Source organism: Thermostichus sp. MS-CIW-15 (assembly GCF_054060575.1).
Window position 1 is genome coordinate 1 of record NZ_JBSSDI010000001.1, and the last position, 112,266, is coordinate 112,266.

General features: G+C 61.0%; 104 protein-coding genes, 1 tRNA gene and 2 pseudogenes (1 of these 107 only partly in view). 61 read left to right on the forward strand and 46 right to left on the reverse strand.

All coding sequences use genetic code 11. From position 1 onward, the window contains the following. Positions 1-264 precede the first annotated feature (264 nt). Positions 265-2,112 (forward strand): glutamine--fructose-6-phosphate transaminase (isomerizing), encoded by a 1,848-nt coding sequence (gene glmS / locus ACVW0R_RS00005; RefSeq protein ID WP_457501432.1) that lies wholly within the window; start codon positions 265-267, stop codon positions 2,110-2,112. Here glmS and ACVW0R_RS00010 read toward each other — a convergent pair. Next, positions 2,073-2,579 carry a heavy metal-responsive transcriptional regulator gene (locus ACVW0R_RS00010; protein WP_206336901.1) on the reverse strand — a complete coding sequence of 169 codons (507 nt, stop codon included), beginning with the start codon at positions 2,577-2,579 and terminating at the stop codon, positions 2,073-2,075. The two genes, glmS and ACVW0R_RS00010, sit on opposite strands and share 40 nt — an antisense overlap. A gap of 82 nt (positions 2,580-2,661) precedes the next feature. Next, entirely contained in the window at positions 2,662-3,069 is a 408-nt protein-coding gene (gene atpC, locus ACVW0R_RS00015) for an ATP synthase F1 subunit epsilon (RefSeq protein WP_011430385.1), read from the reverse strand. Between the two features lie 257 nt (positions 3,070-3,326). Here atpC and ACVW0R_RS00020 point away from each other — a divergent pair, with 257 nt between their 5' ends. After that, the gene (locus ACVW0R_RS00020) at positions 3,327-3,965 is read left to right on the forward strand and encodes a Crp/Fnr family transcriptional regulator (RefSeq protein WP_011430384.1); all 639 of its coding nucleotides are present in this window, start codon (positions 3,327-3,329) and stop codon (positions 3,963-3,965) included. A gap of 5 nt (positions 3,966-3,970) precedes the next feature. Here the strand turns inward: ACVW0R_RS00020 and ACVW0R_RS00025 are convergent, their stop codons facing one another. The 3 genes from ACVW0R_RS00025 to ACVW0R_RS00035 form a co-directional block, all read right to left on the reverse strand. After that, positions 3,971-4,636 (reverse strand): Uma2 family endonuclease, encoded by a 666-nt coding sequence (locus ACVW0R_RS00025; RefSeq protein ID WP_457501433.1) that lies wholly within the window; start codon positions 4,634-4,636, stop codon positions 3,971-3,973. Positions 4,637-4,659: 23 nt separating this feature from the next. Next, positions 4,660-5,322: a Uma2 family endonuclease gene (locus ACVW0R_RS00030; protein WP_457501434.1), complete on the reverse strand. Its 663-nt coding sequence runs from the start codon at positions 5,320-5,322 to the stop codon at positions 4,660-4,662. Positions 5,323-5,448: 126 nt separating this feature from the next. After that, positions 5,449-6,273, reverse strand: coding sequence for a creatininase family protein (locus ACVW0R_RS00035; RefSeq protein WP_011430381.1), 825 nt, complete (start codon positions 6,271-6,273; stop codon positions 5,449-5,451). 154 nt (positions 6,274-6,427) lie between these two features. Here ACVW0R_RS00035 and ACVW0R_RS00040 point away from each other — a divergent pair, with 154 nt between their 5' ends. Then, on the forward strand, positions 6,428-6,841 hold the full coding sequence (locus ACVW0R_RS00040) for a hypothetical protein (RefSeq protein ID WP_011430380.1): 414 nt from the start codon (positions 6,428-6,430) through the stop codon (positions 6,839-6,841). On the opposite strand, the gene ACVW0R_RS00045 is transcribed toward ACVW0R_RS00040, so the two are convergent. Continuing rightward, entirely contained in the window at positions 6,838-8,094 is a 1,257-nt protein-coding gene (locus ACVW0R_RS00045; RefSeq protein WP_457501435.1) for an acetylornithine/succinylornithine family transaminase, read from the reverse strand. The genes ACVW0R_RS00040 and ACVW0R_RS00045 overlap by 4 nt on opposite strands. Positions 8,095-8,184: 90 nt before the next feature. Between ACVW0R_RS00045 and cysC the strand changes: the two genes are divergently transcribed. The 3 genes from cysC (at position 8,185) to lspA (ending at position 9,725) form a co-directional block, all read left to right on the forward strand. Next, the gene (gene cysC, locus ACVW0R_RS00050) at positions 8,185-8,715 is read left to right on the forward strand and encodes an adenylyl-sulfate kinase (protein ID WP_011430378.1); all 531 of its coding nucleotides are present in this window, start codon (positions 8,185-8,187) and stop codon (positions 8,713-8,715) included. Positions 8,716-8,792: 77 nt separating this feature from the next. Beyond that, entirely contained in the window at positions 8,793-9,017 is a 225-nt protein-coding gene (locus tag ACVW0R_RS00055; protein ID WP_011430377.1) for a hypothetical protein, read from the forward strand. A 237-nt stretch (positions 9,018-9,254) separates the two neighbouring features. Beyond that, on the forward strand, positions 9,255-9,725 hold the full coding sequence (gene lspA / locus ACVW0R_RS00060) for a signal peptidase II (RefSeq protein WP_457501436.1): 471 nt from the start codon (positions 9,255-9,257) through the stop codon (positions 9,723-9,725). 5 nt (positions 9,726-9,730) lie between these two features. Here lspA and ACVW0R_RS00065 read toward each other — a convergent pair whose 3' ends face one another. Then, entirely contained in the window at positions 9,731-10,714 is a 984-nt protein-coding gene (locus ACVW0R_RS00065; protein ID WP_457501437.1) for a carotenoid biosynthesis protein, read from the reverse strand. A gap of 244 nt (positions 10,715-10,958) precedes the next feature. On the opposite strand from ACVW0R_RS00065, the gene ACVW0R_RS00070 reads away from it, so the two are divergent. Beyond that, positions 10,959-11,759, forward strand: a complete 801-nt coding sequence (locus ACVW0R_RS00070; protein ID WP_457501438.1) for a M23 family metallopeptidase — start codon at positions 10,959-10,961, stop codon at positions 11,757-11,759. Positions 11,760-11,925: 166 nt separating this feature from the next. Here ACVW0R_RS00070 and ACVW0R_RS00075 read toward each other — a convergent pair whose 3' ends face one another. The 3 genes from ACVW0R_RS00075 to ACVW0R_RS00085 all read right to left on the reverse strand — a co-directional run bounded on the left by ACVW0R_RS00075 (position 11,926) and on the right by ACVW0R_RS00085 (position 14,824). Then, a complete protein-coding gene (locus ACVW0R_RS00075; protein WP_228375208.1) occupies positions 11,926-12,543 on the reverse strand; it encodes a hypothetical protein in 618 nt (205 codons plus the stop codon). Between the two features lie 120 nt (positions 12,544-12,663). Beyond that, on the reverse strand, positions 12,664-13,752 hold the full coding sequence (locus ACVW0R_RS00080; protein ID WP_099887460.1) for a polysaccharide deacetylase family protein: 1,089 nt from the start codon (positions 13,750-13,752) through the stop codon (positions 12,664-12,666). Between the two features lie 79 nt (positions 13,753-13,831). Next, entirely contained in the window at positions 13,832-14,824 is a 993-nt protein-coding gene (locus ACVW0R_RS00085; protein WP_457501439.1) for an NAD(P)/FAD-dependent oxidoreductase, read from the reverse strand. Positions 14,825-15,028: 204 nt separating this feature from the next. On the opposite strand from ACVW0R_RS00085, the gene ACVW0R_RS00090 reads away from it, so the two are divergent. The 3 genes from ACVW0R_RS00090 to gyrB all read left to right on the forward strand — a co-directional run bounded on the left by ACVW0R_RS00090 (position 15,029) and on the right by gyrB (position 18,679). Then, entirely contained in the window at positions 15,029-15,997 is a 969-nt protein-coding gene (locus tag ACVW0R_RS00090) for an SPFH domain-containing protein (protein WP_011430369.1), read from the forward strand. Positions 15,998-16,008: 11 nt separating this feature from the next. Next, positions 16,009-16,569: a ribosome maturation factor RimM gene (rimM, locus tag ACVW0R_RS00095; protein ID WP_011430368.1), complete on the forward strand. Its 561-nt coding sequence runs from the start codon at positions 16,009-16,011 to the stop codon at positions 16,567-16,569. A gap of 181 nt (positions 16,570-16,750) precedes the next feature. Next, the gene (gene gyrB, locus ACVW0R_RS00100; RefSeq protein WP_457501440.1) at positions 16,751-18,679 is read left to right on the forward strand and encodes a DNA topoisomerase (ATP-hydrolyzing) subunit B; all 1,929 of its coding nucleotides are present in this window, start codon (positions 16,751-16,753) and stop codon (positions 18,677-18,679) included. Here gyrB and ACVW0R_RS00105 read toward each other — a convergent pair. Both ACVW0R_RS00105 and ACVW0R_RS00110 read right to left on the reverse strand, forming a co-directional pair. Then, a complete protein-coding gene (locus ACVW0R_RS00105) occupies positions 18,630-19,889 on the reverse strand; it encodes an ATP phosphoribosyltransferase regulatory subunit (RefSeq protein WP_457501441.1) in 1,260 nt (419 codons plus the stop codon). The two genes, gyrB and ACVW0R_RS00105, sit on opposite strands and share 50 nt — an antisense overlap. Before the next feature lie 53 nt (positions 19,890-19,942). Next, positions 19,943-21,019, reverse strand: coding sequence for a cysteine hydrolase family protein (locus tag ACVW0R_RS00110; RefSeq protein WP_099812090.1), 1,077 nt, complete (start codon positions 21,017-21,019; stop codon positions 19,943-19,945). Between the two features lie 152 nt (positions 21,020-21,171). On the opposite strand from ACVW0R_RS00110, the gene ACVW0R_RS00115 reads away from it, so the two are divergent. From ACVW0R_RS00115 to rpsD, 3 genes are all read left to right on the forward strand, one after another. After that, on the forward strand, positions 21,172-22,533 hold the full coding sequence (locus ACVW0R_RS00115; protein ID WP_011430364.1) for a nicotinate phosphoribosyltransferase: 1,362 nt from the start codon (positions 21,172-21,174) through the stop codon (positions 22,531-22,533). A 146-nt stretch (positions 22,534-22,679) separates the two neighbouring features. Continuing rightward, the gene (gmd, locus tag ACVW0R_RS00120; RefSeq protein ID WP_011430363.1) at positions 22,680-23,816 is read left to right on the forward strand and encodes a GDP-mannose 4,6-dehydratase; all 1,137 of its coding nucleotides are present in this window, start codon (positions 22,680-22,682) and stop codon (positions 23,814-23,816) included. Between the two features lie 164 nt (positions 23,817-23,980). Then, positions 23,981-24,592 (forward strand): 30S ribosomal protein S4, encoded by a 612-nt coding sequence (gene rpsD / locus ACVW0R_RS00125; protein WP_011430362.1) that lies wholly within the window; start codon positions 23,981-23,983, stop codon positions 24,590-24,592. A 242-nt stretch (positions 24,593-24,834) separates the two neighbouring features. Here rpsD and ACVW0R_RS00130 read toward each other — a convergent pair whose 3' ends face one another. Together ACVW0R_RS00130 and ACVW0R_RS00135 are read right to left on the reverse strand one after the other, a co-directional pair. Beyond that, positions 24,835-26,385 carry a TolC family protein gene (locus ACVW0R_RS00130; protein ID WP_099812091.1) on the reverse strand — a complete coding sequence of 517 codons (1,551 nt, stop codon included), beginning with the start codon at positions 26,383-26,385 and terminating at the stop codon, positions 24,835-24,837. 291 nt (positions 26,386-26,676) lie between these two features. Beyond that, positions 26,677-26,809: pseudogene (locus ACVW0R_RS00135) on the reverse strand (IS200/IS605 family transposase); the annotation flags it as partial. A 347-nt stretch (positions 26,810-27,156) separates the two neighbouring features. Between ACVW0R_RS00135 and ACVW0R_RS00140 the strand changes: the two are divergent. Then, a complete protein-coding gene (locus tag ACVW0R_RS00140; protein ID WP_240527396.1) occupies positions 27,157-27,372 on the forward strand; it encodes a transposase in 216 nt (71 codons plus the stop codon). A 463-nt stretch (positions 27,373-27,835) separates the two neighbouring features. Here ACVW0R_RS00140 and ACVW0R_RS00145 read toward each other — a convergent pair whose 3' ends face one another. Continuing rightward, positions 27,836-28,831 (reverse strand): heme o synthase, encoded by a 996-nt coding sequence (locus ACVW0R_RS00145; protein ID WP_099813179.1) that lies wholly within the window; start codon positions 28,829-28,831, stop codon positions 27,836-27,838. 52 nt (positions 28,832-28,883) lie between these two features. Beyond that, positions 28,884-29,819, reverse strand: coding sequence for a COX15/CtaA family protein (locus ACVW0R_RS00150; RefSeq protein WP_011430359.1), 936 nt, complete (start codon positions 29,817-29,819; stop codon positions 28,884-28,886). A gap of 546 nt (positions 29,820-30,365) precedes the next feature. Between ACVW0R_RS00150 and ACVW0R_RS00155 the strand changes: the two genes are divergently transcribed. The 3 genes from ACVW0R_RS00155 to ACVW0R_RS00165 all read left to right on the forward strand — a co-directional run bounded on the left by ACVW0R_RS00155 (position 30,366) and on the right by ACVW0R_RS00165 (position 33,828). Beyond that, entirely contained in the window at positions 30,366-31,394 is a 1,029-nt protein-coding gene (locus tag ACVW0R_RS00155) for a cytochrome c oxidase subunit II (RefSeq protein WP_011430358.1), read from the forward strand. Beyond that, complete coding sequence (ctaD, locus tag ACVW0R_RS00160; RefSeq protein ID WP_457501442.1) at positions 31,391-33,100, forward strand: cytochrome c oxidase subunit I; 1,710 nt, start codon at positions 31,391-31,393, stop codon at positions 33,098-33,100. Before ACVW0R_RS00155 ends, ctaD begins: the two co-directional genes overlap by 4 nt. Before the next feature lie 116 nt (positions 33,101-33,216). Beyond that, complete coding sequence (locus tag ACVW0R_RS00165) at positions 33,217-33,828, forward strand: cytochrome c oxidase subunit 3 (RefSeq protein WP_011430356.1); 612 nt, start codon at positions 33,217-33,219, stop codon at positions 33,826-33,828. A gap of 86 nt (positions 33,829-33,914) precedes the next feature. On the opposite strand, the gene holA is transcribed toward ACVW0R_RS00165, so the two are convergent. After that, on the reverse strand, positions 33,915-34,892 hold the full coding sequence (gene holA / locus ACVW0R_RS00170) for a DNA polymerase III subunit delta (RefSeq protein ID WP_457501443.1): 978 nt from the start codon (positions 34,890-34,892) through the stop codon (positions 33,915-33,917). Between the two features lie 640 nt (positions 34,893-35,532). On the opposite strand from holA, the gene ACVW0R_RS00175 reads away from it, so the two are divergent. The 4 genes from ACVW0R_RS00175 to ispD all read left to right on the forward strand — a co-directional run bounded on the left by ACVW0R_RS00175 (position 35,533) and on the right by ispD (position 39,853). Beyond that, a complete protein-coding gene (locus ACVW0R_RS00175; protein ID WP_457501444.1) occupies positions 35,533-36,948 on the forward strand; it encodes an IctB family putative bicarbonate transporter in 1,416 nt (471 codons plus the stop codon). A 151-nt stretch (positions 36,949-37,099) separates the two neighbouring features. Beyond that, a complete protein-coding gene (locus ACVW0R_RS00180) occupies positions 37,100-37,438 on the forward strand; it encodes a P-II family nitrogen regulator (RefSeq protein WP_011430352.1) in 339 nt (112 codons plus the stop codon). Between the two features lie 151 nt (positions 37,439-37,589). Next, entirely contained in the window at positions 37,590-38,996 is a 1,407-nt protein-coding gene (locus ACVW0R_RS00185; protein WP_414388587.1) for an ammonium transporter, read from the forward strand. 149 nt (positions 38,997-39,145) lie between these two features. Beyond that, positions 39,146-39,853, forward strand: coding sequence for a 2-C-methyl-D-erythritol 4-phosphate cytidylyltransferase (gene ispD / locus ACVW0R_RS00190; RefSeq protein ID WP_457501475.1), 708 nt, complete (start codon positions 39,146-39,148; stop codon positions 39,851-39,853). Here the strand turns inward: ispD and ACVW0R_RS00195 are convergent. Next, positions 39,850-40,761, reverse strand: coding sequence for an MATE family efflux transporter (locus ACVW0R_RS00195; RefSeq protein ID WP_457501445.1), 912 nt, complete (start codon positions 40,759-40,761; stop codon positions 39,850-39,852). The genes ispD and ACVW0R_RS00195 overlap by 4 nt on opposite strands. After that, positions 40,758-41,270, reverse strand: a complete 513-nt coding sequence (locus tag ACVW0R_RS00200) for an MATE family efflux transporter (protein WP_457501446.1) — start codon at positions 41,268-41,270, stop codon at positions 40,758-40,760. The genes ACVW0R_RS00195 and ACVW0R_RS00200 overlap by 4 nt, the downstream gene beginning before the upstream one ends. A gap of 163 nt (positions 41,271-41,433) precedes the next feature. Here ACVW0R_RS00200 and cobM point away from each other — a divergent pair, with 163 nt between their 5' ends. The 4 genes from cobM (at position 41,434) to ACVW0R_RS00220 (ending at position 43,896) form a co-directional block, all read left to right on the forward strand. Continuing rightward, on the forward strand, positions 41,434-42,228 hold the full coding sequence (cobM, locus tag ACVW0R_RS00205; protein WP_457501447.1) for a precorrin-4 C(11)-methyltransferase: 795 nt from the start codon (positions 41,434-41,436) through the stop codon (positions 42,226-42,228). 365 nt (positions 42,229-42,593) lie between these two features. Then, positions 42,594-43,082 (forward strand): Fe-S cluster assembly sulfur transfer protein SufU, encoded by a 489-nt coding sequence (gene sufU / locus ACVW0R_RS00210; RefSeq protein WP_011430348.1) that lies wholly within the window; start codon positions 42,594-42,596, stop codon positions 43,080-43,082. A 333-nt stretch (positions 43,083-43,415) separates the two neighbouring features. Further along, positions 43,416-43,556 (forward strand): hypothetical protein, encoded by a 141-nt coding sequence (locus ACVW0R_RS00215; protein WP_457501448.1) that lies wholly within the window; start codon positions 43,416-43,418, stop codon positions 43,554-43,556. Positions 43,557-43,662: 106 nt separating this feature from the next. Continuing rightward, complete coding sequence (locus ACVW0R_RS00220) at positions 43,663-43,896, forward strand: hypothetical protein (RefSeq protein WP_011430346.1); 234 nt, start codon at positions 43,663-43,665, stop codon at positions 43,894-43,896. Between the two features lie 109 nt (positions 43,897-44,005). On the opposite strand, the gene fba is transcribed toward ACVW0R_RS00220, so the two are convergent. Continuing rightward, positions 44,006-45,085: a class II fructose-bisphosphate aldolase gene (gene fba, locus ACVW0R_RS00225; RefSeq protein WP_011430345.1), complete on the reverse strand. Its 1,080-nt coding sequence runs from the start codon at positions 45,083-45,085 to the stop codon at positions 44,006-44,008. Between the two features lie 464 nt (positions 45,086-45,549). Between fba and ACVW0R_RS00230 the strand changes: the two genes are divergently transcribed. The 4 genes from ACVW0R_RS00230 to ACVW0R_RS00245 all read left to right on the forward strand — a co-directional run bounded on the left by ACVW0R_RS00230 (position 45,550) and on the right by ACVW0R_RS00245 (position 52,261). Beyond that, on the forward strand, positions 45,550-46,107 hold the full coding sequence (locus ACVW0R_RS00230; protein WP_228375204.1) for a hypothetical protein: 558 nt from the start codon (positions 45,550-45,552) through the stop codon (positions 46,105-46,107). Positions 46,108-46,226: 119 nt separating this feature from the next. Next, the gene (locus tag ACVW0R_RS00235) at positions 46,227-48,503 is read left to right on the forward strand and encodes a fused MFS/spermidine synthase (RefSeq protein WP_011430342.1); all 2,277 of its coding nucleotides are present in this window, start codon (positions 46,227-46,229) and stop codon (positions 48,501-48,503) included. Between the two features lie 101 nt (positions 48,504-48,604). Beyond that, positions 48,605-49,177, forward strand: coding sequence for an NADPH-dependent FMN reductase (locus ACVW0R_RS00240; RefSeq protein WP_457501476.1), 573 nt, complete (start codon positions 48,605-48,607; stop codon positions 49,175-49,177). Between the two features lie 156 nt (positions 49,178-49,333). Beyond that, on the forward strand, positions 49,334-52,261 hold the full coding sequence (locus ACVW0R_RS00245) for a GAF domain-containing sensor histidine kinase (RefSeq protein WP_099812101.1): 2,928 nt from the start codon (positions 49,334-49,336) through the stop codon (positions 52,259-52,261). On the opposite strand, the gene ACVW0R_RS00250 is transcribed toward ACVW0R_RS00245, so the two are convergent. The 4 genes from ACVW0R_RS00250 to ACVW0R_RS00265 all read right to left on the reverse strand — a co-directional run bounded on the left by ACVW0R_RS00250 (position 52,199) and on the right by ACVW0R_RS00265 (position 56,561). Next, complete coding sequence (locus ACVW0R_RS00250; RefSeq protein WP_011430339.1) at positions 52,199-53,161, reverse strand: energy-coupling factor transporter transmembrane component T family protein; 963 nt, start codon at positions 53,159-53,161, stop codon at positions 52,199-52,201. The two genes, ACVW0R_RS00245 and ACVW0R_RS00250, sit on opposite strands and share 63 nt — an antisense overlap. A gap of 63 nt (positions 53,162-53,224) precedes the next feature. Further along, entirely contained in the window at positions 53,225-55,246 is a 2,022-nt protein-coding gene (locus ACVW0R_RS00255; RefSeq protein WP_228375202.1) for an SH3 domain-containing protein, read from the reverse strand. Positions 55,247-55,311: 65 nt separating this feature from the next. Beyond that, complete coding sequence (locus tag ACVW0R_RS00260; RefSeq protein ID WP_011430337.1) at positions 55,312-55,806, reverse strand: DUF427 domain-containing protein; 495 nt, start codon at positions 55,804-55,806, stop codon at positions 55,312-55,314. Between the two features lie 29 nt (positions 55,807-55,835). Next, on the reverse strand, positions 55,836-56,561 hold the full coding sequence (locus tag ACVW0R_RS00265; protein WP_099812102.1) for a Crp/Fnr family transcriptional regulator: 726 nt from the start codon (positions 56,559-56,561) through the stop codon (positions 55,836-55,838). Positions 56,562-56,829: 268 nt separating this feature from the next. On the opposite strand from ACVW0R_RS00265, the gene ACVW0R_RS00270 reads away from it, so the two are divergent. The 6 genes from ACVW0R_RS00270 to ACVW0R_RS00295 all read left to right on the forward strand — a co-directional run bounded on the left by ACVW0R_RS00270 (position 56,830) and on the right by ACVW0R_RS00295 (position 60,974). Then, a complete protein-coding gene (locus tag ACVW0R_RS00270; protein WP_011430335.1) occupies positions 56,830-57,492 on the forward strand; it encodes a sigma-70 family RNA polymerase sigma factor in 663 nt (220 codons plus the stop codon). Between the two features lie 2 nt (positions 57,493-57,494). After that, a complete protein-coding gene (locus tag ACVW0R_RS00275) occupies positions 57,495-58,055 on the forward strand; it encodes an anti-sigma factor family protein (RefSeq protein ID WP_083759162.1) in 561 nt (186 codons plus the stop codon). A gap of 66 nt (positions 58,056-58,121) precedes the next feature. Next, positions 58,122-58,709, forward strand: coding sequence for a hypothetical protein (locus tag ACVW0R_RS00280; RefSeq protein ID WP_457501449.1), 588 nt, complete (start codon positions 58,122-58,124; stop codon positions 58,707-58,709). Between the two features lie 51 nt (positions 58,710-58,760). Next, positions 58,761-59,075, forward strand: coding sequence for a DUF3181 family protein (locus ACVW0R_RS00285; protein WP_011430332.1), 315 nt, complete (start codon positions 58,761-58,763; stop codon positions 59,073-59,075). Next, positions 59,063-60,184, forward strand: a complete 1,122-nt coding sequence (locus tag ACVW0R_RS00290; RefSeq protein WP_099883948.1) for an S-layer homology domain-containing protein — start codon at positions 59,063-59,065, stop codon at positions 60,182-60,184. The genes ACVW0R_RS00285 and ACVW0R_RS00290 overlap by 13 nt, the downstream gene beginning before the upstream one ends. A gap of 220 nt (positions 60,185-60,404) precedes the next feature. Next, the gene (locus tag ACVW0R_RS00295; protein WP_099812104.1) at positions 60,405-60,974 is read left to right on the forward strand and encodes a photosystem I assembly protein Ycf4; all 570 of its coding nucleotides are present in this window, start codon (positions 60,405-60,407) and stop codon (positions 60,972-60,974) included. A gap of 166 nt (positions 60,975-61,140) precedes the next feature. Here ACVW0R_RS00295 and ACVW0R_RS00300 read toward each other — a convergent pair whose 3' ends face one another. The 7 genes from ACVW0R_RS00300 to ACVW0R_RS00330 form a co-directional block, all read right to left on the reverse strand. Then, on the reverse strand, positions 61,141-62,718 hold the full coding sequence (locus tag ACVW0R_RS00300; protein WP_011430329.1) for an NAD(P)H-quinone oxidoreductase subunit N: 1,578 nt from the start codon (positions 62,716-62,718) through the stop codon (positions 61,141-61,143). A 119-nt stretch (positions 62,719-62,837) separates the two neighbouring features. Beyond that, on the reverse strand, positions 62,838-64,109 hold the full coding sequence (gene gvpJ, locus ACVW0R_RS00305; RefSeq protein WP_228375199.1) for a gas vesicle protein GvpJ: 1,272 nt from the start codon (positions 64,107-64,109) through the stop codon (positions 62,838-62,840). Between the two features lie 110 nt (positions 64,110-64,219). Beyond that, complete coding sequence (locus ACVW0R_RS00310) at positions 64,220-64,699, reverse strand: peptidylprolyl isomerase (RefSeq protein ID WP_011430327.1); 480 nt, start codon at positions 64,697-64,699, stop codon at positions 64,220-64,222. Between the two features lie 220 nt (positions 64,700-64,919). Further along, positions 64,920-65,396 (reverse strand): phosphate-starvation-inducible PsiE family protein, encoded by a 477-nt coding sequence (locus ACVW0R_RS00315; protein WP_457501450.1) that lies wholly within the window; start codon positions 65,394-65,396, stop codon positions 64,920-64,922. Between the two features lie 42 nt (positions 65,397-65,438). Continuing rightward, complete coding sequence (locus tag ACVW0R_RS00320; protein WP_071813515.1) at positions 65,439-65,606, reverse strand: DUF2256 domain-containing protein; 168 nt, start codon at positions 65,604-65,606, stop codon at positions 65,439-65,441. A 41-nt stretch (positions 65,607-65,647) separates the two neighbouring features. Beyond that, entirely contained in the window at positions 65,648-67,282 is a 1,635-nt protein-coding gene (locus ACVW0R_RS00325) for a CTP synthase (protein WP_414388609.1), read from the reverse strand. Positions 67,283-67,333: 51 nt separating this feature from the next. Then, positions 67,334-67,846 carry a hypothetical protein gene (locus tag ACVW0R_RS00330; protein WP_041438337.1) on the reverse strand — a complete coding sequence of 171 codons (513 nt, stop codon included), beginning with the start codon at positions 67,844-67,846 and terminating at the stop codon, positions 67,334-67,336. Positions 67,847-68,029: 183 nt separating this feature from the next. Here ACVW0R_RS00330 and ACVW0R_RS00335 point away from each other — a divergent pair, with 183 nt between their 5' ends. The 7 genes and pseudogenes from ACVW0R_RS00335 to ACVW0R_RS00365 all read left to right on the forward strand — a co-directional run bounded on the left by ACVW0R_RS00335 (position 68,030) and on the right by ACVW0R_RS00365 (position 73,706). Then, entirely contained in the window at positions 68,030-68,608 is a 579-nt protein-coding gene (locus ACVW0R_RS00335) for an aldo/keto reductase (RefSeq protein WP_240527658.1), read from the forward strand. A 27-nt stretch (positions 68,609-68,635) separates the two neighbouring features. After that, on the forward strand, positions 68,636-69,940 hold the full coding sequence (gene glnT, locus ACVW0R_RS00340; RefSeq protein WP_099812108.1) for a type III glutamate--ammonia ligase: 1,305 nt from the start codon (positions 68,636-68,638) through the stop codon (positions 69,938-69,940). An 87-nt stretch (positions 69,941-70,027) separates the two neighbouring features. After that, the gene (locus ACVW0R_RS00345; RefSeq protein WP_099816140.1) at positions 70,028-70,960 is read left to right on the forward strand and encodes a fatty acid desaturase family protein; all 933 of its coding nucleotides are present in this window, start codon (positions 70,028-70,030) and stop codon (positions 70,958-70,960) included. Beyond that, positions 70,957-71,970, forward strand: coding sequence for an alpha/beta fold hydrolase (locus tag ACVW0R_RS00350; protein ID WP_457501451.1), 1,014 nt, complete (start codon positions 70,957-70,959; stop codon positions 71,968-71,970). The genes ACVW0R_RS00345 and ACVW0R_RS00350 overlap by 4 nt, the downstream gene beginning before the upstream one ends. A gap of 103 nt (positions 71,971-72,073) precedes the next feature. Next, positions 72,074-72,232: pseudogene (locus ACVW0R_RS00355) on the forward strand (sugar phosphate nucleotidyltransferase); the annotation flags it as partial. Between the two features lie 171 nt (positions 72,233-72,403). After that, positions 72,404-72,901 (forward strand): aldo/keto reductase, encoded by a 498-nt coding sequence (locus ACVW0R_RS00360; RefSeq protein ID WP_457501452.1) that lies wholly within the window; start codon positions 72,404-72,406, stop codon positions 72,899-72,901. A 28-nt stretch (positions 72,902-72,929) separates the two neighbouring features. After that, positions 72,930-73,706: an HAD family hydrolase gene (locus ACVW0R_RS00365; RefSeq protein ID WP_011430321.1), complete on the forward strand. Its 777-nt coding sequence runs from the start codon at positions 72,930-72,932 to the stop codon at positions 73,704-73,706. Here the strand turns inward: ACVW0R_RS00365 and queA are convergent. The 4 genes from queA to ACVW0R_RS00385 form a co-directional block, all read right to left on the reverse strand. Further along, positions 73,703-74,893: a tRNA preQ1(34) S-adenosylmethionine ribosyltransferase-isomerase QueA gene (gene queA, locus ACVW0R_RS00370; RefSeq protein WP_099835927.1), complete on the reverse strand. Its 1,191-nt coding sequence runs from the start codon at positions 74,891-74,893 to the stop codon at positions 73,703-73,705. The genes ACVW0R_RS00365 and queA overlap by 4 nt on opposite strands. 91 nt (positions 74,894-74,984) lie before the next feature. Further along, complete coding sequence (gene dcd, locus ACVW0R_RS00375) at positions 74,985-75,578, reverse strand: dCTP deaminase (protein ID WP_011430319.1); 594 nt, start codon at positions 75,576-75,578, stop codon at positions 74,985-74,987. Between the two features lie 84 nt (positions 75,579-75,662). Then, complete coding sequence (locus ACVW0R_RS00380) at positions 75,663-76,313, reverse strand: cob(I)yrinic acid a,c-diamide adenosyltransferase (protein ID WP_099812110.1); 651 nt, start codon at positions 76,311-76,313, stop codon at positions 75,663-75,665. 1,353 nt (positions 76,314-77,666) lie between these two features. Then, the gene (locus ACVW0R_RS00385) at positions 77,667-78,953 is read right to left on the reverse strand and encodes a phosphodiester glycosidase family protein (protein WP_240527662.1); all 1,287 of its coding nucleotides are present in this window, start codon (positions 78,951-78,953) and stop codon (positions 77,667-77,669) included. A gap of 272 nt (positions 78,954-79,225) precedes the next feature. On the opposite strand from ACVW0R_RS00385, the gene ACVW0R_RS00390 reads away from it, so the two are divergent. Continuing rightward, on the forward strand, positions 79,226-80,152 hold the full coding sequence (locus ACVW0R_RS00390) for a D-isomer specific 2-hydroxyacid dehydrogenase family protein (protein ID WP_011430313.1): 927 nt from the start codon (positions 79,226-79,228) through the stop codon (positions 80,150-80,152). 31 nt (positions 80,153-80,183) lie between these two features. Here the strand turns inward: ACVW0R_RS00390 and ACVW0R_RS00395 are convergent, their stop codons facing one another. The 4 genes from ACVW0R_RS00395 to ACVW0R_RS00410 all read right to left on the reverse strand — a co-directional run bounded on the left by ACVW0R_RS00395 (position 80,184) and on the right by ACVW0R_RS00410 (position 86,134). Beyond that, the gene (locus ACVW0R_RS00395; protein ID WP_099812112.1) at positions 80,184-81,290 is read right to left on the reverse strand and encodes an isocitrate/isopropylmalate dehydrogenase family protein; all 1,107 of its coding nucleotides are present in this window, start codon (positions 81,288-81,290) and stop codon (positions 80,184-80,186) included. A 159-nt stretch (positions 81,291-81,449) separates the two neighbouring features. Then, positions 81,450-83,876: a primosomal protein N' gene (gene priA / locus ACVW0R_RS00400; RefSeq protein ID WP_228375198.1), complete on the reverse strand. Its 2,427-nt coding sequence runs from the start codon at positions 83,874-83,876 to the stop codon at positions 81,450-81,452. Positions 83,877-83,884: 8 nt separating this feature from the next. Next, a complete protein-coding gene (locus tag ACVW0R_RS00405; RefSeq protein WP_457501453.1) occupies positions 83,885-85,402 on the reverse strand; it encodes a hypothetical protein in 1,518 nt (505 codons plus the stop codon). A gap of 659 nt (positions 85,403-86,061) precedes the next feature. Then, positions 86,062-86,134: transfer RNA gene (locus ACVW0R_RS00410), tRNA-Ala, on the reverse strand. Between the two features lie 248 nt (positions 86,135-86,382). Between ACVW0R_RS00410 and sppA the strand changes: the two genes are divergently transcribed. The 4 genes from sppA to pheA all read left to right on the forward strand — a co-directional run bounded on the left by sppA (position 86,383) and on the right by pheA (position 90,461). Further along, a complete protein-coding gene (gene sppA, locus ACVW0R_RS00415; protein WP_011430309.1) occupies positions 86,383-87,423 on the forward strand; it encodes a signal peptide peptidase SppA in 1,041 nt (346 codons plus the stop codon). Positions 87,424-87,463: 40 nt separating this feature from the next. Continuing rightward, entirely contained in the window at positions 87,464-88,753 is a 1,290-nt protein-coding gene (alr, locus tag ACVW0R_RS00420) for an alanine racemase (RefSeq protein WP_457501454.1), read from the forward strand. A 430-nt stretch (positions 88,754-89,183) separates the two neighbouring features. Further along, entirely contained in the window at positions 89,184-89,558 is a 375-nt protein-coding gene (locus tag ACVW0R_RS00425; protein WP_041438331.1) for a late competence development ComFB family protein, read from the forward strand. Between the two features lie 3 nt (positions 89,559-89,561). Beyond that, positions 89,562-90,461: a prephenate dehydratase gene (pheA, locus tag ACVW0R_RS00430; RefSeq protein ID WP_011430306.1), complete on the forward strand. Its 900-nt coding sequence runs from the start codon at positions 89,562-89,564 to the stop codon at positions 90,459-90,461. 117 nt (positions 90,462-90,578) lie between these two features. Here the strand turns inward: pheA and ACVW0R_RS00435 are convergent, their stop codons facing one another. The 5 genes from ACVW0R_RS00435 to ACVW0R_RS00455 form a co-directional block, all read right to left on the reverse strand. After that, positions 90,579-91,532 (reverse strand): sulfite exporter TauE/SafE family protein, encoded by a 954-nt coding sequence (locus ACVW0R_RS00435; protein WP_011430305.1) that lies wholly within the window; start codon positions 91,530-91,532, stop codon positions 90,579-90,581. 52 nt (positions 91,533-91,584) lie between these two features. Then, positions 91,585-92,634 carry a Gfo/Idh/MocA family protein gene (locus ACVW0R_RS00440; RefSeq protein ID WP_011430304.1) on the reverse strand — a complete coding sequence of 350 codons (1,050 nt, stop codon included), beginning with the start codon at positions 92,632-92,634 and terminating at the stop codon, positions 91,585-91,587. 108 nt (positions 92,635-92,742) lie between these two features. Beyond that, complete coding sequence (locus ACVW0R_RS00445; protein WP_099812116.1) at positions 92,743-94,395, reverse strand: phospholipid carrier-dependent glycosyltransferase; 1,653 nt, start codon at positions 94,393-94,395, stop codon at positions 92,743-92,745. 186 nt (positions 94,396-94,581) lie between these two features. Beyond that, complete coding sequence (locus tag ACVW0R_RS00450; RefSeq protein WP_457501455.1) at positions 94,582-95,619, reverse strand: carboxypeptidase-like regulatory domain-containing protein; 1,038 nt, start codon at positions 95,617-95,619, stop codon at positions 94,582-94,584. A 58-nt stretch (positions 95,620-95,677) separates the two neighbouring features. Beyond that, the gene (locus ACVW0R_RS00455) at positions 95,678-97,636 is read right to left on the reverse strand and encodes a carboxypeptidase regulatory-like domain-containing protein (protein WP_457501456.1); all 1,959 of its coding nucleotides are present in this window, start codon (positions 97,634-97,636) and stop codon (positions 95,678-95,680) included. Positions 97,637-97,803: 167 nt separating this feature from the next. Here ACVW0R_RS00455 and rpmJ point away from each other — a divergent pair, with 167 nt between their 5' ends. From rpmJ to ACVW0R_RS00520, 13 genes are all read left to right on the forward strand, one after another. Next, on the forward strand, positions 97,804-97,920 hold the full coding sequence (gene rpmJ / locus ACVW0R_RS00460; protein WP_011430300.1) for a 50S ribosomal protein L36: 117 nt from the start codon (positions 97,804-97,806) through the stop codon (positions 97,918-97,920). 214 nt (positions 97,921-98,134) lie between these two features. Next, a complete protein-coding gene (gene rpsM / locus ACVW0R_RS00465; protein ID WP_457501457.1) occupies positions 98,135-98,518 on the forward strand; it encodes a 30S ribosomal protein S13 in 384 nt (127 codons plus the stop codon). An 88-nt stretch (positions 98,519-98,606) separates the two neighbouring features. Next, positions 98,607-98,993, forward strand: coding sequence for a 30S ribosomal protein S11 (rpsK, locus tag ACVW0R_RS00470; protein WP_011430298.1), 387 nt, complete (start codon positions 98,607-98,609; stop codon positions 98,991-98,993). Positions 98,994-99,115: 122 nt separating this feature from the next. Beyond that, positions 99,116-100,111: a DNA-directed RNA polymerase subunit alpha gene (locus tag ACVW0R_RS00475; RefSeq protein ID WP_011430297.1), complete on the forward strand. Its 996-nt coding sequence runs from the start codon at positions 99,116-99,118 to the stop codon at positions 100,109-100,111. Between the two features lie 72 nt (positions 100,112-100,183). Then, positions 100,184-100,534 (forward strand): 50S ribosomal protein L17, encoded by a 351-nt coding sequence (gene rplQ, locus ACVW0R_RS00480; RefSeq protein WP_011430296.1) that lies wholly within the window; start codon positions 100,184-100,186, stop codon positions 100,532-100,534. A gap of 5 nt (positions 100,535-100,539) precedes the next feature. Continuing rightward, the gene (gene truA / locus ACVW0R_RS00485) at positions 100,540-101,403 is read left to right on the forward strand and encodes a tRNA pseudouridine(38-40) synthase TruA (RefSeq protein ID WP_011430295.1); all 864 of its coding nucleotides are present in this window, start codon (positions 100,540-100,542) and stop codon (positions 101,401-101,403) included. Positions 101,404-101,452: 49 nt separating this feature from the next. Then, positions 101,453-101,908, forward strand: a complete 456-nt coding sequence (gene rplM / locus ACVW0R_RS00490; protein WP_011430294.1) for a 50S ribosomal protein L13 — start codon at positions 101,453-101,455, stop codon at positions 101,906-101,908. After that, a complete protein-coding gene (rpsI, locus tag ACVW0R_RS00495) occupies positions 101,905-102,318 on the forward strand; it encodes a 30S ribosomal protein S9 (protein ID WP_011430293.1) in 414 nt (137 codons plus the stop codon). Before rplM ends, rpsI begins: the two co-directional genes overlap by 4 nt. Positions 102,319-102,395: 77 nt before the next feature. Beyond that, positions 102,396-102,617: a 50S ribosomal protein L31 gene (gene rpmE / locus ACVW0R_RS00500; protein ID WP_099812117.1), complete on the forward strand. Its 222-nt coding sequence runs from the start codon at positions 102,396-102,398 to the stop codon at positions 102,615-102,617. A 70-nt stretch (positions 102,618-102,687) separates the two neighbouring features. After that, positions 102,688-103,773 (forward strand): peptide chain release factor 1, encoded by a 1,086-nt coding sequence (gene prfA / locus ACVW0R_RS00505; protein ID WP_011430291.1) that lies wholly within the window; start codon positions 102,688-102,690, stop codon positions 103,771-103,773. 74 nt (positions 103,774-103,847) lie between these two features. Then, positions 103,848-106,472 (forward strand): bifunctional aconitate hydratase 2/2-methylisocitrate dehydratase, encoded by a 2,625-nt coding sequence (acnB, locus tag ACVW0R_RS00510; RefSeq protein ID WP_457501458.1) that lies wholly within the window; start codon positions 103,848-103,850, stop codon positions 106,470-106,472. 67 nt (positions 106,473-106,539) lie between these two features. Then, the gene (locus ACVW0R_RS00515; RefSeq protein ID WP_011433198.1) at positions 106,540-106,851 is read left to right on the forward strand and encodes a PepSY domain-containing protein; all 312 of its coding nucleotides are present in this window, start codon (positions 106,540-106,542) and stop codon (positions 106,849-106,851) included. A 176-nt stretch (positions 106,852-107,027) separates the two neighbouring features. Continuing rightward, entirely contained in the window at positions 107,028-107,468 is a 441-nt protein-coding gene (locus ACVW0R_RS00520) for an Hsp20/alpha crystallin family protein (protein WP_011433199.1), read from the forward strand. Between the two features lie 128 nt (positions 107,469-107,596). Here the strand turns inward: ACVW0R_RS00520 and ACVW0R_RS00525 are convergent, their stop codons facing one another. Continuing rightward, positions 107,597-108,865, reverse strand: a complete 1,269-nt coding sequence (locus ACVW0R_RS00525; protein ID WP_457501459.1) for a class I SAM-dependent methyltransferase — start codon at positions 108,863-108,865, stop codon at positions 107,597-107,599. 158 nt (positions 108,866-109,023) lie between these two features. On the opposite strand from ACVW0R_RS00525, the gene ACVW0R_RS00530 reads away from it, so the two are divergent. Then, positions 109,024-110,484, forward strand: a complete 1,461-nt coding sequence (locus ACVW0R_RS00530) for a peptidase M8 (protein ID WP_457501460.1) — start codon at positions 109,024-109,026, stop codon at positions 110,482-110,484. Between the two features lie 216 nt (positions 110,485-110,700). Here ACVW0R_RS00530 and ACVW0R_RS00535 read toward each other — a convergent pair whose 3' ends face one another. Next, positions 110,701-112,266 carry the 3' portion of a hypothetical protein gene (locus ACVW0R_RS00535; protein ID WP_457501461.1) on the reverse strand. 21 nt of this gene lie beyond the right edge of the window, so only the last 1,566 of its 1,587 coding nucleotides appear in the window; its start codon lies beyond the right edge, outside the window — the gene reads right to left on this strand; it ends in the stop codon at positions 110,701-110,703.

Here is a 112,266-nt window from a genome sequence, read left to right on the forward strand (position 1 = left end):
GGTTTACCAGTCCGTTGAAGCAGCAACTCCGGGAAGTGATTCTCGGAAGCTCCCGTCTACAGCCCGTCAGGGCTTAGCGGGAGAGGATGTCACTTCGCGCCGGTTTCTTTTGCTCTGGCCCCTGAGCTCCGGCAGCAGCAGCCCGTTCCTGAGTAGGAAGCCAGGATCCCTGCCGAGGTCTACTCCCGCAGCGGCGGCAAAAACTATTGAAGGGATCCGGAAGCTGGGGTAGGCTTTGCGGATATTCGGGTTGAGGTGTGAGGAATGTGCGGCATTGTCGGCTATGTGGGCTTTCAGTGGGCAGCTCCCATCCTCTTGGAGGGCCTGCGCACCCTGGAGTATCGCGGCTACGATTCCGCCGGCATTGCCACCGTGGATCCAGAAGAGGGCTTGAGGATTGTGCGGGCCACCGGCAAGCTGCACAACCTGCTGGTGAAGCTCACGGCCAACATGCCCACGGCCAAGGTGGGGATTGGCCACACCCGCTGGGCCACCCACGGCGGTATCAGCGAAGAAAATGCCCACCCCCACTGCGACGCGCGCGGGCGCATCGTGGTCATCCAAAACGGCATTGTGGAGAACTACCTGGAGCTGAAGGAGCACCTGCTGCAGCGCGGGATCCCTTTTCGCTCCCAAACCGATACCGAGGTGATCGCCCACCTGCTGGGCCTGTACACGGAGGAGCTGGGCTGCTTTGAGGCAGCTTTTGCCAAAGTCATGGGACAACTGCGGGGAGGCAATGCCGTGGTGGCCTTGGATCGGGAGGCGCCGGATCGGCTGATTGCCGCCCGCCTGGGCAATGCCGGGGCTGTGGTGATTGGGGAGGGGGAAGGGGAAAATTTTGTGGCCTCAGATCTGCCTGCCATCATCCGCCACACCCGCAGGGTGGTGTTTCTGGAAGATGGAGAGATGGCCATCCTCACCGACTCCAGCGTGCGCTATCAGCGCATTACCGGCGAGGAGCTGCGCAAAACCCCCCTTACAGTGGCCTGGGATCCGGTCTCGGCGGCCAAGGGCGGCTACAAGCACTTCATGCAAAAAGAGATCCACGAGCAGCCGCGCACCATCACCGAGACGCTGCGGGGGCGGGTGGATCTGGAAGGGGGGCGGGTGACGCTGGAGGGGCTGGCGCTAACAGAAGCGCAACTGGCCCAGATAGAGCAGATCCACGCCGTGGCCTGCGGCACTGCCTGGCACGCCTGCCTGGTGCTCAAGTACTTCATTGAGAGCCTGGCCCGCACCCCGGTGCAGGTGGACTATGCTTCCGAGTTTCGCTACCGCCAGCCGGTGCTGCGCCCCCACAGCCTGCTTTTGGCTCTTACTCAATCCGGGGAGACGGTGGATACGCTGGCAGCCATGAGCGAGGCTCGCAGCCAAGGGATCCCCACCCTAGCCATCGTCAACGCCATCGGATCCCAGGCCACTCGTCTGGCGGATGCCGGGGTGATCTACATCCACGCCGGGCCGGAGATCGCCGTCGCCTCCACCAAGGTGTTTACCGGCATGCTGGTGGCAGGATACCTGCTGGCCCTGCAACTGGCCCAGGCCAAAGGGATCCTCAGCCCGGCCCAGATCCGATCCCACCTGCAAGCTTTAATCGAGCTGCCGGGCAAGATCAGCCTGTTGTTGAAAGACGCCGCCCTCTACGAGCAGTTGGCGGAGCAGTACCACCACGTCACCGACATGCTCTACCTGGGCCGCTGGGTCAACGCCCCCATAGCCCTGGAGGGGGCCTTAAAAATGAAAGAGGTCAGCTACATCCACGCCGAGGGCTACCCAGCAGGGGAGATGAAGCATGGCCCCATTGCCCTCATCGACGAGCGCATGCCGGTGGTGTGTATTGCCACCCGCGATCCCGTCTACGAAAAAATGCTCTCCAACATCGAGCAGGTGCGGGCGCGGGGCGGGCGAGTCATTGCCCTGATCAATCCGGAAGATACCCAGGTCCGGGAAAAAGCCGACCACGTCATCGAGGTGCCCAGCACCACACCTCTGCTGTCGGCGGTTTTGAACGTCATCCCCCTGCAGCTGTTTGCCTACGCCATGGCGCTGCGCCGCGGGGCCGATGTGGATCAGCCCCGCAACCTGGCCAAGTCGGTAACCGTCGAGTAGCGTCTGCCAACCTTGTCACCGCCGGCCTCTGGCTTTTGCAAAATCGGGCAGATCACGTCCTCCTGGGCCGTCGGTTCCGCTGGGATCCGCCAATCGGAAAGGAGGCTTTCAATTTGGCCTTTTAGAGTTTGCAATTCGGCCATGCGCTCTTCGATTTGCCACAGCTTCTCCTGCAGGTGTTGGCGGATTTCTGGGCAGGGCTGCTCCCCCCGGTCGTACAACTGCAGGATCTGGCGAATTTCCTCCAAGCTCAGGCCCAGGCTTTGGCAGCGGCGAATGAAAGCCAGCCGCCCCAGCACTGCCGGATGGAAGAGGCGATAGCTGGACTCCGACCGCTGCACCGTTGGCTTCAGCAGGCCCAGCGACTCGTAGTAGCGCACCGTGCGCACCGGCAACCCCGCCGCCGCCGCCACCTGGCTAATTCTCAAGCTGCCCAATGCGCCATCGGCAACTGCAGGACTGAACATAGCACCACCAGCTCCCCAAGAGCTTCAGCTTAACAAAGCCAGCCCCGCAGCCGGATCCCCTGCCAAGAAAAGCGGGGATCCCTCAGCTTTTGTGGCCCATCTCGGCGGCTTGGATCAAGGCCCTGGCCCGCTGTTGATCCAACTTGGCCTGCAGGCGCTCTTGCTTGTCGCTGCTGGTGTTCAAAACTTGGCTCGCTTTGTCCAAGAGGGCCTGAGCTGCGGCCTTATCCACTTTTTCTCCCCGCTCGGCGCGGTTGACCAGAACGGTTACCTCGTTATTTTCCACTTCCGCAAACCCGCCCATCACGGCAATGGCCGACCACTTGCCACCGGCCTTGACCCGCATCACGCCGTTGCCGATGGCCGTCAAGAGAGGGGCGTGGTTGGTGAGGATGCCCAACTGACCTGAGGTAGCCGGGAGGATCACTTCCTCGGCGGGGGCATCCCAAACCGTGCGGTCGGGGGTGATCACGCGAACCATCAGCGTCACAGCAGGTCTCCTGAAGGGTTGAGCTTGGCACTTCTATCCTACCGGATCGCGGTTGCTCTCGGTTCTGCCCCTCTGCGTGGCGAGACTTAACCTGAGCATAACCTCTCCTTTACTTCCGTCGAAGAGGCAAGCGGTAAGGTGTTGTCGGGAACACTTGTCCTCTACCCCAACTCAGCCGCGAAGCCAACCCCATGCTGTTATTGGTAGGGGAAAGCCCAACGACCAGTGTGCCCAGTTTGCCCTAGCGGAGCTAGCCTATGCCTGAAACGATGCCCGGCCATTTTGCTGCCGGCCTGCCTACACGGGAGCGGCAATTGCTAGAAGACCTCTACCGAGGCCGCAGTTTATCTCCCTACAGTCCCGGCCAGGTCATCCCTTTGTTTCCCGAGGAGTGGGTGATCGTCTGTCGGGGTGTGGTGCAATTGACTACCCTCTATCCCAATGGCGGCGAGGCGCTGTTGGGATTTGCTGGCCCCTCCATGCCCCTGGGATCCCCGCTGACAATGTTGGATCCCTACCAAGCCAAGGCGTTGACGGCGGTTGACGTGTTGCGGCTGCCGGCAGCCGAGGTGGAAGCCTCAGCAACCCTGAGCCAGGGGCTGCTCAAGCAGTTGGTGCGGCGGTTGCGCCAAACCGAAGCGCTGCTGGCCTTGGCCGGGCGGCGGCGGGTGGAGGATCGGCTGCGCCAGTTGCTCTCCCTATTGGCGGTGGAGTTGGGATCCCCAATGGCGACGGGGGTGCGCCTGCAGGTGCGCCTCACCCACCAAGACTTGGCCAATGCCATCGGCACTACCCGCGTCACCATCACCCGTCTTTTGAACCGTTTCCGCCAGCAGGGCTGGATCGCGGTGGACAAAAACCGCCATCTCATCATCAAGCTGGCCCAAACGCCCTGACGGCTTTAAGCCTGGCGTTGGAGCTGTTGGAGGAGCCAGTTGGCGGCGGCGGTGTTGGTCTCGCTGGCCAGGCGTTCCAGCGCCTGCTCAAGCAGAGCTATCTGCAGGCCCGCCAGCACCTCTGACTGGACAATGGCCCGATAGCGCCTGTCCTTGGCCAGGGCAAAGGCAAAAACGCGCCGCCCCTTGACATCGATGACCCAGTACTCAGGAATGCCCAGGCTGGCGTAGAGCTGCTTTTGCTCGTCTAGGTCAAGAGCCAGGGTGGTGTCGGCAATTTCGCCCACCAGGTCGGGAGGTCTTTGGAAACGCAAATCAATCCGCCGCGGCTCGCCGGCTTGGTATTTGGGGATGTTCTCCCCTTTGTAGAGCACTAGGTCAGGGGCGCAGGCGTGGGTTTCTGGGTACTCAATCAGACAGCGACCATAGGACTGCAGCGGCACATCCGGGTGCAAAAAGGCCCAGGCGAAAAAAATGGCCGTCATCAAATCGCTGACGGAGGCGTGCTCTGGCCCTTCTTTGCCCATGTTGACCCACAACCAACCCCGATGAAAGGAGAGTTTTTGCCACTCCAGGTCAGGATGGCTGCGAATGGCCACATAGTCCTGCCAAGTGGCGTCGTGCCGCTCGAGGATGGGGGAAGTCGAGGTCTTGAGAGAGATTACAGTCATAGTCCATCCTGAAGCTGGGAATCTTAAGCCTGGCGTTGGAGCTGTTGGAGGAGCCAGTTGGCGGCAGCAGTGTTGGTCTGGCTGGCCAGGCGTTCCAGAGCCTGTTCAAGCAGGGCTATCGGCAAGCCTGCCAGCACCTGTGACTGGGCAATGGCCCGATAGCGCCTGTCCTTGGCCAGGGCAAAGGCAAAAACACGCCGCCCCTTGACATCGATGACCCAGTACTCGCGAATGCCCAGACTGGCATAAAGCTGCTTCTGCTCGTCCAGGTCAAGAGCCAGGGTGGTGTCGGCAATTTCGCCCACCAGGTCGGGAGGTCTTTGGAAACGCAAATCAATCTGCCGCGGCTCGCCGGCTTGGTATTTGGGGATGTTCTCCCCTTCGTAGAGCACTAGGTCAGGGGCGCAGGCGTGGGTTTCTGGGTACTCAATCAGACAGCGACCATAGGACTGCAGCGGCACATCCGGGTGCAAAAAGGCCCAAAACCCGAAAATGATGGTGATGAAATCGCTGACGGAGGCGTGTTCCGGCCCTTCTTTGCCCATGTTGACCCACAACCAACCCCGATGAAAGGAGAGTTTTTGCCACTCCAGGTCAGGATGGCTGCGAATGGCCACATAGTCCTGCCAAGTGGCGTCGTGCCGCTCAAGGACAGGGGGGGTGGCTGGCTTTGAGGCAAGAACCATCGCTCTTCCCTCAGGGGGTTTCCCTCAAGCCTATCATCAGCCCTCGAGAAGTCGCTCCTCCCGCTCCAGAGAAGCAGGCTAGGGCCGGCCAGAAGCCTCAAAAGGTCAGGAAACCTGCCGGGATCCCTAGACCGACAGCGGGGCTTTGCGCCAGGCCTGGGGCTGTTGGAACTTGTGCAGATCTCGGATCAGCCGCACCCAGCCGTCGGCCATCGACTCGACCAGGAGCTTGCCTTTTTCGGGCGTGGCGGCGGTGGCATCCCCCAGGACGCCGCTCCGGCTGAGGTCGCGGGTTGTCCAGGCAAACGAGATCCGCCCTTCCAGGCTGAGCAAGCTATCTTGCGGCAGATCCGAGGGGTACTCGCAGACCAAGCGGTCGGTGCGCACCGTCTCGGGCAACAGGTACATCAACATGCTGGTCTCGCCGTCTCCGGCGTGAATGCCCAATTCCTGCTCTTTTGCGGTCATCAGCTCCTGGCCTTGGTGGGGAACGCGCCAGACGGACACCGGGAAGAGCAGGAAATCTTCGTACTTCTGGTGCAGGTCGCGGGCCACAATCTGCAGCACCTCGGGCTGGCCGCCGTGGGAGTTGAGGAACACCAGCTTGCGAAACCCAGCCCGGTAAATGCTTTCGGCCACTTCGGTCAACACCGCCATCAGGGTTTGCGCCGAGAGGGTGATGGTGCCGGGGAAATGCCAGTGCTCGTTGGCCTTGCCGTAGCACTGGGTGGGCAGGACATAGGCCGGGATCTCCGGCTCTAGTTTTTCCATGGCCCGCCCGATGATTGCCGTGCCGATGCAGGCATCTACCACCAGGGGCAAATGGGGACCGTGCTGCTCGATTGAGGCCACCGGCTGGATGATGACTACGTTCTCTTTGTCGGGCATGGCCTGGATCTCCGTCCAGGTCAGGTAGGGAAAGAAACGGTGGGGCGGGATAAAGGTGTGCATCATGGCGGGATCCGGTTTCCAGGAATTTGGAGGAGCCTTGCCTGCAAGACTAGCACCATGGGCAATCTGGGATCCCCTCGCAGAACCTGAGAAGGCATCCCTTAAGATCAGGTGTAGTTGGTCTCAACTTTCCTAAGCGGAAGCCAGCCGTTCCATGACCCTGTGGCCCTGTCTGCCCGCTCAATGTGGCTCTGGTGAGGATCTCCCCATTAGGGGACGTCCTCTGCCTGCTGGGAGGACGGAAGTAGGGAGTGTCCTCACCTCACCCCGCCCCATCCTAGCCTTGCCGGGGTCGCAGGCCACCCTCTACGTGGAGCTGATTCAGGTTTCTCTTCACAATCTTGAGGCGGGATCCCCAGCTCTGCTTTGGGTGCGACCCCTGTTGCTCAAGCAGGGATCCCAAGTTTGGAACCTGCGATCCACCTCAGATTTGCTCTGGCCGGCTGCCGGCTTTGTCCCGGCCTACGCCGAGGAGGTGCTGCCGCTGCTGGAGCAGGCCGGGGATCCCCTGCCCCAGGAGGCCCGCCAGCGGCTGCAAGCCTTTTTGCAGCAGGTCTGCCAGGGCTAGGACTCCGTCCCGCTATTGCCAAGGGCCAAGCTCTGCAGAGCCGATTCCAGCCGCGCCAGCGCCTCGTCAATTTCCGCAGGCGTGACGATCAAGGGGGGCACCAAGCGCACCACCTGGGATCCCGCCGGCACCAGCAACAGCCCTCGCTCCAGGGCCGCCCTGACCACCTCAGCCGCCGGGATCCGCAGCACCAGCCCCTGGATCAGGCCCCAGCCGCGTACCTCTTGAACAAGCCGTGGGAACTGCTCTGCCAAGCAAGACAAACCCTGGCGCAGATAGCTGCCCGTCTGCTGAGCATTCCAAACCAGGCTCTCCGCCATCAGGGTGCGGCAGACCGCTAGGCCAACCGCACAGGCCAGGGGGTTGCCGCCGAAGGTGCTGGCGTGATCCCCCGGCTGGAACACGGCGCAAAAGTCTTTGGCCAGGAGGGCGCCAATTGGGATCCCGCCCGCCAGGCCCTTGGCCAGGGTAAACACATCCGGCTCTATCCCCAGGTTGCAGTAGCCCCAGAGCCTGCCGGTGCGACCCAGCCCCACCTGTACCTCGTCCAACATCAGCAAGATGCCCCGCTCGCTACAGACCCGGCGCAGCCACTGAAAGTAGGCAGGATCCCCGGGCACAACCCCTCCTTCTCCCTGCAGCGGCTCCAGCAGCACGGCACACACCCGCTCGCCCCAACGCTCCAGCACTGCCGCCGTACCCTCGATATCGTTGTAGGGAACGTAGTCGAAGCCGGGCACCAGCGGGGCAAAGTCTTTTTGGTATTTCGGCTGGCCGGTAGCGGTGAGGGCAGCCAGGGTGCGTCCATGAAAGCTAGCCTGGGCGGTGAGGATCACCGGATCTTGGATCCCGCGCACCGTATGGGCATATTTGCGGGCCAGCTTGATGGCGCCTTCGTTGGCCTCTGCCCCTGAGTTGCAGAAAAAAACCTTATCGGCACAGGAGTGCTGGGTCAGCCATTGGGCCAGTTGCGCCTGGGGCCGGTTGTAGTAGAGGTTGGAAACATGGTGCAACTGTTGCGCTTGCTGAGTCAGCGCCTGGATCCAAGCGGGGTGGGCATGGCCCAGCGTGCAGGTGGCAATGCCAGCCACAAAATCCAGGTACTCGCGCCCTTCTTCGTCCCAAACCCGGCAGCCTTCCCCCCGCACCAGGGTCAAAGGATAGCGAGCGTAGGTGGACATCACATGCCGGTCGAACAGCTCGGCGGTTGTCCCGGAGCCCAAGTCGACAAGAGAAGCGCTTAGCGGCGGCATGGCAGAGGGAGAATGGACAATGTCTCGAGTGTATCACTCTGGGCGGGGGATGATATTCTGGCAAAGCCCAAGGAGAAGGGATCTACACCCATGGGGCGGCGGGGGGTAACGGTCTGGTTTACGGGGCTCAGCGGCGCGGGCAAAACCACCCTGAGCTGCGGTGTCGCCCAGCAGTTACAGGCTTTGGGGTTGCCGGTGGAAGTGCTCGATGGAGACCTGGTGCGGCAACACCTCAGCAAGGAACTGGGCTTCAGCAGGGCGGATCGGGATGAGAACGTTCGTCGCATCGGCTTTGTGGCAGAGATGCTGACCCGCCACGGGGTGATCGTGCTGGTGTCGGCCATCTCCCCCTATCGCGCCACCCGGCAGGAGGTGCGGCAGCAGATCGGCAACTTCATCGAAGTCTTTGTGGACGCCCCCCTGGAAGTTTGTGAACAGCGCGATGTGAAAGGCCTCTACCGCAAAGCGCGGGCAGGCCTCATCCGGCACTTCACCGGCATCGACGACCCCTACGAGCCGCCAGAATATCCAGAGGTGGTCTGCAAAACCGCCGAGCAAAGCATCTCTGAATGTATCGACTTGGTGATGCAAAGCCTGAGAAGCCACGGCTATCTCCAATAGGGCGCTGGGCCTGGCGGGTTTGGGATCCTTGTGGGAAGATGTGAACAAGCATTTCGTTTCTGAGAATCAAGGTAGCTATGGCAGTGACTCGTGCCGGACGAACCTTTGTGATGCGGGGCAGCAGCGAAGGGAACCCTGCCAAGTTTCTGGAAATGGCCAGCTCTCTGATCAACACCCGCACCCGCCAAGGTAGCGGCAAAAAGGTTCAAGATCGCTCCTCCTACGGCAAGGCGGGCAATCCGCAAGAGTTTATACAGATGGCCAGCGAGTTGCGCCGATCCCTGGAGCAGCGGGGGCGGTAGCTGCTCTTTTCCTCTCCTCTAGACTGTAGGATCCCCGTCCGGCTCAGCTAGCCGGACGCTTTTCTTTGTTTTGCCCTCCAGGCAGACAATTGCTGGCCTGAGGCTCCCTGGCTTTCTATTCCACCCTCCCCAACCTTGCTCCTGCGGTTTGCCGCTCACAAAAGAAGAGAGGATGTCAGGATGGGAAAAGTGCTCCTCTGAGCGCTCTTGCCGGTGGACGTAGTGAGGTGAAAAAGCATGAAAAACACGGGCTTTTGGCTGGCCGGGATCCTGGGGTTGCTCCTGGATCAGGCGAGCAAGCGCTGGGCGGTGGAGCGGCTGCTGCCGGGGCCGGAAATCGAGCTGTGGCCAGGGGTGTTTCACCTTACCTATGTGGAAAATACCGGCGCCGCTTGGAGCCTATTTGCCGATTCGGCAGAGTTCCTCAAGTGGGTCTCGCTGGGGGTAGCGGTGGCGCTGGCGCTGCTGGCGATTCGCAGCAGCAGCCTGGGCCGTTGGGAACAGGTGGGCTACGGCTTGGTCTGGGCAGGAGCGATGGGGAACGGCATCGACCGCTTTCTCAACAGCTATGTGGTGGATTTTTTCAACTTCGTCTGGATTGGCTTCCCCGTCTTTAACGTGGCGGACGTGGCCATCAACGTGGGGGTGGCCTGCTTGTTGGTTGGCCTGTGGCAGGGCAGCCCGAAAAAAACGGCGCCGAGACCCTAGGCGACCTACTTCGCCCCCGCCCACTGGCGATCCCCAGCTTCTTGCGCGGCCAACTCAGGCTGCGAGGGAGCCTCAGGATCCGGCGGAGCGCTCCACCACAACCCCACAGCTGGCCCCAATCCCAGCAAGAGCCCCAGCCCTGCTGGCGCGACAATGCCGGATCCTACGCTCATCAGCAGGGCAAAGGCAAAATTGGCTACATAGAGCAGCAGCGGCCCCAGCAACTGGCGGCGGTTCAAGACCGGCTGATCTTTCCCCCAAAGGAGGTTGGCCGCGGTCATAAAGGCAGCTCCGGTGAGCATCCAACCGCCGAAGTTTTGCAGCGGCATGCCGAAAAAGGGCCCCGGCTGGAACCACGTCCAAAAGGGGATCAGGCCGCGGGTCATGGCCGGATCCAGCACGAAGTCCCAGGCGGTGAGCAGCAGCGCCCCCAACAGGATGGCCTCGCAGTGGATCAGCCAATGGCGCCCCGCTTGCAACGCCACCCGCGCCAACAGGTAGGACGACAGCCCCACGTAAAACCAAGACAAAGGGATCGTGAAGGGAACCAGTCCGGCGATCTTGTAGCCCAGCCCGCTCAGGTAGCCGTAGTCGCCAAAAGGGATCCCGGTGCTGGTGCCCAGCAGCTCGCTGGCCAAGGAAATGCCCACCGCCGGGATCAAAAACATCAACAGGCGCCGCACCCCCAGAAGGCGGGATCCCATCAGAACTGCCGCCAGCGCCCCAGACACCATGTAGGCAACGCCGCCGTTGCCCATGCCCCAAGAGAAGGCCTGCAGACCAATGGGAGGCAAACTGGCCACCCACTCGGGATGCGGTACTACCCAAAGTAGGCCCACTAGGCCGAAGAGCAAGGAGAGAATGTGCAAGCCTAGCGCCGAAGCTTCCAACCACTGCCAGATTGACCCAGACCAAAGGAGAACACCTCGCCTGTTAAAAAACTGGAAAGGCAAGCTAACCAGAACACCAGAGGATAACAGCCAACGCATGAGAAGCTCCCGCGGGGTGGTTGGTCAGAGCCACTGCGCTTTCCCACAGCTTGGGCAGGGGCTGAGGAGAAAAGCGGGTGGCAAAAAGGAAAGTGGCACCCGAGCCAAACCGCCTGGTCTGCTCAAGGTATGCCTACTGATACTTTGCTGCCTATTGTATCAATTCGTAAACATTCTGCCTGGCTTTCCCCAGAGGCCCCCTTCCTCCGTATCCCAGGAAGTCCTGAGGGGAGTCTACGCCCAGTTGAGCCGGGCTGTGGAGCGCCGGGACTGGGCTCAGGCCCTGCGCTTGGTGGATCTTTTGCGGCAGCAGTTGCAGGATCCCGCTCAGCTTCAGAAGCTGGAAGGCTACCGGCGGCAACTAGAGAGCTATCGTCAAGTCCAAGGGGATCCGCCGCCGCCCCAGTGGCCGTTTTTGCACAAGCCCTTTGTCGGGGAATTTCCCGTCACCAACCTCTTCGACCACGACTTGCCCTTGGGGGAGGAGGATGGCAACGGACGGTTTGTCAGTGGGCAAGGCCAAGTCTGGATCCCTGGCCCGCTGCACCCCTGCGGCAAAAGCGATGGCCATGCCGGCTATGACTGGGCCATGCCGGTGGGCACCCCCATCCTGGCCGCCGCCCCAGGACGGGTTACCGTAGCGCGTCCGGAGCCAGCGTTTTTCTGCCCTGCCTTGGGTCGCCCGGTCAGGGGGTTGCGGGTGCGCATTCTGCACGAGCCAGCTGGCTTGGAAACCCTCTACGCCCACCTCAGCCAAATCCAGGTGCAGGAGGGACAGAGGGTAGCCGCCGGGGAGGTGATCGGCCTGTCGGGCGACAGCGGCTGTGCCAGCGGGCCCCATCTCCATTTCGAGGTGCGCCGTCTCAACCCAACCAACTCCGGCCAACCCGCCCCCGTCGATCCCTACGGCTGGTTTGGGCCTGGCCTGGATCCCTGGAGCCTGCATCCCCTGGGAGCCGAAAGCCTGTTTCTCTGGCAGGTGGGCCAAGCGCCCAGCCTAGGCGCCTGCTGGCAGGCTCAACAGCTCTCTGGCCCTCCTCAATAGACTAGAGACATTTCCCGCAGCCCCGACCCCTCTCCCAGTGGGAGTCTCCCCTCACCCCCGACCCCTCTCCCAATGGGAGAGGGGAGTTGCAAGGGACTGCTTTGTGGCAATTTGGAACGAATCCCAGCGGTCTATTGTCTCGTCGCCAATCGGAAGACTTGGGATGTTACAGATCGCGGCGGACAAAGCCATCTCCCTCCCACTGGTAGAGGGTGGCGCGCGAGTCGCGGTTGGATCCCGGCACGCTGGAGATGACCAGGAGCCCTTGGGAGCTGACCCGCAAGCTGGCATTGCTTAAATCGGTTACGCTCAGCAGCGGCACAAACCCCTCCGGCTGGTGTTCCAAGATCAAGACAGACCGCAGCAGGCTGATTCCCCCTCGCTCGGTGAGCAGTACCAGCTTGGGCTGGGCGCTGGAGGTAATGTCGGTGCGCAGGTGCGCCTCCACCAGCCGTCCGGGGATCGGCTCAGCCGCATGGAGCAGGCGAAAATCGTATCCTCCCTGATGGGCGAAGCTGAGAACGCGCACCACCGGCTCCACTGTCGGCTGCCGCTGGATTTCAAACACGGCCACCACATCCTGCCGATCGGAAGCGGTGAGGCTGGCCGCAAACAGGCGCAGGTTTTGGCCGCGATTGCCGCGGATGAACTCCCACCAGATGGATTGACGAAAGAGGGCAACTACTCCCTCGCGCGCGGTGCCTCCCTCAGAAACAGCCGGCAACAGCGGAAGCAGCGGCTGGGGGTGGGCAGAGTTAACAGCAAGGGGTAGCGCCAGAGCCAAGGCTGCTCCCCAACTTATCCGACCCCAGAAATCCAAGGGCTTTCGCATACTTCCCCACTCCTCGACCCTAAGATTTTAAGAGATTGCCCGGTTTTGCTTAAGAGACAGTTGGCAGTTCCCTCAAGCAGAATCTCTAGAAGTGGGCCAGGGCAAAAAGCGATAGCCCGCCTCTTCAACGGCAGCAACGATCTCCGGCAAAGCTTCTGCAGTATGGGGCCAGCGGTCGTGCAGCAGCAAAACCAGGGGTTGTTCAGAGGCTTTCATCACCGACAACTGGGATCGAACCCGCTGCAAAAGCTGGTCTACTGTTTGGCCGGCATAGGCATCCTCAGGACTAAGGTTCCAGTAGAGAACCTGATACCCTGCCTGTTCCAAAGCGCGACGCAAAGCAGAGTCTAAGCGAAAACCGCCCGGTGGGCGAACCACCAGTTGGGGATCCAAGCCCAACGTCTTGAGCAGTTGGGTTGTCTGATCCACCTCGGCATAGAATATCTCGTCGCTGCTATAGAGGCGTCGATAGTCGTGAGTAAACGTGTGGTTGGCTATAGTGTGGTCGTGGGTTTGAATGGCTTTGGCCAACTCTGGAAAGCGAGAAACGTGATTGCCGATGAGAAAGAAGGTGGCCGGAATCTGTAGCTGATCCAAAACCTCTAAAAGGCGAGGGGTGGACTGCGGCCAAGGTCCATCGTCAATGGTGAGAAAGGCAGAGCGAGGTGGCACTTCCAACAAAGGCCCGAGCGCCTCTTCCAAAGGCAGTTGCAAAGGCCGGCTATTTTCCAGCGGATCGAGCAAAGTGGGATCCGCTGTCCAGCCATGCTGCAAAAAGACCTCTACCTGGGCAGGTGCAGGGGTGATCAGCAGGCGCCCAGTCTGTTCGTCTCGGTTGCCCCAGCTCAGCCGGTAGGGCAGCTCCCTAGGAACCTCAACAGCGGTCGAGGGCGTAATCACCGCATAGGGAATATCGATCAAGTAATGCCCATTTACCCGCTCTTGGTAAACCCAGGCAGCAGAAGGAGCCGATAGGTAAACCAGCAGGTCTTGGGGAGGGCTGCCGCGCACAACCCGAACGCTCTCGATCGGGAGAACAGGATCGTATTCTGAGGTTAGAGTCAGCTTTAGATCAAAAAAAGACTGGGCCTCCACCGCGCAGTACTGCAGCCCCACCAATAGGAAAACCAAAAAAAAGATCGCCGCTTTCAGAGAACGCATGGGAGTTTCTCGGGGCTTCGCAACAATCATAGGGCAAAGGGCCATCCCAGCTCCCTCAAGAGGGCGGAATGAGCCCAAACTAAGAGCGCAGGTGCTCTTCCCATTGACGAGCAGGGGAGGCTCGGCGGATGTCCCGCCAAATGGCTGTGGCCGCCAGCGCTCCGTCAGCAACCGCAATCGCCACCTGATTGAGGCCTTGCTTCAAATCTCCTACCGCGAACAGCCGCGGATGGGTGGTGCGGCACCACTCGTCGGTCACGAGGTTTTCGCCCTGCCACTGCAAGTTGGGGATCCCTTTCAAATAGTCGTTGTGGTACTTGGCTCCCATGGCCACCAGGCCGGTAGTTGCCTCGATGTAGGTGCCATCCGCGAGCTCTACACCGCGCATCTGGTGGTTCTCGCCCAGAAAGCGGCGGATGGGAGATTCGTAAAGGGGATAGCCGTGCTCGGCCAGTTTTTGGCGCATTTCAGGGCCGACCGAGCAGAGGCCGTGAGTCAACACCGAGATATAAGGCGTAAACCAGTTGAGGACAAAGGCAGTGTTGATTTGAGCCTCTGAGCCGACGATTAAAACTGCCTTTTGATCCCGCATTTCGTAGCCATCGCAAATCATACAGACATGCAATGAATAGCCGGCATAGTCGTAAACATTTTGCATGTCCGGCAATTGCGGCAGATGATCGATGATGCCTGTTGCCGCGATCAAATACTTGCTGCGAAAAACGGGGTAGAGGCTGTTGACTTTTCCCACCTTGACCTTGACGGCAAAAAGGTCTCCCTCATCCTTCACATTTTCCACATAGCCCCATAGATAGTCCACCCCCAAGCTGAGGGCGTGCTCCCTTCCCTGTCGCAACAGCTCTCGTCCTGGCGTGTTTGGCGGCAGGCCCAGATAATTGCGCAGATCCTGCATCCAAAAAGATCGGCCTTTGCCTTTTTCCACCACCAGACAACTCAAGCCATAGCGAGCCAGATAGATTGCCGCCGACAGCCCCCCTGCGCCGCCACCGGCGACAATGACGTCGTAGGTTTTGTTCAAGCCAACTTCTAGGTTCTTGCTGTTTAGTTTCATAGACAGACTCCCTTTAGGTGCTTTTCAGTCTTTCCGGTTGCCCCCACCGGTCAATGAGGTATGGGTCAAGACATCAAACCTTAAAATTTTAGGAAAAAGCCGGAAAGAGTCTCCGCCTTCAGGGGCCTCGAGGTCAAGGCCGACAAGCCCAGAGAACAATCGTCTAAGATAAGAGGCAAAGCTCCCACTCAGGAGAGACGTCTTATGCCAGGCATCTTAGCGGCAATCGCCCTGATCTTCCTCGGTTACCTGTTTAACTCCGTCAAGATCATCAGCCAGGGCTATGAGGCGCTGGTAGAACGTCTGGGCCGGTTTCACCGCAAGCTAACACCCGGGCTGCACGTCATTTTTCCTCCCATCGACAGGATTGTGTTCCAGGAAACCATTCGCGAGAAGGTGTTGGACGTGCCGCCGCAGCAGTGCATCACCAGCGACAACGTTTCTTTGATGGCGGATGCGGTGGTCTATTGGCGCATTACGGATATGATCAAGGCTCGCTATGCAGTAGAGGATGTACAGCGGGCTTTGGTGAACTTGGTGCTGACGGCCCTGCGGGCCGAAATTGGCCGCATGGATCTAGATCAGACCTTCTCCTCCCGCGCCGAGATCAACGCCCGCCTTTTGACAGAACTGGACGAGGCCACCGATCCCTGGGGGATCAAGATCACCCGCGTGGAAGTTCGAGATATTCAGCCCTCCAAAACCGTGCAGGACTCGATGGAAAAGCAGATGGCTGCCGAGCGGGAGAAGCGAGCGGCCATTCTCAAATCCGAGGGGGAGCAGCAGGCCAGCATCAACCAAGCGGCGGGGGCTGCCAAGGCGCAGTTGTTGCGAGCAGAAGCTGAGAAGCGCGAGCGGCTGCTCCTAGCCGAGGGCACGGCTGAGGCCATCAAAACCATTGCCGCCACTTTGCAGGAAAACCCAGAGGCAGCCAACGCGCTGCAATACTTGATGGCGCAAAACTACATCGATATGGGTCTCAAGGTGGGCAGTAGCCCCAGCTCGAAGGTGATCTTTATGGATCCCAATTCCATCCCCGCTACCCTGCAAGGGTTGCTCTCTATGGTGGATGTGGCCAAGGGAGAACAGGGATCCCGCGCTTCCGGGGCTTCCCAAAAGTTGGGCAGCTCCACGGCTTTCCCGACCGAGGTGAACTTTCCTCAGCTCGACTAGCAGCGACAGCTATGGTAGCTTCAAGGGATACCGCTTGGCTGCTGGTGGGGCAGGTGGTGGCTGCTCATGGACTGCGGGGCTGGCTGCGGGTTAAGTGCTGGTCGGATTTTCCGGAGCGCCTTACCGAGCCAGGGCCGCGCTGGCTGCAGCGGGATAGCGATCCGGAGCCTCTGTTGCATCCTTTGATCGAGGGGCAGTTTTTTCCCGCCAAGGGCCTATACCTGGTGCGGCTGGAAGGAATTCCCGATCGGACGGCGGCAGAGGCTTGGGTGGGAGCTAAGGTGTTGGTGCCGGCTTCCCAGCGCCTGCCCCTCGAGCCGGAGGAGTACCACTACTCCGATCTCATCGGCCTGGCCGTTTACCATCAAGGGCGGCTGCTGGGGCATGTCTCGGCCATCTGGGCCGCTGGCCAAGATGTGCTGGAGATCGCCACCCCCGACAAGCGGCAGGTGTTGATCCCCTTTGTGAAGGCTCTGGTGCCGGTTGTGGATTTGGAAAAAGGTGAGCTGCAGGTGCAGCCGCCACCGGGATTGGTGGAGAGCTTTCTCGGCCAGGATCGGGCAAGAAACTGATCTCCATCCCTGCATCCCCTGCCAAAGTTTGCCCTCAGAAGCGGCTGTGTGGCCGTTTTAGCCTTTTGTGCTATTATGGGGGCAGGTTTTTGGCATTTGGATTATCTCTGGCTTCTGGCGTCAATTTCTCTGGGTTTAGGTCGGCGGGGGCCGGGATCTCTCTTCGGGATTGGAGTTACGAATGACGGAGAACTACGGTGCAGAGCAGATCCAAGTTTTGGAAGGCTTGGAGGCTGTGCGCAGGCGGCCTGGCATGTACATTGGCTCCACTGGGCCGAAGGGATTGCACCACCTGGTGTACGAGGTGGTGGACAACTCCGTCGATGAAGCTCTGGCTGGCCACTGCAACGAAATTGAGGTTACTCTCCACCCCGATGGCTCGGTATCGGTGCTGGACAATGGCCGCGGCATCCCGGTAGACATCCACCCCAAGACCGGGCAGTCGGCGCTGGTGACGGTCATGACTGTGTTGCACGCTGGCGGCAAATTCGGCGGCGGCGGCTACAAGGTCTCCGGGGGGCTGCACGGCGTTGGGGTATCGGTGGTGAATGCCCTCTCCGAGTGGTTGGAGGCCAGAGTCTGGCGGGAGGGCAAGGTTTACTTCCAGCGCTTCGAGCGAGGGGCGGTGGTGGGATCCCTTCAGTCCGAGCCGCAGCCTGCCGGTGCCCAGCGGCGGGGCACGGAGGTGCGCTTTAAGCCGGATGAGCTCATCTTCCCGGAGCGGGAGTTTGACTACAGCCTGTTGGCGGCCCGCTTGCGCGAGCTGGCCTACCTCAATGCCGGCTTGAAAATCATCTTCAGCGATCTGCGGCGGGATCCGCCTCACCGCGAAGTCTATCAATTTGCCGGCGGCATTAAGGAATATGTGGCCTTCATCAACCACGAAAAAACCCCCATCCACCCCGATATTATCTATGTGCGCGGGGAGCGGGATGGCGTCGAGGTAGAAGCGGCATTGCAGTGGTGCGCGGATGTCTACACCGATACCTTGATTGGCTTTGCCAACAACATCCGCACCACTGAGGGGGGCACCCACTTGGAGGGATTGAAGACCGCCCTTACCCTCACCATCAACAGCCAAGCCCGCAAGCTCAACAAACTCAAGGACTCCGACAGCAACCTGGCGGGAGAAAATGTGCGGGAGGGGCTGACCGCCATCCTTGCAGTCAAGGTGCCCAACCCTGAGTTTGAGGGGCAGACCAAAACCAAGCTGGGCAACACCGAGGTGCGGGGCATTGTCCAGACCCTTGTCTCGGAAGCCCTTACAGAATACCTAGAGTTCAACCCCAACGTGGCCAGGGGGATCGTCGAGAAGGCCATCCAGTCCTTCAACGCGGCCGAGGCGGCCCGTCGGGCCCGGGAGCTGGTGCGCCGTAAGTCTGCCCTGGAATCTTCCACCCTGCCGGGGAAACTGGCCGACTGCAGTTGCCGGGATCCGGCGGAGTCGGAGGTGTACTTGGTGGAGGGCGACTCGGCAGGGGGCAGCGCCAAGCAGGGACGGGATCGCCAGTTTCAGGCGGTGCTGCCTTTGCGGGGCAAGATCCTCAACATCGAGAAGGCGGATCCCGCCAAGATCTACAAAAACGCCGAGATTCAGGCCATGATCACAGCGCTGGGCCTGGGGGTCAAGGGCGAGGAGTTCGATCCCAGCCAACTGCGCTACCACCGCATCATCCTCATGACCGACGCCGACGTGGACGGCAGCCACATCCGCACCCTGCTGCTCACCTTCTTTTACCGCTATCAGAAGGCGCTTTTGGAGCAGGGCTACGTCTACATTGCCTGTCCGCCGCTTTACAAGATCGAGTGGGGCCGCAACAACGTGCGCTACTGCTACAACGAGGCCGAGAAAGAGCAAGTCCTGCGCAGCCTGCCGGCCAACACCAAGTACACCATCCAGCGCTTCAAGGGCTTGGGGGAAATGATGCCGGAGCAGCTTTGGGAAACCACCATGAACCCGGCAACGCGCGTCCTCAAGCAGATCACCATCGAAGACGCAGCCGAAGCCGATCGCATTTTCACCATCCTGATGGGGGATGCCGTCGGGCCGCGTCGGGAGTTCATCGAGGCCCACAGTGCCCAGTTGGATCTGGCGGCTCTGGATATTTGACGGGGGAGATGTGGTAGCTGCCATCGGCCTGCACCCAGGCAATCTCGGGGATCCGGCACTGGCGGGCGTAGGCCTCGATCTCTTCGGGCGTCCGATCCAGCAATTCCAGCTCCACCGCCTCTGACTCGCGCCAGCGGGCGGCCAAGGCCAGCGCCGCCGGGATCCCTGCCGGCACCAGTGGCACCACCAACCGCTTGCACCCCGTTGCCTCGTCCTGGGGAGTGGGGGGCAAAAGCCGCAGCAGGGTATCCGGCAGGAGGGTAAAGCCGATCCCTGGCTGCTCCAGTTGCTGTGGGCTATAGAGGGCATAGAGCCGGTCGTAGCGCCCGCCTAAGGCGATGATTTCTCCCCCCACCACTGCTTGGAAGACAATGCCGGTGTAGTAGGCCAAGGTTTGCAGCAAGCTCAGATCCAACACCACCCGCACTTGCTGGGCTTCCAGAATCTGGCACAACTGCCGCAGATCTCGCAGCCGCTCCGGCGACACAGGAAGCTGGGCCAGCTGAGGTAGAACCTGTTCCGGCTGGCCACGCAATCCCAGAATCTGCAGGCCAATCTGGCGGGCCGCCTCTGGCAGCGGAGCCGCTTCTAGGTAAACGTAGTCAAGCTGGGCAATGGCACGGCGCACCGCCGCCTGGGCCTTGGGAGTAACAGAGTTAAGCAGGCTCTCAGTCAGGCTCACATCTCCCAACAGCAATGTCCAGTTGCTGAGGCCAACAGCGCGCACGCAATCGGCTAAAAGCAGCAAGATCTCAGCGTCGGCTAGCCATCCGCCCGCGCCGATGAGCTCCACCCCTGACTGGAAAAACTCCTGGCTGCTGTAGGAGCCCTCCTCCCGCCGGCTATTGCGGAACACGTTGCCGTGGTAGTAAAGCCGCAGCGGCAGGGGCCCGCTGGCCAGACGCGTGGCTGCTGCCCGCACGATGGAAGCGGTGAATTCCGGGCGCAACCCCAGCATTGTCCCTTCCCCGTCCCGCAACTGCAGCACTGCCTCGGCGCGGATGGATCCCCCAGCCAGTAGCGTCTCTAGCCGTTCCAGGGTGGGCGTGATGATACGTTGGTAGCCGTAACGGCGAAAAACCTGGGTTAGCTGCGCCCCTAGCCTTTCCCGCCGCTGGACTTCCCGCGGCAAAAAGTCGCGGGCGCCAGTGGGAGGGCGCAGGGAACTGGTTTCCCAAAGCAAATCTGCACCGCCAGGACGATCGTCCACAGGCAAACTCCCACAGCCTGTCCTGCCGCATCCTAGCACTGGGGTAGAGGAGATCAAGTCTTCCGCCACGGAAAGCCAGGCCACGTCCAGAGGGGATCGGTGGAGCGCACCCGGTGCATCCCCGCGGCGGCAAAGCGGGCAAAGGCCGCCTCCGCCTGCTCGCTAAAATCGACTACGCCGGGGATCACCACCGGCGAGGTGCAATCTTCCAGAAGGTAAATCTTCTTGGCCAGGGCGGGATCCCTGGACTGGATCTCCTGCAGCAGGTCGCTTACCGTCCAGGCGACGCAGTGGCTTTTGGCTTGGCCAGCCACGATCAGGGCATCGAATTCCAGTAGGTGGCCGATAAGGGATTCATTTTTCTCGTCGATGGGATCCCCTTCCGGGCCGGTCAAGACTTCCGGGCTGAGGGCGGAGTAGTTTTCCGTCAGGGGGTTGGCCCCCTTGAGCTGCAAGCTGGGCTGGCTGCAGCGGGCAATGGTGTGGAAGAAGATCGCCTCCTCCACCGCCGGCACCAGGGCATGGCCAATCCCACCTAGCATGGAATGGTAGGGCCAGACAATGAGAGGATATTTCCCCCCTTTCTCCAATTGCTCGGCATAGTGGAGGGCGTAGACCTGCAGCCGCGTCAGATCCCCTTGGGTGAGGTTGGCGGCCACCGCGGGGTTGACCCGCCAGCGCCCGGAGCGAATCTCGGCGGCAGAAATGGCTGTAGCTGGCTCGGGATGGGATCCCTGGGCGTCCACCCAGAAGATGGGGTGGAAGATCTGCATGGCGGTGTGGGTGTCCAGGGTAGCCACGATCTGGGTGATGTGGGCGAGGTGGCGGTAGATAAATTGACACAGACGCCGGTTATCCTCCACCGCCCCCAGGCCGCTAGAACCACCCACAAACAGCTCAAAGCCAGGAATGCAGAAGGTATTTTGCACATCGATGAGCAACAAGCCTACCCGCACCTGGTCGGATTCTGCCGATGGGATGCGGTGCTCTTGGGCCCACTGCTCCGCCTCTAGGGCCCGCTGTTGGTAGGGCACCCGCCAAATCTCCCCCACCCGCTCGGGATCAAAATGAACAGGCAAGGGAAGTGTCGGCGGAGCTTGAGTCGTTACTCCCTGGACAGTGGTGTTCATGGCTTTTTAGAGTGCAGTCAAGCTCTTATCGCTGGGGCCACCTCGCCGGGATCCCTGGCAGGCCAAACCTGTTACCATAGTAGCTCCAACTTTGGCAAGGACTTCTTTGCCCGCTCCCCTAGCTTTTCAGCGGCTTGTCCCTTGAGGTTTCCATGGTGAATTCAGACTTCTCCTCCCTGCAGCCCCAGGACTACGGCCTGTTGACGGATCTCTACCAGTTCACAATGGCTGCCTGCTATGTGGGGGAGGGGCTGGAGAATCAGCCGGCGGCCTTTGAGCTGTTTGTGCGGCGCTTGCCTAGCGACTATGGCTACCTCATCGCCATGGGGCTGGCCCAAGCGGTGGAATACCTGCAGCAGTTGCACTTTCCGCCGCAAGCCTTGCAGGCGCTGCGGGAGACGGGCATTTTTGCCGAGGCACCGCAACGCTTCTGGGAGCTGCTGGCTAGCTGCCGCTTCGAGGGGGATGTGTGGGCAGTGCCGGAAGGAACGGCCGTTTTCGCCAACGAGCCGCTGCTGCGGGTAGAGGCTCCTCTGTGGCAGGCGCAACTGGTGGAAACCTACTTGCTGACCACCTTCAACTACCAAACCCTGATTGCCACCAAGGCGGCCCGCATGCGGGATGCTGCCGGGGATGAGGCCATTTTGTTGGAGTTCGGCACGCGGCGAGCCTTTAGCCCCCAGGCGGGCCTGTGGGCAGCGCGGGCAGCGCTGGCGGCGGGGTTCAACGCCACCTCCAACGTCTTGGCAGCTCTCAAGCTGGGGCGCAAGCCGGCAGGCACGATGGCCCATTCTCTGGTGATGGCCATTGCCGCCCTCTCCGGCGATGAGACCCGCGCTTTTCAAGCCTTCCGGCGCTACTTTCCCCAGGCGGTTCTGCTCATCGATACCTACGATCCCATCCAGGGAGCGCGCACAGCGGCCCAGCTCTTTGCAGCCACCCATCCGGATCAACTGGGATCCCAAGGCGAGATCGGCGGCGTGCGCATCGACTCCGGGGACCTGGAGGCCCTCTCCCACCAGGTCAAGGCCATCCTGCCCCAGGGGGCGCCGGTCTTTGTCAGCGGCGATTTGGACGAGTACGAGATCGAACGGCTGCACCGCTCCCAAGCCCCTATCAGCGGCTATGGAGTGGGGACGCGGCTGGTGACCGGCGAGGGCGTGAACGGAGTGTACAAATTGGTGGAGATTAACGGGATCCCAGTGGCCAAGGCCTCCTTTGCCAAAGCCACCCTGCCGGGGCGCAAGCAGATCTTCCGCGGTCCCACAGGGGACTTGCTCGGCCAGGCCGACGAGAGCCCGCCCCCTGGCTACCAGCCGCTGCTGCGCCCGATCCTGCGCAAGGGTGTGCTGTTGGAGCCCCTGCCGGATCTGGAGGCGATTGCCCGCACCAGCCGTGCCTCGGTCCTGCGCCTGCCCCAGGCAGTGCGGCAACTGCGCCAGCCGGCTCCCTGGCCTATGGCCCTGACCCCTGCCCTGCAGCAGGTTAAGGATCGTCACCTGGGCTCTTCCTAAGCAAGCAGAACCCCAGAGAAGGGGTTCCCGCTGCTCTATAATATTCTGGCTTTGGGGTTTCAGCTTTGCGAGTTTGTGCTTGGCAAGGCGCTGAAGTCCCCGCTCTGGCTGAAGTCTTACAAGTGCTTGTTTTCGCCTCCAGCTCTATGACCCAACGTGCCTTAATTACCGGCATCACCGGCCAGGATGGCTCTTACCTGGCCGAGCTGCTGTTGCAAAAAAACTATGAAGTCCACGGCATTGTCCGCCGCGCCAGCACCTTCAATACCGACCGCATCGACCACATCTATGTGGATGCCCACGATCCCAACGCCCGGCTGTTTCTCCACTATGGGGATCTCACCGATGGCACCACCCTGCGCAAGATCCTGGAACAGGTGCAGCCGACGGAGGTGTATAACCTGGGGGCCCAATCCCACGTGCGGGTCAGCTTTGAGGCGCCAGAATACACCGTCGATGCGGTGGCTATGGGCACCCTACGCCTCCTGGAGGCCATCCGCGACTACCAGCAGCGCACGGGGATCCGGGTGAAGTTTTACCAGGCGGGATCCTCGGAGATGTTCGGCCTGGTGCAGGAGATCCCGCAAAAGGAGACCACCCCCTTCTACCCCCGCAGCCCCTACGCCTGCGCCAAGGTGTACGCCTACTGGCAAACAGTCAACTACCGCGAAGCCTACAACCTCTTTGCCTGCAACGGCATTTTGTTCAACCACGAGAGCCCACGGCGAGGAGAAACCTTTGTTACCCGCAAGATCACCCGCGCCGTCAGCCGCATCGTGGCCGGCAAGCAGGACAAGCTCTACCTGGGCAACCTGGATGCCAAGCGGGACTGGGGCTACGCCAAGGACTACGTCGAGGGGATGTGGATGATGCTGCAACAACCCCAGCCGGACGACTACGTGCTGGCTACTGGCGAAACCCACAGCGTGCGGGAGTTTGCCGAACGCGCTTTTGCTTTGGTGGGCATGCCCATTACCTGGCGGGGATCCGGACTGGAAGAACAGGGACTCTACAAAGATCGCGTGCTGATCGAGATCGATCCCCGCTACTACCGCCCCACGGAGGTGGATCTGCTCTTGGGGGACGCCTCCAAGGCCAAGCGGGTACTGGGGTGGCAGCCCAAGGTGACCTTTGCCCAACTGGTGGAGCTGATGGTGCTGGCGGATCTGGAGGCCATCGGCTTGGATCCGGATCCCATCCTGGGGGAGCGGCGCACCCTCAACGGCCTGCTGAGCGAGGATCGCGCCTTCATCCGCACCCAACTGGGGGTTCGCTACGACTAATGGCACCGCTCCCCAAAGTCAGCTAAAAAACGGCTCTCACCCCTTGCTTAAAGGCCGGGCTAAGACCTTAATATAGGAGATCGCCAATTCTTTTGGCGCACGGCCAATGTTTTCGCCTGTGCTCTTCTGCTGAGTATCTTTGCCGATTTCGGAGAAACGCCCGCATGTCCCGCTACACAGGTCCCCGCCTCAAGATCATTCGTCGCTTCGGGGGACTTGATCTGCCCGGTTTGACGCGCAAGCGCCCCAAAAATACCAATCCACCTGGTATGCACGGGGCCGAGCGCAAGAAAAAATCCGAGTATGCCATCCGCCTAGAAGAGAAGCAGAAGGTGCGCCTCAACTACGGGGTGAGCGAGCGCCAGATGCTCCGCTACATGCGCAAGGCGCGGCGCTCCAAGGGATCCACCGGGCTAGCCTTGCTGCAGATGCTGGAGATGCGGCTGGATTGCATCGTCTTTCGCCTCGGCATGGCTCCAACCATTCCGGCGGCTCGGCAGTTGGTAAGCCATGGCCACATCGAAGTCAACGGCCGCAAAGTCACCATCCCCAGCTATGGCTGCAAAGTTGGGGATGTGATCACGGTAAGGAACAAGGAGTCTTCTCGCAAATTGGTGGCCGCCTACGCTGAGTATCCGGGGCTGTTCCTGCCCGATTACCTGGAATTTGACAAAGAGAAGCTGCGCGGGCGTATCAAAGAACTGCCTCCCCGAGAGCAGATCTGCGCACCAGTGAACGAGCTGCTGGTTGTCGAGTTCTATTCCCGTAAACTCTAGGCCTCTCTTTTGCCGTCATTGCGGATCGTGAGGAAACCTCAGGGGCTAAGCCCAGAGGGGGCGATTTTTCTCAGTTCGTCGCGTTTCTTCTGCTGGCGCCAGCGGTACTTGGCACCATGGCTATTTCGAAACGTTTCTCCACATCCTTATTACTACGCAACGCTGTCGCGAACGAGCTGCCCTAGCTCCCCTCTCCCAGAGGGAGAGGGGTTGGGGGTGAGGGAGAAAGAACCGAGCAGAGATCAAAGCCTGCCGACGGCCCGCTGCAGTTGTACCAGGGCGCGGTTGTAGGCGATTACAGCATTGGAGAGGTTGCCACGGACGGTGGTGAGGGCAGTTTCGGCGTTGATCACCTCTGTTTGCGTGCCCACCCCGGCCTGAAGGCGCAGCCGCGCCAGGCGCAGGCTCTCCTCTGCCGAGGCAATCGCTACCTTGGCTGAGTCGATCTGTTCGCGGCTGGAGCTGAGCGTGAGGAAAGCCTCTTCCACACTGCGCCGGATTTCGTTACGGCTGCCGATGAAATTGTTCACGGCCACCTGCCCGTCGATCTCGGCTTGGCGAGCCTGGGCGGCCGCCTTACCCCCGTCCAGCCAAGTCAAACTGAAATTGGCGCCGACCGAGTAGCCGATATCGAAGCTGTCGCGGCTGGCCTTGAAATCGTTAACCGCATCGAGGGTGGCGAACAAACCAATCTGGGGACCGTTGCTGGCTTGCGCCAGGCGCACACGAGCTTGGGCTTGTTCCAACTCTCGGCGTTGGCGCTCCAGCTCTTGCCTTTGGGCAAAAGCGGCAACAATAGTCTCTTCTAGGCTCAGGTCCCACTCTCCCACAGGCTCGATGGGATCCCTGGCCAGCACATCAGTGGGACTGGGAAAGTTCAGCAGCTCGGCCAGGCGGCGGCGGCTCAGTTGTTGGGTGTTTTGGGCCACCAGTAGGGTTTGTCGATTGTTGGCCAATTCGGTCTCCGCCTGGAGAATCTCGAAGCGGGTACCCACCCCAGCCCGCTCTCGGGCTTGGGCATCCCGCAGGGTGGCTTCAGAACTTGCAACGGCAGCCTGGCTGATGGCCACTCGGGCATCGGCGCTCTGCAGATCGTAGTAGGCGTTGGCCACAGCTTGTTTCACTGTCTGCAGGGTTTGCTCCAGTTGCAGTTGGGCGACGCGCAGAGCTTCTTGGGCCAGTCTTAGGTTTTGTTCTCTGATCCCGTTGTCGAAAGCGGTGTAGTCCACCCGCACCACGCTAGCTGAGAGAGTGTGAACTTCGCGGCTTGGCCTGCCACCAGGCGAGGGAGGTTCGCTGTATTGGTAACTGGCTCGAGTGGAGAGGGTGGGGGCAAAAGCTGCCTGCGCCAGGGCAACCCCAGCCTCAGCCCGTTCTACAGCCAGCCTTGCCTGCTGCACCGCTGGGTTTTGGGCAACAGCAATCTCCAGGGCTTCTTGTAAGGACAAGCCCTCCGTCCGCTCGATGCGCACCTCCAAAGGGGATTGAGGCACCACCAGTTCTTCGGCCCTAGCAGCCCCCTGCGAGACCGGGGCAGGAGTGGCAGGGCGGGCCTCGGGCGGGATCGACAGGGTGGGAGGCAGGTTGGGGGTGCGGATGGCTCGGCTATCTGGGAGAACCAAGGCGGCAGGATCAGGCGCTTTCGTTTCTTGGGCAAAGGCAGGCACAGCCCAGAGCAGGCTGAACAGGAGGCCGCAGGGGGCAAACCGGCTAAGGGACGACCGGGATCCCGCCGAGCTTGGCTGTCGTTGAGGACGTCGAAGCTGGCCCCTGGCTAGATGCTGCATCGCCATCGCGTTATCACTCTCAACATCACCTCTAGCAGTATCGCAAAGGAAGGGACGAAGATAAGACGGTTTTCCACAGGCTTGATTGCCGCTCTGTTTGGGCCGGTGGCAGGAAGCCGAACCTTCAGACAGCCCGCAGGAAAATCTTCTGCGCCATCAGGGCCCCTCTTTACCAGCCCCAACAGGTCTCGAGACACAAAAGGATAGCTTGGTAGCCCCGCACTTGAGTGCGCGCCGGAAAAGCCCGCTAGCGACTTTGGTCGCTTACCCATGATGGGGGTCGTTGATATAGTTTCATAGCTCAAACAACCTGTCCCTGACTTCTCCTACCAAGACCTCTTTCCTTACTCTTTGGCCAAAAAATGAGATGAACAACCGCTAGCCCCACACCATGGTTGTAGTGATTGTACCGTTGACTTTCCTCTCGCATTATCGCTTGCCCATGTCAGACTGCGGTTGTCATGCCGCTTGCCAACAATGATGGAGTACGGCTGTCAGCAGGTTCGAGTCAGGAACAGGAAGCTAGTCCCCCTATCAGAGTACTTGTGTCAACAGTCTAATAAGGTGTACAACTGTGCTTTGTACTATGCGAGACAAGTCTATTTCAAAACGAAGCGATGGGCAAGCTATGGTGAGCTTTGCGCTGAGATGGCGAGAACCCGCACTTCATCGCGATGTATGTTTCCGCCGTACAACAGACCTGTAAGTCTGTAGCTGGAGTGGGTCTATGCCAAGCCTGCCCAGCCCCAATCGCTGGATCCGAGAAAAGCTCTAGCAATTGACCACGGAGTCAACAACTGGCTTACGTGCGTTAGCAACTTAGGACATAGCTTCATCATTGGTGGCCGCAAAGTCAAGTCCTTTAACCAGGGGTACAACAAGGAGCTGGCTAGGCTCAAGACTCACAAGCTGCGGGGGTTTTGGTTGCAAAAGCTTCGTCGAATTACGGAAACCGGAGAATGCAATCCACAAAGCTGCGGGCAAGGTCATTGACTTCTGTTTGCACCACTCAATTGGGAGAATAGTCTTTGGTTGGAACAAAGAATGCGGTTTAGGGAAGGTCAATAACCAAAACTTTGTTTTCGTCCCAACAGGTCGGTTCAAGGAGCGTATTGCGCAATTATGTCGGCATTATGGCATGGAGTTTATTGAGGTAGAGGAAGCGTACAGCTCTCAGGCAAGCTTCCTAGATGGAGATGAGCTACCTAATTATGGTGAAAAACCCGACGGGTGGAGACCCTCTGGAAAGCGTGTCAAGCGGGGCCTGTACCAAACGGCAAAGGGGTGGTTGGTCAACGCTGAGGCGAATGCTGCCGCCAACCTGCTTAAGAAAGTCAGCAGAACCTTGGGGCTTTGCCTTCAGGAACTGTCTAGAGGCGCTTTGACAACGCCTTTGCGACGACCGTGTAAGAATCCCCCGCCTTCAGGCCGGGGAGGATGTCAATTGGTTAAGTCGTCAACCCAGGGATCCCATTGCCCCAAGGTGGTTGGCCAGCGCCCCCAGGCTGGCATAGACACCCTGGAGAGAGGCAAGGGCTTGATCCCAAAGGGTGTGGGTCAGCGACCACCTGTCCAACCCCATGGCACCGCACAACAGCAGCAAGTAGAGGTTGGCAAAGGTGAAGAGGGAGGCTGCCCGCTCCCGGCTGTGCGGCTCCTGGAGCAACTGCACCGCCTTCCAAATTAGAAGGGATCCCAGCAGGGTCGCCGCGCTCAAGTAAAAGGATCCCAGCACGTGCAAAGGGTAAACCAGCAGTAGACTGACCGGCACCAGCAACAGGGCGTAGAGAAGAATCTGGGCGGCAGTCGGCCTTTCTCCGGCCACCACCGGCAGCATCGGCACCCCGGCGCGGGCATAGTCTTCTCGCTTTAAAATCGCTAGGGCCCAGAAGTGGGGCGGGGTCCACAAAAAGATGAGGGCAAACATCACCCAAGCAGCCCAGCTCAGCTCGCCCGTAGCCGCTGCCCAGCCCACTAAAGGGGGGATCGCCCCCGCTGCTCCGCCGATGACGATGTTCTGGGGGCTGGAACGCTTCAGCCAGTGGGTATAGACCCCTACATACACCAGGATCCCCGCCATGGCCAAGCTGGCAGCCAGCAAATTGGTAAAACAGGCCAGCAAGCCAAAGGACATCACAGCCAGGATCCCGGCAAACCTCAGGGCATGGCGTGCCCGAATGCGGCCAGAAGGCAAAGGACGATGGCGGGTTCGCTCCATCATCCGATCAATATCGGCGTCGTACACCATGTTGATGACATTGGCTGCTGCCGCCGCCATCCCCCCCCCCAAGAGGGTGACGCCAAACTTGAAAGGATCCGTATTGCCCGCCATCCACATGGCTCCAGCCGTGGTCATCAGCAAGAGGGCGATGATCTTCGGCTTCACCAACTGGCTATAGCTGCGCAAAACCTGCGCAAGACTTTGGTGATGGCCAAAAGGGATCCCTGTCACCGTGTTCTGACAAGGATCTGGACGGTAGGTTTGAAGGATATCTGCCATGGAACTACTTGCCGTTGATTTCTGCGGCCGCGGCTACCCTCCGAGGGCTCCGGGGAGAGCTTCCTTCCTCCTGGCTTTCAAGGCTGTTGCTCGTACGCCAGGCCAGCACCGTAAAGCCCAGCAAGCACCCCAGCAAAGCTGCCCCAATCATCTGGTGGGCTACCGTCAAGGGCTCCACCTGCAGCCGGTAGCGATAGGTAAGAACGCCAACCCCTACTTGCGCCAGCAAAAGGCCCACCGAACCATGGCCCAGCAGCTTGAGAATCCGCGGGAGCTGCCGGCGTCGCCAACTTGTGGCCACCGCCACCACCAACACCGCCAGTGTGGCCGGAGCCACCCCCAGCAAGTGACCGTTCATCACCCCGCACAGCTCGCCAGCAGCTAAGCACTGGTGCAACGCCCATTGGGAAGCCACCAAAGCTCCGAGAAGGCTCTGGACGTACACCAGCAGCACTGCCCCCAAGCCGAGCCAGGGCAAGTAGCCAACAGAAGCTCTCCCCTCCTCCGAAGGAGCGACGCTTGGCAGGGCCAGCAATCCCAAGGTGAGCAGCGTGGCAAAAAACAGCAGGCCCGTGCCCAGGTGAGCCGTCACAATGTCAAAGCGCAACAGCTCCGTTACCGTCAGCCCGCCCAGGATCCCTTGGGCCACGACCAAGACAAAAGCCCAGCTCAGGCCCCAGGGCAGCCAAGCGGGCAAGGCCTTGCGCTTCAGCCAGGCAAACCCCGTTAGCAGCAGGGTGGCCAAGCCCACCCCAGCAGCCACCAGGCGGTGAAACCACTCCAGAAACACCTGCAGGTTCATCTGCTCAGTGGGGACAAGCTCTCCATAGCAGAGGGGCCAATCTGGACAGGATAAGCCAGCATTCATGACTCGAGTGGCACTGCCCAGTCCCATCAACAGCCAAGTGGCCGCTGCTAAACCCAGCAAGGCTTGCCCCATGCGCAGGGAAAGCTCCCTAGACGGCAAGGGATGAGCGTGAGATTGGGAAATCGAAGAGTCCATCGCCGTTGAAAAAGTTATTGCAAGTCAATCCAAGCTCGGAATAATCTGCATAAAAAATAATCGAGATCGATACTTAAGCTATCCATTTCAGTTAGCGAATTTAATTCAATAGGTCTTTGAGGTCTAACTGGCTCAGCATCTAGCTATAGGCAGACAAGGAGACTGACTCCCCTGTAACGGATCCTAAATGCAGACTTGCGGCTGGCGAAGGCTTTTTAAGAATTTCTTTGTGCTGAGCCACGCCTCCTCTGCATGCATCGTTCATCTTCCAGAAGCTCTGTCGATCCTGCCAATCAAGCCGCTCCCCTCTACCAATTCCCAGCGATGAAGATTCTGAAGAGATCCCTAAGCCTGGGCAATCCTCTCCAGCTCCCGTGACCTAAATGGATATGAAGGATGGGTGTGGCCCGCTTCGGCTCTGTTCGCAGAACAGATTTTGTCTAGGGCGGGCGTGCCTTGCATTTGCAGTGGGGAAGAGCAGTCGTGAGTGCGCTCAGTAACATCATTTTGGTGGGTATTGGGGTTCTGCTGACCCTGGCCAGCCTCTGGTATGGCCAGAATCACCATCTGCTTCCCGAAGCAGCGGCCAACTCGGCTCCTCTGTTCGATAGCCTCTTCAACAGCACGATCACCATCGCCACGGGGATCTTTTTGGTGGTGGAGGGGGTGCTTCTCTACTGTGCCATCCGTTACCGCAAGCGGCGGGGCGACCGTGGGGATGGGGATCCCAACCACGGCAACGTGCTGCTGGAGATCGTCTGGACAGCGGTGCCAGCAGTGATCATCCTCTGGCTGGGCCTGGCCAGCCTCGATGTCTATCAGGCGGTGTATGGGGGCGCCGATGTGGGCGGTCACATCCACACGGCCATGGCGATGGAGCCCTCCCAAGACTCAGCAGCAGGGGATCCGGACTATGCCTACACTCCCGCGCTGCTGCCCGGAAAGGAGATGGGCCAGCCGGAGCTGGTTGTCCAAGTTCAGGGCATGCAATATGCTTGGGTATTCACTTATCCGGAGTCGGGTTTGGTGGCTGGCGAGCTGCACCTTCCTCTTAACAAGCGGGTGCGCCTTAATATGACGGCTCTGGATGTCAACCACGCCTTCTGGGTGCCGCAATTTCGCCTCAAGCAAGATCTCATTCCGGGCCGAGAAACCCACTTGGAGTTTGTGCCCACGCAGTTGGGAACTTACCCCATCGTCTGCGCCGAGTTGTGTGGCCCTTACCATGGGGTGATGGCCGGGCAACTAATTGTGGAGACGCCGGAAGAGTTCGAGCGCTGGCAGCAGGAGCAAGTTTTGGCCGCCGGTGGAGAGGGTGGCGCCCTTGCCCTGGCGGCGGACTCGCCGTCACTGCCTCTCCAGCACGGGCATCGTCTGGAATTTTCTCCGTCGGAGTCTGCCTTTGTCCAAGTTCACCGGCAACGTTTGGGCCTCTCGCCGGCTGAGCTGGCCTCTCTCCAACTCCCCCTTGACGCACATTCTGGTGACGCCAGTAGGAGCTTCTTGCCATGACCCAGCTACAGGACAATCCCACCCTTGCCGCTGCCCCCAAAGCCAGCCTGGATCCTCCCGCCGAGCCTTGGTGGCGCTTTTTTACCTTCTCCACCGATCACAAGGTCATTGGGATCCAGTATTTGGTGACCACCTTTTTCTTCTACTTGGTGGGGGGAGCGCTGGCCACAGCGGTACGGGCGGAGCTGGCTACCCCAAAGGCGGACTTTCTCGGCTTTGAGCGCTACAACGGGGCCTTTACCCTGCACGCCACGATCATGATCTTTTTGTGGATCGTGCCGGCTTTGGTGGGGGGCTTCGGCAATTACCTCGTGCCGCTGATGATTGGGGCACGGGACATGGCCTTTCCCAAGCTCAATGCAGTGGCCTTTTGGCTGGTTCCGCCTACTGGGATCTTGCTCTTGGCTAGCCTGTTCATAGAGGCTCCGGCTGCTGGCTGGACTTCCTACCCGCCCCTGAGTTTAGTTAGCGGCAAGGTGGGGGAAGAGCTCTGGATCCTGAGTATCTTGCTGGCGGGGACGTCTTCAATCCTAGGCGCAGTTAACTTCATCACCACCATCCTGAAAATGCGCATGCCCGGCATGAGGATGCAGGACATGCCGCTGTTTTGCTGGGCCATGCTAGCAGCGTCTGTTCTCACCCTCATTGCAACACCAGTTTTGGCCGGCGCGTTGATCTTGCTGAGTTTTGACCTGTTGGCGGGCACGTCCTTTTTTAACCCCAGCGGTGGCGGGGATCCGGTGGTGTACCAGCACATGTTCTGGTTTTACTCCCACCCGGCGGTTTACATCATGATCTTGCCGGTCTTCGGCATCATCTCCGAGATTTTGCCGGTGCATGCCCGCAAGCCCATCTTTGCCTACAAGGCCATCGCCTATTCCAGCTTGGCTATTTGCTTTTTGGGGTTGATCGTCTGGGCGCACCACATGTTTACCAGCGGCACGCCAGACTGGATGCGAGTGTTCTTCATGATTGCCACTATGTCCGTTGCTGTTCCCACGGGGATCAAGGTGTTTAGTTGGCTAGCTACTTTGTGGGGCGGCAAAATCCACTTCCGGTCGGCCATGCTGTTTGGCCTTGGCTTTATCTCGATGTTTGTCATCGGGGGGTTGAGCGGCATTATCCTCGCTTCAGTGCCCCTGGATATTCACGTCCACGACACCTACTTTGTGGTGGCCCACCTACACTACGTGTTGTTTGGCGGCAGCGTCTTTGGCATCTATGCCGGCCTCTACCACTGGTTCCCCAAGATGACCGGGCGGCTGCTGAACGAGTTCTGGGGGCGGGTGCATTTTGTGTTGACCTTTGTCGGCTTCAACATGTGCTTTTTGCCGATGCACAAGCTGGGCCTGATGGGCATGCCCCGCCGCGTGGCCCAGTACGACCCGCAATTTGCCGACCTCAACTGGATTAGCTCCGTGGGGGCTTTTGTTCTAGCCATTTCCACGCTGCCCTTCTTGGTGAACGCCATCTACTCCTGGGTGGCCGGGCCCAAGGCCGGCGACAACCCCTGGCAGGCTCTAACCCTGGAGTGGGCGACTTCTTCCCCGCCGCCTGCCCACAACTTCTACGGGGATCCCATTCTGCTGACCGGCCCCTACGACTACGGCCTGCACAGCAAGGAGACTTTGGATTACTTTGCCGCCCAGTTGCAGAGCTTGCGGGAGCTGGCGTTGGCGGAAGCAGAGCCTACGACTTCTTCTTAGCAGGGGGTCTCCATCTTCTACTCACCGGGCATTCCAGTCTTGATCCCGGCTGGGCTGGCCACACGGTCTCAGGAATTCTAAGGTTCGATTGGTTTATTTTTTGAGTGGAGAAGAATATGCAAGGATCCCTTGCTGCTGATGCCTTGATAGCCGGCCACACTCAGGCCCACACCGCTCACGCTGAGCACCCAGATCATCGCATTTTTGGTCTGCTGATGTTCTTGGTGGCGGAAGGCTGCTTATTCTTGGGCCTGTTCATGGCCTACTTGGCTTACAGCCTCACGGCCCCCGTCTGGCCGCCGGAAGGGACGCCGGAGCGGGAATTGCTCTTGCCTGGGATCAACACGGCGATTTTGCTCGCCAGCAGCTTGGTTATCCACCAGGCCAAGCCCGCCATCCAGGCCAATAACGTCAAGGGGCTACGGCTGTGGTTTGCCCTCACTGCCCTGATGGGTGCGATTTTCTTGGCCGGGCAGCTCTACGAGTACAGCCACCTGGAGTTTGGCCTTACCACCAACTTGTTTGCCAGCACCTTCTATGTCTTGACCGGGTTTCACGGGCTACATGTGGCGGCGGGGCTGCTGTTTATTTTGGCGGTGCTTTGGCGATCCCTGAAGCCGGGTCACTACAGCGCCCAACACTACTTTGGCGTCGAGGCTGCTGAGATCTACTGGCACTTTGTGGATGGGGTTTGGATTGTGCTGTTTATCCTGCTCTACCTACTCTGAGTTCCGAAGAGGGATCCTCCCTGGTGAAGGATCTGATCCCGGTGGGTAGGCTGCCCGTTGCTAGAACTGTCCCTGAACGAAAAGGCTCAGGATTTCTGGAGAATGGCCACAATCTGGATCAGAGCCTCTTGAAACACTTCTCGCTCCGGTTGACCTTGCTTGAGCTGATACTCCAGTTGTAAAAGTTGCTGCATCACCTGCAGCAGCGCCGAGCTTTTTAGGGATCCCACCTCTTTTTGGAGAAAATAAACCCGGTTGGGATTGGCAATCTCTGCTTTTTGGGCGATGACTTTGGGATCCCGTTCTCCCTCCTCCAGCAATAGCTTTACCCACAGCCAGGTGCGAAATTGCCCCACCAACACCGCCAGGATCTTCAGGGCCGGCTCGTTGTGATCCAAAAGATGGGCCAGGATGCGCAGGGCCTGATCCAAGTTGCCCTGGCGCAGGGAGGCGGCCAGTTGAAAGCTGTTGTAGGCGCTGGCGGGCACCAAAGCCTCGATTTGCTCAGGGGAGATGGGATCCCGTTGGTTGACCGTAAACAAAGCCAGCTTTTCTAGTTCCATCGCCAAGCGGCGGGAGTCGTTGCCCACGGCTTCCGCCAACTTCTGGGCTGCCTCTGGGCTGAGCTTGAGATCCCGCTGCCGGGCCTCGCTGTATACCTGCCTCAGGATACCCTCTTCATCCCAGGGGGCCAGTTGGGGAAACTCGCGGGCAAGGGCCACTTGCTTGAGGAGCTTGGTGGATTTGAGCCGTCCATCGGGCTTGTTGCGGGTGGTCAACAACAAATGGGTGGTGAGGGGTAAAGAGGCTAACGTCCGCTCCAGTTCCCTTACCCACTCTTCCGGACAATCCTGGGTGAGCGTCGTCTCTTCCAGCCAAACCAGGCGAGCGTTGGATCCCAGGGGCGGGGTCATGGCCAGGTTAAGTCCGGCCAGTGTGGACTCCGGCGGCAGGCGATCGTAGTTAAAAGCGGCCCAGTCGGGATCCAGCACTTGCTCCCGCAACTGGTGCACCGCCTGCATCAGCCGATAGGTGTCATCTCCCCAGTAAAGGTAGACAGGCATACTCCCCCAAGTCCCCTCAGCTTGGTCTCCAGCTTTTTTCCGTAGTTTCTCTAGGCGTTATTTTGCTTACGTTAATCAGCGGCAGGTTCCGGGTCTTTATCCGGGATCTTCCGGAGAAAGCCTGGCCAAGTTTCAGCTTCTTTTCTCTCTAAAAAAACGCCAGCTTTGCATGATCTAGCTTGGCAAATTCTGTATTCCCACTGAAGAACTATCATCAATCTTCTCCTAAGCTGGCCTTAGAGACGGGGTTGGAGGGAGGGCTGCAAGCGTATGGACACCATTGGCGAACTGGAGTTCAAGGTGCAGGTTTTAGCCCGCTGCCTGGGATCTGCTCTGGGTTTAGGCCGGCCTATTCGTGTGCAAATTCATTATTGTAATCCCCAAGTCTTCAATGCAGGCCAGTTGGGAGCAGGGGTTTCCCCTTTCAACTCTGAAGAGGTTGGGAAATCCCAGCCCCACCCGCTAGCCTCGTTTGCCTAAAGGGCGCTTCGAGGTCGGCGAGGCAGCTAACTCTAGCAATGAGTCTGCGAGTTCTAGAAGGGGGATCCCGCTTGCCTTCCCGCCCTTGCCCCTGTTCGCTGGGGAGATAAACTCGGAAGATAGGCCTGAAGCACAAGTGCCCAGGGCGCTGGAAGGAGCCATGGAACGAGCAACGCGACTGTGGCGCGGCCTGCTGCTGCGGGATTTTCCTATCGAGTCCTGGTGGCAGGGCAGCCTTTTAAGCCGAGTGTCGGGATCCCTGCGGAGTTGGGGCAAAAGCAGCCTACTGGTGCAAACCTCTGACTGGATCGGTTTGGGCCTGGTGCTGCTGTATTGGGTCTTTTCGGCGCAAAGCTCCACCGGCATCCTAGGTCTGATTTTGCTGGCCATGGCGGCGCTTGTGGTCTTGGGCTGGCTGGTGGAAACCCCAACTTGGCTGCCCGTCCATCTGCCCCTAGGCCTGTTTTGGGGAATTGCCACCCTGGCCACGATCCTTTCGCCGGTTCCCTATGCAGCGCGGGAGGGCTGGCTGAAGTTGACGCTCTACCTGGCCGGCTATCTGCTGCTGCAGCGTCTGCTTCGCCAACTGCAGTTTCGGGATTGGATCGTCGGATCCCTGCTTTTGGTCAGCTTGGCGATGGGGATCCATGGCCTGCGGCAATACTTATATGGGGCAGCGGAACTGGCCACCTGGGTGGATCCGGAGTCGGGTTTGGCGGGTCTGACGCGGGTGTACAGCTATCTGCGCAATCCAAATCTGTATGGGGGCTACTTGATCCCGGTCATTCCTCTGGGGCTGGCCGCCACTTGGATTTGGCCCAGTTGGGGGGCGAAACTCCTGGCCGGGTTTACGACGGCGGTGAACCTGATTTGCCTGTTGCTCACCTACAGTCGTGGCGCCTGGATTGGGGGGCTGGCCACGCTCACCCTGATGGCCGTGCTGTTGGCACAGTGGCATTCTGTCGATTTGCCAGCCCGCTGGCGGCGTTGGTCCTTGCCGGCCCTGTTGGGCGGAGGGGGGGCTGCTCTGTTGCTCGGGATCCTGACGGTACGCTCCCTGCGGCTGCGGGTGCAGAGCATTTTTTGGGGGCGGTTGGATACCAGCAACAACTTTCGCCTCAATGTCTGGGCGGCGGTGCTGGAGATGATCCGCGACTTTCCCATCTTGGGGATCGGCCCCGGTAATGTCGCCTTTAACCGCGTCTACCCCCTTTACCAACGAGGCAACTTCAGCGCCCTCGGAGCCTATTCGGTGCCGCTGCAGCTCACCGTGGAGACTGGCTTCATCGGATCTTTAACTTTCGCCTGGTTCCTCTTGGTGCTCTGGGATCACGGCTGGAGATGCTGGAAAACTTTGCTCAACTTGCGGGATCCCCAGGGTCTGTGGGTGGCAGCGGGCTTGGCCGCTTGCACCGGCATGATGGTCCACGGCTTGGTGGATACCATCTGGTATCGTCCACAGGTACAAATGCTGTGGTGGCTTGCGGTAGCGCTCATTACAGCCAGCTTGGCCTCTCTCAGCCCTCAGCCGCCCGTGGATGTTGGTGAGACCCCATCGGAGGCTTCCTCCCGTTAGGGTAGCTTAAGCTTGACCTTCCAGTCTTGACGGGAGCCAACCCAGAGTGGTAAGCATCTTCAGTAGGAGATAAAAAATGTATCCGTTTTTACAATTCACAGGTGTTGGTAGTGTTAGAAATTAGCGGAACTGTTCAGGGTGGAGGAGGCAGATGAAAAAAATCGAGGCGGTGATCCGGCCATTCAAGTTGGATGAGGTCAAAATTGCTTTGGTCAATGCCGGGATTGTCGGCATGACCGTAAGTGAAGTACGGGGTTTTGGCCGGCAAAAGGGACAAACCGAGCGTTACCGGGGATCCGAGTACACGGTAGAGTTCCTACAAAAGCTGAAAGTGGAGATCGTGGTCGAAGATGACCTGGTGGATACGGTGGTGGAGAAGCTGATTGCAGCGGCTCGCACCGGCGAAATTGGGGACGGCAAGATTTTCATCAGCCCCGTCGAAAAAACCATCCGCATCCGCACTGGCGAACTCAACCAAGATGCCCTGTAAGGAGGGATCTTTGGGGTTTGGGCTACCCGTCTTGAGCCTTGTGGGGGTTTGCTGCATGTCTCTTTTGCTGTATCTCTGATGAGGTGTTCTTGCCCCACTTTCCGGGTAACGTCTTTTGAGAAGTACTGTCCCTTTAGGTGAGTCGAAAAGCATGAGTACAACAATGATCCAAAAGCTCAAGAGCCAGGTGCCCCAGTGGCTCTGGCGACCGGCCAGGTGGAGTCTGACTGCTGCTCTAATGGCTGCGCTGGTCTTTCTATTCGGCCAGGGAACTGCCTTTGCTCAAGAGGCCGAGGAAGTTCAGAAACACGCTGACGTTGTTTGGACGATCGTGTCGGCGGCCTTGGTGTTCTTCATGCAGGCAGGGTTCGCCATGGTGGAGACGGGCTTTACCCGCGCCAAGAATGCCGCCAACATCATGATGAAGAACTTGATGGACTTCTGCATGGGCTGTTGCGCCTTCTGGTTCATCGGGTTTGGCCTCATGTTCGGCAAAAGTGCTGGCTTCTTCGGCACTGACTGGTTTGCTTTTGGCTGGCAGCAGGCTTACGAGGCAGATGGCTGGCCCTTTACTTTCTTTGTCTTCCAGATGGTGTTTGCCGCTACCGCCGCCACCATTGTTTCCGGAGCGATGGCAGAGCGCACTAAGTTCTTGGCCTACTTGATCTACTCCATCGTTATTTCTGGGCTAATCTACCCCATCTCTGGGGGTTGGGCCTGGAACGGGCTGTTCGGCGACTACAACGGCGGCACAGCCGGCTGGCTGGAAAATCTGGGCTACATTGATTTCGCTGGATCGGGGGTGGTGCATTTGGTAGGGGGCGCTGCGGCCTTGGCAGGTGCGATCGCGCTTGGCCCTCGCATTGGCAAGTACGGCCCTAATGGAGAGCCGCGGGCGATCCCTGGCCACAACCTGCCGCTGGGGATGTTGGGGGTGTTTATCCTCGCCTTGGGCTGGATCGGGTTTAATGCCGGTTCCACCACTGCAGCCTCTGTCGATATTGGCTGGATTGCCATGAATACGCTGCTGGCAGCTTCGGCTGGAGCAATTGGGGCGATGTTCACCTCTTGGGTTCATTTTGGCAAGCCGGATATGACCTTTGTCGCCAACGGGGTGCTGGCGGGCTTGGTGGGCATCACTGCCCCTTGCAATACAGTTCATCCGCTGGGGGCCTTGATCATTGGCTCGGTGGCCGGAATCCTCGTGGTGCTCTCCGCGGTGATTTTGGATACGGCGCTGAAAATTGATGACCCAGTGGGCGCGGTTTCCGTGCATGGCACCTGTGGTATCTGGGGGGTGTTGGCAGCAGGGATCCCTTGGTTTGCTCACGCCAATTCAGAGGTTACCTGGGCACAGTTCGGCGTGCAGGTGGTAGGCGCTCTCGCTCTCTTCTTCTGGCCCTTCATCACCTGTCTAATCCTGTTTTTAATCCTCAAGGTAACTGTTGGCTTGCGCGTCAGCGCCGAGGAAGAGATTGCCGGTTTGGATGTGGGCGAGCACGGCAACATAGCCTACCCTGACTTCGTTACTGCTGCCACCGAGGTGGAGGGAGCTTGAGCTGTTGCGCTCGGTTCGACGGGAGGCTGTCGGATCTGAGCGACACGGGACTGAAAATCAAGAGAGGGGGTCAGGTCTGGCCCTCTCTTTTGTGGCTTGTTGACCTCAAGCAGTACACTGGGATCCGGTTGGATGCACTTTTGGATCCCATGCACCTGTTGATCCCGGCGGCTGGCAGCGGCAAGCGGATGGGGGCGGCGGTCAACAAGCTGTTGCTGCCCCTTTTGGGCCAGCCTATCTTGACTTGGACGTTGCAGGCGGCGGATCGGGCCCGTTCCATCGAGTGGATCGGCATTCTCTCTCAGCCCGGCGACTGGCGGGCCATAGAGCAGATCCTGGCGTCCATCGAGCTGGCCACGCCGGTGCAGCTTCTGCAAGGGGGGGCGACGCGGCAGGAGTCGGTTTACAGGGGGGTTGAGTATCTCTATAACCTGGGAACAGTAGAGCGGGTGTTGATCCACGATGGGGCCCGCTGCTTGGCCACCCCTGAATTGTTCGATCGCTGCAGCGCTGCCTTGGAGCAGGTGGACGGCTTGATTGCGGCGATCCCCGTCAAGGACACGATCAAGGTCACCGAGACCGGCCCCAAGGGGATCCAAATCCAATCGACACCGGAGCGCAGCCGGCTGTGGGCAGCCCAAACGCCGCAGGGGTTTCGCCTGTCGCTGTTGTGGCAAGCCCATCGGGAGGCGCTGGCCCAGGGGTGGCAGGTAACCGATGACGCAGCCCTATTCGAGAAGCTGGGTTGGCCGGTTTACATCGTGGAAGGGGAGGAGTCTAACCTGAAGTTAACCACCCCCTGGGATCTGGTGCTGGCCGAGCAAATTCTCCAGCAGCGCCTTGAGCTGGCGCGCTAGCTCAACTCACTATGGCGATGGCCCTGACGCAGAGCCGCCTTTTGCCACACCCGACTGCGCCAGCGGCTGAGCAACAGGCCGGCCAAGCCGGCGACATAGATCAGCATGGCCAACCAGCCCCCCACAGCCCCCCATCCCAACCCCGGCAGGAAGGGGATCCAACTGTGGGAAAAGATCAGCATCTGCGCCAAAGGCAAGAAAAAGAGCCAGCTCATCCCGAGCATGATCGCCATGGAGGCCCGCACGTCTCCCGCGCCGCGCAGGGATCCCGCGGCAGAGAAGTTGATGCCATCGAAGAGAAACGAAACCGCGATGATCTGCAAAAGCCTCCCCCCCAACTCCACAATCGCCGCGGCGTTGGCATCTGTCCCGGCCACGAACAGGCCGAGCAAGGCTTCTCTAAAAAGCGCCAGCCCGCCGCCGATCACGGCCATGTAGCCGACCGTCCAGGCTATCACCGCATTCCCCAAGCGCATCGCCCAAGCCGGCTGCCCGGCGCCAACGGCCTGGCCCACCAGGACGGTTGCCGCCTGTTCCAAGCCGAGGGCCGGCAAATAGGCAAAGCGAGACAACATCAGACACAGGTGGGCCGTTGCCCCCTCCACAGCCCCCAACTGGCCCAGCAGCAACTGAAACACCGTGAAAGAGCTCATGTCCGCCAAAGCGTAGATCCCCATCGGCAGGCCCAGCCGCAGCAAGGGCCGCAGGGACTTGTGAGCCAAAAGCCAGGTTTGCCGCGTAGCGTAGTCGCGCTGGATCCAGGCCGAGAGAAACAGCAGCAGGTAAAGGGCCAGCTCCCCGTATTCCGACAGGATCGTGCCCCAGGCGGCTCCGGCAATCCCCCAGCCCAGGCCGAAAATGAACAGGGCATTGAGGATGCCGTTGAACAGCACGCTCCAGCCACTCACAGGGTGATCCAGGTGCAACCAATGCCGTTAAAAAAACCCGCCAAGGCAAAGCTGCCCAAGAGAGCGGATCCCCCCCAAACGCGAACTTGCCAATAATCTGCCGCTTGCTCCGCCACCCCCGCCGGCAGGGGCAGCCCTGAATACAGCAAGCTCCCCAACAGCGACAAGAGGCCACAAAGGGGCAATAGGCCCAACCCCAGCTCAACTCCCGACCAGGCATAGCGAGAGGCCCCCTTCGGATCTCCGCTGGCGTAGGTTTGCGCCACCAAGGTTTGCACTGCTCGCCCCAGACTCATGAAAGGGGTCAAGGCCACTTGGGTGGGCAACCAAGCGGCGTTCATCCCGGCCAAGGCTTGGCTGGAGATCTGGCCGATAAACCAGGTGTCGGTTATGCCCATCAGCGCCTGAATGCCAGCGCTGAGCGCCAAGGGCATCGCCAACCTCAGCACAACCCCATGATCCACCCCTGGGATCCCGCGGGCATCCAGCCGCTGCGCTACAACTCCCATGTCCTCCCTGCTCGCCCGTGGCACGCAAAAGCGCGCAACCCTCTGCCCAGGCAGCCTGTATTCTATTGTACTACACATAATACAGGCCAGGTCAAGGGACAGAGCCTGCAGGGGATCCCATCCTCGGGGGTAGCCCTCTGCTGCTAGGATGGGAAGAAACCCGATGAGCCAACCGACTTCGTCCTACTGGCCGGTGCACATTGTCGGCGCCGGCCCTGGGGATCCCGAGCTGATTACCCTGCGCGGCCAGAGAGTACTCTCAGAAGCAGATGTAGTATTCTATACCGGCTCTTTGGTGCCGGAGGGGCTGCTGGCCCATTGTCGCCCCGACGTGGAGGCCATCGACACGCGCTCCCTCACCTTGGAAACGCTGCTGCCCCAGATGGTGGAGCGGGTTAAGGCGGGGCGGCGGGTGGTGCGGCTGCAGGATGGGGATCCGTCTCTTTACGGCGCTCTGCACGAGTTGCTGATTCGGCTGGCGGAGGCCGGGATCCCCTTTGAGATCGTGCCGGGGGTGAGCGCCTTTCAACTGGCAGCCGCCCGTTTGCAGGTGGAGCTAACGGTGCCGGAGCTGGTGCAGACGGTCATCCTCACCCGCGCCAGCGGTCGGACGCGCGTGCCGGAAGCAGAAGCCCTGGCCAGCCTGGCGGCCCACCGCGCCTCTTTGTGTCTGTATCTGAGCGCCCGCCATGTGGAACAGGCCCAGGCGGATCTAATGACCCACTATCCCGCCGATACCCCTGTGGCCACCTGCTACCGTCTGGGCTGGCCGGACGAGCGGATCTGGCTGGGATCCCTGGCGGAGATGGCGGCCCTCACCCGGCAAGCCGGCCTAGAGCGCACCGTGCTCTACCTCATCAGTCCCGCCCTACGGGGCTTGGCAGGAGCCGGCTCGGCCCGCTCGCGGCTCTACAGCCCTGACCACGCCCACCTCTTCCGTCCCAAACGGCACCGTTAGACTCTACTGCAACTGGCTTTTTTAGGACTTGCCTTGGAGGCCCCCGGCCTCTCGCAGCTACTTTGGGCACCTGGGCGTGTTGCCCTGCTGGTCAGCGAAAAAGGCCGCCAGCCCCCGCCCAAGACCTACCCTGCTGCCGGTGGAGGGAGCAGGTTCCGGCAGAACTGGGCGGGGCAGCCGTCGAAATCCACCCGCTTGATCTGGGAGATGAGGAGGCCCTGCCTTGCCCCGCCGTTGCAGCCCAGAGAACAGGGTTAAGATTAAGTTAGTTAGCTTGGGCCTAGCCAGATTGGCCGGAAGGAGCCGTAGCCCCTGGAGGGTGGGGATAGGGCTCTGGCCCAAGCAGCGACCAAGCGGGAACGACAATGCCTCTCGACAACCTGCGCGGACTTTATCAGCAAGTCATCCTGGAACGCTACAGAAAGCCCCGCAACTTCGGCAGGGTCGATCCGGTTCATCGTCGCCAACGCGGCCATAACCCCTCGTGTGGCGACACCATCGACCTCACCTTGCAATTGGATCCCGGCCAGGAGCGGATTGCCGATATCAAATTTGAGGGAGAGGGCTGCGCCATTGCCCTGGCTTCTGCCGATCTTATGGCCGATGCCGTGCGCGGGCGCACCATCCCCGAAGCGCTGCAGTTGGTCGAGCGCTTCCAGGCCATGATGCGCGGCGGCGAAGAGTTTCCGCGGGAGTACCGCTCCCTCAATGCCATGAAGGGAGTTGCCCAGTTCCCGGTACGCATCAAGTGCGCCAACCTGGCCTGGCATGCCCTCAAACACGCCCTGGAATCGCCCGCACCCAGTGGATCCCCGGACAACCCAGGTTTTGTGAGCAACGAAGACGCCGACTAGGTTCCGACCTCCGGGCGGCAATGGAGGGGATCCCTGTAATCCAGAGAACTCCTGGGATCAGGGATGCCCGGGCTGCCTCTTTGCTCGGCTGGGAGCCAATGACCTCACCAGCAAGCCCTTCAACGCCGCCACCCTGGCCGCCGCAACCGCGGCTCTGCTGAGCTGGGATCCCTGAACTCACCCCACAGCTCCGTGGGATCCCCGCCGCTATCCGCCAAATGGCGTAGAAAAATCCTAGAAATCGCGTACGTGGATTCTCGGTGTTTTCCGTTTTTTTACGGATATTTGGGCTATGATGGGGACGTAAACGTTGGAAATGCGGAGGAAATACAGATGCAAGCTGGTGTAGATCTAACGCTAGATTACCGTACTTACCGCTTGGCGGCGTTGCTGAGCGAGCACTTTCCCATGGGGGAGCTACTGGGGGTTTCCCTCAAGTGGCAGGACGATGCTTCTGCTGTAGACAAGCTGTAGACTGAGGTCGCCCGTTCCTGGAGGGAGCAGATCGAGCAGCGCTATCTCGTTCCTCGGCACAAGTAATCGGGAACTCTCGAACGAACCCTCTCAAACGGAAACGACCATGAATGCCTCTTTGAATTCTCTCCCTGTTGCTCCGGCCCTTAGTATCGAAGCAATCGTGGAGCAAGTTTTCCGCAGCGGCTTTCTCAGTTTGCAGCAAGAAAACCTCATCAACGAGCTGCTCTTTCAGCGGCGCTACTCTGAGGCCGACTTGGAAATGCTGGATCGCCTGACTTTGGCGTTGCTGAACCAGCAAGTCGAAGCGGACAAACCTTCTGTAGCAAAAGCTGCCTGACCGGCAAAACGCATCAAGTTCCTCCAAAGCAAAAGGGGATCCACAAAGGATCCCCTCACCTGTCGATATTGAGTTAGAACCTTTGGGCTGCAGCGGCTGGGTGTGAGGGCTAGACCGCAACCGTCTTCTTCACCTGAGCCGCCAAAGCGCCAGAAGCATACTTGGCCGCCATCTCGTCCAGGGTAACCACCGGGACTTTGGTGCCGTGGCCGGCACAGCCGAAGGCGATGTAGCGCTCGGCGCACACTTTTTGCATTTCCTTGATAGAAGGCTTGAGGAAAGAGCGGGGATCAAAGTCCTTCGGATTCTCGGCCAGGGCGCGGCGCACCGCAGCCGTGATGGCCAGACGGTTGTCGGTGTCGATGTTAACTTTGCGCACTCCGTTTTTGATGCCCCGCTGAATTTCTTCCAGCGGCACACCGTAGGTTTCGGGAATGGAGCCGCCGTACTGGTTGATGATGTCGATGAGCTCCTTGGGCACCGACGAGGAACCGTGCATCACCAGGTGGGTGTTGGGCAGGCGGCGGTGGATCTCGGCGATGCGCTCCATGTCGAGAATGTCGCCCGTGGGCTTGCGGGAGAACTTGTAGGCGCCGTGGCTGGTGCCGATGGCCACAGCCAGCGCATCCACTTGGGTTTGCTCCACAAAGTCCACGGCTTGATCCGGATCGGTGAGCAGTTGGTCGTGGCTGAGGGCCCCTTCAGCGCCGTGGCCATCTTCTGCTTCCCCGCGGCCTGTCTCCAGGGATCCCAGGCAGCCCAGTTCTCCTTCCACGCTCACGCCGACAGCGTGGGCCACCTTCACCACCTCGGCAGTAACGGCCACGTTGTACTCATAGCTGGCCGGCGTTTTGGCGTCTTCTTTGAGGGAGCCATCCATCATGACGCTGGTGAAGCCGTTGCGGATGGCGGAGTAGCAGGTGGCGGGGCTGTTGCCGTGGTCTTGGTGCATGGCGACGGGAATGTGGGGATAGGTTTCCACTGCCGCCAGGATCAGGTGGCGCAAAAAGTGCTCGCCCGCATACTTGCGCGCCCCTCGAGAGGCTTGCAGGATGACTGGACTGTTGGTTTCATGGGCAGCTTGCATGATTGCTTGAATCTGCTCCATGTTGTTAACGTTGAAAGCCGGAATGCCGTAGTCATGTTCGGCGGCATGATCCAGCAGGATCCGCATGGGAACGAGAGCCATCGGTTACCTCCTGAGGTGCTGACCTGATGCGTGTGAGATTTGCTTACCGTTAATCTTAAGGTATCTTTTACGTTTTGCGGGATGTGACCCCGGAGATTTGGGGATTTCGCCAAAGCCTCCTTGCCACTATTGGCCGCAATGCTCGCGCTGAGGCGCAACGATCCCGCTGCGCTCTCCAGATACACTAGACATGGGTAGAGCGGGGTGCGCTCCGAGGTAAACGTCGCCTTGTCTACGCCCGCCTGTTAACTTCTAGCTTTTTGTGGACATTATTTTCGCCTTTCGTTTTGCATTTTGTCTTGTTTGTCCGGAGGATTGAGAAGGTGCATTGTAATCCGTGGCCAATCCTGGGCGCGAGCTGGGGAAGGACTTTGTCGGGCCGGGGTAGAAGACTGCGTCCCGACGACGCGAAAGGACTCCGTCCCGCTGACGCAATCGGTTTGGCCATAGCCTGCTGGGCAGTGGTGGGCCTTCCATCGGCGGCATGGGGGATCCCTGGGCAATCGCCGGATCAAGCGGCGGCCTGGGTGAGAAATAATCCTGTGCTGCGGCCCCGCCCAGGCGAAACCTTGAACATTCACCGCGTGGAGCCGGATGGATCCCGATTTACCTTTTTGGCCTCGGTGGCCCCGCCGGGCCGGATCATCAACCCGCTGGATCGGGAGACGATTCGCTCGGAGCGCATGACCTTCTTTCGCCCGCAAGGGCTGACGGCAGAGGATCTTTTCCAAGCCATTCGCGAGATCTACGGGCCGGAGATCGCCGCCGATTTGGATCGGGCGGTGGAGGTGATCCGCTACCCGGCCCCTGAAGCCTTGGCCAACAATCCCGGCTACAGTCTTGCCCTGGCCACCCAAGGCGTGGTGCTGCGGGGGGATCAGTTTGTCTATTGGCTGGAGCTAACACAAAACCCGGATGGCCGCGTGCAGCAGGGCCAGGTGTGGGTGTTCCAAGAAGAATGGCTACCCAAGGTGGAAGGGGAGTTGGCCGAACGCTTTCCCCTACAGGTGATGAGCCGCTGAGCTGGGTTTGCAACTTCCCTTGGGCGGGCGGAGGTTCGCGGCTGCTGGGATCCGCCCCTGAATCCAGCACCGGCATCCAAGCTTCTTAGAACTGACAGCCAGGGGTTGGGGGCACGGCTGTGGTTTTGCTGGTTGGCCTCACGTTGTTCGGCAGCGCCTTTTGCCTTTTTTGGGGGCAGTTGTTGGTGGGCAAATTGCTGCTGCCGCTCTGGGGGGGATCCCCCCTGGTTTGGAATACCTGCCTGGTCTTTTTCCAGCTCGCTTTGCTGCTGGGCTACCTGTGGGCAGACCGGCTGGGGCGAGGGCTCGCTCCCGGCTGGGGCGTGCTGCTGCACGGGATCCTCCTGCTGGCGGGGCTGAAGTTTTTGCCCTTTCAGTTTGGGATCCCTGGCCAACTGGAAGGGGTCTTCCCTTCCCTAGCTCTGTTGGCTGACTTGACAGCAAGGGCGGGAGTACCCTTGCTTCTCCTGTCGGGGACGACGCCGTTGCTGCAGCGGGCGCTGGGAGAGGCGAAAAGGGATCCCTACGGGCTCTACGTGGCCAGCAATGCCGGCAGCCTAGCGGGGCTGCTGGGCTATCCGCTGCTCTTGGAGCCGCGGTTGTCTCTGTCGGGGCAAACCCACCTGTGGACGGGATCCTACGCTCTGGTCGCAGCGCTGGTGCTGCTGGGTGGGGTGGGGCTCATGCTGAACGGGCGGGAGGTGACTTTCCCGAGGGGAGATCCCGTGGAGGAGATCCCCCCCGTCTCCTGGCGGGAGCGTTGGCGCTGGGCCGGCTGGGCCTTTTTGCCGGCGGGCCTGTTGGTGGCGGCCACCACCCTCTTGACCACCGACGTGGCGGCGGTGCCCCTGCTGTGGGCCGTTCCCCTGAGCCTTTACCTCATGACCTTCATACTGGCCTTCGGCGGCCTCTACCCCAATGACTTGGCTTTAGGGACAACGGCTCTGCTGGCCTGTGGAGCGCTAGGGGCCCAGGTTCTGGGCTGGGCGAGACCTTGGTTTTGGGTGTTGCCGCTACATCTGGGGGCTTTTGGCCTGGTGAGCTGGGCCTGTCACAGTCAGTTGGCCAGATCCCGTCCACCCGCCCAGCAGTTGACGCAGTTTTACCTGTGGCTGGCTGTGGGAGGCAGCTTGGGAGGGCTGTTCTCCGCTTTGCTGGCGCCGCAGATGTTTGAGACCTTACTGGAGTACCCCCTGCTCTTGGGGGTGTCGCTGGCGGCCTTAGCGGCACGGGGAGGGCGGCTGGGCCTGTCGCTAGGGCTGGGGTTGCTCTTGCCTTTGTTGCTGTTGGGCTTTCGTCCTCAGGCGCTCTTTCGCCTTGGAGCCGCTGGGGGCTTGGCTCTGGGGATGGCCCTTCTGGGGTCTGTAGGAGAAGGCAGCAGAAGGCGCTGGGTGGGAACAGGGATGGGTCTAGTGTTGCTGCTAGGACAAACCTGGCTGCCGCCGGGGCTCCAGGTGGTGGCCGAGGAGCGCAGCGCCTTTGGCCTCCACCGGATTGTGGAATACCACGCTGAGGACGGATCCTTCCGCAGCCTGCTCCACGGCACCACCCTGCACGGCAGCCAAAACCTGGATCCCCAAAAGGCCCTGGAGCCGCTCACCTATTTTTCCCGCGAGGGGCCGGTGGGTCAGGTGTTCCAGCGGTGGCGGGCGCAGCCGCCCTCTTCTCCGGCCCAGGTGGCGGTGCTGGGGCTGGGGATCGGCACCTTGGCCGCCTACGCCGAGCCAGGGGATGAGTGGACGTTTTTCGAGTTGGATCCCACCGTGGCCGACTGGGCGGGCCGCTACTTCCCCTATCTCGATTGGGCCAGCCGGCGGGCGCAGGTGCGGGTGATCTTGGGCGATGCCCGGCTCCGCCTGCAAGGGATCCCCGATGGCAGCTACGACCTGATGGTGATAGATGCCTTCAGCTCCGACGCCGTGCCGGTGCATCTGCTTACCCAGGAGGCCCTGACCCTCTACCTCCGCAAGCTCAAGCCCCAGGGCTGGCTGCTCTTTAACATCACCAACCGCCACCTGGACTTGGCGCCAGTGCTGGCCGCCTTGGCAAGAGCATTGCGGCTTCCCGCCTGGCAGCAAGCCCATGAAGAGCTCACCGCCGCCCAGCGCCGGGCAGGGCTAGCCCCTTCCCACTGGGTGCTGATGGCCAAAAGCCCTGGTGGCCGGCAAGACTGGGATCCCTGGCAGCCCCTTTTGCCCCAAGCTGGGGATCCCCTCTGGCGAGATGATTTTTCCAACCTGCTACATGTAATCCGCTGGCCCCAGCTTCCCCTGCTGGGAGATATCCAGATCCCAGCTCCGAAGCAGAATCCGGCTGTTATCGCTGCGCGACGCTTCGGCAATGCGTCAGCCTTATTCAGCAAGACGGCTAAAGAAATCTTTACAATGCAGATTTAGTATGAGTTATGATTGTTTGAAGCATAACTAATGTCTGCTCAGGAGCCTGGCTTATGTCTCCTTCAACCCTGCAAGCCCCTACTGTCGATTGGCAAGCCGTCATGGCTGAAGCCTCTGGAGCTTGTTTCGTGGCCATCGGCGGCAGCTTGCGGCCCAATTCTTTGACTTATCAGGCGCTAGAGGTGGTGCGGCGCGAGTTTGAGAGGTTGAGGCTTCTCTTGCACATCCTCGACCTGCGGCAAATGAAGTTGCCCTTTGCCGATGGTTCGGAATCCTACCCGGACTATCCCGACGTGGAGGTTTTGCGGGCAACAATGAAGCGGGCCGATGGGATCATCCTGGCTAGCCCTGAGTACCACGGCGGCATCAGCGGCAGCCTGAAGAATGCTCTCGATCTCTTGAGCTTTGAACACTTAGAGGGCAAGGTCTTCGGGCTGATCAGGGTTTTGGGCGGTGAGAGCAACAGCAATACCCTCAACCAGATGCGTTTAATTGTGCGGTGGGTGCATGGCTGGGCGATCCCGGAGCAGATTGCCATTGGTCGGGCTTGGAGCGCCTTCGATGAGCAGGGCAACCTCAAGGACGAAAACCTACGCCAGCGCTTGCAACGCTTTGTGCAGAGCTTGGTCACCAACACCTCCAAACTGCGCGGGTCCCGGCTCCCAGCTCCTTGAAAAGGGCCTAGGTTCCCCAGCAGCCCCATTTTCAAGAGGGGCTTCCCCTTTCCTGGGAGAGGGGCTGACGCCCAAGTAACGGCATGGCTAAGGTGGGCCAAGAGAAAGCTGCGGCCGCTTTCCCTCTGCAGAAACCTGCATAACCCACGTCGGGCCATGGTTCAACCTCCTTCCCCCTATTCTTCCAGTGGAGCTGGGGCCATCTCTCCCCTAGTTGCCCTACAGGCAACCTTGCAACAGATGCGGGAGCAGAGCGATGCCAATGCCCTCATTCAGCTCACGCTGGAGTATGTCAAGGCGGTGTTTGGGGCGCCGCTGATCTGGCTGGCCTTTTATGACTATCAAAATCACCAGTTGCTGGGTCAGGGAGGGTTTAGCCTTGTGGAGGAGCCAACTCTCTTGCGAGGGGTGCATCCCCTGCAGCCGGGGGAGATCTTGGAGCAGGTGGTGATCGAGCAGCGGCCCATCAGCGTGCCCGATCTTTCCCAGGAGCCGCGCATGGGCCTTTGGCAGCGGGAAGCCAGGCGCCTGGGCGGGATCCAAGGCTGCTTCATCTACCCCTTTTCAGCAGCAGGGCGGCGGCGCTGCCTGGGGATCCTGATGCTGGGATCCCAGATGTGGGGGGTTACCACCCGCGAGGAAGAGAAAGCGCTCCTGGGGATTTTGCTGGGCCAGTTGGCCGCCTCTTTGCAGGAGCTGGAAAATGCCTGGAGGCAGCAGAGCGAAAAACGCCTTGAGGATTCGCTCCTGAGGCTGGGAACGGCGATATGCCAGGCGGGATCCCTGCAGGAACGGGTCAGCCTGGTGAGGCAGGAGCTGCAGACTTGCCTGGGCGCCGTCCATATCCAGGTGTACTGGCACGAGCGCAGCCGGGGGCGGTTTGTTCCCCATGGAAGCGCCTCTAGACCCAGCCAGCCACCTACTCCTGCCCCCATGTCCAAAGAGGCCAAAGCAGGAGCAGCGTCGCCAGGAGATGGCGGCCTTTCGCTGCGGGAGTTGGGAGATATGTACTACACCCTCGCCGATGGCCAGGTGGTGGTAGGCGGCACAGGGACGACCCGCTCCGAGATCCCCCTCAAGCTGATGCAGCAGTTGCGGGCCCAGGCGGCCTTGGCCGCCCCCATCTTGCTGGAGAAAGATCTGCTGGGGTTCATTTGGGTGCAATCGGATGTGCCCCGCACCTGGCAAGCTGTGGAGCGCCAGTTGGTGGCCGCCGCCGCCAATGGGCTGGCCTTAGCCGCCCCCCTGGAAAATCTGGATCGCCGCATCCGCCAGTTGGCCGACGAGCAAGAGTTTGTGCAGCAGGTGGGCCGTTCGCTTTACAACCCGGCGGAGCTGCCGCAGGCTCTCCAGCAAGCCGTCGTCGGCCTGGGCCAGCGTCTGCAAGCCAGTGCGGTGGCCGTCCTGACAGTGGATCCCGATAGGCCGAACCCCCGCCTCTTCTCCGAGTACCGCAGCGAGGGCAAGCAGGCTCTGCCGCCGCAGTTCAGCTCCTTAAGCGAGCAAGACTGGCAGGATCTGCTGCGCAGCGAGGTGGTGGCGGCGGAAAACTACGACCAGGATCTGCGCCTGCTCTCCTGGCGGCAAGAACTGGCCCCTTTGGGGGTGCGCTCCCTCATGCTGACTCATACCGGCGCCAGCGGCACTGCCACCCCCGAAGGGCTGATCCTAGTGCTCCACCCGCGGCCAAGGGCTTGGAGCCGAGAAGAACGGCAACTGCTGCGCGGGACTGCCCAACAAGTGGGATTGCTCCTGCGGCAACTTCGGTCTCAGCAACGGCAGGAACGGCAAGAGCACTTGCTCAGCGGCCTGATCGCCACTTGTCTGACTTTGCAAAACCTGGCCACCCCTGAGGCTCTCTACGCCACCATCGCCCAACAGGCGGCCCAACTCCTCCAGATCCCTTTGGCGCTGGTGGTCAGTTGGCAGCCGGGGGAGAGCCGGGCCTGCTTGCAGCCGCCCTTTGCCGCTGCCCCCGAGTTCTGCCCCAGCGGCCCCACTGAGATCAATCGGCAGGATCCCTTGCTGGCCGCTGCGCTGCAGGCGAGGGGTCCCCTCCCGCTTGCCCAAGACCAGATCCCGGCTGCCAGCCGCGCCTGGTTAAACTCGGTGGGCCTGGGATCCTGGCTGCTGGTGCCCTTGGGGGAGACGGATCCCTCGCTGCCGGAGCCCCTGGGGGTTTTGATCCTGGGAGCAGAGGCGGACAGAGTCTGGGAGGCAGAGGAGCAGGCGGCTGTGACGTTGATGGCCCAAACCTGTGGCTGGACGCTGCGGCGCTTGCTTTGGGTGCAAACTTTGCAGGAGCGGCAGGAGGTGCTCAGCGAGTTGAATTGGTACAAGCACCGCCGCCTGCTGGATCTGCAAAATGCCCTGCTGGACGGCCTGCGCCGCCTTGGCCAAGTGCCGGGCATCCGGGGAGATGAGGCCACCCGCTGGCAAAAGGTGGTGGAAATCGGCAGGGAGCTGCGGGATCTGGCCGTCTTCGCCGAGCCGCTGTTGCAGACGGAAACGTGGCAGGTGCAGCCGCAGTTGCTGTCGGTGCCCCTAGCAACCTTGGTGCGCAAAAGCCTGCGCCGAGTGGAGGGCCTGACCCAAAAACGCAAGCTGTGGCCGCGCGCCCACGGCGACCTCAGCCTCGTCGTCCAGGGCGATGTCGGGCGATTGGAGATGATCCTCTGGGAAGTGCTGCTGGCCGCTGCCTTGCGCAGCCCGGAGGGGGGGCGGCTGGATCTGTGGAGCCAAGCCACAGAGGGCTATGCAGAGCTGCTGGTGGTGGATCAGGGCAGCTTCGATCCCCACCTGCTGACGGCCTTGCAATGGGATCCGCAACAGGTCATCTACGCCGATCCCCTCTTCCAATCGCCGCTCTCGGCGAGCCCCGGCCTGGAACTTGGCCTGTGCCAACGGCTACTGCAGCGGATGGGAGGGCAGCTCTCCTTCTATTCCTCTGGGGATGGGCGCTCCGTTGCCCGGCTGCTCCTGCCGCTGGCTGGCAAGGAACTGCGTCCCCCGGCCGTAGCCTCAGGGGGACAAGGCCCTCAGCAGCCAAAACAGGGGCAGCAGGGCCAGCGCCCCGCGATCTAGCTGCCGCAGGTGTAGGCGGTGCCAGCGCAAGGGGTGGTCGGGGCCGGTCAGCCCACGCGCCTGCATGGCCATGGCTGTCTGCTCTGCCCGCAGGAGCAGGTTTTCAAAAAAGCGCTCCACCAGAGCCAGCAGGGTTTGGATCCCGCCCCGGAAGCTGAGGGATCCCCAGCGGACATCGCGGGTGCGCACCGCCCGCACCAGGTTTTGCACCTCCTCCATCACCAGCGGCAGAAAGCGCAGCGCCAAGGTGAGAGTGAGGATCACCTCCGCAACTGGCCATCCCCAGCGTTTTAGAGGCTGCACCAGGTGGCCGATCCCCTCTGTGATCTCTTCTGGGGCTGTGGTCAGCAAAAACAAATTGGTGGCGTAGAGCAGCGTAAAGATGAGGGTGCCCAGCCGCAAAGCCACCGACAGGGAACGGCGGGACACCTGAAAGGTTCGCTCCCCTAGGGAAACCTGCAGCAAGCGGTAGCGGTAGGGAGTCGGCCAGGCACGGGTTTGCTCCCGCCAGGCCCGCTTGGCTGCTGCGCGGGATCCCTCTTCCACCCCCCCGTCATAGCCGGGGATGAGCCCATAGCCCACCACCTGCGCGTCCTGCCGCTGCGGCTGCGGGAAAACCCCCAACCCATCGGGAGCGAAGCTGGTGATCCCAAAAGTGAGCAGGCTGAGGGCTAACACCAGCGAGAGCTGGCCCGACCAGACCCGACGCGGCAGGCGGGCTGCCACCGTCAAGAACAACAGAACCGCCACCACGGCCAGGCGCCAGCCATTGCCAGCCAAAATTGGGCTGAGCAGAAAGCTGAGCAGCCAGGCCAGCTTCACGCGCGGATCGAGGCGGTGCAGCCAGGTGCGCGGCTCTTCCAGGTAGATTCCCAGCGGGGCATTGCGCAGAATATCCACTGCAGGCAAACGGGAGACAGGTTATCCCCCAAAAGGAGAACGGAAGCTGGCAGCAGGAAAGGCTTAGAGTCGCTCCACCAGACGGGTTGAGCCGGATTGGGCAGCGACCCATCCCCCTGGGGCCCCCTCTCGCTCAACGCGCAACCAGACAGGCACCTGTCCTTCGCCAGCCTGCACCTCTACCACCCGCAGCAAAGCTTGGCGCGGGGCGGCCCCGACGATAGCCCCAGTCAGGCTGGGCTGCTGGCGAATGTTAATGCCCTCATTGGCAATCACCCGCACCTGTCGCACACCCCGCCACTCGGCCAGAGGGCCGGTCAATTCAGGCTCAGGCGTGGGTTCTGGCTGGCCCGGAGCGTCGATGGCAACCGGCGGCTGCTCCAGTTGCACCTGGGGCTGCTCCAGCGGCGGCGCTGGCGGCGTGAACAGGCTCCTCAGCATCTGCCAGATCACCAGCAGGGAGAGGATGCCCACGCCGACCACTCCGGCCAAGCCGATGCCGAGGGGAATGGCAGGGCGCTCACCCCGACCACGGCGGGATCCCAGGCGGCTGCGGCGGTAACGCTCCACCTCCTGCGATCCCCACTCGTGGGCGTGTGGGATCCCTTCCTCGAAGGGGGGCTTGGCCGGCCCCTCGCCGCGCCGGTAGGCGGGCAAATCGGACATACGCGGGGGCTCTGGAGGAGGCGCTGTCCCTCCCCGCGGAAAGGGGGCGGGCGGGCGAGGCGATTCTTGTGTTTGCTCAGTTAGGCGTGGGCCACCCACCATAGCAGGCAAATGGGGTGCGGGGTGGAAAGATGGGGGAGATAGCGTCCCCGCCGGCGAGCTCTCGCGACTGGGCATCTCGTCCAGGTAAGCCTGAACCTGGGGGTTGTCGAAGTAAGCTTGCAAGGTTGCTTGGGCAGTTTCCAGGCCGCGAAACTCTGGGAACACCTCCTCTTGAAACCACCTTTCTGTGAAGCGGCACAGACCCGGCAGATGGTCAGGGGAGCCGGCGGAGTGTTCTTCGATAAACTGCAGGGCCTCTGTTTCTTGGCTGGAGCGCAGATGGTCAAGCGCCTCCTCGGTCTGCCCCAGCAACAGGCTGCAGATGGCCTGCTCCAGATGGACATCCTGCCGCTGGGCCAGGCGGGCCAAGTAGCCGCGGGCACGCCGCACCAAGGCCGGACGTTTTTCCAGATAGCCTGCTGCCAGCAACACCTGCACGGCCAAGTAGGCGGCCACCAGCGAGGGACGCTCGGCCTCTCGCTCAAACAGCTCCTGCTGTTCTTGGAGAGTAAGGTGACGGCGCACCCGCTGGATGAAGCGCAAGAAATCTTCTGTGCTGAGGCCAGAGCCATCCTGCCCACTTCCTTCAATGCCACCCCGCTCGTCCAGCATGGCTTTCAGGAGGGCAAGCCCTTGCTGCCGCGCCAGGACAGGATCGGCAAGCGCCTCTTTGCCGATTTGGGCGGGGGCGCTAGTCTCAAGGCTGAGGAGCTGCAAAATGCGGTAGGGACGCAGCTTGCCCAGATCAAGGCGGAGCTCTGCTTGCAGCTGCGGAAAAGCCTGATACTCCTCCAGCTCCGCCAGGCCCGCCTGCAGAGAGCGCGCCGCCTCTTCGTAGGATCCCTGTTGCCAGGCTTCCCGGCCCAGCTCCAACCGGGCGATGGCCCGCGCCAAAATGGCGTCAGAACGGGCAGGGTGGCCCTGCTCCAGCATCTGTTGAGCCAAATCTAAGGCCGCTTGGTACTCTCCGACTTCGCAATACAAACACAGCACTCCTGGCAAGAGGGGCTCTTCCACCGTCAGGGTGGGATCCGCCGGTGTCAGGTGTTCGTCGTAGTTTTGTCGCGCCTCTGGGTTAAGCAACACCGAGGCTGCCTCTTGAATAAGCTGAGCGCGAGCTTCCACGGCCTGCGGCGAAAACCCCAGCAGCCAAGAGCGCTCGCCCGGCTTGGGATCGAGCCGCTCTCGGTAGGCCTGCTCGATCTGATGCTCGTCCGCCCGTGGTGACAGCATCAAAACCCGGTAGTAGTCGAGGGGCACCCGCACCGTCATGGCTTTTGTCCGCTTTCCTGCTCGCGTCAAGGCGTCTTTGGACACCTGACCCCTATCGACTTAACTGTAGTCCTTTTCCTCGGCAAAAGGGATCCCCTCTTGCCTAGAGCCTACCAGTCCCAGCTCCCCGGCTCCCCCTTGAAGGGGCCTACGACCTTGGAGGTAATCCAGCCGCCGTAGAAATCTCCCGGCTGGGGCCGGACTCGTTCTCCATCCACCCGGCACTCCTGCACGCGGCCCGCATAAAAAGCGAGGTGGTCGCGGATGGGCCAAAACTCCGGGCTGGGATCCGGATAGCTCCAGGCGGCATCCACGGCCACCTGGGATCCAACTTGCACCGTCCAGTAGCGGGCAGATCCTTTGAACTCGCAGAAGGAGGTGCGGGCGCTGGGGCGGAGATACTCCAGCCGCACATCGGCGGGGGGGATGTAGTAGGTGGGCGGGTGGCTGGTTTCCAGGATGCGGTAGCAGCGGCAGCTGTGGGCGATGAGCTCGCCATTAAAGAAAACTTCCACCCGCTCGGCGGTTGGCTCCAGGCGGGGCGGGCGCGGGTAGTCCCAGACGGATTCTTGTCCGGGCCGGGGCGGGATGGGCCGGGGGCGCATGGGCAGTCTCCAAAACAGGACGGATGCACCTAGAGCAGGCGGGTGGCCTCTACCAGTTTGGCGTACTGCACCAGCAGCAGAGACTGGTGCTCCGGCAACACCTGAATCACCCCTTGCTGTTGCAGGCGGCCCAGCACCGCCGCCGCTACCTCCCGGCTGACCTGGCTGATATCGGCCAAATCCTGGAGGGGAGGGTAAACAATGCGCACGCCCTGCTCGGTTTTCTCGCCAAAGGCCTCTGCCAGTTGTACCAGCGCATGCACCACCCGCAGGGGGGGGCTTTGTCGATCCAGATCGGCCTGCAAATTGGCCAGGCGCAGGCGGCGGGAGAGGCTGCAAGCCAGGCGATAACACAGGTGCGGCTCCTGCAGCATCAGCGCCTTGAAGGTGGCCGCCGGGATCCCGGCCGCCCGCAGCGGGGTCAGGGCCAGCACATCCCGCGAGCGGGGGGCTTCGTCCAGCACCGCCATTTCCCCCACCCAAGCGCCCGGCCCGAGCAAAGCCAGGGTTTGGGCGCTGTCTTGTGTCCCTTCTGCTGTGCGAATCCCCACAGACCGCCGCACCTTGGCCCAGCCAGAGAGGATCAAATAAACGACGTTGCCCCAGGCATCCTGCATCAAGAGCGCCTGTCCTGCCGCAATATCCCGCAGCTTCACCTGGGATCCCAACCATTGCAGAGAGGCTGCTGAGAGTTGGGCCAGCGTCGGCACCGCCTTGAGCTCGGAGAGGAGGGCAGCAGAGACATCAGAATTCATGCCGGTTGACCCTAGCGCAAGCCCACTGTAGCCCAGTCGCCGGCTCAAGGGCTATCCTGCAGAGTGTTCGCCCTAGGTCGGGTCCCCTGCCCCAAAATCCGAGAGCTTGTAGCCGCTGCGGCCTCTGGAACCTTTGCAGCTGCCTTGAGTTTGGGGAGTGGGGGCCGAGCGGGAGGAACTCAAACTGCGCCATTATCGTCTAGCTAACAGAGGTTCTGCTTGGGAGGGGATCCCTCCGTCGTTGTCCTTCGATAATCTATGGGTACCTATGGATGCTGCCCTCAGCGACATCAGTGGCCAGCGCTGGTCGGTCTGGGTGAAGGACGTGCCTGTGCGGCCCGAAAAGCTCGCTGACGTGGATCTGGTGCTGCTCTGCCAGCAGGGATCCCGGCCCCACCGCGAGGCCTTCGCTGAGCTGATACGCCGTCACCAGGCCTATGTGGACAAGGTGCTCTACCACCTGGCCCCCGACTGGCCTGACCGGCACGACCTGGCCCAGGAAGTCTGGATCCGGGCCTACCGCCACCTAAAGCGGCTGCAGGAGCCGGCGAAGTTTCGCAGTTGGTTGGGGCGGATTGCCACCAACCTGTTCTATGACGAGCTGCGCAAGCGCAAACGGCAGCAGCAGCCCCTTTCTTTGGATGCCCCGATTTCGATGCGGGACAGTGAGGTGGAATGGGAGCTGCCCAGCGAGAGCCCTAGCCCCCATGAGCACCTCACCACCTGCGAGTTTTACGAGCAATTGCACCAAGCCGTCCGCGACCTGCCTCAGGTTTTTCGCCAGACAATCCTGCTGCGGGAAATTCAGGGGATGGCCTACGAGGAAATTGCCGAGATCACAGGAGTGTCTTTGGGCACCGTTAAGTCTCGCATTGCCCGCGCCCGCGCCCGCTTACAATCCACCCTAAAACCCTACCTCGATGGTGAATGACCATGGTTCGCGGCAACCTTAACCCCGACCGCGAGGACTCCCAGCCAGAACTGCCGCTGGTGGAGGAGCGCTTTGAACAGTTGAGCGCCTACCTGGATGGGGAATTGTCGCCCCAAGAGGCGCGGCAGGTGGAAGACTGGCTGGCCAGCGATCCCCAAGCGCGGCAACTGTACAGCCAACTGGCAGCCTTGCAGGCCGGCTTGGCCAACCTCAAGGCCCCAACTTTGGATCCTGGCCAAACAGAGCTGCTGATCAGCCGCGTGTTCGAGGAGCTGGACCGCAGGCCGGCGCTCGATCTGAGCTGGCGGCGGTGCAGGGGCACCCCTTGGGGACGGGTGGCAGCGGCTGGGGTGGCCTTGGCGGGAGCCGGCTGGGCGGGCTGGCGTTGGTCGCATCCCCAGCCGTTGGTGTCGCTAGAGGAGCCGCCGGTGCGGGTGGCCATCGTGCCTGCCTCTGCCCGGGTTGCCCAGCGCTATCTGTTCGAGCCGGGGCAAAAACAAGATGCCTACTCAATTTTGTTTGAGACAACGCCGAACCTCGGCGACGAGGTGAGCTGGGAATGATTCTGAGCAGGCTTGAGAAAGATTGAGGAGTGGAGGGTGGAAAAAGCAGTTCGCGGAGCTTGCGGTTTGGCAGTTTGCCTTTGGCTAGTTAGTCTGGGATCCTTGTCGGCCCAGGCTGACCCCAGTGGCAGCCATTTCGCAGCGCCGCAGGACTCACGTCCTTATGCCCATGCCCTGGAGCCCACCAACCTGCCCTCACCCAGATCCCGTCTCACCCAACCGCTGGCCGGCTCTCAGGCTTCCACCCCCGCCCAAAACCAACCGGCCTCTCCCGAGATAGAGCTATCGCCTTTTCCCGATTTCCCCCTCCTTAAGGAGTTGGATCCGCCCCTCCCCACCTTGGCCGACCTGGGCATCCATTGGGATCGCCTGGCTCTGCTGCCCGACCTCGAGCTGGCCGAGGAAATGGATAGGGAGTTCAGCCGCCGCTTGGCCCGCCTGAACCGGCAGATTGCCAACCAACAAGAGCGCCTCTACCGCCTGTTGCAAACCTGGGACTCTGACGAGGCCGATATCCGTCAAATTCAGGCCCAACTGAGCCAGTTGCGCACAGAACGGGATCGCCTGGCGCTGGAACACCTGTTGCTGCTGCGGCAGTTGCAAGAGAACTTCGCCCTGCCTCTACCGGCCCGCTCTGCCGCCAGCTCTCCCTGAGGTGGGCCCAAGTTATGATCGGCAGAGGGCAACCACTGACGGAGCTGAGCGATGGCCCAAGTGCCCAGCAACCCAGAGATCGAGCAGTTGGCCGCTGCCATTGGCGAGGAAGTTTACATCGATGTAGCCCGCTGGCACCTCTACCTGCGGGATGCCCATCTGCACACCCTCTTGGCAGAACAACTGGCCCCCCAGGTGAGGGCAGGCAAGGTGGATGAGGACGCGGTCACGGAGATCTTGCAACGGATCCCGGTAAAAGTGGGGGGTGGGCGCAAAGAATTGCCCCTGGCGGATCTGTTGCCGATGCAAAGCCTGCTGAACTTGTTGGATGTGCTGGAGGAGTTCAGCCGCAAATGGGCTCAGTAGAGGGGGAGAAAGCATTGCAGCATCAGCTCAATCGGCTCAAGCAGTCTAGGCGGTCGCTGCCTCCAGCCGGCACCTGGCTCAGGGCCGCTGGTTTTGCCTTGCTGCTGGGGCTGTTGTCGGCCTGTCAGGGAACCGAGTGGGGAGAGCGGCTGCAAAGAGCGGTGCGACCGGTGGGCCTGCCTCCCCCTCTCTCCGCCGACCGACCGGAGACGCCCACGCCTCTGCCGGGATCCCGCTCCCCCTCTGCTCCTGCCACCCCCCCTGCTTCCTTCACGCCCCCGCCCAGCCAGGTCAGCAGCCGTTTCACGGATCTGGAGCCCGGATCCCTGGTGGCCCGTGCTGTCTCTGATCTGGATCGGCTGGGTGTCTTTGCCGATATTGTTGGCAGTGAGTTTCAGCCGCAGCGTAGCGTTCGTCGCGGCGAATTTGCCCGCTGGTTGGTGCTGGCCAACAACGCCATTCACGCCGACCAGCCCAGCCGCCAAATCCGTTTGGGATCCGCTGGCGAGCGCCCCTTGTTTTTGGATGTGCCGGAGGAGGATCCCAACTTTCGCTACATCCAGGCCCTGGGAGCTGCCGGCCTGGTGGTCGGCGATGCCAACCGCGAGTTCCGCCCCAACAGCCTGCTGTCGCGGGCAGAGCTGATCCGCATGAAGGCACCTCTGGATTTGCCGCCCGGCCAGATCAAGGGATCCCGAGCAGAGCTGGAGGAGCGTTGGGGCTTTACCGATGCGGCCCAGATCCCCGACGAGGCCGTTGCCCCCCTGGTGGCGGATCGCAGCCTGGAGAATGCCTCCACGGTGTTGCGCACCTTCGGCCCCATCCGCACGTTTAACCCCTTTGAGCCGGTCAGCCGCGGGGAAGCGGCGATTGCCCTTTCGGCCTTTGGGGAGCGAACGGCTCAGGAAGCTGCCTTGCCAACCCCAACTCCCGCAGCCGAGCCCCCCGACCCTGAGCCTTCTCCTCCTGTTGCCGAGCCAGACCAGACCCCTTCCCCTCCTCCCACCCCTGAGGGCGACCCCTCTCCCAGCGCCACTGGCAACTCTAAACCTCCAGCCGTCACCCCAGGGGCAGGGGAAATTGTGACGCCGCGCGAGCCTCAGCCCTAAATTGAGGGCGATCCCAGCGTAGAAGCGGAGAGGGCCGCAGCGCTTAACCCCCTCTCCTGCTTCGCCCCCCTGAGGCTGGATTGCAAAAGGACCAACCCCCTGGCTGCTCTTGTTGTTGGCGGCGGAAAAATGCTAACTCTCTTGCTGCTCCACAGGGCAAGCTCCTCCCCGCCTATAAAATGGGAGAAGCCAACTTGGAAAATCGACAGGGATCCCGTCTGTGTCTGCGACTGTTCCCGAAATTCGCTCGGAAGACCTGCTGCGCTACACCGTAATCGGGTCGCGGCGGCCCAGCGTCTACTTTTGGGCGGTGGCGCTGACAGGGGGTGGGCTGGGCTTTACCCTGGCGGGTCTTTCCAGCTATTTCCACCGCAACTTGCTCCCCTTTTCCGATCCCGCCAGCCTGGTGTTCATTCCCCAGGGCATTGCCATGCTCTTCTACGGCGTGCTCGGATCCCTGGCGGGGCTGTATCAATGGCTGAGCCTGTACTGGAACCTGGGGGGCGGCTACAACGAGTTCGACCGCCGCACCCAGAAGATAACCCTGGTGCGGCAGGGCTTTCCGGGCAAAAACCGCGAGGTGCGCCTAGAATACGACTTTGCCGAGGTGCAAAGCCTGCGGGTGGAGCTGCGAGAGGGCTTCAACCCTCGCCGCGCCATCTACTTGCGCATAAAAGGACGCGGCGACATCCCCCTCACCGGCGTCGGCCAGCCCCCTCCCCTGGCCGAGATCGAAAACCAAGCCGCTGAGATCGCCCGCTTTCTCAATGTCAGCCTAGAAGGTATTTGAGATTCTGTTTGGTTGTGGACGGCTGCTGGTCAGGGATCCCAGGAATTGAGATAGCCCAGAAACCGTCTCAACAACATCGGGTCAATTGTCCCAGTAAATTTCCCCTTCCGAAGGGAGAAGGGCTGGGGGTAAGGGAGCCGTGCCTTGCGGCGCCCTTGAGGAAGGTCTAGGAACCGCGGCTAGGCAAAGCTGCAGATCCTGCAACGGCCAGAGAAGGGCTGGCCGACCCTGGAGCAAAAGCCTGGGCTGTCGGGAACCCCAAAAACGGGCTTTGCTCCACCGCCTGAGTGGAGAGGGTAAATAGAGGATTGGAGAGGATGCCAGCGAAGATGGTGGCCACCAGCGTCACCACCATGCCCACCCGCAAAGCCGGCATGCCCTCGGCCTGCCAGTCGGTTGGGGGGTAGTTTTGCACCGAAAGCGACATCTCCTGCGGCTCTTTTACCACCATGGTTTTCACCACCCGCACGTAGTAGTAGATGGAGATGACGCTAGTCACCAGGCCCACCAGCACCAGCGTGTATTCTCCTGCCTGCCAGCCGGCCCAGAAGAGATAGAGCTTGCCGAAAAAGCCGGCCAGCGGCGGCAACCCGCCCAGGGAGAGCAGACAAATGCTCAGGCAAAGGGTGAGAAAGGGATCCTTCTGATAGAGGCCGCTGTACTCGTTGATTTCGTCGGTGCCAGTCTTGAGGCTGAAGAGGGTGACACACAGAAAAGCCCCTAGGTTCATGGCCAAATAGACCATCAGGTAAAAAATCAAGCTGGCATAGCCCGCTTCGGTGCCCGCCACCAAACCGATCAAGACAAAGCCCGCCTGCCCAATAGAAGAATAGGCCAGCAGTCGTTTGAGGCGGGTTTGGGCAATCGCCACCACATTCCCCAGCACCATGGTCAAAATGGCCAGCACCGAGAGCACCGCCCGCCACTCTTCTGTCATCGCCGGAAAGACGGTGGCCAAAAAGCGAATGGCCAGGGCAAAGCCTGCCGCCTTGGATCCCACCGACAAGAAGGCCACCACCGGCGTCGGGGATCCCTCATAGACATCAGGAGTCCACTGGTGGAAAGGCACCGCCGCCAGCTTAAAGCCAATGCCGCCCAGGCAGAACACCAAAGCGAGGATCCCCACCAGCCCGGCATTGGCCAGGTAGGGCGCAATAGCCGCCAACTGGGTCTGCCCCCCCGACAGGCCATAAAGCAGCGACATGCCGTAGAGGAAGATAGCGGTGCTGCTGGCCCCCGTCAACAGATACTTCAGGGCCGCCTCGGAAGAACGCGGATCCCGCTTGGTGTAGCCGGCCATCAGGTAGCTGGCGATGCCCAGCGTTTCCAAGGAGACGAACACCATGATGAGATCCGTCGCCCCGGCGAGGAACATGCCCCCCAAGGTGGCCGTGAGGAGCAGCACATAGAACTCGCCCGTGGGCGCGCCTGCCTGGAGGAAGTAGCGCTCCGCCATCATCACCGTCAGGGCTGCCGTCGCCACCACCAGGCCGCGGAAGAGAATGCTCACCGGATCCGCGGCAAAGCTGCCCAAGAAGCTCTCCAACTGGGGCTGCTGCCATTGCAACACCAAGGTCACCAAGGCCCCAAGCAAACCAAAGAGGGAGAGGGCCGGAAGACTTTTGCGCGCCGCCGACCCACCCACCAAATCCACCACCAGGACGATCAACAGCGTGAGGGTAACCACCACCTCCGGCCAAATGGCGCCAGCATGCAGGTTTCCGGTTGGGGCGAAGACATCCATAGGGGAAGACTATGAAGAGAGATTAACGGGATCCAAAGCCAGCATACCGCGATTTCCGGCCTCCCTAGCTTGCTTCTGGCATTTCTTCTCCCAATTGTCTCCATCGACACTTCCTGGTTTCAAGAAAGCTTGGCGCTGGAGGTGAGCACCAATCGTAGGCGAGCGTGGATGAGGCTTAAGTCGGCCAAGCCCAGGTCGATCTCGCCGTCGATGACGATCCCGGTGTTGATCAGCCGATCCAACAGTTCCAGCAGGGATCCCTCGCCGTGGGGTTGGCCGGGGTAGTAGTCCCCCTGGCGGGGCAAGAGAGAGCCCAGATCCCCCAGATCTAGGTTGAGCTCTGCCGGGTCGATCTCCAGCAGGGCGCAGAGTTGCCGAATTTGCTGCCGCAGGGCCTGGAGGCTGCTGCCGGCCCGCTCGATTTGCTCGGCAGAAAGGCGGTTGGCCTCCATCTGTCGCACCACTTGCGCTTCCATCAACTGCCGCAGCAGCTCCACCAAGGTCAGCACCAGCGAGGCCAAACCGGCTTCCGGGCGTTTCCGGCCAGGGGTGAGCCGGGCCCGGCTCAAGTCTTCCGGGCTGGCCGGGCTGATAGCAAGGCGGGGGGAAGGAGCAGCCAACCACTGCTCAAAGGGCTGGAAGAGCTGTTCCAGGCTAAGCAAATGGAGGTGGGGATCCCGCGCCGCCTCTTGCCGCTCTTCGGGCAGGTTGTAGCCCCAGGCAGCCAAAAACAAGAGCACCTGCTCCAGGTCCGGCACCCTTTGCACCTGGCGCAGCGTCTGCAGGCGATCCTCGACAAACCAGAGTTCCTCAGGCGCTACCTGGGTCGCTGCTAGCAGCCGCCGGAGGGTGGTGGCCTTGGGGGCGCGCACCTCCTTGCCCAGGATACGGTGGCGCGGCAGTTGGATCCCTTCGCGGAGCAAAAGCTGCTGGATAAACCGCCCCTCCTTGGTGCTGAGAATGGCCAGGCGGGGCTCGCCAGCAGCCTGGATCTGGCGCATCCAAGCCGCCACTCCCGGATAAAAGCGGTGCAGCCCCAGCCAGCCCTGCAGATCTTCTTCGATCCAGCGATCCCGCACCTCATCCAGCCTTTGGGCTAAAGCCTGCTCGGAGATCCCCGCTCCCTGCAACAACCGCTGCCGCCAGCCGGGCCAGTCTTGGCGCAAAGCGTCTTCGGGGATCCCTTGCTGCAGCCCCCACAGCAGCAGGGGCATCTCCCAGCCGGTCTCGATCAGCGGGCGCAGGCGGTCGAAGGCAGGGCGCAACGACTCCAACTGGGCAGGAGCAAGGCCCCACACCTGGGCGCAGACCCGACAGGAAGAGGCAAAATACTCCGCCCGCCCGTCGCAGAGCACACCATCAAAATCCAGAGCCAAAATGCGGGGGGACATTCGCCGGGGCCTAGCGAACTCCATACCTGAGTCCCCCATAGAGCAAGTTGCAAAAATGGGGCCAGAGGCCAAGTTAATTTAACCAAACTGTTTTGCCGGATTGGCCCAACCTAGTTCGATTCCGAGATGCGAACAGACTTGATCTCCACCGGCTTGAGGGGACGATCCTGCGGGCCGGTGGGTGCAGTAGCAATTTTATCCAACACGTCCTCCCCCTCGATTAGTTGCCCAAAGATGGTGTAGTTGGGCGGCAGGGGATAGTCGGCATGCATGATAAAAAACTGGCTGCCGTTGGTGTTGGGGCCGGCATTGGCCATGGCCAAGGTTCCTCGCGTGTAGGGGCGCTGCACCGGCTCATCGGGAAAGCGGTACCCCGGCCCGCCTCGCCCCGTGCCGGTGGGATCCCCGCCCTGAATCATGAAGCCCCGAATGACACGGTGAAAGATGACGCCATCGTAGAAGTGATCCCGGGCCAAAAAGACAAAATTGTTGACGGCAAGGGGAGCTTCCTGCGGGAACAGCTCCAAAACCATCGTGCCGGCGGTGGTCTCCAGCGTGGCCGTGTAGGACTTGGCCGGGTCGATCACCATGGGGGGAGGACTGTTGTAGGTTTTCACGGTTTTGCCCAACTGTTGTGCCAGGAGCAAATCGTAAGAAGAATGCGGGCGGGCCAGAGCCGAAACAACGCCGGATCCCACCCAAAGCAGCACTGCCAGCAAAGCCAGCTTGAACAGGTGGGTGATGCCAGAGGGCACGCGCACGTTTCTTGCCAGAAAGCTCCGCCCCTATCCTACCAGGATCCGTCCGGCCTTACTCATCCCCCGACCGGAATGGGGATTTGGCCCGCCGCACCAGCCAGTAGCTAACGGAGAGGGCTAGCGTTGCCGCTGCCAGCCCAATGAGATCTAGACCCCCCAGCTTCTCAAAATCAAAAATAATGATCTTGCGCGCCACCGCGATCAAAGAGGTAACAATCACCAGCTCCACCTGCACCACCTGCTTTTGCAAGTAGGCGGTAATGTTCTCCAGAATCTCCAGCGCGATCAGGATATTCAAAAAAAGGCCGAAAATCTCGATCAAAGTAGTGGAGAAAAACCCGGTTGGCTCCCGCAGCAGATCGGCCACCAGGAAGCGGGCCAAATCCACCACGGCCACCACAATCAGGCCGATCATCAAGATGGAAAGCAGCTTCGAGATCAGGCTTTCGATGCGGGTGATGGCCCGCAAAAAGGGATCCTCCTCTTCGGTTTCGTGAGGATTGTGCAACAGCCACTTGAGAAACCGCATCGACAACCCTTCCCCCCTGCGTCCGGGATCCCATTATCTGCCCTAACCGTTAGCTGGAAGAGATCCCTTGGGGCGACGGTTGCGACACCGCTCAGAACAGTATTTCACCTCTGACCAACAGTCGGCCCACTTCTTGCGCCAGGTGAAGGGCCTGCCGCAGGTGAGACAGATTTTGCTGGGCAAATCCGACTTTTTTCGGTGGCGGGGCATAGCGCGCTAGAAACGACAACTCTTGAATTAACCCCAATGCCCTAGCCTGTGTTCTGCAACTGCAGGGCTTGCGGCCGGGAACGGCTGCGCAAAGCAGCCTCGATCAGCCCCAAAAAGAGGGGATGGGGACGGTTGGGGCGGGAGCGAAACTCGGGATGGAATTGGGTGGCGATGAAAAAGGGGTGGCTGGGCAGCTCGATAATTTCCACCAGGCGGTTATCGGGCGAGACACCACTAATCACGTAGCCGGACTCGAGGAATAGGCTGCGGTAGGCGTTGTTGAACTCATAGCGATGGCGGTGGCGCTCATAAACAATTGTCTCACCGTAGAGCTTGGCCGCCAGGGTGTCGGGCAGAATGCGGCAGGGGTAGAGGCCCAGGCGTAGGGTTCCCCCCAAATGTTCCACATCTTTTTGCTCTGGCAACAGGCTGATGACGGGGTGGGGGGTGTCGGGATCGAACTCATAGCTGTTGGCCCGCTCCAGGCCGGCAATGTTGCATCCCCAGTCGATCACCGCACACTGCATGCCCAAACACAGCCCCAGAAAGGGAATGCCCCGCTCGCGCACGTAGCGAATGGTGGCCACCTTGCCCTCGATGCCGCGGCTGCCAAACCCACCCGGCACCACCACGCCGTCTACATCGGCCAGCAGGGCTTCTGGCCCCCGCTCCTCGACTTCCTCAGAAGAGATCCAGCGCAAAGTAACGCCGGCATTGAGAGCCAGGCCCGCATGGCGCAGGGCTTCCGCTACCGAGAGGTAGGCGTCGGTAAGGCGCACGTATTTGCCGACAATGGCGATCTCCACTTGCTCTTGAGGGTGGTGCAGCCGCTGCACCAGGAGCTCCCACTCGCGCAGATCCGGCTGCTGCGGCTCCAGGTTGAGGATCTGCAAAACCCGCTGCGCCAACCCTTCCTGCTCCAGCACCAAGGGCACATCGTAGATGCTGGGGGCATCCTGGGCCTGGATAACACATTCCACCGGCACGTCGCAAAACTCGGAGATCTTCTCCTTGATGCTGCGGGGCAAGGGCTGCTCGCAGCGGCACACCAACACATCTGGCTGAATCCCAATCGAGCGCAGCTCCTTGACTGAGTGCTGAGTGGGCTTGGTTTTCATTTCCCCCGCCGCCTTGATGAGAGGCACCAGGGTAACATGCACATAGGCCACATTGGCCCGGCCCACATCTTTGCGAAATTGGCGGATGGCCTCCAAAAAGGGCAGAGACTCGATATCCCCCACCGTGCCCCCCACCTCCACCAGCACCACGTCGGGGTTGGTCTCGCGGGCCACCCGCCGGATGCGCTCTTTGATCTCCTGGGTAACATGGGGGATCACCTGCACCGTGCTGCCTTGGTAATCCCCCCGCCGCTCTTTGTAGATCACCGCCTGGTAGATGGCGCCGGTGGTGACGTTGTTGAGCTTGGACATGTTGGTGTCGGTGAAGCGCTCGTAGTGGCCCAAGTCCAAGTCTGTCTCGGCGCCATCGTCGGTGACGAACACTTCCCCATGCTGGTAGGGGCTCATGGTGCCGGGATCCACATTGATGTAGGGATCCAGCTTCAAAATCGACACGGTGTAGTTGCGGGACTTGAGCAGACGCCCCAAGCTGGCTGCCACGATCCCCTTGCCAATGCTGGAGACGACTCCGCCGGTGATGAAGACAAACTTGGCCATACCCCCGATCCCTTGCCCTCTTCTGATTATGCCAGGGATCCCAGGGCTTCCTTAGGGCCGAGAGCGGATGGGGCCGTTGTAGAGGATGGTGGTCTGGAAGGTGCGCCGATCCACCCGCACCTGGGTTTCGATGCTGGGCTGGACGAAGCCGGGCTCGCCGCCGCGGAAGGTGAAGATCCAGGCATCTTCCAACTCTTCAAAGGGCGCGTCGATGGCCGCCCCGTGCATGGCAGCTTCGGCGCGGTAGCGCTGCAAGCCCCCGTTGGCAATTTCAGCCGCTTGGCGGGCCAAGTTCTTGGCCCGGTTGAGATCGCGGAAGTAGCGGCTGATTTCCTCAAAAGTCCCCGTCGGCAGCGGCCTTGGCCGGGGGGGTGTGGGCGGCACAGGCCGCGGATCTGGCACAATCGGCAGAGTGGGAATATCCTGGCTAGGGGGCAGCGGCTCGACTGGAATCGGGGTTCTGGCAGGTTCTGGAAAAAGGGGGGTGACCACCTGCGCCTGGGCAGAAGGCAGGAATCCCCAGATTACAACGCCGCCCAGGCAGAGACGGAAAATGGACTTCATAGAGCCATGCCGATGTGAATTTTTCAATCCCCACTCTACTGAGCCTCTAGTTAGGAAAGTAGAGGCAAAAGCCCGGACTCTTTTTCCACCAGCAGCTAGGCACGTGGGTTGTCTGCGCAACCGGCTTTGTCCTCCCCTGGCGCCTGTTAGCATCCTGAAACGGGATCCTTTGCAGAAGTTGCCATGGAGTTTGTTACACTTGCCAAGACGGGGCTCCGGCTGAGCCGCGTGGGGTTGGGCACCTGGAGCATGACCGGGGATTGGTGGGGGCCGGCGGATCCCCAGGAGGCCTATGCCACCCTCCGCAAGGCCATTGACCTAGGGATTACCCTCTTTGACACGGCTCCGGCCTACGGCCGCGGCCTTTCGGAAGAGCTTTTGGGACGGGCCATCCGGGATGCCGGCTGCCGGGATCGAGTGGCAATCGCCACCAAGGCCGGCCTGCAGTGGATAAACGGCAAGGTGGTGCGCAACTGCAGCCTAAGTTGGCTAGCTCAGGATCTGGAAAACTCCCTCCGCCGCCTGCAGACGGATGTGATCGACATCTACCAGGTGCATTGGCCGGATCCCTTGGAGCCCCTGGAGGAGACGGCTGCCTTTTTCGGCCGCCTACTCCAGGAAGGAAAGATCCGCGCCATTGGGGTGAGCAACTTTTCTCCAGAGCAGATGGAGCGCTTCCGCCAGGTGGCTGTATTCTCCCTGATCACGATAGTTGGGACTTTCGTATCTGAGATGACACTTTTGCCGGGGTTGAGTGCCTAAACTAACTCCATAACCCTAGTAATTCTAATGATGCCGGTACTTTCAGAACTTGCCCGCAGCCAGGGTATTGATTATTTCCTGATCTCATTTACGGATTTGTTTGGCACGCAGCGCTCCAAGTTGGTGCCTGCTTCAGCAATTGACCGCATGGCCGATGGGCAGGCAGGTTTTGCGGGATTTGCTACGTGGTTGGATTTGACCCCTGCGGATGCGGATGTGTTTGCCCAGCCGGATCGCCAGCGCCTATTCCAATTACCTTGGCAACCAGAGGTGGGGTGGATGCCTGCGGATTTGATTCAGGCCAACGGGGAGCCTTTGGAACAAACGCCACGCTGGGTGCTGAAAAAGGTGTTGGCGCAGGCAGAACGCCTGGGTTTCCGGGTCAAGACGGGGGTGGAATGTGAGTTTATGCTCCTATCCCCTACGGAGTGGGCCATTTCCGATGGGCAGGATTGCCAAGCCAAGCCGTGCTACGACCAGCAAAGCCTGATGCGTCGTTTTGCGGTGATTCGGGGTATCTGCGATGGGATGCAAAAGCTGGGTTGGCATCCCTACCAGAGCGACCACGAGGATGCTAACGGGCAGTTTGAAATGAATTGGTTATTTGACGATGCGCTGGTTACCGCCGACCGTCATGCCTTTTTCAAATACATGGTGAAAAGCATTGCGGAACGGCACGGCTATCGGGCGACGTTCATGCCCAAGCCATTTCCCCATCTGACGGGCAATGGTTGCCATACCCATCTGTCGGTTTGGGATGTGACCGGGACAACCAATTTGTTTGCCGATGCCAAAGGGGAACTGGGTCTCTCGTCGCTGGCGTATTACTTTATCGGCGGGGTGCTGTACCATGCTCCGGCGTTGTGTGCCCTGACCAACCCGACGGTGAATTCCTATCGCCGTCTCCATGCGCCGCCTACGGCTTCGGGGGCCACCTGGGCACCTGCCACGATTAGCTACAGCGGCAACAACCGCACCCACCTGATTCGCATCCCTGAGCCGGGTCGGTTTGAGTTGCGTTTGGCTGATGGTGCGGCTAACCCCTATCTCCTGGCGGCGGGTCTGATTGCAGCGGGGCTGGATGGGATTTGTCACCAGCGTCACCCTGGTACTCGTTGCGACAACAATACCTACACCGACCCGATTCCCGGATTGCCGACTCTGCCTACGTCCCTAATAGAAGCGCTGGAACATTTGGATCGCAGTGCCATGTTTCGGGCGGCTTTGGGGGATGCTTTCGTTGATGCTTACGTGAAGTTGAAAAAACAGCAATGGCAGGAGTACAGCCGCCAGATTACTCCCTGGGAACGAGAAACAACCCTGGACTGCTAAAGGGTTGCCTAGGATACGATGGCAACGGCAATGTTTGTCTAAAATTACCGGGAAATATGTTGACTCCAAGGGGCTTTTATGGCGGGTATGTCAGCCAATCGTACTGTGGAAGCGTGGCCATGTGATCCCCACCGTCTGATTCCAGCAGAAGTGCTCAAGCAACTCCATGTGCGCTCCGACCGGGCGGGATGGGTGCAATTACTGATGCACCTAGCAGTTATGGGGGTCAGTGGGAGTCTGTGGTGGACCCAGATGGGATGGCGCTGGTGGGTTGCCCTGCCTGCGTTGGTGGTTTACGGAACCAGTTTGGCGACCATGTTTGCGGCGTTGCACGAATGCGTCCATCGCACGGCTTTTGCCAGCCCCAAAATCAACGACGGTGTTGCTTGGTTTGCAGGGTTGCTGTCGTTTTATAACAGTACCTTTTACCGCTACTACCACACGTGGCATCATCGCTACACGCAAATTCCCGGCAAGGACCCGGAGCTGGAGGATGGCAAGCCCCAGAATTGGCGGCAGTATCTGCTGGAACTCAGTGGTATTCCCTGGTGGATCGGCAAGCTCAAGACGTACTTTTACCTGGCGACAGGACAACTGCAGCGATACCCTTACGTTCCCGAAGCGGCACGGGCAGAGGTGATCCGCTCGGTGCGGTGGCAGTTGGCTGTTTATGCCCTGGGGATGGCTATCTGGGTAGGGACGGGCTGGCCTGGGTTCCTGGTACTGTGGTTATGGCCTTTGGCGGTAGGGCAACCGATTTTGCGCTTTATTCTGCTGGCGGAACACACGGGCTGTAGCCAGGATGAGAATCCTTTGACCAACACCCGCACGACGCTTACGCTTTGGCCGGTGCGGTTACTCATGTGGAATATGCCCTACCATGCGGAGCACCATCTGTACCCTTCGCTGCCTTTCCATGCACTGGCTCAGGCTCATGCCTACCTGCGGCCCCATCTGGCACACGTGGAGGCGGGATACCTGAGGGTGCATTATCAGATCATCCAATCCTTGACCGGATGAGGACCCAGTTCTGGCAGTTGGAGCATTTTGAGCTACAGTGTGGCGTCTGTTTACCCCGGGTGACGCTGGCCTATGCCACCTACGGTCAGCTTTCTCCCCGGCGGGATAACTTGGTGCTGTACCCCACGTCCTTCGGAGCGCACCATTCGGATATTGATTGGCTCATTGCCCCCGATGGCATTCTCGACCCGGAACGCTGGTTTATTGTCATTCCCAATATGCTGGGCAATGGCTGTTCGACTTCGCCCAGTAATGACCCCAACTGTGGGCTGCGGGAAGATGGCTTTTGGTTTAGCCACTGGGACAATGTGCGACTGCAAGAGAGTCTCGTGCGGCAGCATTTCGGGGTTGAGCGGATTGCCCTCATCTACGGCTGGTCTATGGGGGCGCAGCAGGCCTATCACTGGGGGGCGCTGTTTCCAGAGCGGGTAGAACGGATTGCGGCTCTGTGCGGTACGGCTAAAACTACGGTTCACAACCGGCTGTTCTTGGAAAGTTTACGGGCGGCGCTGACAGCGGATGCGGCTTGGAATGGGCGGCGGTTTGTGGGGGTACCTGACCGGGGGTTTCGGGCTTTTGCCTACATCTACGCCAGTTGGGCGGTATCCCAGCCGTTTTTTAGCCAGAGGCTCTATGAGGGGTTGGGGTATGCCTCGCTGGAAGACTACCTGGTTCGTGGTTGGGAGGCCAATTATCGCCGCCGTGATCCCCATGATTTGCTGGCGATGCTCGAAACCTGGATTCGCTGTGATGTCAGTGATAACCCCATTTACCAGGGCGACTACCAGGCGGCTCTCAGAAGCATTCGTGCCCATACGTTGGTCATGGCCGGGCAAACCGATCTCTATTTCACCCCCGCAGACTGTCGGGCCGAGGCGGAATACATCCCCAATGCGATGTACAAAGAGATTCCTTCCCTGTGGGGGCATCGAGCCGGTAATCCCTACCAAAATCCGGTAGATGCGGCATTTATTCGGGATGCCATCCAGGAACTCATCCACTGTTCCTGAGTAAGGGCAGTGCAACAAATGCTACAACAGGAGTAAGATACTCTTGTCAGCGGTACCGGAGCGGGGCACCCTGATACTGACAACCGCAAGGGGAGGCGAAACCATGAAGCGGGTTTTGGCGATTATTCTAGGCGGCGGTGCTGGAACACGGCTGTATCCCTTGACCAAATTACGGGCAAAACCTGCTGTACCCCTAGCTGGGAAATACCGTTTGATTGATATTCCTGTCAGCAATTGCATTAATTCAGAGGTGCATAAAATCTAGGTTTTGACCCAGTTCAATTCCGCTTCGGGAACGTAAGGGTATCGCTGCAGTTGTCCTGTCGCCAGGTAAAAGTACGTCTTGAGCTTGCCGATCCACCAGGGAATACCACTGAGTTCCAGCAGATACTGCCGCCAATTCTGGGGCTTGCCATCCTCTAGCTCCGGGTCCTTGCCGGGACCCCTACACACGGCCCAGCCGCCCTATAACCTGTTTGAGCGCCAGATCGAAGCAGATGTCCTGCCCTACTGCCAGGCCAACGGCATTGCCACGCTAATCTACAGTCCCCTCTGCCGGGGGCTGTTGGGGGGAAGGCTGACTCCGCAAACCAAGTTTCCGCCTGGAGATCTGCGCGGCGGCATCGATCCCAAGTTTGCAGAGCCTCGCTACTCCCACTACTTGCAAGCAGCGGAAGAGCTGAGCCGGCTGGCGCGAGAGCGCTACGGCAAAACCCTGCCCCAGTTGGCGGTGCGCTGGCTCTTGGATCAGCCGGGAGTAAGTGCAATCCTGTGGGGAGCGCGCAAGCGCCAGCAGTTGGAGGACCTAGCCGGCGTGTGGGGCTGGTCGCTGGAGGCGGAGGCAATGCAGGCCATCGACGCGATCCTGCAAAGGCATGTCCCCGAACCCATCCCCCCCAGCTTCATGGCCCCCCCTGCCCGTGCTGCCTAGAGCAAGGAGTGGGGGGTAAGGCTGTCCAATGGCGCTGCAAGGGGTGATCCTAAGCTGGAGCGGTGTGGTGGCCGACGACGAGGGGCTGCACCTCCACGCCATCAACCAAGTGCTGCTGGAGGAGAACCTGCGTCCCTGGGATCTGGGATCCCGGGAGCAAAAGGAGCTCTACCGGCTGCACTATCTGGGCCGACCGGATTGGGAGCGCCTGCCGGCGCTTTGGCAAGCCCAGGGACGGGTGCTCAGCCCCAAGCAACGAGAAGAGTTGTTGCGCCGCAAGGCCCTTTACTATCAACAGGCTCTGCAGGAGCAGAAGGGATCCCTTCTTGTCCCCGGTTTGGCAGAGGCCCTAGAGAAGCTGGAGCGGCTGCAGCTCAAGGTGGGCCTAGTGAGCGGCCACGCCGCTGCTGAGGTGGAGGCTTTTTTGGAGCGCTTCCCCTGTCCAGCTCTGGCGCGGCTGACTCATGACTTTCGCTACCGCGTAACCGGCGAGGCAGGGGATCCCGCCCTATCACCGGGGCAGTTGCACCGTCTGCTTTTAGAGCGGATGGGGCTTTCCCCTCAGGAGTGCTTGAGTTTTGAAGCCACCTACGCCGGCATTCAAGCAGCTCGCTCGCAAGGGATCCCGGTCTTGGCCCTAGCCACCTTCTTCCCGCTGCACATGTTGCAGCGGCGGGCCAACTGGGCGGTGGATGGTTACCCCCAAGTGGAATGGGAGCGCCTCCAAACTTGGTTTGCCACTGGCCAAGACCGTCCTGCCGACCCTCCTGGCAAACCCTTAGCCAAAGGGCAGGGTTCTCCCTAGGGCAGGATCAGCATGCCGTCCCCAAAGGAGTAGAACCGATAACCCTCCCGGATGGCCTCTTGGTAGAGATCCAGCAAACGCTCTCGCCCGATCAAGGCTGCCACCAGCATCATCAGGCTGGAGCGGGGCAGATGAAAGTTGGTGATCAGCCCCTGCACCACCCGCCAGGAGTAGCCGGGGTAGATAAAGAGGTCGCTTTTTCCCTGCCAGGGTTGCAGGGTGCCGCAGAGGGCTGCCGTTTCCAGTGCCCGCACCACCGTTGTCCCCACGGCAATCACCCGCCTTCCCTGGGCCTGGGTTTCGCGAATAGTGGCCACCGTTTCCGCTGGCACCTTGAGCCACTCGCTGTGCAAGCGGTGGTCGGTTACTCGCTCCGCCTCCACCGGGCGGAAGGTGCCCAGGCCGATGTTGAGGGTGATGTAGGCAGTTTGGATCCCCTTTTGGGCCAGCCGCTCCAAGAGCTGGGGGGTAAAATGCAGCCCGGCGGTGGGGGCGGCCACCGAGCCCGGGTGTCTGGCCCAGACCGTTTGATAGTCTTCAGGTCGGACTCCCGCGCTTGTCGGATCAAGGGCGTGGGCAGCTTTCAGATAGGGAGGGAGCGGGATCCGCCCCACCCGCCCCAGGATCTGCTCAAAGGTATCCGCCCCTTCCCAGGTCAACTGCACCACCCGGCCACCCGTCTCCGCGTCCACGGCCAGCACTGTGGCCCCCAGTTCAGCCGGGGATCCCTGGCGATCCCAAAACCGGATTTGATCCCCCACCTTGACCCGTTTGCCTGGCCTAACCAAGACCCGCCAGATTTGCTCCTGCTTGGAGGTGTTGGCCGGGATGGGCTCCAGCAGCAAAACCTCCACCCGTGCCCCGGAAGCGTCCTTTCCCGGCAAAACCTTAGCCCCCCATAGCCGGGCTGGGATTACCTTGGTGTCGTTGAGAACCAGCAGATCCCCGGCCTGCAGGTAGTCGGGGAGGTCGCAGAAGCGGCGGTGCTCGTGCCTATCTGGGTACACCACCAGCATTCGCGCCTGATCCCGTGGCTCCACAGGGGCTTGCGCGATCCGCTCAGGGGGCAGGGAGTAGTCGTAGCTAGCCGTTAGGAGATCCGGGTTGAGCTCTCCAACGCTCCCTGGAAGAAGCTGGCCGGGTTCGGCTTGGCCAGCAGAAGCAGCCAGTAGGAAAGAATGGCTCATGGACAAACACAGCAGCACGCCTCCAGCATAGCCGACGGATGCCGGTTGCCAGAGGCTTTGTCCGGGAGGGATTGGGGGGAGGGTGTGCCACCTAGACCTTGGCCACCACCACCCGCTGGGGTTGATCCTGGTACTTGCCCTGGCGGTCGGCGTAGGTGGTCTGGCAGGGATCCCCTTCCAAGAAGAGGAGCTGCACCACCCCTTCATTGGCATACACGCGGCAGTCGGCGCTGGAAGCGTTGGAGAACTCCAAGGTGAGATAGCCCCGCCACCCCGCCTCGGCTGGGGTGAGGTTGGCGATCAGCCCTACCCGCGCGTAGGAGGACTTGCCAATGCAGATGACGGTGATGTTATCCGGGACTTGCAGCCGTTCTAGGGAGACGCCCAGGCCGTAGGAGTGGGCGGGGATGATGAAGTAGTCCCCCATCTCGTCGTGGTGCAGCTCCACAGGTTCCAGGTTTTTGGGGTTAAACCGCTTGGGATCCACCACCGTGCCGGGCACGTGGCGGAAGATCTTGAACTCCACCGGTGACAGGCGAATGTCGTAGCCGTAGGACGAGAGCCCGTAGCTCAAGACGGGCCGCATTTGGCCGTTCCACTCCACGCGGCGCACCAGCTCAGGACAAAACGGCTCGATCATCCCCCGTTGCGCTTGCTCGTAGATCCAGCGGTCGTTTTTTAACATGGCTGCAACAGGCTGCCCGACAGGCCAGAGAGTTTGGAGAAGAGAGCGCAGTCGCTGCTGGCAAGGCTACGAGCTGCTGACCCGCTAGGGATCCATTCTCGGCGGGGGGCCGCCCTCTGGGGAAGGAGGAACGAGGACTGGATCCCGCCGTGGACGTAGCTGGGTGATCAGATCGGCGCGCTCCAGGAGAGAATCCGGCATCTCCGGCCCGGTGATCACCATGTCCATCCAGACTGGGCGCTGATCGATCAAATCCAGCACCTGCGCCTCCGGGATCAGGCCCAGCTTGATGGCCAGGCCCAACTCGTCTAGCACCACCAAGCCATAACGGCCACTCCTGACCGCCTCCTGAGTAAATTGCCACAGCTCGTCCAGAGCCACCCGCTCCTCCGGCTCCAGGTGAGGCGTATCGATGCAGCGGTGCAGACGACAGCGGGCCCACTCCAGCGAGCTGCCCAGCAAAAGACGATTTTCCGGCCCCTGGTTGATCCCGCCCTTGAGAAATTGCACGATCAACACCCGCGTCCCCTGGCCGGCCAAGCGCAGTGCCTGAGCCATCACAGGAGTGAACATGCCCCGGCTGGGATGGGTGTAGAGCTGCAGGGATCCCTGGGGGATCAGCTGGGCAGAAAAGGCTCCGTCCCGCTGGAAAAAGCGGTCGCCGGCAGCAGGGTTGGCCTGGGCTGCAGGCTGTTTGATGCGGGCAACAGGAACGGCATCCTTGGGGGAGGGCATAGGATTGGGTGAGGCAGTGCGAACCACGGTTTTATCTCGTGAGGGGGCTAGGGGACAAGGCCCTTGGTCTGGGCGGCTTTGCCGAGGAACAAAAGCCCTATCCGTCACCGTTGCGGAGACGCGAAGGAGAGCCACAAGCAACTACCGCCTGCCAAGGCAAACGGCAACTGATGGGACGCAAGGCTTACAAGTGGTGGAAAACATTGACTACGGATTCCATGAAACACCACCTGTGCCTATTCGTCAACGAGTCAGTTCTGTTTCCCGTCGACACACAAATCGCCCCGAATACGGTGTTAGAAAGTATAATCCTTGCCCATCCTAGCTTTTTGCCAGGCGGAGGCGATGGGCGAGAAGAAAAGCTTTTGGATGAGATCTTAATAAAACTTCCGCCGAGGTGTAAAAGCTTAAGCGTCTAGCCATCTTGCTTAATCACGAAAATGTGCCCCAAAAAGATGCAAGCAAAAGATCACTTTTTCTAGATAAGATTAACTCTCAATACATGAGAAGGCCAATGACGGCGGCTTGCTCAACTCAATAGAAAAGAGACTTGAGGCGTCCCAGGAGCCTTGCTCGGCATAGACTATAGACTAATCCGCTTGATTGGAAGTCGAAGAACTTGTGTGCATTCCAAAGTAGTTCATTTGAGAAAGGTTGCGACCACAGAGCCAGAAGGTCTACTTTCTTAGGTCGATAAACGCAGATTGTTTACTGCCGTCATAAAGATGGTCTTTTGATAAGGTCTATCAGGATCGGCGGTTAATTGGAAAATAATGTAAAACTTATTGCAAGACCAATTTTTCGCACAGTTGGTTGTTTGATAGTTTTTCTGTTGAATTAAACTTCAGTATTTCTATATAGATTGCGTCGCTGTTTCCTGATCAAATGAATGGGAATTTCTATTGGGTTTTTGCCAACTTTATGAGGGTTCTGTAGGCAAGCAGGATCGCTGCAGACAAGGAACGGATCCGTAGCGGCTCCCGTCAGGGTTGCCGGAAAAAGCTGGGGTTGGATCCCATTTGAAGCCGGTCACTCCGCGCTCCAGATCCTTGGGTACCGATGTTGCCGGGATCCTATGGCGCAAGGGGGGCAAGGCTCTTTCTTCTCTGAGAAGCCTCCTTTAGTCTCAGAAAAGTAAGTAGAACCTTGGGGCTCTGCCTCAAGGGGCTGTCTAGGGGTGGCTTGACAACGCCTCTACGAGTTCGTTTGTGGACTGCGCCTTCAGGCAGAGGGAGTGTCAAGCTGATTAAAAGCTGATTAAAAAGTAGCCAGAAAGCAGATGGGGATCCGACGCTCGAGCCGTACATCAAAAGAACCGTATCCTGCTGCCGGAAGAGTTGTCTTGGTTTGCCGCTAGCGACTTAGGTTGGAGAAAAAACCCAAGCCATTGTGAACCCGGGGTAGGCGCCGCCGAGATCTCGTTGTATTGGGATCAGTCTCGCCGTCGGCTAGTCCGATCTCTGGCTCCAGATTGACGGCTTCTTCCCCCAGCACCAGTGTGGAAGAGCGGCCTCCATCTAGGTTCAAAGCGTGGCGACAGCCCAACTGCCGCAACAACTGCGCCATCTCCAACAGGGTGAGCCCTTGGTTTTCCTGGGCATTGCCGGCGGCCACCAGGAGCAGATCCCTGTTGTCCGGTTGCCCCTGCCGCAGACAGATGGCGCTGCGGGCAGCCTGTTGCCGGCGGAAGAGAGGCTGAAACCCCTCCAATTCGGCATCCAGGACCACCTGGCCGTCCAAGAGCAAGAGCGGCCCTGCCCCCAGAATGTGGGGGTAGGCTTCCAGCTCCAGCGGATCCACCGTCCAGTCCAGCCGGAGGCGATCTCCTGGGATCAGCTTGCCGGCTTCTAGAGCGCCCTCTAGCCCTCGTGCTGCCAGTATGTAGCCTTTGGGAGGGATCGGCACCGTCACTTTGCCGGCAACGCCTGCCGACAGGATCTGCTGCAGCCGGTCTTCTTGCACAATGAGGAGAACTTCGTCGTCCGTCTGGGTGGTGTAGGTGGATCCCCAATCAGGGGTGTACTGGGCGATCCCGGGCAGGATGTAGCCGCTGTTGATGCCGACCAAGGGGATCCGATCCCCCAAGTCGTTGCGCAGCTCTATTTGCATCCGCAGGCGGGCAAAGCGCACCGGCTCCAAGCCAGGGGGAGAATTGGCGGCGTCAAACCAGGCAATCGCCCCTCGGCCCAAGATGGGGCTGGAGATCCAGCGGCCTTCCAGGCGAATGGCCCCCAGCGGCTGGCGGGTATTGCGGTTAAAGAAGCCGCCGTTGATAGCAGCCACCGCTCCCCGTTCGCGGCTAAAAGCGGGCAGCTCCCCCAGGCCCACTAGACTGGCAGGGTCGGCCCAAATGGGGCGCAACTGGCCGGCGGCTAGGGAAACTGCCACGACGGAAACCAGGATCCGTCGATCCTCCAGCCAAACCATCCTTTGGTACAAAGGGATCCCCTCTACTACCCGCACAGGCTGCCCGTTGAGGAGCGTCTGGGCAGGGACAGGTAGGTTGCTGAGCAAGAGGAGAGCTGCCCCCGCCCAGGCCACAGCTTTGGACCAAGAGACCCACCTTGCCGGCACCACCCAAGGCGCCAAGTTGGGAAACTGCATCTGGCAGGAAGAGGGCAAGTTTTTGGCTTTGAGCAAGCTTGGCAGCTCCTATCCGCCGGCGGCAAAAGTGGCCATCAAAATCAAAGACAGCAGAATGCCCGGAAAAAGCAGCAGCACCAAGGTCAAAAACTCAGAAAGGGTCATGGGCTGAAGACGAGAAGAAGAGGCAGAGGCTACAGCTCCTAACCTAGCGATTCCGGCATCCCTTCCCATCCTCCCTTTGGGATCCCTTAACAGTTCTGAGGCTTTTCCCACCCCCTTCTGCCAGCGATATCCTGGCAAAGGGGAAGTCATCTTCGAGAGCTCTGATGGGCATCCAAGGCAGACGCATAGCCGTCGAACCCGACCACCTCCGACCCTGGTTAAAAGAGGCAGTCCTGGCGGGGGGTGGCGAACTGGTGCCGCTGGCGGAAGCGGAGGCTCTGGTGTGGGCCGATGCCTTTGACGTGCCCAAGCTCAAGCAGTGTCTTGCCGAAGGAAAGGGGATCCGCTGGGTGCAGTTGCCCTGGGCGGGCGTGGAGCCTTTTGCCCAGGCAGGGATCCTGGATCCCGCCTATGTGTGGACCTGCGGCAAGGGGGTCTATGCCCAAGCGGTGGCCGAGCATGCCCTGGCCCTCACCTTGGCCGGCCTGCGGGATCTCAAGCACCGCGCTCTGGCCCAGACTTGGCAGCCGGGATCCGGCACCAGCCTCTGGGGCAGCCGCGTGGTCATCTTCGGGGCGGGGGGCATTGCCCAGGCCCTGATCCGCTTGTTGCAGCCCTTCCAGTGTTCCGTTGAGGTGGTGCGGCGCAGGGCGGATCCCTTGCCGGGAGCCAGCCGGGTGGTGACGTTGGCGGAGCGGCAGGCAGTGCTGGCAGGAGCGGATGTGGTGATCCTGGCCTTGGCCCTCACCCCCGAGACAGAGGGGATCATCGCCTGGCCAGAGCTGGAGCAGATGGGATCCGGCTGTTGGTTGGTCAATGTGGCGCGCGGCAAACATATCGTCACCCCTGACCTGGTGGCCGCCTTGCAGGAGGGGATCATCCGGGGTGCCGCCCTGGATGTTACGGATCCAGAACCGCTGCCCGATGGACATCCCCTCTGGCGCTTGCCCAATTGCCTAATTACCCCCCACACGGCCATCACCGACGCCATGATTGTCCCTGCCCTCTCCGAGCGGGTGCGGGAAAATGTGAGCCGCTTTCGGCTGGGAGAACCCTTGCTGGGGGTGGTGGATCCGGTTCTAGGTTACTGAGCCCTCACCCTCTCCCGAGGGAAGCAGGGATCTAGGACTCGATGGGAATAGGATCCTGGGGAGGAGCCATCTCCTGGACGCGGGCGGCGATGGCCTCGGCCATCTCCTGGGTGCCCACAGGCTCCCCTTGCGCCAGGTCATAGGTGACGTATTTGCCTTCGGCAATGACCGACTGCACTGCCGCTTCTACCCTCGCGGCGGCTTCCCGCTCGCCCAGGTAGCGCAACATCATGGCCCCGGAGAGGATGAGGGCAGAGGGGTTGACCTTATTTTGGCCGGCATACTTGGGCGCTGAGCCGTGGATAGCCTCAAAAACCGCAATGCCATCGCCGATGTTGGCCCCTGGCGCCACCCCCAGCCCGCCGATCATCCCGGCGCACAGGTCGGAGATAATATCCCCATAAAGATTGGTGAGCACCAGCACATCGTAGAGCTGGGGCTTTTGCATCAGTTGCAGGCACATGTTGTCGACAATGAGATCTTCAAACTCGATGTCGGGGTACTCCTGGGCCACCTCCCGTGCCACCTGCAAAAACAGGCCGTCGGTAAACTTCATGATGTTGGCTTTGTGAACGGCCGTTACCTTTTTGCGGCCATTCTGGCGGGCGTATTCGAAGGCAAACTTGACAATGCGACGGCTGCCAAACTCCGAAATGGGTTTGATGCCAATGGCAGATCCCTCGCGGATGAACTTGCCAGAAAGACGCATCATCTCTTCGCGAGCGTGGGCTGCTTCGGGGGTGCCTCGCTCGAACTCGATCCCGGCGTAGAGATCCTCGGTGTTTTCCCGCACCACCACCAGGTCAATGTCTTGAAAGGGGCTTTTGATGCCGGGGAGGGACTTGGCCGGGCGCAGGTTGGCGTAGAGATCCAGCTCTTTGCGGATGGCTACATTGACTGAGCGAAAGCCCGTGCCTACAGGGGTGCCGATGGGCCCTTTGATGGCCACTCTGGTTTCCCGGATGGACTCCAACACCTGCGGTGGCAAAGGCGTGCCGTATTTCTCAATCACCTCTACCCCTGCTTCTACTCGGATCCACTCCAAGTCCACCCCGGTGGCCTCCAGGACTGTGGTCATTGCCCTGGTTACTTCCGGGCCAATGCCATCGCCGGGGATCAACGTTACACGATAGGCCACAAATCCTTCTCCTCCCAGGATTGACGCTGGCAGCTTGACGGGATCCCGCCTAGCGCCGGCCTTTGAGCCCGTGGGGGATCCCTGAGCTTAAACGAAGCTTAAACGACTATAAAACAGGTTGGGGCCATCCAACGCCAAGCTGCGGCAAAACTGCCGCCCCTAGAGGATCCGCAGCGGATCCACATCGAGGCTGACGCGAATCCCCTGGGGAATATGTCCAAGGGCGCGGCGCAGGTGGGTATCGATCTGGGCGCGATCCCAGGGCTGATCGGGAAGCTGTTTGAGGAGGATCTGCCAGCGGTAGCGGCCGGCAACCCGCTCCACTCGGGCCGGTCCTGGCCCCAACACCTCCGCCGGGATCCCTTGCAGGCCCTCAGCTAGGCGGCTGCAGTAGCGCTCTAACGCCTCCAGGCGGCTGCTGCTCAGGCGAATTAAAATCAACGCCCGGTAGGGCGGGTAGCCCCCCTCTTGGCGTTGGCGCAGCTCGGCCTGGACAAAGCCCTCGTAGTTGTGGGCCAGCACCGCTTGCAAGATGGGGTGCTCTGGCAAATAGGTCTGGATAATGGCCTGGCCTGGCAAGGATCCGCGGCCTGCCCGGCCCGCCACCTGGGTCAGCAGTTGAAAGGTGCGCTCGCCAGCGCGGTAGTCAGGCTGGTGCAGCAGCCCGTCGGCGGCTACCACCCCCACCAGCGTCACCTGGGGGATGTCCAGCCCTTTGGTGAGCATCTGGGTGCCCACCAGCACCTGGGCCTTGCCGCTGCGAAACTGCTCCAGCAAATCCCGGTGGGATCCCTTACGGCGGGTGGCGTCGCTGTCGTAGCGCAAAATCGCCACCTGCGGCCAGTGCTGCTGCAGCACCTCCACCACCTTCTGGGTGCCGGTGCCGAAGTGCTTGAGGTAGGGCGAGCCGCAGGCAGGACAGTGCTGGGGGTGGGGTTGGCGGGCGCCGCAGTAGTGGCAGCGCAGCTCCTGCCCGCCCTCCAGGTGAAAGGTAAGGGAGACGTCGCAGTGGGCGCAGGTGAGGACAAAGCCGCAACTGCGGCACAAGACAAAGGTACTGTGCCCCCGCCGGGGGACAAAGAGGATGGCCTGTTCCCCCCTCTTCAAAGTCTCGTGCAAAGCTTGATGCAGGCGGCGGCTGAGAATGCTGCGGTTGCCCGCCTGCAGCTCCTGGCGCATGTCCACCAGCTCCAGCCGGGGCAGGGTGGCCGGGATCCCCGCCTGGGGGATGCGCTGCGGCAAAGGGAGACGAACCCAGCGCTGCGGATCCTGCAGGTGGACCGCATAGGTTTCCACTGCCGGTGTGGCGCTGCCCAGAACTAGGGGACAGTTGGCTAGCTCAGCCCGCCACTCCGCCACCTGACGGGCGTGGTAGCAGGGCTGGGGCTGATCCTGCTTGAAGCTGTCGTCGTGCTCCTCGTCCAGAACGATGAGGCCCAGGTTGGCCAAGGGGGCAAACACCGCCGAGCGGGTGCCGATCACCACCTGGGGGACAGCAACCAACATCTGCCGCCAGAGGTCGTAGCGCTCGCCGGCTGAGAGGCCGCTGTGGTAGGTCCACACGCGGGATCCCAGCCGCGCCCGAAAGCGATCCGTCAGTTGCGGGGTAAGGCCGATCTCCGGCACCAGCACCAAGGCTGACCGCCCCTGCTGCAGCACCTGGGCAATGACTTGCAGGTACACCTCTGTCTTGCCGGAGCCGGTGACCCCATGCAGCAGAAAGCGTTGGTTTCGCCCCAGGGCTTGCTGGATGGCCGCCACTGCCTCGGCCTGGGCTGGCGTCAGAGGCTTGGGCAAATCTTTCTCCACAGGCCGCTCGGCCTCTCCCAGCCGCAGCAAGGGTCGCTCGTAGAGGTGCACCCGGCCTTTGCGGGCTAGGCTCTGCAGCACTGACCGGCTCACCCCCGCCAGGCGCTCCCACTCGACCAGCAGCAGCTCCCCCCCCTTTTGCTTGAGGATCTGCAGCGCTTTCTGCTGGGGCAAGCTCAGCCCCTCCAGCGAGTCCTCCACCAAGGTGGCCGCCTGTTGGGTTTTCACCCTGCCCCCCTGCTGCTCCTGCCAGAAGCTTTCCACCCAACCCCGCCGCTGCAGCTCCCGCAGAGCGACCTCGGCGCCAGGCACCTGCTGCTGGAGGTAACGCCAAGACAGCTCCCCTCCCTTCTCCCGCAGCAGCCGCAGCAAAGCCTGGGCAGCCGGCGAACATTCCCCTGGCGGGGATCCAACCAGGCGGATCCGCCGCTGGGAGCGGCTCAGCAAGCCCGGCGGCAAAACGGTGCGCACCACCTGGGCTAGGGGGGTGAGGTAGTAGTTGGCTACCCGCTGCAGCAGAGGCCAGAAATCCTTGGGCAGGATGCCTTTGGCCACCACCGCTTCAATCTCTCGCACCGACTGGGGATCTACTCCTGTCGGCAACTCCGAGCGCCAGCCCAGAGCCACCGCCCCCGCCACCTGTTGGCCAAAGGGAACGCTGAGGAGATCGCCCGCTTCTGGCTCCCATCCCTCTGGCACGCGGTAGGTGAAGCAGCCCCCCAAGTGGGGATGATCCACCCACACCTCCAGCCAGCGGGGAGGAGCAGGCTGCGCCACCGGATCCCTCACGGTCGGGGCAAGAACCGCGGCAGATCCACTGCCCGCTTATCAGGGCGAGCCAGCAAAGGCCGGGACTGTTCGCGTAAGCGGGACGGAGTCCATAGGGCAGACTTGGGCTTGGCGGCCTGGAGCGAAGCGAGAGACTCAGACCGTGTTGGCGTGTCGGCAGCATTGGGAGCCGCTGCACCAGCGCGAGGCGGGATGTCTATTCCCTTGCGCTCCAAAGCCGTCTTCAGGCTGAGCAGGTGCATCTGCTGCTGCTCGTACTTCTCTCTCAGGGAGCGGTTTTCTTCGGCGAGGGCGGCGCGTTCCGCCTGCAGGGCCCTCACCTGCCCCTCCAAGGCCTCTGTTTGCTCCTGCAGATGGGTGACGGCGATCTGGGCAGAGCGCAATTGCGATTGCCAGGTGGGTTGGTCGGCAAGCTGGGCCAGAGCTGCTTGGAGCCGCTGCTCCAGATCGCCGAGGCGCTGCTGGGCCTGGGCGTACCGTTCCTCCAGACGGCGGTGCTCCTGCTGCCAATGGGCAATTTCCGCCTGCGCTTGGGCGAGGGCAGCTTGCAGCGCTTCGACCTGGGCTTGCCACTGCTGTTGCTGCTCCCGGGAGTCCTGACGCCATTGCTCTTGCTGAGCTTGCAAAGCGGCCAGTTGCGCCTGGGCATCGGCCAGCGCCGCTTCCAATTCCTGCCGTTGTTCCTGCCAGCGCTGCTCCGCTTCCGCCTCTGTCTCGGCATAGCCCGCCAGACGCGCCTCGAGATGTTCCCGCTGTTCTTGCCAGGCTGCCCGTTGGTCGTTGTACAGAGCCCGCAGGCTGTTCAGCTCCGCCTGAGTTTCTGCAATTTGGGTGCGGGCCAACGAAAGCTCTGCCTTGAAACGCTGCAACATCTCCACCCGTTTTTCCGCCAGGTCTTGAGCTTCCACCAGAGAAGCCTGTAGCTCCTGCTGACGGTGTTCCCACTGACGGCGCTCCTGAGCATGGGCCAGCCGTAGCTGCTCGATCTGCTCCTGTAGGGCTTCGATATCTTGGCGCTGCCGCTCGTTGAGGCGTTGCCGCGCCGCCAGCTGAGCTTCCTGCTCCGAGAGCTGAACTTTTTGCTCTGTCAAAGTCTGTTGCAACTGGCGCAGGGCATGTTCCCGCTCCTGCAGCGCCTTTTCTTGCTCGGCCACCTTCTGGCGCAGGGCTCGGCATTCGGCTTCCCAAGCAGCGTCTGCAGGCGTTTGGGCTTTCAATTGCAAGAGCTCTATCTGCTGTTGCTGCTTGCGAGACTGCAGTTCCCTCTCGGCCAGTTGACTGTGCAGCGCCTCTACTTCAGCTTGTAGCTTTTCCTGAAGGGCACGCCGCTCCTGCAGCTCCGCTTCGGCTTCGAGTAGCCGAGCCTCCAACTGCTGCCGCTGCCTCAGGGCCGAATGCCGCTCTGGATTGGGATCCGATTCCGTTCGCGTAAGCGGGACGGAGTCCTTGGCCGACTGGCCGGCTTGAGCTTCGGGAAAGGTGGGATCCGAGTCGCCTGAGGAGGGAGCACGCATAGGTTAAAGCGAAGATGAAGAAGGGGAGGTACAGGATAAAGTTCCCTGCAGTATAGAGAAGTTTTCCGGTGGGTTCAAGCCAGGGGAGGGATCTTGTAAGGTTTCTTTCCGATTCCGAGGCCTGTTGGCCGCCCTTCTTGTCTTGGGGGCTCCTCATCAGGGAGTTGAGCTGGCAGCGGAACCTCTGTTTGGCCGTTTTTTCGCCAGAAGACGTCTCCCTTCCCCCCAGAGGTCAGCTGCGGCCTGGGGTTGCCTTGAGAGCTTGCTACGATTGCCCCCCTTGCTTCACCCGCAGTACACACTATCGCTGCCCGGGATCCCTCCAGCCTGCCACCACCAATAGTTTGCACCATTTTTTATTTAGTTGCACCCTATAATTCGGCGGCGTTTTAGAGCATCTTTGTCCAATGGCAGGGGCCCTTCGCCCAGGGATCGGCGCAGATCTGCAAGGGATTGAGGCAGCGTCAGCTAGAAGCCGCAGGAGCCCCGCTCCGTACCCCCTTCCCCCCGTATACGGGGAAAGGGGGGCGACCATGGCCGGGTTGCCTCACGGCGGCTCAGATACCTCCCGCAAGGCGGGGATCCCATGGCCGAAGCCGTCTCCTCCGGTCGGAGGGAAGGAGTGACCATTTGCTGGGCCTCGGATGCTATCAGGCCAATGGAGCTTAGCGGACTCGAACCGCTGACCCCTTCAATGCCATTGAAGTGCTCTACCAACTGAGCTAAAGCCCCAAGATGCAGCCTTCCGGCAAGAGCCTAGGCAATTGATTTATGCCCGCTCCAGACTACAATTTTAGCCTGTAGAAGCTGCTTTGGCGGTGAAAAGTACGGGAATCTATCCTAAATAGACGGGAGATCCTTGTCAAGAGTTGGGTTGGAGCGTCCACTTGCAAAAGTGGAGATTGGATCCACCTGGCTCCTGCCCTCTGTTGCAGGAGCTTGCCGGGTGATAGAACGGAGTCAGCGACATTGGGGGGCTTGTGACACAGGGATCTCAGCTTAACCGCCTTTTGGCCGCTTCCTTGCTGGTGGTCTGCCTGATTGCGGCTGTTATTGGCGGCACACGACCTGCCGCAGAGTCGGTTCGGGGTGGCGTCGGGCTAGAGGCCCCTCGAGGGGCGAATCGCATTGAGGTGGTTACCATCGAGGGAACGATAGGAGGGCCACGGGGCTCGACTTTGGTAGGTTTGCCCACCTCTCCCTTAGATCAGTTGCGGGAAGCTGTCGAGGATCGCGCCGTCAAGGCTGTATTGCTGCGCATCAACAGCCCGGGCGGGGCTGTGGGATCCAGCCAGGAGCTCTACCGCGCCGTCACGGCTCTGCGGGAAGCCGGCAAGCCGGTGATTGCCGTCATGGAAGACGTTGCCGCCAGCGGCGGCTACTATGTAGCCAGTGCTGCCGACAAGATCTACGCCAACCCGGGCACCCTGACCGGCAGCATAGGGGTGATCATCAGCGGCCTCAACTTTGGCAAACTGCTCGACAACTACGGCATAGAGCCGCAGACCTTCAAAACCGGCGAGTACAAAGACATTCTTTCCCCTTTCCGGGCTGCCACCCCCCAAGAGCAACGTCTGCTGCAAGAGTTGGTGGAGGATACCCTCGACCAGTTCGTTCGCGATGTGGCCCGCGGACGCCAGCGCTTGCCGGACAAAGGGGCAGAAAAGGTGCTGGATGCGGAGATGATCGCCCGACGGCAAAGCTTGGATGAGGCGCGGGTGCGCCAGTTGGCCGATGGGCGCATCTTCACCGGGGCGCAGGCTGTGGAGTTGGGCCTGGTAGATGCCCTGGGAGGATATGCCGAAGCCGTGGAAGATCTGCGGCGCATGACCGGGGATCCCTCTTTGTCGCCAGCAACGGCGAGAGATCCCTTCCAACGCGCCCTGCAGCGACTATTGAGCCAAGGACTGCCTCCGCAAGGGCAAAATCTCTGGCCCGCTCGACTGTTGGGGAGCCACGAGGTGGCCGGGATCCCGGAAGTGCCGCTGCTGTGGATGGCGCCCGGGTGGACTTTGCGCTAAACCTGACAGTGATCATAGGCTTGGTGTGAGGGGTGAAGCTGTGGATCACACGCCGGACGACGCTTCTGCGCTGGCGACGGCAGGGCATAGCCCCCTGGCCACGGCGTCCGCCTCGTGGACCCAGAGCCAGGGATCCCAGGGAGCGGATCCCGTCGGCGAGACGGGGTTCTGGCCGGATTTCAACCCAGAGCTGGAGCTGCTGACCAGCCGGGCATGGGTGGAAATTGACGCAGCCCAATTGCGAGAAAATCTGCGTCTGTTGCAGGCGCGCCTGTCGCCAGACACTGAGATCTGGGCAGTGGTCAAGGCCAATGCCTACGGCCATGGAGCTCGCTTGGTGGCTCCCATAGCCCTCGCTGCCGGTGCCAAGGGGTTGTGTGTGGCCACCCTGGCAGAAGGGATCGAGCTGCGGCAGGCCGGCCTCCAGGCCCCGATTTTGGTGTTGGGGGCTTTGAATACCTGGGCCGAGCTGCAGCAGGCCATGGCTGCGCGGCTGGAGGTCAGCCTCACCCGGGCCGAGCAGATCCCCGTGATGCGCCAGGTGGCCCGTTGGGCCGGGCGGCCTGTTCCTGTCCACGTCAACGTCGATACGGGCATGACCCGCCTGGGGATTCCCTGGCAAGAGGCCGCCGCCGTGTGGGGGCAGATCTGCCGGATCCCCGAGCTGGAAGGCTGTAGCCTGTTTTCCCACTTCGCAACGGCAGATGAGCCCGATTCTCCGGTGATGGCCCAGCAAGAGGCCCGCTTCGCCCAGGTGGTGGAGCAGATCCGCCAGGCCGGGGATCCCCTGCCCCCCCTGCATCTGGATAACTCCGCCGGCGCCCTAACCCATCTCCACTATCCCCGCGTGCGGTTGGGGCTGGCCCTCTACGGCTTGTCTCCTGCCCCGCACCTGCAGGTGCGGGGGTTGCGGCCGATCCTGCGCCTCAAAGCGCGGTTGACCCACATCCAAACCGTACCCGCCCACACCGGCGTCAGCTATGGCCATCGCTACGTCACTTCTCGCCCCAGTCGCATTGCCACACTGGCCATCGGCTATGCCGACGGGATCCCACGGCGGCTTTCCGGCTGGCTGCGGGGGTGGGTGCGCGGCAGCCTGATCCAGCAGGTGGGCACGATCACGATGGATCAGTGCATGTGGGATGTCACCGAGAGGCCGGATATTCAGGTGGGTGATGTGGTGGAGCTGCTGGGCCCCCATCTGGCGAGTGCGGGTTTCTCAATCCAGGATTGGGCGGATCAGTTGGGCACCATTTCCTATGAACTGCTGTGCGGACTTTCTGCCCGCCTGCCGAGAGTGCTGGTCAACGTGCTCGGGGAAGCTAGCTGACGTTGACGCTATGGCACGTTTTTGTTGGGCGGTTTATGGTAGCAGCAAATGCAGGCGAGGTTTTAAGCGTGGGTTCGGATCCCTACCTCCCCCCTCAATTCTGGTAGAGGGGCTAGCAAGTGAGAACTGACTCCCGCCAGCAGAGGAGTTGGGGTGAAATTGTAGCTGGCCGCGTCGGCGCCTGGGGGTTTGCGGTCACTTCTCTTCCTGTTGAGCTAGAAACCGCAGGAGCCCCCTATATCCCCCCGCCCCCCTGCCCCCCGTATACAGGGGGTTGGGGGGCGGTCGGAGTCGGGTAGTTTACGTAGGGTAGCTTTTCCTGACTTGTCAAGTAGTGAAGGATATAGCAGCCTCAGAAGTAAGCCGAGAACCGTCCTGTTTTTGGGAAAATGAGGACTGGCGGCGGGATCAGTGACATCGGGAGGCAGCCATGGAGGCACGCAAACCTCTGAAGAGGTTGGAAAATCAGATGGAGCGGGCTGTTCTGGAGATGGTGAACGAGCTGCTGCTCCTGGAAAGCCAGCAGCGCTACTGCTCCTGTGAGAGATTCTGTCACGATGCCGCCGCCTTGGCCCTCAACAACCTCCAGCCCCGCTACACCACCAGTTTTGAAGGCTCCATATACACCCTGGAAGCCATCCAAGCAGATCAAGAGTTGCAGAGCCTGATTCGGCGGGAGGTGGGGAAGGCTATGGAGATAGTGGCGGCAAATCCCCGTTGCCCAGAGCCTGATTGCCCGCTGCAGCGCAACGTCGAGGCAGTAGAGTTAGAGCTGGCTCCTAGCGACACTCGCAAACAAAACTAAAGAATGGCTTTAATCGTCTCCTCTGCGCCGGTAGCCTTCCTCGGCCCTGTTGGAACCTACACGGAGTTGGCCGCTCTGCTCGCCTGTCCCGAGCAGCCCCATCTCCATAGCCAGGGATCCCACCCCTTGGTGCCCTACCCCACCATTAGCGCCTGCTTGGCAGCCGTGGCTGCGGGCGAGCAAGAATGGGCGGTGGTGCCGGTGGAGAACTCCGTTGAGGGCGGGGTCTCGATGACCTTGGATGCCCTCTGGCAACTGGAGGGGCTGAGCATTCGCCAGGCGCTGATCCTGCCCATCCGCCATGCCCTCATCGGCTGCGCCTCCCGGCTGGAGCAGATCGAGCAGGTCTATTCCCATCCGCAAGCCTTGGCCCAATGTCAGGCTTGGCTGGGATCCCATCTGCCCCGGGCGACCTTGATTCCAACCCGCTCCACCACCGAAGAATTGGAGCGGCTGCGAGCGCAGCCCAACGCTGCCGTCATTGCTTCAGAGCGGGCCGCTGAGCTCTACCAACTGCCGGTTTTGGCCTGTCCCATCAACGACCACCCGGATAACTGCACCCGCTTTTGGGTGGTGGGCCGTCGCCGTTCCTCGCCAGGGGGATCCCATACTTCCTTGGCCTTCAGCCTGCCCCACAATGTGCCAGGGGCGCTGCTAAAGCCGCTGCAAGTCTTTGCAGAGCGGGGCCTCAATATGTCGCGCATTGAGTCGCGCCCCACCAAGAAATCGGCGGGGACCTATGTCTTTTTTGTCGATCTGGAGAATCCGGTCGGCCAACCCTATCTGGATGCAGAGGTAATCGCTGCCCTGGAAGCGATCGCAGAAACCCTGAAGCTTTTCGGCAGCTACCCCGTCCACGACCTCAGCAAGCCGAGCGAGCGTCGTCCTTGCAACTCAGAATAGGACAGGCCGGCCAGGCCCGACTTGCTATCTGCGGGGATCCCGAAGCCTTTCCCTCCCCTCTTAGACCCAGATACGCTAAAAGAATAGGGGAGGGTGAGGCGTCGAAGTTGGGAATTGCTACTGGTTGTCCAGGGCTTGGTAGTCCTGCCAGGCTTGCCAAAAAACGTAGAGGGAAAGCCCGGCGAGAAAGGTTCGAAAAAGCAGGCCGACGATCTCATCCGGCAGCTTGGGCAGGGTGCGGGTGCTGATCTGGACGCCGACCAACCCACCTGCACCCAGGATCAGGCCCGGGATCCAGAGCACATTCTGGCGGATGGTGCCATCTCCAAAGCCGAGCGCGTTCGCCATCCAGTTGCCCAGGCCCGCATGGCTGAGGGTAGCAGCAGTTGCCGTGAGAACAATTGCCCCCAAGCTGGTTTGGATGGCCACCTTGAGGGTTTCTCGCAACAGCAGGATCTGCAAGGGCACCAGGATGACGCCACCGCCGATGCCGAAAAGCCCCGCCAACAAGCCGGCAGCGCCACCGGTGAGGGTGCGGGCCAGCCACCGCGGCATCTGCCCCTCGGCAGCAGGGCGGTCGCGGAGTTCTCCAGCGTCGTCCGTCCCCCCGGCAGCAACCCCTGGCCTCTCCAACGCTTGGGCGTGGGCGACCACGGTTTTGCGCAGCTCCACCAGGTAAATGTTCGCCAGCAACAGCACCCCAAAGGCCGCTAGTAGCAGATAGCCGGGCAGGCGACTGGCGAGGATCGCCCCAACCTGCGCCGTAAACAGAGCCGGGATCCCCAGCAAAATTACCCGTTTGGGATCCAGCATCCCCATGCGCCAGTTTTGGATGCTGCCGGCCAAGGAGGTGAGGAGAATGGAAAAGTTGCTGGTGGCCACCGCCTGCAGCGGCGGGATCCCCAAGCTCACCTGCAAGGGCACCAAGATCGTCCCGCCGCCAATGCCCAAAAAACCGGCCAGGATCCCTGCCGCCAGGCCGCCGATTGCTAAGGCCAACCCCTCTTCTACCACGATTGCCCGACCTTGCCTCTCCACAAAGCCTCTGCCCTCCTCGCCCTCCCCACCCATGACCGGCTGGCAGAAGATACCACCTGCCCCCGCCTGGAGGCCGGCGGCAAAGCTAAGACAAAAAGCTGCGGCAGGGTTTGGCCTCCCTCCAGGCGCATCCATCTAAGGCGATCCGCTCCACCTCGGAAGCCAACTTCAAGGCCTTCAGGGCCTGCTCCCCGCCCACCGACGGCTGGCTGCCCCCCCGCACACAGTTGATAAAGTGCTCCAGCTCGGCGTGGAGCTTGTCAATGGGTTCGATGTGAACCTTCTCGATGAGGCAGTCCCGCTGGTAGGACACCTGGCCGTAGTCGCTGCTGCTGGATCCCTGGCGATAGATGGAGATCTCGTTGTGCAAAAAATCGGCTTCCACCAGGGCATTTTTGCAGTGGACGGCAATTTTGCGCACCTTGCGATGGGTAACCTTGCTGGCCGTGAGGGTGGCGATGGCACCGTTGGCAAAGGTGAGGGTGGCAGTGACGTAGTCCAGGTAGCCCAGCTTGGAGGCCCGGTTGCCGCTGGCGGTAATTTGGGTTACTGGGGAGGGGATCAGCTCCAGCAACAGGTCGATGTCGTGGATCATCAGGTCGAACACCACCGACACGTCGCTGGCCCGGTCAGAGTAAGGGCTGAGGCGGTGGGCCTCGAAGGCCAGCGGCTCTTCGCTTTGCAAAACTTGGCCCAGCTTTTGAAAAACGGGGCTGAAACGCTCGATGTGCCCCACCTGCAAAATGCAATTGCAATCGGCAGCGCGGTTCACCAGGGATTCTGCCTCAGCGATGCTGGCGGCAATGGGCTTTTCGATCAGCACATGGACCCCCGCCTCCAGGCAGGCGATGCCCACCTCGTGGTGCAAAACCGTCGGCACGGCGATGGCTACTGCCGCTACGTGGGGCAGCAGGTCGCGGTAATCCTCGTAGAAGTGAACGCGGTGGCGGCTGGCCACATCCAAACCCCGCTCCACATTGATATCGGCTACCCCTACGACCTGCACATCCTTCATCAAGCTGAAGACGCGGGCGTGGTGCTGGCCCATGTTGCCGACTCCAATGACGCCCACAGGCACCGGCTGCCCGGGGTAACGGCGGGGAGAGTTGGCAGGACGCGGGCAGGATCGAGCCATAGGTTTCCACTACCTCCACCACAAGCGCTTGACAAACCGCACCCCGCCTTTGGGCAACGAAGCGCAGCTACTCCTGAAACAAACTGCACAAAGCTTACCATGCCCTCCTCAAATCCAGTTCAAGCCGGGAATGGGCGGCAGGCGCAGGGGGGCCCGCTCGCAGGCTTGGGGACTGAAGCAGAATAGGGGCACAGGGGTGGGTCGGAACCACATGCGGGCATAAAATCCGCCGGGGCTGAGGGGAAGGCCAAACCAAACAGGGAAAAAGAAGAGAAAAGACGCCAAAACCAAGGCTACTGCCGTGATGCTCGCCCCGCGCCAGAAGCGGCGATAGCTCTGCCAGCCCAGCAGCACCAGCCAGGCCAGGGCCAGGGTGCTAAATGCCAGAGCGCTCATGTAGTGGTAGATGAAAACGCAGCGGCTGACGATAAACCAGGGCAGGTAGTTGGCCGCATAGCCAATTAAGATAAAGGCTTCCACGCCATGGAAGCGGCGGATCCCCCGCCAGACCAGCACCAGGATGGATCCCGTCCCCAGCCACCACAGCCAGGGATTGCCCAGGCCGTGGACCACTCGCCACAGGTCGCCCTGCGCGGCGAAGTAGTAGCCCACCGGGCGGCCCATAATCGGCCAAGACCAGGCTCCTGCCGAGGCCAAGGGGGTGGTCAGCCAAGGGCGCAGCGCCGGGAACCAGGCCACCAGGGATCGCAAACTGGTGGAGCAGTAGGGGTGAACGGGGGTGTTTTCGTCCACCACGAGATCGGCATGCAGGTGCCCGCTGTAAACCGCCTGATTGATGAGCACTAGAGAGCGAAAGTAATTCTGGATCCCAGTCCAGCTCCAACCCAGGGCTAGCCCCTGCTGCGGGTTGAGCTGCAGGTGGGGGATCCACTGGATGGCGTAGAAAGCCAGCGGCGCAAGGACAAAGCAAAAGGCATAGTGCCACCAGCGCAGGTGGCGGATTTGGATCAAAATGCCCAGACGCGGGATCCACTGCGGGCGCAGCCAGACCACCGCCCAAACAAGGATCCCCAACAGGGCAAACATGAAGGCAAACCAGAGGCCGTTCCACTTCACGGAAGCCGCCGCCCCCAGGAGGATCCCCGAGCCGGTCAGGTGAACGGCCCGTTGCCAACCGCGGCGTTCCAGCCCGCTTAGCAGCAGAATGGTGGCCGCCAGGCCAAAAGCCACCAGGTACACGTTAATCAGGCCAAAGCGGGACTCCACCAGAAACACCCCGTCCGTGAGCAGCAGGGCCCCACTCAACAGGGCAAAGCCCACGTGATAGGTGAGGCGGTAGGCCAAGCCGGTCAGCAAGAGCGGGATCAGGGATCCGCACAAGGCGGTGGCCAGGCGAAAGCCCCACTCGTTGCGGCCAAAAAGCTGGATACTGAGGGCGATGAAGTACTTCCCCAGCGGCGGATGCACGTCGTAGAGGGGCTCGCCGTCGAGATAGTTCTGGGCGAACTTGGGAAAGTACACCTCGTCGAACACCGGCGCCGGCAACTCGGCCAGTCGCCACAGGCGCAGCCCCAGGCCCACCAGAAAGATGGCGAGCGCTCCCCCCAGCAGCCAGCGGCGGGATCCCTCCGGCCAAATCCCGACCAAGGCAGAAGCGGACGAGGAAGTGGCGAGCTCTGCTGCAGCGGGAGGATCGCCGGATCCCACTCCACCAACGCCCTCGGAAGACGCTGGCGACAGCTCATCTCCTTCCGGGCCTAGATCTCGATCTTCGGCAAGAGGGTTGGGTTCGGAACTCATGGGCAGCAGCCAACAACAAACGGCGAGGATCCCCAGTGTTACTTTAGCCCCTGCTCCCCTTCTTTGGACTTCCCTAGAAGAGCTGGAGGATCTCGAGAACAGCCATTTGCTCCGACTTTGCGGGGCATAGGGCTGACAGCGGCTGCTTGGAACCCCCACTTCTGGGGCTACGGGAGGGGGCGAGCTCTAGGGAGTGGGTGTAGGGGTGGGGATGACCAGCTCCACCGCTGTATCCAGGCGCGAGGGCGGGGGTGGGGCCTCGCCTGGGGCCAGTTCTAGGTAGGAGGCCAGGGGGTGATTGGCTTGCCAGCGGGATCCGATTTCGGCGGCGATTTGGGTGACCTGGATTTGGTAGAGCTGCGCCAGCTCAGCGGCGTTGAGGTTGCCCCGCTCCACCTGGTCGCGGCTGGCCTCCGCCAATACCTCCGCCACGAGGTTGCCCTGCTCGTCAAACCGCCACAGCTCTAGGCGGCTGCGGGAGCGCAGGCTCACCTCCGTGGGCGAGGCCGGGCGGGTGAGGACATCGACGCGGGCGATGACGATGGCCTCCAGGCCTAGGTAATCGAAAAACTGGCCTACCGCTTCCGGCTTGCGGCGATCCCACTCAAACAGCTCGTAGATCGGCCAGCCCACCTGGCGCAGAATCGGCTGCAGGCGGCGGTTGTCCAGGGGCACCACCTTCTCGCTATTGGGGATCAGGCCCAGGCGCACTGCCTCCATGGCCAGGCGCTGGCCTAAAAGCTGGGTGTGCTCCAGTCCTCCCACTCCCAAAACGCCGAGGCGACGCCGGGGTTGGGGCCGGATGGGCACCTGCAAAACCACATCTACAGGGGTGGTCAGGCCCGCCTGCAGCAGGATCTCATGTTGCACTATTTCGTAGTCGGGGTGCCATACGGTCAACATCCAACGTCCGGCAGGAGCCTGGTTGAGCTCAAACGCCCCCTGCTCGTCCGTTTGGATCGGCTGATCGAGGTTCTCCAAGCCCTCCAACTGCACCTGCGCCCCGGCCACCGGCTGACCCAGGCTGTTGCTCACCTGGCCCACCAGCCGCGCCTGGGATCCCGCTTGATCTCTGTTATGAGAAGGAAACAGCGGCGTGAAACGGGGAAGGGGGGTGGCCGGCGCCTGGGCCAGCGCTCCTGGAGTCAGTGCCAGCCAGCACCAGAGAGCCAGACTGCCCAAGCGGACCCTGCGCCGCAGCGAAGTGAGGAAGAAGAAAGGCATGGCGACATCCCCTAATCGCAGTGGGTTCTGGAGAGACAAAATCCTGCTGCAGGGATCCTCACCCCGCAAAGGGATTGTTGGCCTGCCATTGTTGGATAAAGACGGGCACCATGTTGCGCACCTGCAGCCGAAACAGGCCCGCCGCCGCATCTTCAAACAGCGGATCCCCGCCCACGTCGTCCCGGCCATAGGCCTCGTAGTAGCGAGCCCGATCCCCCGGTCGATCCCGCTGCAAGTCCACCACCACCACCACCCCGCGGCTGCGCAACTGGTTGGGGGTGAAATTGGGAATTTCCACCGGCACCGTCGGCGCCAGAAAGCGCAAGGCCGTATTCAGCAGCGGGCTGCCCTGGCGGTTGTAATCCCGCGAGATCTGCAGGTGAGTCAAGAGGATGTAGCGCAAGCCCAGGGCATCGCCAACGGCCTTCAGCTTGGCCAAGTCGGCGGTGTAGCGCTCATCCCGATCCAAGAGTGTCAGATCCTGGACGAGGGGCAAAAGCGGCTCAAAGCGGGGATCCGGCCCCAGTGGCCCCTTGAGGAGGATCACGGGTCGCTGCGGCTGTAACTCCTTCAGGGCCAGGCTGAGGTGGCGGGCCAGCTCATCCGAGTAAACCGGCTCATCCGGCAACAGGCCAATGCCCTCCGGCTGGCGGGCCGGCTGCCCCGGCGGCAGGCGAATATCTTGGCTGGATACAAAACCGGCCCGCACCTCCACCTGGGTGCTGGTGGGCGGAAACCCCGGCACCTCCACATCCACCAGGTACAGCCCCGCCGGCAGTTCCGGCAGGACATAGGTGCCGTCGGCGGCGATGCGAACCGTCTGCTGGGGTTGGGTAGAGGTGGCGGCCAGGCGCAAAACCCCCGTCTGGACGGGTTGGCCGGCAATGTCCAGCACCCGCCCCGTCACCACCCCGCGGTTGCCTGAAGAGGGGATCTGGGCCTCGGTCTCGCGCTCGCCAACTTGAGCCTCAATATCCACCAGACGCCGCACAGCCGGGATCCCTGCCGCCACCACCCACAGATCCCGATCGCCCAGCCTCACCAAACCCGTTGGCTGCCCCTCCAGCCGCAGCGAGGCGGCCAATCGCCCCGCCTCCAGATCCACGATTTGCAGGCGGTCGCTGTTGCGGGAGGTCACGTAGGCCCAGCGGCCATCGGGAGAAAGGGCCAGCCGCGTCGGTCGCCAATCCAAGCCAATCCGCTGCAGAGCCTCGCCGCTGCGATCCAGATCCAGCACCGTCAGATCTTGGCTGCCCGAGTTGAGCACCACCAGGCGCTGCCGTTGCGCATCTAGGACCATGGCTTCCGGCGTGTTGCCGCCGCGCCAGCGGGCCAGCAGCTCTCCATTGTCGGGGTTGACCACCAGCAGGCTGAGGGGATCCTCCCCAGCCAGGCCGACAAACAGGGATCCCCGCTCTGGGGCATAGGCCAAAGCCAAAGGTGGCCCCGGCAGCGGCAAGTTGCGGGCCTGCGGCGGCTCCGATCCATGCCGTTGGCGGTTCGGAGCGGGAATCACCGCCAAGCTTTGGGCGGCGGGCAGGGAGGCGAAAACCCGCCCCCTGGCCGCATCCACAGCCATGTCCAGAACCCCCGCCGGCAGCCCGTAGGCCTGCAGCAGCTCTCCGGTGAGCAGATCGAGGGCCACCACCCCAGGAGCATGGGGGCCGGCGGCATAGACCACCTGCCGTGCCGCATCCACCCGCACCACGCCGGGGGCAAACCCCACCGCCACCTGCCACAAGGGATCCCCGCTCGCCCCATCCAGCAGCGCCACTGCCTGCGCTTCCAACAGTCCCACCGCCAGCCAGCCCCGCTCCGGCACCGCATCGAGGCAATCGGCAGAGCTGGGCAAGGGCAACAGCCAATCCCCCTCTGTCCTCAGTTCATTCCCGTCCGCCGAGAGGTTCCCCCCAGAAGCGGGAGAGCCTGTTTCCGGCGAAGAGATCCCTTGCCCCAACACGGGGGATCCCAAGCCCAGCACGCCGCTCATCAGCACAACCAGCCATTGCCAGCGCATCGCCTTCTTCGCTCCTCAACCGCGCCTGCTCTGCTTCTGCGCCCAACCAGCATAGCCAACCTGCTCGCCCTTCCCTATTGGATTCACGTCAGAAAACCCAAACAATTTTTGACAGTCTGCCGCGGCGACCTTAGAATGGATATTCGCTGGTTTCGTCAGGATAAACCATGAAGGTGCGGCCCTCCGTCCGTCGAATCTGCGAAAAGTGCCGAGTCATCCGCCGCCATGGCCGGGTGATGGTGATTTGCCCTGCCAACCCCAAGCACAAGCAGCGGCAGGGGTAGAGGGGCGGATGGAGGAGTGCGCCCGACGGTGGGGAACAGATCCAAACGGCCCTGCTGCCGCCGCGGAAGATCAAGCAACCCCTCTCTTGGCGAGAGGAGACTCTGGGTTCCTCACCTCAACAGCGACGTCTTCCGGCCAAAGCTCCACGCCGCCAACCTCGGCCTGGCCTATGGAGCAAGTTTATCTAAGTTTGTTTGAAAGGTACCACCGACCATGGCACGGATTGCGGGAGTTGACATCCCACGCGACAAGCGAGTCGAGATCGCCCTCACCTACATCTACGGCATTGGGCTGACCCGCTCCCGCCAAATTTTGGCGAAGACCGGCATCAACCCCGATACCCGCACCCGCGACCTTACCGACGCCGAGGTGGCCGCCTTGAGGGCAGTGGTAGAAGGCGAGTACCAGGTGGAGGGAGATCTGCGCCGGCAGGAGGCGATGAACATTAAGCGGCTGATCGACATCGGCACCCATCGGGGCCGCCGCCATCGTCTGAACCTGCCTGTGCGTGGCCAGCGCACCCGCACCAACGCCCGCACCCGCAAGGGGGTCAGGAAGACGGTGGCCGGCAAGAAGAAAGCTCCCGCCAAGAAGTAGTGGCGCGGCTGGGGCGGCGGGCAGAGTTTCCCACCCTCTCCAAACTGCAAAACGGGATGTAAACAGTTGTTCAAAGGACGCACAGGTCATGGCTCGGCAGCAACGGCGCGGACGCAAGGTCAAGAAGAATGTCCCCAACGGTGTGGCCTACATTCAGTCCACCTTCAACAACACCATCGTCACCATCACGGATCCCAATGGCGACGTGGTGTCTTGGGCCTCCGCAGGTTCTACGGGGTTCAAGGGCGCCAAGAAAGGCACCCCCTTTGCAGCCCAAATGGCGGCAGAGAGCGCAGCGCGTCAGGCCATGGAGAACGGCATGCGCCAGATTGAGGTAATGGTGAGTGGCCCTGGCGCCGGTCGGGAAACCGCCATTCGCGCTCTGCAGGCCACTGGTCTAGAAATCACCCTGATTCGAGATATCACTCCCATTCCCCACAACGGCTGCCGTCCCCCCAAGCGGCGGCGCGTCTAAAGGGATCCCCAGGGCGGGCCAAGCGCTGGCGACAGGCTTGCCCTCCTGCAGGATGTGAGGCATGGCCTCCAGTCTTCTAAGTTCTCCAAACAGATGTTGAGCCAGACGGACGGGGCTACTCTATGATGCAGACCAGCCGAACCCTCCACAATCTGGGCAGCAAAGCCGCTTCTAGTGCTGCTCCCTACCAGACCGAGTGCGTCGAATCCCATCAGGAAGCCAATGGCGTTCACTACGGCAAATTTGCCCTGGGGCCACTGGAGCGGGGTCAAGGGATCACGGTGGGCAACGCCCTGCGGCGGGTGTTGCTCTCCAACCTAGAAGGGACGGCAGTAACCGCTGTACGCATTGCCGGGGTGACCCACGAGTTTTCCACGGTGCCGGGGGTGCGGGAAGACGTGATGGAGATCCTACTCAACATGAAGGAGCTGGTGCTGCGCTCCAACGCTCCCGACACGCAGGTGGGCCGTTTGGTGGCACAAGGGCCGGGAGAGGTGACCGCCGAGAAGCTGCAATTGCCCAGCGAGGTGGAAGTGATCAACCCCCGCCATCACATTGCCACCTTGGCGGAAGGGGCGATCCTGGAAATGGAGTTCATGATTGGCCGCGGACGTGGCTACCGTGCCGTCGATTACTCCGACAGCAAATCGATGGCCATCGACTTTCTCCAGATCGACTCCGTCTTCATGCCGGTGCGCAAAGTCAACTACACCGTTGAGGCGGCGCGGGTGGGACAATCTCTGGAAAAAGATCGCCTAATTTTGGAGATTTGGACCAACGGCAGCCTCACCCCCCAGGAGGCCCTCAGCCAGGCGGCTCGCATTTTGGTGGGCCTGTTCTCGCCGCTGCAGGAGGTCAGCTTCGACACCCCGCCAGAGCCCCGGCAAGCTGAGGATAACCAGAAGAACCAGATCCCCATCGAAGAGCTGCAGCTCTCGGTACGGGCTTACAACTGCCTGAAGCGCGCTCAAATCAATACGGTGGCGGATCTATTGGTTTATACCGAAGAGGATTTGCTGGAGATCAAAAACTTCGGCCAAAAATCCGCGGAAGAGGTGGTGCAAGCTTTGAAGAACCGCCTAGGCCTAACCTTGCCCCGCGAAAGGAGCAAGACGTAGAGCCTTGCCGGCTCGCTGCGGCAAAACCGGTCAACATCTCCACAGGACACAAGATAAAAGGCAGAGGCTACTATGCGTCACCGCCGTCGTACCCCTCACCTCAACAAGCCCGCCGACCAGCGCAAGGCCCTGATGCGGGCGCTGACCACGGCCCTGCTGCGGGAAGGGCGGATCACGACCACCAAAGCCCGCGCCAAAGCCATTCGCGCCACCACTGAGAAAATGATCACCCTGGCCAAGGACGGCTCTCTGGCAGCGCGGCGGCAGGCCCTGGCCTACATCTATGACAAGGAGCTGGTGCGCTCCCTGTTTGAGCAAGCGCCGGAGCGCTACCGCGATCGGCCTGGGGGCTACACCCGCATCCTGCGCACGGTGCGTCGACGGGGCGACGGGGCAGAAATGGCGGTCATCGAGTTGGTGTAGGCCCCATGCAGAGCCGTCGCATTGCCCTGAAAATTCAGTACCTCGGCAGCGGCTTTCGCGGCTGGCAGCGGCAAGCGGGCCACCGCACCGTGCAAGGGGTACTGGAGGAGGCGATTGCGTTGCGGGCCGGGCACCCGGTGGCCCTCTACGGGGCAGGTCGCACCGATACGGGGGTTCATGCCTCGGGCCAGGTGGCCCACTTCGACACCACCTCTGGCATCCCGCCGACGGAGTGGGCGCGGGTGCTCAACGACTGTCTGCCGGAAGATGTGGTGGTATTGGCTTCCGCTCAGGTGCCCGATTTCTGGCATGCCCGCTTTTCGGCTCGCTGGCGCCGCTATCGCTACTTGATCCTGAACCGGGAGCTGCCGGATGTGTTCTGGCGCCTCTTTAGCTGGCAGGTGCGCTGGCCTTTGCAGGTGGAGCCGATGGCGGAGGCCCTCAACTCTCTTCTGGGCGAGCACAGCCTAGAAGCCTTTCGCCGCCGGGGATCCGACCGGCCCCACTCGCGGGTGCAGGTGCAGGAGGTGCTCTGCCAGCGGCTGGGGGATCTCATCAGCATCGAGGTGCAGGCCAGCGGCTTTCTCTACCGCATGATGCGGCTGCTGGTGGGATCCCTGGAGGTGGTGGGCCGTGGCGAGATCAGCCCACAACAATTTGTCCACCTCTGGCAACACAACGACTGGAGCCGGATGCGCACCCGCTACAGCGCCCCTCCGCAAGGGCTGTGCCTGGTGGATGTGGGCTATGCTGGGGATCCCTTTGGCCGCCGCTTCGCTCACTCGCCGCCCTTTTGGGCCTTGCCCCTGCAGGGGTTGCCCAAAACCCCCGATTGGTCGGCGGCTTTGTGTGTTTCTTCCCTGGCCTAGGCGTTTTCTTGTCCATTCCATTCTGCGGTTGATGTCATCCTTGGCTGCCATGAACACAACTCCCGTTCCTCCCCCCGAAACTCTAACCCCTCGCTGGTATCTGGTGGACGCTGCCAACCAGCGCCTCGGCCGCTTGGCCGTGGTTGTGGCCAAGCTCCTGCGGGGCAAGCACAAACCCAACTTCACCCCTCACCTGGATACGGGGGACTACGTGATCGTGATCAACGCCGAGAAAGTGGTGGTCACCGGCAAAAAGCGCACCCAAAAGCTCTACCGCCGCCACTCTGGCCGTCCCGGCGGCATGAAAGTCGAGACTTTTGCCCAACTGCAAGCTCGCCTGCCGGAGCGGGTGATTGAGAAAGCAGTGAAGGGGATGTTGCCCCACACCCGCCTGGGCCGGCGGCAATTCACCAAGCTAAAAGTGTACGCCGGGCCCCACCACCCCCACGAGGCCCAGCAACCTCAGGTTTACCCCATCCACACGATCCCAGGAGCCAAAGTATGACCCAAGCAGCCAGCAGCCAACGAGCCGTCTACTGGGGAACCGGACGCCGCAAAACGGCTGTCGCCCGCGTGCGCCTGGTGCCCGGCACCGGCAAGCTGATCATCAACGACAGGCCCGGCGACCAATACCTGCAATACCAGGAGGCGCTACTGGCCAGTGTGAAAGCGCCGTTGGAGCTCCTCGGCCTAGAGAACTCCTACGACATCTTGGTGCGGGCTCATGGCGGCGGCGTCCACGGTCAGGCCGATGCCATCAAGTTGGGCGTGGCGCGCGCCCTCTGCGAGGTGGATCCGGCTAACCGCGGCCCCCTCAAGACAGAGGGCTACCTAAAACGGGATCCGCGCGCCGTGGAACGGAAGAAATATGGCCTACGCAAGGCCCGCAAGGCTCCCCAGTACTCGAAGCGCTAGGGATCCCTGCCATTGCTTTTTCAAGTTAGATGTTGATAGACAAGGGTATAGGAACAGGCCCAGAGGAGGAGATTGCCATGCCCAAAAAAGGAATACACCCCCAGTGGTATCCCGAAGCCAAAGTCATCTGCAACGGCGAAGTGGTGATGACAGTGGGATCCACCAAGCCGGAGCTGAAGGTCGATGTTTGGTCGGGCAACCATCCCTTTTTCACCGGCAGCCAGAAGATCATTGACAGCGAAGGCCGCGTAGACAAGTTCATGCGCAAGTACGGCATGGGCGGCAAGAAAGCTAAGTAGCCGAGCTTCAATCTGAGTTTCTTTTCTGCCTTGCTGGGCATTGCTGTGAGTCTTCGCTGACACTGGATCTATGGCCTCTGCTCAACTCATCGAGCAGCTTAAAAACGTTGAAGCCACCTTTCAGGAGCTGACGGTACGTCTGGCCGATCCCGATGTGGCGACCGATCCGGCTGAGCTGCAGCGGATTGCCAAGGCCCGCTCCTCCCTAGAAGCCACCGTCCAGACCTTTCACGAGTGGCAAAAGCTCACTCGCGAGCTGAAGCAGACGGAAGAGCTGCTGCGGGAGGTGGCTTCCGACGACCCAGAGCTGGAGGCGATGGCCAGGGCAGAACTGGAGCAACTGCGCGTCCGCCAAGAACAACTGGAGGAAAAGCTGACCCTGCTGCTGCTGCCCCGGGATCCCAACGACGAGAAAAACATTATGTTGGAAATCCGCGCCGGCACCGGCGGCGAGGAGGCGGCCCTGTGGGCGGCGGATTTGGCCCGCATGTACACCCGCTACGCCGAGAAGATGGGCTGGTCGGTGCGCCTGGCCAGCCTCTCGGAAGGAGAGATGGGAGGCTACAAAGAGGCCATCCTGGAAATTCGCGGGGATCAGGTCTACAGCAAGCTGAAGTTCGAGGCCGGCGTGCATCGGGTGCAGCGGGTGCCCGTGACAGAGGCCCAGGGGCGCGTCCACACCTCGACGGCCACGGTGGCGGTGATGCCGGAAGTGGACGAGGTGGAGGTGGTGATCGACCCGAAGGACATCGAGATCAAGACGGCGCGCTCCGGCGGGGCGGGCGGCCAAAACGTGAACAAGGTGGAAACGGCGGTGGACCTCCTCCACAAGCCCACCGGCATCCGCGTGTTTTGTACCGAGGAGCGCTCCCAGCTGCAGAACCGGCAGCGGGCGATGCAGATTTTGCGGGCCAAGCTCTACGAGATGAAGCTGCAGGAGCAACAGGCCTCCATCAGCTCCGCCCGTCGCATGCAGGTGGGAACGGGATCGCGCTCGGAAAAAATTCGCACCTACAACTACAAAGACAACCGGGTTACCGATCACCGCCTCAACCAGAACTTCCTGCTCGAGCCAATTTTGGAAGGGGAGCTGGACGAGTTGATCCAGGCTTGTATTGGCCTATACCAAAAAGAGCTGTTGGCGGAGCTATCCTGAGGGGGCAGAGCTGGCTGCTGCCGAGCTGGCGGTAGAATGAATACCCACATCGAGTGACCTAAGGAATCCTCCCCATGCTGGCCGAGTACCGCCAACATGCTGCTGCCCGCGCGGCCCAAGGGATCCCGCCGCTGCCCTTGAACGCCGCCCAGACCAGCCAGGTGTGCGAGCTGCTCAAGGATCCCCCCGCCGGCGAAGAGGCCTTTTTGTTGCATCTGCTTACAGAGCGGGTGCCGCCGGGGGTGGACGAAGCGGCCTATGTGAAGGCGGGCTTTTTGGCCGCTGTGGCTAAGGAAGAAGTGCACTCGCCCCTCATTACCCCCCTGCGGGCGGTAGAGCTCTTGGGCACGATGCTGGGGGGCTACAACGTCCAGGTGTTGCTGGAGCTGCTGCAGGATGAGCGACCGCAAATTGCCGCCGCAGCGGCCCGCGCCCTCAGCCACACGCTGCTGGTTTTCGACGCCTTCCACGACGTGCTGGAGCTGAGCCAAGCGGGCAACGCCTATGCCCGACAGGTGCTCCACTCTTGGGCGGAAGGGGAGTGGTTCACCGCCAGGCCGCCCCTGGCCGAGGCGATCACGGCGACGGTGTTCAAAATTGCCGGCGAGATCAACACCGACGACCTCTCCCCGGCCGCCCACGCCACCACCCGCCCCGATATTCCCCTTCATGCCCAGAGCATGCTGGAATCGCGGGCGCCGGGAGCGATAGCAGCCATTGCCGAGCTGAAGCGCCGCGGCCATCCGGTGGCCTTTGTGGGGGATGTGGTGGGCACGGGATCCTCCCGCAAATCCGCCCTCAACTCCCTGCTCTGGCACATCGGCCACGACATTCCCTATGTGCCCAACAAGCGGGCCGGCGGGGTGATTCTGGGGGGCACGATCGCGCCCATTTTCTTCACCACCGCCGAAGATGCCGGCGCCTTGCCCATCCAGGGCGATGTCTCCTGCCTGGAGACGGGCATGGTAGTGACGATCTACCCCTACGAGGGCGTTATCCGCTCTGAGGATGGCCAAGTCCTCACCACCTTTTCCCTGCAGCCTGTGACGCTGCCCGACGAGGTGCGGGCCGGGGGCCGCATCCCTCTCTTGATTGGCCGGGCCCTTACCGACAAAACCCGCCAGGCCCTGGGGCTGGATCCCTCCCCCCTGTTCATTCGCCCCACCCCGCCCGCCGACACGGGCAAGGGCTATACCCTGGCCCAGAAAATCGTCGGCAAAGCCTGCGGGCTGCCCGGAGTGCGCCCCGGCACCAGTTGCGAGCCGCTGATCACCACGGTGGGATCCCAGGACACCACCGGCCCCATGACCCGCGACGAGCTCAAGGAATTGGCCTGTCTGGGCTTCAGCGCCGACCTGGTGCTGCAGAGCTTCTGCCACACCGCCGCCTATCCCAAGCCGGTGGATATCCAGGTTCACAAAGAGCTGCCCGACTTTTTTGCCTCGCGGGGAGGTGTCGTCCTGCGGCCAGGCGATGGCATCATCCACTCCTGGCTCAACCGCATGCTCCTGCCCGATACCGTCGGCACTGGGGGCGACTCCCACACCCGCTTCCCTTTGGGCATTTCCTTCCCGGCTGGCTCTGGGCTGGTGGCCTTTGCCGCCGCCATGGGGGTGATGCCCCTCAACATGCCGGAGTCGGTGCTGGTGCGCTTTAAGGGGGAACTGCAGCCCGGGATCACCCTGCGGGACATTGTCCACGCCATCCCCTACGTGGCCATCCAGCGGGGGCTGCTCACCGTCGAGAAACAGGGCAAGAAAAACGTCTTTGCCGGGCGAATTATGGAGATCGAGGGCCTGCCCAACTTGAAGGTGGAGCAAGCCTTCGAGTTCACCGACGCCTCGGCGGAACGCAACTGCGCCGCTTGCACCATCCAGCTGAGCGTCGAGACGGTTGCCGAGTACCTGCGCTCCAACGTGGTGCTGCTGAAAAACCTGATCGCCCGCGGCTATCAGGATGCGAGAACCCTGCTGCGGCGCATTGCCAAGATGGAGGCCTGGCTGGCCAACCCCACCCTGATGGAGGCGGATCCCGATGCCGAATACGCTGCCGTGCTCGAGATCGACCTCAGCGCCATCAGCGAGCCGATCGTCTGTGCCCCCAACGATCCCGACAAGGTGATGACCCTGAGCGAAGTCCACGCCCAGCACGCGGCCGGCAACCCCGACACACCCATCCACATCGACGAGGTGTTCATCGGCTCCTGCATGACCAACATTGGCCACTACCGCGCCGCCGCCAAGATTTTGGAAGGCCAGGGGCGGGCCAAGGTGCGCCAATTTTGGATCTGTCCTCCCACCCGCATGGACGAGGCGCAACTGCGCGCCGAAGGGGTGTACAGCACCTTTGCCGCTGCTGGAGCGAGAACAGAGATGCCTGGCTGCAGCCTGTGCATGGGCAACCAGGCTCGCGTGGCCGATGGAGCCACCGTCATGTCCACCTCCACCCGCAACTTCAACAACCGCATGGGCAAAGACGCGCGGGTCTATCTGGGATCCGCCGAGCTGGCCGCCGCCTGCGCCCTTTTGGGCCGGATCCCCACCCCTGAGGAGTACCGAGAGATCGTCTCCACCAAGATCCAGCCCTTTGCCGGCGAGCTGTACCGCTACCTCAACTTCCACGAGATCCCTGGCTTTGAGGACGAAGGGCGGGTCATCCCGCGGCAGCACGTGGAGGAGCTGTCCAGGAGCCGTTCTTGAGCGAGAATAGGGGCTAGCTGCCCTGATAGCATGGCAGGGATCGCCCCATTGCCCTGGAGAAAGCTCAATGGCCCTGAATCCAAAGAGGATCCGCCGCATCCACCGCACCCTTGCCCCCATCCTGGCCTTGCCTTTGGTGGTAACGGTGCTGACGGGATCCCTGTATCAAATTGCCCGCCTTAACCAAAACTTCGACTACTACTGGCTGATCCAAATCCACAAAGGGCAGTGGGGCCCCCTCGATCTGCAAGCGGTTTACCCCTTCTTAAACGGACTGGGGCTGCTGGTGATGGTGGCCACCGGTCTCAGTATGTGGTTACCCACAAAACTTCATCGCCGCCCCAAACATACGGAGTCCCAGAGGGTTTTGGATGGATAAACCTGTAGGGTAAACACCTAAGAAACATTCCAGAAAACCCTACACTTCTCGGAATAGATTTGAATACACTAGAAGCATAGAGGTTTTGCTTGCACCTCTAAAGTTGAGCCCCAAAAGCTAAGCTTCAAACTCGAAGTGGAAGTCAAAAAAAGCAAAACAGAGGAGGAGGATGCTCTATGGCTCTTGTCCGCTGGGATCCATTTCGGGAAATTGACGAAATTCAACGGGAAATGAACCGGATGTTCGACCGGTTGATCCCTCGCACCACCGAAGCTGACGGCTTCGCCTTCATGCCGGCAGTGGAGATGCACGATGATCCCGAAACCATTACCCTGAAGCTGGAGCTGCCCGGCTTGAACCCCAACGACTTGGATATCCAAGCGACAGCCGAAGCGGTCTCCATCACCGGGGAACGGCGATTTGAGAAGCGCTCTGAAGACAAAGGGGTAACCCGGACTGAATTCCGTTACGGGCGCTTCCAACGGGTGATCCCGCTGCCGAACCGGATCAAACACGATCAGGTGAAAGCCGAATACAAAGATGGGATCCTCACCCTCACCTTGCCGAAGGCCGACTCTGAAAAAGCCCAAGTGGTCAAGGTGAGTGTTGTCTCCTAAGGCGGGGAGCTAAGGCTGCCCTAAGGTTATCCGCTAAAGGCAGGTGGTATGCCTGCCCTTTTTTGCGTTGAACAAAGATTCCCCAGCGACTGCCTAGCAGAAGCAAGCTATAGCCGTAGGGGAGTATGTCAACGCAGCGGAGAATTCAGGAGGATGACCAGGCGTTCTTCCAAAAACTTCAGGTTGGCCAACACTTGACTAAACGCTTCTTCCTGCGTCCAGTCCATAATCTCCATGGTCTTGTGGACTAGAGATTGCACCGGCACCGGCAAAGGGCCGAAGACATCCACCAGCCAGCGCACCGAGAAAGGATCGATGGTAATGTTCCCCTCAGCTCCCGGCCAGCCGTTGATGTTGACAGGGCCGTTGTCGCGAATGGCGTTGAGAAAAGCCTGCTTGGCATCCAACCTCACCAAAAGGGGGTGGGCTTGTACGGTGCCGTTCCACCATTCGTCGTTTGTAAACGGCTCAGCCTTGGGAATGCCGGGGTGCCCGCACCAAAAATCGATCAAGCGGGTCATGTTGGGGAAAATCAGCTCGATGAAGTGAAGTTTTTGCTCCTCGCTTAACTTATTGAGTTGCCGCATCGAGTAGGGCACCGGCTTGGTCAAGACCCTCTCCAGCTTCCACTGCTGCCAATTCACCATGCTGATAAACTCAAGACCGGCCTGCCTCAACATCTCAAACACTTGGGGCACCGTAAAGCCCTTGTCGCTGCGCAGCAGGAAGTTGGCCAGGATCCCCGCTGTGGTTTTGATGGCATCTCCTTGCCAGTGGCTTTTGACAAAGCTGGCGTCGGTGAGCGCTTCCATCACCTCCCGCAGCAGGGGCACCGCTTTAGCTGCCGGCTCATCCATCACCCCCAGCAGCTCCATGGCCTCCTGCATGTTGAAGATAAACTGACGCTGGTAAAGGCTGTGAACATTGGTGCGGATGATCCCATCGGGCTTGAGCACCTGCCGCATGCCTTTCAAACCGGCAACTGGGTCGTCCAGGAGGTAGAGAACGTCGTTGCAGGCAATAAAATCAAACTCCTCCCCCAGCGCGCTCATGTCGGTAATGTCCATAACGTAAAAGCGGGCGTTCTCGATCTTGTGGAACTTGAAACGCTGCTCCGCTATCTTGATAGACTCTGGGGAAATATCTACTCCCACATAGCGGGCGCCGGGGTTGGCTGTTGCCACAACTAAGGTTTCCCAACCGGAGCCGCAGCCGGCATTGAGGATCACCTTGCCTTCCGGGGATACCACCTTGCGATCCCTTAGGTACCTGGCCGTCGTAAGGCTGTTGGCAAACAAGGCAAGGTTGTCGGTAACCGTCTGCTCAATTGGCACATTTGGGTAGGGAAACTCGTCAAACTGCGCCTGGACGGGGTTAGACACAGCGGTCTTTGCCATGGTGATCTCCCTGCTTTTAGGTATCCCAACACTCTTAGCACGTACCCTATCGTACTGCACAGCAAGCAAAAGACTGAGGCAAATCCAGAAAAGCCTGAGGATGGTATAGTGGTGGGGTGTTTTGTAACTAGCCAGGAAGGCGGAAGAGGGATCCTTCGATGAGCCCCCGCAAGCGGCTGTTTTGGTTAATGGCAACTTTTCTCCTTGGAATTCTGGCTGCTTGTGGGCTAGCTAGCGGGCCCAGCCTCCTCAGTCGCCCAGAGACTTCATCGCCCGCCCCAGAAGGAGGCGTTGCTGCCTACTACGACGGCAACCCGCAATCGGTAACCATCCGCGATGCCGCCATTGCCTTTGCCATTGCCAGCGGGATCACCCAGCCCAGCCAGATTGTCAGCTTTGTCAACAACGTCTTGAGGCTACAGCCCCCCCTCACCCTAGCTGAGGTGACCACGGCCGACCCCAATCCGGTGGCCATCTCCGATTTTGATGGGGACGGCACGCCAGGCACCATTCGGGATGCGGCTATTTTGTTTGCCATTGCCACTTTGCAGACCCGCGACGCCAACCGCATCAACACCTTCGTCAACACCGTTTTGCGGCTGCAACCTCCCCTCAACCTGACGCCTGAACAGGCAGCCAGATTGCCAGGGCCGGGATTTGTTCCGCCCACAGGGCTTCCAACCGCCTCGCCTTCGCCGTCACCACCCCCCTCGCCGGAAGATCCATCGACACCAACCCCCTTGCCAGTTCCACCAACGCCAACGCCCTCACCTCCTCCACCAACGCCAACCCCCTCGCCATCTCCGTCTCCTGGTGGGTTTAACATCGAGATTGAGTTTATCGACAACAGCCTCAGCCCCTCCCAGCGAGAGGTTGTGCTTCGGGCAGCCCGGCGGTGGGAACAGATCATCACCGGCGACTTGCCCGACGTCACCCTAACTCTGCAGGCTGGCTTCTGCGGAGCTGGCTTCCCCCCGACTCCTCTGGTCAACCGGCCTGTGGATGACCTCTTGGTTCAGGTAACTGGCGCTCGGCTTCTCTCCGGCCCCGATAGCGATGGTCCGAGTAGAGTTCTGGCTCAGGCAGGCCCCTGCGGCCCTCTTCGGCCCGGGATCGGCATCATCCCCTATGCCAGGATGGGGATCGACCCAGCGGATTTGAATCGGCTAGAGGAGCAGAGATCCCTCTTTGACGTTGTCCTGCACGAGCTGGGCCATGCTCTGGGGTTCGGCACCGTTCCCAACTGGAGTCCTTTTCTCCTCAACAGCGGCACCACCAACCCGCGCTTTGCTGGCCGGCAGGCCACTGCTGAGTACAACAGCCTGGGCGGATCGGGGAATGTGCCGGTGCAGGTTGAGCCACCTCCCGAAGGTCACTGGCGGCAAACCCTAGGGTTGGAGCTGATGACGCCGGTGCTGCCACTGCCACCTGCACGCCCTGTTCTTAGTCGTATTACGGCTGCAGCCATGCAAGACTTGGGGTTCACGGGCGTCAACCTGTCTGCTGCGGATCCCTATGCCCTGCCGCCAGAGGGACGCATCCGACCAGGAGAGGGGCTTTTCCTGGGGAACGATGCGGTTTTTGGCCCAATTGGGGGAGAGCTCCGCTTGCTTCCCTGAGGACCTGCTAACCCCAGGGAGATGCCCAGCCTAGCCTAGGGCGGCAACAAAAAAAGGCCCCGCTGGGAGTCTGCTAGGAGAAGGGAAGCGAGACGCAGCTCTTGTCCTAGGACAAGACCTGAGCTGCCGATGGTCCTGCGGCTGTTGCCCGGCATGGCCACTTTGGCATAGAAAAGGCTCCTCAGTGGGAGCCAAAAAGGAAAGAGGTGGGAAAGGTTAGGGACAAAGGCCAGTGCCAGAGCTATATTCTACATATCGCTTTTCTGAAGTTGGTGGTGGTGGTGTAGAGAAGCCGTTGAAGGTGTTGCCAGTTGGCATGGGAGTGGGAACCACAGTTCCCGCCTGTTTATAGATAGCAATACTGCTACTACCTGAAGGAGCGTTTGTGAAGGTGTTGCCTTGCACAGTCACAGTGCCACTAGCGTTAACACAAACTCCAATTGCTGTTCCTGAAGTTGAGTTTTTTACCTGAATTGACGATCCTTCCACTCTTCCAGAAGCAATGGGGCCTGAGAGGAGAACAGAGAAAACATTGCCTCCTGTGGCTGTAATCGCGCTCAAGCTTACAGTGCTTCCAACCACCTCCACAGAGCCGGAAGTTGTGTTCCCATAGATACCTACAACGCCCTGAGCGGTCCCTGACCCTGCAGCCACAACGGAACTACCATTAGTGACCTTCAAGGTACCACGGCCCTCGTGAAGAATGCCAGTAACAAAGTCTTGGTTGCTTGGAATGGTAATGCGTACGTTCTCAAGAGTAACAGTGCCTAAAACTGATGATATTACATGAACACATTTGTCGCCTCCACCAACTGCACTGGCCCCGCTAGTGGTAATACCTGTGCTACCTGCGCAGTCAATAACCATGTCTTTCAAAGGCGTGCCCCCCGCCCTGAGCTCAATGGCAGCTGCAGCAGTTCCAGTACCGCCGGGATCCTTGCTGATAATTCTAAACCCTTGCAGCTTGTTGCCCCCCTTGAGAATTAAATACCTACCGTTCAAATCGAGCTCAAAGTTAACGCCAGCGTCAGGAACTATCGTGATGGATCCAGTTGGTAAATCGGCACTTACGATATTGTTAGAGCCAACAGGGTTGACCGTCTCGACACCGCTACGAATGATCCTTACAATAACATTTGTCCCGCCATCAAGACCTGCTGCGGTTTGAACGCTAGAAGACTCTATAGCTTTTTCTACGGTTCTAAATGGCTGAGCAGGTGAAGTGCCCGGGAAGGTATCAGAACCAAGAACCGGATCGACATAGAACTGAGCAGTGGGGGTTGGCGTTGGAGTGGGCGTTGGAGTGGGCGTTGGGGTGGGTGTGGGAGTCGGCGTCGGCGTCGGGGTCGGCGTCGGAGTCGGCGTCGGAGTCGGGGTCGGTGTCGGGGTCGGAGTCGGAGTCGGGGTCGGCGTCGGCGTGGGCTCGCTGAAGAAGGTATCTAAGTGCGGCTGCGTGACGCTGACACCGCTGAGCTTCAGGGTGGTGGCAAGGAAGGAATTGATCTTACTGGCCGTCGGCGGAAGACCTGTTGAAATTGCCGCAAACAAAACCGCCGCATCCTTGCAGTCCACCACCCCGTCGGCAGTAAAGTCGGAAACAGAGGGCTTGAGCGGATCACCCAACCCCGTCACGTCGGCAGCCGTAATCGGCCCCACCTTGAGGGTGTTATTGACAAAGTTAACAATCTTCCCGGAGTCGTTGGTGTTGAGGGTGCAGGCGGCAAAAAGGACTGCCGCATCCTTGATGGTGACTGAGGTCTTTACCCCGTCGTAGTAGAAAGC

What these genes read in the sequence shown, in the direction of transcription:
- glmS (WP_457501432.1), top strand. Translation starts at nt 265, where the DNA reads ATGTGCGGCATTGTCGGCTATGTGGGCTTTCAGTGGGCAGCTCCCATC.
- ACVW0R_RS00010 (WP_206336901.1), bottom strand. Translation starts at nt 2,579, where the DNA reads ATGTTCAGTCCTGCAGTTGCCGATGGCGCATTGGGCAGCTTGAGAATT.
- ACVW0R_RS00020 (WP_011430384.1), top strand. Translation starts at nt 3,327, where the DNA reads ATGCCTGAAACGATGCCCGGCCATTTTGCTGCCGGCCTGCCTACACGG.
- ACVW0R_RS00025 (WP_457501433.1), bottom strand. Translation starts at nt 4,636, where the DNA reads ATGACTGTAATCTCTCTCAAGACCTCGACTTCCCCCATCCTCGAGCGG.
- ACVW0R_RS00030 (WP_457501434.1), bottom strand. Translation starts at nt 5,322, where the DNA reads ATGGTTCTTGCCTCAAAGCCAGCCACCCCCCCTGTCCTTGAGCGGCAC.
- ACVW0R_RS00035 (WP_011430381.1), bottom strand. Translation starts at nt 6,273, where the DNA reads ATGCACACCTTTATCCCGCCCCACCGTTTCTTTCCCTACCTGACCTGG.
- ACVW0R_RS00040 (WP_011430380.1), top strand. Translation starts at nt 6,428, where the DNA reads ATGACCCTGTGGCCCTGTCTGCCCGCTCAATGTGGCTCTGGTGAGGAT.
- ACVW0R_RS00045 (WP_457501435.1), bottom strand. Translation starts at nt 8,094, where the DNA reads ATGCCGCCGCTAAGCGCTTCTCTTGTCGACTTGGGCTCCGGGACAACC.
- cysC (WP_011430378.1), top strand. Translation starts at nt 8,185, where the DNA reads ATGGGGCGGCGGGGGGTAACGGTCTGGTTTACGGGGCTCAGCGGCGCG.
- ACVW0R_RS00055 (WP_011430377.1), top strand. Translation starts at nt 8,793, where the DNA reads ATGGCAGTGACTCGTGCCGGACGAACCTTTGTGATGCGGGGCAGCAGC.
- lspA (WP_457501436.1), top strand. Translation starts at nt 9,255, where the DNA reads ATGAAAAACACGGGCTTTTGGCTGGCCGGGATCCTGGGGTTGCTCCTG.
- ACVW0R_RS00065 (WP_457501437.1), bottom strand. Translation starts at nt 10,714, where the DNA reads ATGCGTTGGCTGTTATCCTCTGGTGTTCTGGTTAGCTTGCCTTTCCAG.
- ACVW0R_RS00080 (WP_099887460.1), bottom strand. Translation starts at nt 13,752, where the DNA reads ATGCGTTCTCTGAAAGCGGCGATCTTTTTTTTGGTTTTCCTATTGGTG.
- ACVW0R_RS00085 (WP_457501439.1), bottom strand. Translation starts at nt 14,824, where the DNA reads ATGAAACTAAACAGCAAGAACCTAGAAGTTGGCTTGAACAAAACCTAC.
- ACVW0R_RS00090 (WP_011430369.1), top strand. Translation starts at nt 15,029, where the DNA reads ATGCCAGGCATCTTAGCGGCAATCGCCCTGATCTTCCTCGGTTACCTG.
- rimM (WP_011430368.1), top strand. Translation starts at nt 16,009, where the DNA reads ATGGTAGCTTCAAGGGATACCGCTTGGCTGCTGGTGGGGCAGGTGGTG.
- gyrB (WP_457501440.1), top strand. Translation starts at nt 16,751, where the DNA reads ATGACGGAGAACTACGGTGCAGAGCAGATCCAAGTTTTGGAAGGCTTG.
- ACVW0R_RS00110 (WP_099812090.1), bottom strand. Translation starts at nt 21,019, where the DNA reads ATGAACACCACTGTCCAGGGAGTAACGACTCAAGCTCCGCCGACACTT.
- ACVW0R_RS00115 (WP_011430364.1), top strand. Translation starts at nt 21,172, where the DNA reads ATGGTGAATTCAGACTTCTCCTCCCTGCAGCCCCAGGACTACGGCCTG.
- gmd (WP_011430363.1), top strand. Translation starts at nt 22,680, where the DNA reads ATGACCCAACGTGCCTTAATTACCGGCATCACCGGCCAGGATGGCTCT.
- rpsD (WP_011430362.1), top strand. Translation starts at nt 23,981, where the DNA reads ATGTCCCGCTACACAGGTCCCCGCCTCAAGATCATTCGTCGCTTCGGG.
- ACVW0R_RS00130 (WP_099812091.1), bottom strand. Translation starts at nt 26,385, where the DNA reads ATGGCGATGCAGCATCTAGCCAGGGGCCAGCTTCGACGTCCTCAACGA.
- ACVW0R_RS00150 (WP_011430359.1), bottom strand. Translation starts at nt 29,819, where the DNA reads ATGGGGCAAGCCTTGCTGGGTTTAGCAGCGGCCACTTGGCTGTTGATG.
- ctaD (WP_457501442.1), top strand. Translation starts at nt 31,391, where the DNA reads ATGACCCAGCTACAGGACAATCCCACCCTTGCCGCTGCCCCCAAAGCC.
- ACVW0R_RS00165 (WP_011430356.1), top strand. Translation starts at nt 33,217, where the DNA reads ATGCAAGGATCCCTTGCTGCTGATGCCTTGATAGCCGGCCACACTCAG.
- holA (WP_457501443.1), bottom strand. Translation starts at nt 34,892, where the DNA reads ATGCCTGTCTACCTTTACTGGGGAGATGACACCTATCGGCTGATGCAG.
- ACVW0R_RS00175 (WP_457501444.1), top strand. Translation starts at nt 35,533, where the DNA reads ATGGAACGAGCAACGCGACTGTGGCGCGGCCTGCTGCTGCGGGATTTT.
- ACVW0R_RS00180 (WP_011430352.1), top strand. Translation starts at nt 37,100, where the DNA reads ATGAAAAAAATCGAGGCGGTGATCCGGCCATTCAAGTTGGATGAGGTC.
- ACVW0R_RS00185 (WP_414388587.1), top strand. Translation starts at nt 37,590, where the DNA reads ATGAGTACAACAATGATCCAAAAGCTCAAGAGCCAGGTGCCCCAGTGG.
- ispD (WP_457501475.1), top strand. Translation starts at nt 39,146, where the DNA reads ATGCACCTGTTGATCCCGGCGGCTGGCAGCGGCAAGCGGATGGGGGCG.
- ACVW0R_RS00200 (WP_457501446.1), bottom strand. Translation starts at nt 41,270, where the DNA reads ATGGGAGTTGTAGCGCAGCGGCTGGATGCCCGCGGGATCCCAGGGGTG.
- cobM (WP_457501447.1), top strand. Translation starts at nt 41,434, where the DNA reads ATGAGCCAACCGACTTCGTCCTACTGGCCGGTGCACATTGTCGGCGCC.
- sufU (WP_011430348.1), top strand. Translation starts at nt 42,594, where the DNA reads ATGCCTCTCGACAACCTGCGCGGACTTTATCAGCAAGTCATCCTGGAA.
- ACVW0R_RS00215 (WP_457501448.1), top strand. Translation starts at nt 43,416, where the DNA reads ATGCAAGCTGGTGTAGATCTAACGCTAGATTACCGTACTTACCGCTTG.
- ACVW0R_RS00220 (WP_011430346.1), top strand. Translation starts at nt 43,663, where the DNA reads ATGAATGCCTCTTTGAATTCTCTCCCTGTTGCTCCGGCCCTTAGTATC.
- fba (WP_011430345.1), bottom strand. Translation starts at nt 45,085, where the DNA reads ATGGCTCTCGTTCCCATGCGGATCCTGCTGGATCATGCCGCCGAACAT.
- ACVW0R_RS00240 (WP_457501476.1), top strand. Translation starts at nt 48,605, where the DNA reads ATGGCTGAAGCCTCTGGAGCTTGTTTCGTGGCCATCGGCGGCAGCTTG.
- ACVW0R_RS00245 (WP_099812101.1), top strand. Translation starts at nt 49,334, where the DNA reads ATGGTTCAACCTCCTTCCCCCTATTCTTCCAGTGGAGCTGGGGCCATC.
- ACVW0R_RS00260 (WP_011430337.1), bottom strand. Translation starts at nt 55,806, where the DNA reads ATGCGCCCCCGGCCCATCCCGCCCCGGCCCGGACAAGAATCCGTCTGG.
- ACVW0R_RS00265 (WP_099812102.1), bottom strand. Translation starts at nt 56,561, where the DNA reads ATGAATTCTGATGTCTCTGCTGCCCTCCTCTCCGAGCTCAAGGCGGTG.
- ACVW0R_RS00270 (WP_011430335.1), top strand. Translation starts at nt 56,830, where the DNA reads ATGGATGCTGCCCTCAGCGACATCAGTGGCCAGCGCTGGTCGGTCTGG.
- ACVW0R_RS00275 (WP_083759162.1), top strand. Translation starts at nt 57,495, where the DNA reads ATGGTTCGCGGCAACCTTAACCCCGACCGCGAGGACTCCCAGCCAGAA.
- ACVW0R_RS00285 (WP_011430332.1), top strand. Translation starts at nt 58,761, where the DNA reads ATGGCCCAAGTGCCCAGCAACCCAGAGATCGAGCAGTTGGCCGCTGCC.
- ACVW0R_RS00290 (WP_099883948.1), top strand. Translation starts at nt 59,063, where the DNA reads ATGGGCTCAGTAGAGGGGGAGAAAGCATTGCAGCATCAGCTCAATCGG.
- ACVW0R_RS00300 (WP_011430329.1), bottom strand. Translation starts at nt 62,718, where the DNA reads ATGGATGTCTTCGCCCCAACCGGAAACCTGCATGCTGGCGCCATTTGG.
- gvpJ (WP_228375199.1), bottom strand. Translation starts at nt 64,109, where the DNA reads ATGTCCCCCCGCATTTTGGCTCTGGATTTTGATGGTGTGCTCTGCGAC.
- ACVW0R_RS00310 (WP_011430327.1), bottom strand. Translation starts at nt 64,699, where the DNA reads ATGGTGATCGACCCGGCCAAGTCCTACACGGCCACGCTGGAGACCACC.
- ACVW0R_RS00315 (WP_457501450.1), bottom strand. Translation starts at nt 65,396, where the DNA reads ATGCGGTTTCTCAAGTGGCTGTTGCACAATCCTCACGAAACCGAAGAG.
- ACVW0R_RS00320 (WP_071813515.1), bottom strand. Translation starts at nt 65,606, where the DNA reads ATGCCCCGCCACCGAAAAAAGTCGGATTTGCCCAGCAAAATCTGTCTC.
- ACVW0R_RS00325 (WP_414388609.1), bottom strand. Translation starts at nt 67,282, where the DNA reads ATGGCCAAGTTTGTCTTCATCACCGGCGGAGTCGTCTCCAGCATTGGC.
- ACVW0R_RS00330 (WP_041438337.1), bottom strand. Translation starts at nt 67,846, where the DNA reads ATGAAGTCCATTTTCCGTCTCTGCCTGGGCGGCGTTGTAATCTGGGGA.
- ACVW0R_RS00335 (WP_240527658.1), top strand. Translation starts at nt 68,030, where the DNA reads ATGGAGTTTGTTACACTTGCCAAGACGGGGCTCCGGCTGAGCCGCGTG.
- glnT (WP_099812108.1), top strand. Translation starts at nt 68,636, where the DNA reads ATGATGCCGGTACTTTCAGAACTTGCCCGCAGCCAGGGTATTGATTAT.
- ACVW0R_RS00345 (WP_099816140.1), top strand. Translation starts at nt 70,028, where the DNA reads ATGTCAGCCAATCGTACTGTGGAAGCGTGGCCATGTGATCCCCACCGT.
- ACVW0R_RS00350 (WP_457501451.1), top strand. Translation starts at nt 70,957, where the DNA reads ATGAGGACCCAGTTCTGGCAGTTGGAGCATTTTGAGCTACAGTGTGGC.
- ACVW0R_RS00365 (WP_011430321.1), top strand. Translation starts at nt 72,930, where the DNA reads ATGGCGCTGCAAGGGGTGATCCTAAGCTGGAGCGGTGTGGTGGCCGAC.
- queA (WP_099835927.1), bottom strand. Translation starts at nt 74,893, where the DNA reads ATGAGCCATTCTTTCCTACTGGCTGCTTCTGCTGGCCAAGCCGAACCC.
- dcd (WP_011430319.1), bottom strand. Translation starts at nt 75,578, where the DNA reads ATGTTAAAAAACGACCGCTGGATCTACGAGCAAGCGCAACGGGGGATG.
- ACVW0R_RS00380 (WP_099812110.1), bottom strand. Translation starts at nt 76,313, where the DNA reads ATGCCCTCCCCCAAGGATGCCGTTCCTGTTGCCCGCATCAAACAGCCT.
- ACVW0R_RS00390 (WP_011430313.1), top strand. Translation starts at nt 79,226, where the DNA reads ATGGGCATCCAAGGCAGACGCATAGCCGTCGAACCCGACCACCTCCGA.
- ACVW0R_RS00405 (WP_457501453.1), bottom strand. Translation starts at nt 85,402, where the DNA reads ATGCGTGCTCCCTCCTCAGGCGACTCGGATCCCACCTTTCCCGAAGCT.
- ACVW0R_RS00425 (WP_041438331.1), top strand. Translation starts at nt 89,184, where the DNA reads ATGGAGGCACGCAAACCTCTGAAGAGGTTGGAAAATCAGATGGAGCGG.
- pheA (WP_011430306.1), top strand. Translation starts at nt 89,562, where the DNA reads ATGGCTTTAATCGTCTCCTCTGCGCCGGTAGCCTTCCTCGGCCCTGTT.
- ACVW0R_RS00435 (WP_011430305.1), bottom strand. Translation starts at nt 91,532, where the DNA reads ATGGGTGGGGAGGGCGAGGAGGGCAGAGGCTTTGTGGAGAGGCAAGGT.
- ACVW0R_RS00440 (WP_011430304.1), bottom strand. Translation starts at nt 92,634, where the DNA reads ATGGCTCGATCCTGCCCGCGTCCTGCCAACTCTCCCCGCCGTTACCCC.
- ACVW0R_RS00445 (WP_099812116.1), bottom strand. Translation starts at nt 94,395, where the DNA reads ATGAGTTCCGAACCCAACCCTCTTGCCGAAGATCGAGATCTAGGCCCG.
- ACVW0R_RS00450 (WP_457501455.1), bottom strand. Translation starts at nt 95,619, where the DNA reads ATGCCTTTCTTCTTCCTCACTTCGCTGCGGCGCAGGGTCCGCTTGGGC.
- ACVW0R_RS00455 (WP_457501456.1), bottom strand. Translation starts at nt 97,636, where the DNA reads ATGCGCTGGCAATGGCTGGTTGTGCTGATGAGCGGCGTGCTGGGCTTG.
- rpmJ (WP_011430300.1), top strand. Translation starts at nt 97,804, where the DNA reads ATGAAGGTGCGGCCCTCCGTCCGTCGAATCTGCGAAAAGTGCCGAGTC.
- rpsM (WP_457501457.1), top strand. Translation starts at nt 98,135, where the DNA reads ATGGCACGGATTGCGGGAGTTGACATCCCACGCGACAAGCGAGTCGAG.
- rpsK (WP_011430298.1), top strand. Translation starts at nt 98,607, where the DNA reads ATGGCTCGGCAGCAACGGCGCGGACGCAAGGTCAAGAAGAATGTCCCC.
- ACVW0R_RS00475 (WP_011430297.1), top strand. Translation starts at nt 99,116, where the DNA reads ATGATGCAGACCAGCCGAACCCTCCACAATCTGGGCAGCAAAGCCGCT.
- rplQ (WP_011430296.1), top strand. Translation starts at nt 100,184, where the DNA reads ATGCGTCACCGCCGTCGTACCCCTCACCTCAACAAGCCCGCCGACCAG.
- truA (WP_011430295.1), top strand. Translation starts at nt 100,540, where the DNA reads ATGCAGAGCCGTCGCATTGCCCTGAAAATTCAGTACCTCGGCAGCGGC.
- rplM (WP_011430294.1), top strand. Translation starts at nt 101,453, where the DNA reads ATGAACACAACTCCCGTTCCTCCCCCCGAAACTCTAACCCCTCGCTGG.
- rpsI (WP_011430293.1), top strand. Translation starts at nt 101,905, where the DNA reads ATGACCCAAGCAGCCAGCAGCCAACGAGCCGTCTACTGGGGAACCGGA.
- rpmE (WP_099812117.1), top strand. Translation starts at nt 102,396, where the DNA reads ATGCCCAAAAAAGGAATACACCCCCAGTGGTATCCCGAAGCCAAAGTC.
- prfA (WP_011430291.1), top strand. Translation starts at nt 102,688, where the DNA reads ATGGCCTCTGCTCAACTCATCGAGCAGCTTAAAAACGTTGAAGCCACC.
- acnB (WP_457501458.1), top strand. Translation starts at nt 103,848, where the DNA reads ATGCTGGCCGAGTACCGCCAACATGCTGCTGCCCGCGCGGCCCAAGGG.
- ACVW0R_RS00515 (WP_011433198.1), top strand. Translation starts at nt 106,540, where the DNA reads ATGGCCCTGAATCCAAAGAGGATCCGCCGCATCCACCGCACCCTTGCC.
- ACVW0R_RS00520 (WP_011433199.1), top strand. Translation starts at nt 107,028, where the DNA reads ATGGCTCTTGTCCGCTGGGATCCATTTCGGGAAATTGACGAAATTCAA.
- ACVW0R_RS00525 (WP_457501459.1), bottom strand. Translation starts at nt 108,865, where the DNA reads ATGGCAAAGACCGCTGTGTCTAACCCCGTCCAGGCGCAGTTTGACGAG.
- ACVW0R_RS00530 (WP_457501460.1), top strand. Translation starts at nt 109,024, where the DNA reads ATGAGCCCCCGCAAGCGGCTGTTTTGGTTAATGGCAACTTTTCTCCTT.